Origin of the sequence: Micromonospora sp. NPDC005710 (assembly GCF_040630995.1) — a bacterium.
Taxonomy (GTDB): Bacteria; Actinomycetota; Actinomycetes; order Mycobacteriales; family Micromonosporaceae; genus Micromonospora.
In genome coordinates this window covers 1-115,343 of sequence record NZ_JBEXYP010000010.1, presented here as the reverse complement: position 1 = coordinate 115,343, position 115,343 = coordinate 1, and the positions used below count along the sequence as shown (strand labels likewise).

101 protein-coding genes and 2 pseudogenes (1 of these 103 running past the window's edge) are annotated in these 115,343 nt (G+C 70.6%); 56 read left to right on the top strand and 47 right to left on the bottom strand.

Translation table 11 applies throughout. The features are described from left to right. The 3 genes in view from ABZ406_RS16085 to ABZ406_RS16075 are tightly spaced (at most 45 nt apart) and all read right to left on the bottom strand, a layout consistent with a single transcriptional unit that may run on beyond the window. Positions 1-322: the 5' portion of a YccF domain-containing protein gene (locus ABZ406_RS16085; RefSeq protein WP_328653641.1), read on the bottom strand. 59 nt of this gene lie to the left of the window's left edge; 322 of the gene's 381 nt are visible here — the first part of the coding sequence; it begins with the start codon at positions 320-322; the stop codon falls past the left edge of the window. A gap of 45 nt (positions 323-367) precedes the next feature. Further along, complete coding sequence (locus tag ABZ406_RS16080; protein ID WP_357761482.1) at positions 368-982, bottom strand: STAS domain-containing protein; 615 nt, start codon at positions 980-982, stop codon at positions 368-370. Beyond that, positions 979-1,308: an STAS domain-containing protein gene (locus ABZ406_RS16075; protein ID WP_357761479.1), complete on the bottom strand. Its 330-nt coding sequence runs from the start codon at positions 1,306-1,308 to the stop codon at positions 979-981. The genes ABZ406_RS16080 and ABZ406_RS16075 overlap by 4 nt, the downstream gene beginning before the upstream one ends. Positions 1,309-1,458: 150 nt before the next feature. Here ABZ406_RS16075 and ABZ406_RS16070 point away from each other — a divergent pair, with 150 nt between their 5' ends. The 4 genes from ABZ406_RS16070 (at position 1,459) to ABZ406_RS16055 (ending at position 4,755) form a co-directional block, all read left to right on the top strand. Further along, positions 1,459-2,148 (top strand): response regulator transcription factor, encoded by a 690-nt coding sequence (locus ABZ406_RS16070; protein WP_357761476.1) that lies wholly within the window; start codon positions 1,459-1,461, stop codon positions 2,146-2,148. Continuing rightward, positions 2,145-3,500: a HAMP domain-containing sensor histidine kinase gene (locus ABZ406_RS16065; RefSeq protein ID WP_357761473.1), complete on the top strand. Its 1,356-nt coding sequence runs from the start codon at positions 2,145-2,147 to the stop codon at positions 3,498-3,500. The genes ABZ406_RS16070 and ABZ406_RS16065 overlap by 4 nt, the downstream gene beginning before the upstream one ends. Then, the gene (locus ABZ406_RS16060; RefSeq protein ID WP_357761470.1) at positions 3,497-4,060 is read left to right on the top strand and encodes a GerMN domain-containing protein; all 564 of its coding nucleotides are present in this window, start codon (positions 3,497-3,499) and stop codon (positions 4,058-4,060) included. Before ABZ406_RS16065 ends, ABZ406_RS16060 begins: the two co-directional genes overlap by 4 nt. A gap of 107 nt (positions 4,061-4,167) precedes the next feature. Further along, positions 4,168-4,755: a hypothetical protein gene (locus tag ABZ406_RS16055; protein ID WP_357761468.1), complete on the top strand. Its 588-nt coding sequence runs from the start codon at positions 4,168-4,170 to the stop codon at positions 4,753-4,755. Positions 4,756-4,803: 48 nt separating this feature from the next. Here ABZ406_RS16055 and ABZ406_RS16050 read toward each other — a convergent pair whose 3' ends face one another. The 6 genes from ABZ406_RS16050 to ABZ406_RS16025 form a co-directional block, all read right to left on the bottom strand. Beyond that, positions 4,804-5,541: a cellulose binding domain-containing protein gene (locus ABZ406_RS16050; RefSeq protein WP_357761465.1), complete on the bottom strand. Its 738-nt coding sequence runs from the start codon at positions 5,539-5,541 to the stop codon at positions 4,804-4,806. A 74-nt stretch (positions 5,542-5,615) separates the two neighbouring features. Beyond that, positions 5,616-5,996, bottom strand: coding sequence for a DUF742 domain-containing protein (locus tag ABZ406_RS16045; protein ID WP_357761461.1), 381 nt, complete (start codon positions 5,994-5,996; stop codon positions 5,616-5,618). After that, on the bottom strand, positions 5,974-6,423 hold the full coding sequence (locus ABZ406_RS16040; RefSeq protein WP_357761458.1) for a roadblock/LC7 domain-containing protein: 450 nt from the start codon (positions 6,421-6,423) through the stop codon (positions 5,974-5,976). Before ABZ406_RS16040 ends, ABZ406_RS16045 begins: the two co-directional genes overlap by 23 nt. Then, positions 6,420-8,366: a nitrate- and nitrite sensing domain-containing protein gene (locus ABZ406_RS16035; protein WP_357761456.1), complete on the bottom strand. Its 1,947-nt coding sequence runs from the start codon at positions 8,364-8,366 to the stop codon at positions 6,420-6,422. The genes ABZ406_RS16040 and ABZ406_RS16035 overlap by 4 nt, the downstream gene beginning before the upstream one ends. Further along, the gene (locus ABZ406_RS16030; protein WP_357761453.1) at positions 8,363-10,927 is read right to left on the bottom strand and encodes a LuxR C-terminal-related transcriptional regulator; all 2,565 of its coding nucleotides are present in this window, start codon (positions 10,925-10,927) and stop codon (positions 8,363-8,365) included. The genes ABZ406_RS16035 and ABZ406_RS16030 overlap by 4 nt, the downstream gene beginning before the upstream one ends. A gap of 5 nt (positions 10,928-10,932) precedes the next feature. After that, positions 10,933-12,192, bottom strand: coding sequence for an Hsp70 family protein (locus ABZ406_RS16025; RefSeq protein WP_357761450.1), 1,260 nt, complete (start codon positions 12,190-12,192; stop codon positions 10,933-10,935). Positions 12,193-12,492: 300 nt separating this feature from the next. Between ABZ406_RS16025 and ABZ406_RS16020 the strand changes: the two genes are divergently transcribed. The 7 genes from ABZ406_RS16020 to ABZ406_RS15990 all read left to right on the top strand — a co-directional run bounded on the left by ABZ406_RS16020 (position 12,493) and on the right by ABZ406_RS15990 (position 20,841). Beyond that, positions 12,493-13,374, top strand: coding sequence for an IniB N-terminal domain-containing protein (locus ABZ406_RS16020; protein WP_357761447.1), 882 nt, complete (start codon positions 12,493-12,495; stop codon positions 13,372-13,374). A gap of 115 nt (positions 13,375-13,489) precedes the next feature. Further along, on the top strand, positions 13,490-15,331 hold the full coding sequence (locus tag ABZ406_RS16015) for a dynamin family protein (protein ID WP_357761779.1): 1,842 nt from the start codon (positions 13,490-13,492) through the stop codon (positions 15,329-15,331). Further along, positions 15,328-16,788, top strand: coding sequence for a hypothetical protein (locus ABZ406_RS16010; protein ID WP_357761445.1), 1,461 nt, complete (start codon positions 15,328-15,330; stop codon positions 16,786-16,788). Before ABZ406_RS16015 ends, ABZ406_RS16010 begins: the two co-directional genes overlap by 4 nt. Positions 16,789-16,933: 145 nt before the next feature. Continuing rightward, on the top strand, positions 16,934-17,956 hold the full coding sequence (locus tag ABZ406_RS16005; RefSeq protein ID WP_357761442.1) for an ABC transporter substrate-binding protein: 1,023 nt from the start codon (positions 16,934-16,936) through the stop codon (positions 17,954-17,956). A 31-nt stretch (positions 17,957-17,987) separates the two neighbouring features. Then, a complete protein-coding gene (locus ABZ406_RS16000) occupies positions 17,988-18,995 on the top strand; it encodes an iron ABC transporter permease (protein WP_357761439.1) in 1,008 nt (335 codons plus the stop codon). A 5-nt stretch (positions 18,996-19,000) separates the two neighbouring features. Next, positions 19,001-20,071, top strand: coding sequence for an iron chelate uptake ABC transporter family permease subunit (locus ABZ406_RS15995; protein WP_357761436.1), 1,071 nt, complete (start codon positions 19,001-19,003; stop codon positions 20,069-20,071). Then, the gene (locus ABZ406_RS15990; protein ID WP_357761433.1) at positions 20,068-20,841 is read left to right on the top strand and encodes an ABC transporter ATP-binding protein; all 774 of its coding nucleotides are present in this window, start codon (positions 20,068-20,070) and stop codon (positions 20,839-20,841) included. Before ABZ406_RS15995 ends, ABZ406_RS15990 begins: the two co-directional genes overlap by 4 nt. 59 nt (positions 20,842-20,900) lie before the next feature. Here ABZ406_RS15990 and ABZ406_RS15985 read toward each other — a convergent pair whose 3' ends face one another. Next, positions 20,901-21,191 carry a DUF1540 domain-containing protein gene (locus ABZ406_RS15985; RefSeq protein WP_357205816.1) on the bottom strand — a complete coding sequence of 97 codons (291 nt, stop codon included), beginning with the start codon at positions 21,189-21,191 and terminating at the stop codon, positions 20,901-20,903. A gap of 171 nt (positions 21,192-21,362) precedes the next feature. On the opposite strand from ABZ406_RS15985, the gene ABZ406_RS15980 reads away from it, so the two are divergent. Beyond that, positions 21,363-21,905: a carbohydrate-binding protein gene (locus tag ABZ406_RS15980; RefSeq protein WP_357761430.1), complete on the top strand. Its 543-nt coding sequence runs from the start codon at positions 21,363-21,365 to the stop codon at positions 21,903-21,905. Here ABZ406_RS15980 and ABZ406_RS15975 read toward each other — a convergent pair. Next, positions 21,811-22,335 (bottom strand): NUDIX hydrolase, encoded by a 525-nt coding sequence (locus ABZ406_RS15975; RefSeq protein WP_357761426.1) that lies wholly within the window; start codon positions 22,333-22,335, stop codon positions 21,811-21,813. The genes ABZ406_RS15980 and ABZ406_RS15975 overlap by 95 nt on opposite strands. Positions 22,336-22,375: 40 nt before the next feature. Then, positions 22,376-22,846 (bottom strand): septum formation initiator, encoded by a 471-nt coding sequence (locus tag ABZ406_RS15970; RefSeq protein WP_357761423.1) that lies wholly within the window; start codon positions 22,844-22,846, stop codon positions 22,376-22,378. A gap of 102 nt (positions 22,847-22,948) precedes the next feature. Between ABZ406_RS15970 and ABZ406_RS15965 the strand changes: the two genes are divergently transcribed. The 9 genes from ABZ406_RS15965 to ABZ406_RS15925 all read left to right on the top strand — a co-directional run bounded on the left by ABZ406_RS15965 (position 22,949) and on the right by ABZ406_RS15925 (position 30,901). Then, on the top strand, positions 22,949-23,644 hold the full coding sequence (locus ABZ406_RS15965) for a response regulator transcription factor (protein WP_357761420.1): 696 nt from the start codon (positions 22,949-22,951) through the stop codon (positions 23,642-23,644). After that, the gene (locus tag ABZ406_RS15960; protein ID WP_357761417.1) at positions 23,641-24,927 is read left to right on the top strand and encodes a HAMP domain-containing sensor histidine kinase; all 1,287 of its coding nucleotides are present in this window, start codon (positions 23,641-23,643) and stop codon (positions 24,925-24,927) included. Before ABZ406_RS15965 ends, ABZ406_RS15960 begins: the two co-directional genes overlap by 4 nt. 28 nt (positions 24,928-24,955) lie before the next feature. Then, complete coding sequence (locus tag ABZ406_RS15955) at positions 24,956-25,510, top strand: DUF5872 domain-containing protein (RefSeq protein WP_357761414.1); 555 nt, start codon at positions 24,956-24,958, stop codon at positions 25,508-25,510. Between the two features lie 269 nt (positions 25,511-25,779). Next, positions 25,780-26,805: an NBR1-Ig-like domain-containing protein gene (locus ABZ406_RS15950; RefSeq protein WP_357761411.1), complete on the top strand. Its 1,026-nt coding sequence runs from the start codon at positions 25,780-25,782 to the stop codon at positions 26,803-26,805. Between the two features lie 207 nt (positions 26,806-27,012). Further along, positions 27,013-27,876 (top strand): peptidoglycan-binding domain-containing protein, encoded by an 864-nt coding sequence (locus ABZ406_RS15945; protein ID WP_357761409.1) that lies wholly within the window; start codon positions 27,013-27,015, stop codon positions 27,874-27,876. Positions 27,877-27,907: 31 nt separating this feature from the next. After that, positions 27,908-28,792, top strand: coding sequence for a peptidase inhibitor family I36 protein (locus tag ABZ406_RS15940; protein ID WP_357761406.1), 885 nt, complete (start codon positions 27,908-27,910; stop codon positions 28,790-28,792). A gap of 6 nt (positions 28,793-28,798) precedes the next feature. Continuing rightward, positions 28,799-29,722 (top strand): SpoIID/LytB domain-containing protein, encoded by a 924-nt coding sequence (locus tag ABZ406_RS15935; RefSeq protein WP_357761403.1) that lies wholly within the window; start codon positions 28,799-28,801, stop codon positions 29,720-29,722. A gap of 110 nt (positions 29,723-29,832) precedes the next feature. Further along, the gene (locus tag ABZ406_RS15930) at positions 29,833-30,282 is read left to right on the top strand and encodes a GNAT family N-acetyltransferase (protein WP_357761400.1); all 450 of its coding nucleotides are present in this window, start codon (positions 29,833-29,835) and stop codon (positions 30,280-30,282) included. 100 nt (positions 30,283-30,382) lie between these two features. Beyond that, complete coding sequence (locus tag ABZ406_RS15925; protein WP_357761398.1) at positions 30,383-30,901, top strand: PepSY domain-containing protein; 519 nt, start codon at positions 30,383-30,385, stop codon at positions 30,899-30,901. A gap of 104 nt (positions 30,902-31,005) precedes the next feature. On the opposite strand, the gene ABZ406_RS15920 is transcribed toward ABZ406_RS15925, so the two are convergent. The 4 genes from ABZ406_RS15920 to ABZ406_RS15905 form a co-directional block, all read right to left on the bottom strand. Then, positions 31,006-32,874, bottom strand: a complete 1,869-nt coding sequence (locus ABZ406_RS15920; RefSeq protein WP_357761776.1) for an ABC transporter ATP-binding protein — start codon at positions 32,872-32,874, stop codon at positions 31,006-31,008. A gap of 202 nt (positions 32,875-33,076) precedes the next feature. After that, entirely contained in the window at positions 33,077-33,439 is a 363-nt protein-coding gene (locus ABZ406_RS15915) for a VOC family protein (RefSeq protein WP_357761395.1), read from the bottom strand. 178 nt (positions 33,440-33,617) lie between these two features. Next, positions 33,618-34,868 (bottom strand): DUF222 domain-containing protein, encoded by a 1,251-nt coding sequence (locus tag ABZ406_RS15910; protein ID WP_357761391.1) that lies wholly within the window; start codon positions 34,866-34,868, stop codon positions 33,618-33,620. A gap of 403 nt (positions 34,869-35,271) precedes the next feature. Beyond that, positions 35,272-36,483, bottom strand: coding sequence for a chitosanase (locus tag ABZ406_RS15905; RefSeq protein WP_357761389.1), 1,212 nt, complete (start codon positions 36,481-36,483; stop codon positions 35,272-35,274). Positions 36,484-36,697: 214 nt separating this feature from the next. Here ABZ406_RS15905 and ABZ406_RS15900 point away from each other — a divergent pair, with 214 nt between their 5' ends. After that, the gene (locus ABZ406_RS15900; protein WP_357761387.1) at positions 36,698-36,922 is read left to right on the top strand and encodes a hypothetical protein; all 225 of its coding nucleotides are present in this window, start codon (positions 36,698-36,700) and stop codon (positions 36,920-36,922) included. Positions 36,923-36,967: 45 nt separating this feature from the next. Here ABZ406_RS15900 and ABZ406_RS15895 read toward each other — a convergent pair whose 3' ends face one another. After that, on the bottom strand, positions 36,968-38,593 hold the full coding sequence (locus tag ABZ406_RS15895) for a glycoside hydrolase family 43 protein (RefSeq protein ID WP_357761384.1): 1,626 nt from the start codon (positions 38,591-38,593) through the stop codon (positions 36,968-36,970). A gap of 237 nt (positions 38,594-38,830) precedes the next feature. On the opposite strand from ABZ406_RS15895, the gene ABZ406_RS15890 reads away from it, so the two are divergent. Further along, on the top strand, positions 38,831-39,850 hold the full coding sequence (locus tag ABZ406_RS15890; RefSeq protein WP_357761380.1) for a LacI family DNA-binding transcriptional regulator: 1,020 nt from the start codon (positions 38,831-38,833) through the stop codon (positions 39,848-39,850). Positions 39,851-39,856: 6 nt separating this feature from the next. Here the strand turns inward: ABZ406_RS15890 and ABZ406_RS15885 are convergent, their stop codons facing one another. Both ABZ406_RS15885 and ABZ406_RS15880 read right to left on the bottom strand, forming a co-directional pair. Further along, positions 39,857-40,564: an ElyC/SanA/YdcF family protein gene (locus ABZ406_RS15885; RefSeq protein ID WP_357761377.1), complete on the bottom strand. Its 708-nt coding sequence runs from the start codon at positions 40,562-40,564 to the stop codon at positions 39,857-39,859. 127 nt (positions 40,565-40,691) lie between these two features. Next, the gene (locus ABZ406_RS15880; protein WP_357761374.1) at positions 40,692-42,026 is read right to left on the bottom strand and encodes a PHB depolymerase family esterase; all 1,335 of its coding nucleotides are present in this window, start codon (positions 42,024-42,026) and stop codon (positions 40,692-40,694) included. A 275-nt stretch (positions 42,027-42,301) separates the two neighbouring features. On the opposite strand from ABZ406_RS15880, the gene ABZ406_RS15875 reads away from it, so the two are divergent. Further along, positions 42,302-42,427: a hypothetical protein gene (locus ABZ406_RS15875; RefSeq protein ID WP_357761371.1), complete on the top strand. Its 126-nt coding sequence runs from the start codon at positions 42,302-42,304 to the stop codon at positions 42,425-42,427. Between the two features lie 210 nt (positions 42,428-42,637). Then, on the top strand, positions 42,638-44,698 hold the full coding sequence (locus ABZ406_RS15870) for a cellulose binding domain-containing protein (RefSeq protein ID WP_357761368.1): 2,061 nt from the start codon (positions 42,638-42,640) through the stop codon (positions 44,696-44,698). A gap of 143 nt (positions 44,699-44,841) precedes the next feature. Here ABZ406_RS15870 and ABZ406_RS15865 read toward each other — a convergent pair whose 3' ends face one another. Then, positions 44,842-47,196: a VWD domain-containing protein gene (locus ABZ406_RS15865; RefSeq protein WP_357761365.1), complete on the bottom strand. Its 2,355-nt coding sequence runs from the start codon at positions 47,194-47,196 to the stop codon at positions 44,842-44,844. Continuing rightward, positions 47,193-47,795 carry a hypothetical protein gene (locus tag ABZ406_RS15860; protein ID WP_357761363.1) on the bottom strand — a complete coding sequence of 201 codons (603 nt, stop codon included), beginning with the start codon at positions 47,793-47,795 and terminating at the stop codon, positions 47,193-47,195. Before ABZ406_RS15860 ends, ABZ406_RS15865 begins: the two co-directional genes overlap by 4 nt. A gap of 188 nt (positions 47,796-47,983) precedes the next feature. Between ABZ406_RS15860 and ABZ406_RS15855 the strand changes: the two genes are divergently transcribed. Continuing rightward, on the top strand, positions 47,984-48,784 hold the full coding sequence (locus ABZ406_RS15855) for an SAM-dependent methyltransferase (RefSeq protein WP_357761360.1): 801 nt from the start codon (positions 47,984-47,986) through the stop codon (positions 48,782-48,784). An 88-nt stretch (positions 48,785-48,872) separates the two neighbouring features. Here ABZ406_RS15855 and ABZ406_RS15850 read toward each other — a convergent pair whose 3' ends face one another. Beyond that, a complete protein-coding gene (locus ABZ406_RS15850) occupies positions 48,873-51,593 on the bottom strand; it encodes a M14 family zinc carboxypeptidase (protein ID WP_357761358.1) in 2,721 nt (906 codons plus the stop codon). Positions 51,594-51,849: 256 nt separating this feature from the next. Between ABZ406_RS15850 and ABZ406_RS15845 the strand changes: the two genes are divergently transcribed. The 3 genes from ABZ406_RS15845 to ABZ406_RS15835 all read left to right on the top strand — a co-directional run bounded on the left by ABZ406_RS15845 (position 51,850) and on the right by ABZ406_RS15835 (position 56,746). Continuing rightward, positions 51,850-52,227 carry a hypothetical protein gene (locus ABZ406_RS15845; RefSeq protein ID WP_357761773.1) on the top strand — a complete coding sequence of 126 codons (378 nt, stop codon included), beginning with the start codon at positions 51,850-51,852 and terminating at the stop codon, positions 52,225-52,227. A 161-nt stretch (positions 52,228-52,388) separates the two neighbouring features. Beyond that, positions 52,389-54,473 (top strand): hypothetical protein, encoded by a 2,085-nt coding sequence (locus tag ABZ406_RS15840; protein ID WP_357761356.1) that lies wholly within the window; start codon positions 52,389-52,391, stop codon positions 54,471-54,473. A gap of 11 nt (positions 54,474-54,484) precedes the next feature. Next, positions 54,485-56,746 carry a hypothetical protein gene (locus tag ABZ406_RS15835; RefSeq protein ID WP_357761353.1) on the top strand — a complete coding sequence of 754 codons (2,262 nt, stop codon included), beginning with the start codon at positions 54,485-54,487 and terminating at the stop codon, positions 56,744-56,746. A gap of 73 nt (positions 56,747-56,819) precedes the next feature. Here ABZ406_RS15835 and ABZ406_RS15830 read toward each other — a convergent pair whose 3' ends face one another. Beyond that, on the bottom strand, positions 56,820-58,145 hold the full coding sequence (locus ABZ406_RS15830; protein ID WP_357761350.1) for a glycoside hydrolase family 18 protein: 1,326 nt from the start codon (positions 58,143-58,145) through the stop codon (positions 56,820-56,822). Between the two features lie 142 nt (positions 58,146-58,287). Between ABZ406_RS15830 and ABZ406_RS15825 the strand changes: the two genes are divergently transcribed. Next, positions 58,288-59,172, top strand: a complete 885-nt coding sequence (locus ABZ406_RS15825) for a bile acid:sodium symporter family protein (protein ID WP_357761347.1) — start codon at positions 58,288-58,290, stop codon at positions 59,170-59,172. Between the two features lie 60 nt (positions 59,173-59,232). Here ABZ406_RS15825 and ABZ406_RS15820 read toward each other — a convergent pair whose 3' ends face one another. Next, the gene (locus ABZ406_RS15820) at positions 59,233-59,652 is read right to left on the bottom strand and encodes a PPOX class F420-dependent oxidoreductase (protein WP_357761344.1); all 420 of its coding nucleotides are present in this window, start codon (positions 59,650-59,652) and stop codon (positions 59,233-59,235) included. Positions 59,653-59,793: 141 nt separating this feature from the next. On the opposite strand from ABZ406_RS15820, the gene ABZ406_RS15815 reads away from it, so the two are divergent. Further along, positions 59,794-60,687, top strand: a complete 894-nt coding sequence (locus ABZ406_RS15815) for an NAD(P)-dependent oxidoreductase (RefSeq protein WP_357761341.1) — start codon at positions 59,794-59,796, stop codon at positions 60,685-60,687. Position 60,688: 1 nt separating this feature from the next. On the opposite strand, the gene ABZ406_RS15810 is transcribed toward ABZ406_RS15815, so the two are convergent. Together ABZ406_RS15810 and ABZ406_RS15805 are read right to left on the bottom strand one after the other, a co-directional pair. Then, positions 60,689-61,798 carry a glycoside hydrolase family protein gene (locus ABZ406_RS15810; protein ID WP_357761338.1) on the bottom strand — a complete coding sequence of 370 codons (1,110 nt, stop codon included), beginning with the start codon at positions 61,796-61,798 and terminating at the stop codon, positions 60,689-60,691. 204 nt (positions 61,799-62,002) lie between these two features. Continuing rightward, entirely contained in the window at positions 62,003-62,956 is a 954-nt protein-coding gene (locus ABZ406_RS15805; RefSeq protein WP_357761335.1) for an AraC family transcriptional regulator, read from the bottom strand. Positions 62,957-63,180: 224 nt separating this feature from the next. Here ABZ406_RS15805 and ABZ406_RS15800 point away from each other — a divergent pair, with 224 nt between their 5' ends. From ABZ406_RS15800 to ABZ406_RS15785, 4 genes are all read left to right on the top strand, one after another. Further along, positions 63,181-64,722, top strand: a complete 1,542-nt coding sequence (locus ABZ406_RS15800; RefSeq protein WP_357761333.1) for an NAD(P)/FAD-dependent oxidoreductase — start codon at positions 63,181-63,183, stop codon at positions 64,720-64,722. Positions 64,723-64,742: 20 nt separating this feature from the next. Continuing rightward, on the top strand, positions 64,743-65,939 hold the full coding sequence (locus ABZ406_RS15795; RefSeq protein WP_357761330.1) for a low temperature requirement protein A: 1,197 nt from the start codon (positions 64,743-64,745) through the stop codon (positions 65,937-65,939). Between the two features lie 156 nt (positions 65,940-66,095). Beyond that, positions 66,096-66,992: an acetyltransferase gene (locus ABZ406_RS15790; RefSeq protein ID WP_357761328.1), complete on the top strand. Its 897-nt coding sequence runs from the start codon at positions 66,096-66,098 to the stop codon at positions 66,990-66,992. A 76-nt stretch (positions 66,993-67,068) separates the two neighbouring features. Next, positions 67,069-68,043 (top strand): alpha/beta fold hydrolase, encoded by a 975-nt coding sequence (locus ABZ406_RS15785; protein WP_357761325.1) that lies wholly within the window; start codon positions 67,069-67,071, stop codon positions 68,041-68,043. Positions 68,044-68,070: 27 nt separating this feature from the next. Here ABZ406_RS15785 and ABZ406_RS15780 read toward each other — a convergent pair whose 3' ends face one another. Next, a complete protein-coding gene (locus tag ABZ406_RS15780) occupies positions 68,071-69,171 on the bottom strand; it encodes an aldo/keto reductase (protein WP_357761322.1) in 1,101 nt (366 codons plus the stop codon). Between the two features lie 140 nt (positions 69,172-69,311). Between ABZ406_RS15780 and ABZ406_RS15775 the strand changes: the two genes are divergently transcribed. Beyond that, positions 69,312-69,917, top strand: coding sequence for a TetR/AcrR family transcriptional regulator (locus ABZ406_RS15775; protein WP_357761319.1), 606 nt, complete (start codon positions 69,312-69,314; stop codon positions 69,915-69,917). A gap of 72 nt (positions 69,918-69,989) precedes the next feature. Here the strand turns inward: ABZ406_RS15775 and ABZ406_RS15770 are convergent, their stop codons facing one another. From ABZ406_RS15770 to ABZ406_RS15760, 3 genes are all read right to left on the bottom strand, one after another. Further along, entirely contained in the window at positions 69,990-70,580 is a 591-nt protein-coding gene (locus ABZ406_RS15770) for a DUF305 domain-containing protein (protein ID WP_357761316.1), read from the bottom strand. A gap of 71 nt (positions 70,581-70,651) precedes the next feature. Continuing rightward, a complete protein-coding gene (locus ABZ406_RS15765) occupies positions 70,652-71,539 on the bottom strand; it encodes a DUF1996 domain-containing protein (RefSeq protein ID WP_357761314.1) in 888 nt (295 codons plus the stop codon). A gap of 306 nt (positions 71,540-71,845) precedes the next feature. Then, positions 71,846-72,607, bottom strand: coding sequence for an SDR family NAD(P)-dependent oxidoreductase (locus ABZ406_RS15760; RefSeq protein ID WP_357761311.1), 762 nt, complete (start codon positions 72,605-72,607; stop codon positions 71,846-71,848). Positions 72,608-72,750: 143 nt separating this feature from the next. Between ABZ406_RS15760 and ABZ406_RS15755 the strand changes: the two genes are divergently transcribed. Then, positions 72,751-73,635 (top strand): helix-turn-helix transcriptional regulator, encoded by an 885-nt coding sequence (locus ABZ406_RS15755; RefSeq protein ID WP_357761308.1) that lies wholly within the window; start codon positions 72,751-72,753, stop codon positions 73,633-73,635. Between the two features lie 9 nt (positions 73,636-73,644). Here the strand turns inward: ABZ406_RS15755 and ABZ406_RS15750 are convergent, their stop codons facing one another. Next, positions 73,645-75,528, bottom strand: a complete 1,884-nt coding sequence (locus tag ABZ406_RS15750; protein WP_357761305.1) for a Xaa-Pro dipeptidyl-peptidase — start codon at positions 75,526-75,528, stop codon at positions 73,645-73,647. A 126-nt stretch (positions 75,529-75,654) separates the two neighbouring features. After that, entirely contained in the window at positions 75,655-75,816 is a 162-nt protein-coding gene (locus ABZ406_RS15745) for a cupin domain-containing protein (RefSeq protein WP_357761302.1), read from the bottom strand. A gap of 114 nt (positions 75,817-75,930) precedes the next feature. Here ABZ406_RS15745 and ABZ406_RS15740 point away from each other — a divergent pair, with 114 nt between their 5' ends. The 3 genes from ABZ406_RS15740 to ABZ406_RS15730 all read left to right on the top strand — a co-directional run bounded on the left by ABZ406_RS15740 (position 75,931) and on the right by ABZ406_RS15730 (position 79,719). Next, a complete protein-coding gene (locus ABZ406_RS15740; RefSeq protein ID WP_357761300.1) occupies positions 75,931-77,991 on the top strand; it encodes a S8 family serine peptidase in 2,061 nt (686 codons plus the stop codon). Then, on the top strand, positions 77,900-79,273 hold the full coding sequence (locus ABZ406_RS15735; RefSeq protein WP_357761297.1) for a hypothetical protein: 1,374 nt from the start codon (positions 77,900-77,902) through the stop codon (positions 79,271-79,273). Before ABZ406_RS15740 ends, ABZ406_RS15735 begins: the two co-directional genes overlap by 92 nt. Before the next feature lie 98 nt (positions 79,274-79,371). Then, entirely contained in the window at positions 79,372-79,719 is a 348-nt protein-coding gene (locus tag ABZ406_RS15730) for a DUF998 domain-containing protein (RefSeq protein ID WP_357761294.1), read from the top strand. Between the two features lie 3 nt (positions 79,720-79,722). Here the strand turns inward: ABZ406_RS15730 and ABZ406_RS15725 are convergent, their stop codons facing one another. The 4 genes from ABZ406_RS15725 to ABZ406_RS15710 form a co-directional block, all read right to left on the bottom strand. Beyond that, on the bottom strand, positions 79,723-80,217 hold the full coding sequence (locus tag ABZ406_RS15725; protein WP_357761291.1) for a DUF2231 domain-containing protein: 495 nt from the start codon (positions 80,215-80,217) through the stop codon (positions 79,723-79,725). A 119-nt stretch (positions 80,218-80,336) separates the two neighbouring features. Continuing rightward, complete coding sequence (locus ABZ406_RS15720; protein ID WP_357761288.1) at positions 80,337-80,957, bottom strand: LysE family translocator; 621 nt, start codon at positions 80,955-80,957, stop codon at positions 80,337-80,339. A 224-nt stretch (positions 80,958-81,181) separates the two neighbouring features. Next, entirely contained in the window at positions 81,182-82,225 is a 1,044-nt protein-coding gene (locus ABZ406_RS15715; protein ID WP_357761285.1) for an SEC-C metal-binding domain-containing protein, read from the bottom strand. A 48-nt stretch (positions 82,226-82,273) separates the two neighbouring features. Continuing rightward, the gene (locus tag ABZ406_RS15710) at positions 82,274-82,432 is read right to left on the bottom strand and encodes a hypothetical protein (protein ID WP_357761283.1); all 159 of its coding nucleotides are present in this window, start codon (positions 82,430-82,432) and stop codon (positions 82,274-82,276) included. 168 nt (positions 82,433-82,600) lie between these two features. Here ABZ406_RS15710 and ABZ406_RS15705 point away from each other — a divergent pair, with 168 nt between their 5' ends. Next, positions 82,601-84,670 carry a phosphocholine-specific phospholipase C gene (locus ABZ406_RS15705; protein ID WP_357761280.1) on the top strand — a complete coding sequence of 690 codons (2,070 nt, stop codon included), beginning with the start codon at positions 82,601-82,603 and terminating at the stop codon, positions 84,668-84,670. 168 nt (positions 84,671-84,838) lie between these two features. Here the strand turns inward: ABZ406_RS15705 and ABZ406_RS15700 are convergent, their stop codons facing one another. From ABZ406_RS15700 to ABZ406_RS15680, 5 genes are all read right to left on the bottom strand, one after another. After that, a complete protein-coding gene (locus tag ABZ406_RS15700) occupies positions 84,839-85,675 on the bottom strand; it encodes an aldo/keto reductase (RefSeq protein ID WP_357761277.1) in 837 nt (278 codons plus the stop codon). A 363-nt stretch (positions 85,676-86,038) separates the two neighbouring features. Next, complete coding sequence (locus ABZ406_RS15695; protein ID WP_357761274.1) at positions 86,039-86,236, bottom strand: DUF4926 domain-containing protein; 198 nt, start codon at positions 86,234-86,236, stop codon at positions 86,039-86,041. Between the two features lies 1 nt (position 86,237). Further along, on the bottom strand, positions 86,238-87,398 hold the full coding sequence (locus ABZ406_RS15690) for a WXG100 family type VII secretion target (RefSeq protein ID WP_357761271.1): 1,161 nt from the start codon (positions 87,396-87,398) through the stop codon (positions 86,238-86,240). Then, positions 87,395-87,715 carry a type VII secretion target gene (locus ABZ406_RS15685; RefSeq protein WP_357761268.1) on the bottom strand — a complete coding sequence of 107 codons (321 nt, stop codon included), beginning with the start codon at positions 87,713-87,715 and terminating at the stop codon, positions 87,395-87,397. Before ABZ406_RS15685 ends, ABZ406_RS15690 begins: the two co-directional genes overlap by 4 nt. Beyond that, complete coding sequence (locus tag ABZ406_RS15680; protein WP_357761266.1) at positions 87,702-88,145, bottom strand: YbaB/EbfC family DNA-binding protein; 444 nt, start codon at positions 88,143-88,145, stop codon at positions 87,702-87,704. Before ABZ406_RS15680 ends, ABZ406_RS15685 begins: the two co-directional genes overlap by 14 nt. 354 nt (positions 88,146-88,499) lie before the next feature. On the opposite strand from ABZ406_RS15680, the gene ABZ406_RS15675 reads away from it, so the two are divergent. From ABZ406_RS15675 to ABZ406_RS15660, 4 genes are all read left to right on the top strand, one after another. Further along, positions 88,500-90,434: a Na+/H+ antiporter NhaA gene (locus ABZ406_RS15675; protein ID WP_357761264.1), complete on the top strand. Its 1,935-nt coding sequence runs from the start codon at positions 88,500-88,502 to the stop codon at positions 90,432-90,434. Positions 90,435-91,113: 679 nt separating this feature from the next. Continuing rightward, entirely contained in the window at positions 91,114-95,160 is a 4,047-nt protein-coding gene (locus ABZ406_RS15670) for a discoidin domain-containing protein (protein WP_357761261.1), read from the top strand. A gap of 156 nt (positions 95,161-95,316) precedes the next feature. Continuing rightward, positions 95,317-96,504, top strand: a complete 1,188-nt coding sequence (locus tag ABZ406_RS15665; RefSeq protein ID WP_357761258.1) for an MFS transporter — start codon at positions 95,317-95,319, stop codon at positions 96,502-96,504. Between the two features lie 165 nt (positions 96,505-96,669). Then, a complete protein-coding gene (locus tag ABZ406_RS15660; RefSeq protein WP_357761255.1) occupies positions 96,670-98,418 on the top strand; it encodes a gamma-glutamyltransferase family protein in 1,749 nt (582 codons plus the stop codon). A gap of 18 nt (positions 98,419-98,436) precedes the next feature. Here the strand turns inward: ABZ406_RS15660 and ABZ406_RS15655 are convergent, their stop codons facing one another. The 4 genes from ABZ406_RS15655 to ABZ406_RS15640 are packed head-to-tail and all read right to left on the bottom strand — an operon-like array spanning position 98,437 to position 101,687. Continuing rightward, complete coding sequence (locus ABZ406_RS15655) at positions 98,437-99,063, bottom strand: response regulator transcription factor (RefSeq protein WP_357761252.1); 627 nt, start codon at positions 99,061-99,063, stop codon at positions 98,437-98,439. Further along, complete coding sequence (locus ABZ406_RS15650; RefSeq protein WP_357761249.1) at positions 99,060-100,310, bottom strand: histidine kinase; 1,251 nt, start codon at positions 100,308-100,310, stop codon at positions 99,060-99,062. Before ABZ406_RS15650 ends, ABZ406_RS15655 begins: the two co-directional genes overlap by 4 nt. 4 nt (positions 100,311-100,314) lie before the next feature. Further along, positions 100,315-100,764: an ABA4-like family protein gene (locus tag ABZ406_RS15645; protein ID WP_357761246.1), complete on the bottom strand. Its 450-nt coding sequence runs from the start codon at positions 100,762-100,764 to the stop codon at positions 100,315-100,317. Then, complete coding sequence (locus tag ABZ406_RS15640; protein ID WP_357761243.1) at positions 100,761-101,687, bottom strand: hypothetical protein; 927 nt, start codon at positions 101,685-101,687, stop codon at positions 100,761-100,763. Before ABZ406_RS15640 ends, ABZ406_RS15645 begins: the two co-directional genes overlap by 4 nt. Positions 101,688-101,852: 165 nt before the next feature. Here ABZ406_RS15640 and ABZ406_RS15635 point away from each other — a divergent pair, with 165 nt between their 5' ends. After that, on the top strand, positions 101,853-102,599 hold the full coding sequence (locus tag ABZ406_RS15635; protein ID WP_357761241.1) for a glyoxalase: 747 nt from the start codon (positions 101,853-101,855) through the stop codon (positions 102,597-102,599). A 169-nt stretch (positions 102,600-102,768) separates the two neighbouring features. Then, on the top strand, positions 102,769-103,941 hold the full coding sequence (locus tag ABZ406_RS15630; protein WP_357761238.1) for a beta-propeller fold lactonase family protein: 1,173 nt from the start codon (positions 102,769-102,771) through the stop codon (positions 103,939-103,941). A gap of 80 nt (positions 103,942-104,021) precedes the next feature. On the opposite strand, the gene ABZ406_RS15625 is transcribed toward ABZ406_RS15630, so the two are convergent. Beyond that, complete coding sequence (locus ABZ406_RS15625) at positions 104,022-104,324, bottom strand: helix-turn-helix transcriptional regulator (protein ID WP_357761235.1); 303 nt, start codon at positions 104,322-104,324, stop codon at positions 104,022-104,024. A gap of 65 nt (positions 104,325-104,389) precedes the next feature. Here ABZ406_RS15625 and map point away from each other — a divergent pair, with 65 nt between their 5' ends. The 4 genes and pseudogenes from map to ABZ406_RS15605 all read left to right on the top strand — a co-directional run bounded on the left by map (position 104,390) and on the right by ABZ406_RS15605 (position 108,807). Next, positions 104,390-105,163, top strand: coding sequence for a type I methionyl aminopeptidase (gene map, locus ABZ406_RS15620; RefSeq protein WP_357761232.1), 774 nt, complete (start codon positions 104,390-104,392; stop codon positions 105,161-105,163). A gap of 190 nt (positions 105,164-105,353) precedes the next feature. Beyond that, positions 105,354-106,028, top strand: a pseudogene (locus tag ABZ406_RS15615) (CDP-alcohol phosphatidyltransferase family protein); the annotation flags it as partial. 284 nt (positions 106,029-106,312) lie between these two features. Continuing rightward, positions 106,313-107,971, top strand: coding sequence for a sulfatase-like hydrolase/transferase (locus ABZ406_RS15610; RefSeq protein ID WP_357761229.1), 1,659 nt, complete (start codon positions 106,313-106,315; stop codon positions 107,969-107,971). Between the two features lie 35 nt (positions 107,972-108,006). Further along, the gene (locus tag ABZ406_RS15605) at positions 108,007-108,807 is read left to right on the top strand and encodes an FkbM family methyltransferase (RefSeq protein WP_357761225.1); all 801 of its coding nucleotides are present in this window, start codon (positions 108,007-108,009) and stop codon (positions 108,805-108,807) included. 121 nt (positions 108,808-108,928) lie between these two features. Here ABZ406_RS15605 and ABZ406_RS15600 read toward each other — a convergent pair whose 3' ends face one another. Next, positions 108,929-109,324, bottom strand: a complete 396-nt coding sequence (locus ABZ406_RS15600) for an NUDIX domain-containing protein (protein WP_357761222.1) — start codon at positions 109,322-109,324, stop codon at positions 108,929-108,931. Positions 109,325-109,401: 77 nt separating this feature from the next. Here ABZ406_RS15600 and ABZ406_RS15595 point away from each other — a divergent pair, with 77 nt between their 5' ends. From ABZ406_RS15595 to ABZ406_RS15575, 5 genes and pseudogenes are all read left to right on the top strand, one after another. Next, positions 109,402-109,821 (top strand): ASCH domain-containing protein, encoded by a 420-nt coding sequence (locus tag ABZ406_RS15595; RefSeq protein ID WP_357761219.1) that lies wholly within the window; start codon positions 109,402-109,404, stop codon positions 109,819-109,821. Between the two features lie 128 nt (positions 109,822-109,949). Beyond that, positions 109,950-110,531 carry a hypothetical protein gene (locus tag ABZ406_RS15590; RefSeq protein ID WP_357761216.1) on the top strand — a complete coding sequence of 194 codons (582 nt, stop codon included), beginning with the start codon at positions 109,950-109,952 and terminating at the stop codon, positions 110,529-110,531. Between the two features lie 61 nt (positions 110,532-110,592). After that, positions 110,593-111,390, top strand: a complete 798-nt coding sequence (locus ABZ406_RS15585; protein ID WP_357761213.1) for a PrsW family intramembrane metalloprotease — start codon at positions 110,593-110,595, stop codon at positions 111,388-111,390. A 144-nt stretch (positions 111,391-111,534) separates the two neighbouring features. Then, the gene (gene fdh, locus ABZ406_RS15580; RefSeq protein WP_357761210.1) at positions 111,535-114,801 is read left to right on the top strand and encodes a formate dehydrogenase; all 3,267 of its coding nucleotides are present in this window, start codon (positions 111,535-111,537) and stop codon (positions 114,799-114,801) included. Positions 114,802-114,804: 3 nt separating this feature from the next. Beyond that, a pseudogene (locus ABZ406_RS15575) lies at positions 114,805-115,343 on the top strand (4Fe-4S ferredoxin); the annotation flags it as partial.

Below are 115,343 nucleotides of genomic sequence, written 5' to 3'. Positions count from 1 at the left end.
AGTTGGCGATGCCGAAGGGAATCCCGATGATCGTGACGCAGAGGGCGATGCCCGCGAGGATGTGGGAGAGCGCGAGCCACCACCCGGCCAACACCACCCAGAGGATGTTCGCCAGCCCGGAGCCGACGCCCGCGCCCGGCTTGGGCACCACCGTGCGACCGAACGGCCACAGCGAGTAGACCGCGAGGCGCAGCGAGGCGACGCCGAACGGGATGGTGATGACCAGGGCGAAGCAGATGAGCGCGGCGATGCCGTAGCCGACCGCCAGCACGAGGCCACCGCCGAAGACCAGCCACAGCACATTCAGTACGAAACGAATCACTACTCCAGCATGAAACATGCTCGCCACCCGGTCGGCCCCGCCCCCTCAGCGGCGAACGGCCACCGCGTGGCCCTCGGGAAGGGTCGTCGCCCCACCGTCGGACAACTGGGTGAGGGCGTCCTCGCGACTGTCGAAGATCGGGAAAGCCCCGTCCAGACGCATGGTGTGCAGAACGGTGCGGACGAATCGTGACGGCCCGGCGAGGCAGAGCGTGACGCCGCGTTCGCGGGCGTCACGGTGGGCGCGGACCAGCAGGCTGAGGCCGGTCGAGTCGATGATGTGCACCCGGCTCAGGTCGACGACGACATGCCCTCCCACCTCGGCCACGTGCCGCAGGGCCGTGCGCAGGTTGTGACCGGTGTCCAGGTCGATGTCGCCGCCGGCCGCGATGACTGTCGTGCCGTCGAGGTGGTCGATGCCGAGGATGCCCCCGGGGCCGTGGTCGTCGCACGGCGAGTGACCGCCGGTCGAGGCGGGCAGCAGGCTGCAGTGCGGGCAGCGGTGCGGCCCCGTGGCGAAGGGGGAGCCGCTCCAGCCGTGCTCGGCCACCAGCGTCCACACGACCTCGGCGTCGGGAAGCACACACGCGGTGCCGCGGATGGTCTCGCCGCAGGTGTCGCAAATCAGGGTCATCAGATAATCGTCCGGGACGACGGTCATGCTGCTGGTCCTTCCTCACTCACTATCGGAAGCACCTGATCCAGGCGGGTGATGTGCAGGATGCGCCGGACCCGGGGGTTCGGGTTGCGGACGGTCAGGGCGGCGTCGGCGCGAGCCAGCCGCCGGTGCACGTCGAGAAGCAGACCGATGGCGGCGGCGTCGAGGTGCTGGCAGTCGGACAGGTCGAGCACCACCAGTGCGGGCCGCAGCGCCAGCAGCCGGTCGAACACCGCGCCGACCTCCGACAGACAGCCCAGATCGAGTTCGCTGACCCGAACCTCGACCAGCGGCAGCGTGTACCTCGCGGGCAGCACCGGCGTCGTCATCGCCGTACCCCTCTCCGTCGATCCCGTTCCCTCCCCACCGTGCTCGGCGGGGTTGGCGGTCACTGCAAGGCTCTGTGACAGTTGTGTGACAAAGCGGCCGTCCGGCCGGCGTAATTGGCCGCCCGGCGGTCGGCCGAGGATGATTCCGGCATGACGGCCGTACTGGTGATCGAGGACGACGACCGCATCCGGCTCGCGCTGCTGCTCGCACTCGAGGACGAGGGCTACGACGCCCTCGGCGCGGCCACGGCCGAGGAGGGCCTGCGCGCCCAACGCCACCATCCCGCCGACTACGTGCTCGTCGACCTGATGCTGCCCGGCCTCGACGGCTTCGAGTGCATCAGGCAGTTGCGCCGCGAGGACGACGTCCCGATCGTGGTGGTCAGCGCCCGCGACGGCACCGACGACATCGTCGCCGCTCTCGAGGCCGGCGCCGACGACTACGTGGTCAAACCCGTGGCGATCAGGGAGTTGACCGCCCGGCTGCGGGCGCTGCGTCGCCGTGCCCGGCCGGTGACCGCGGCCTCGGCACCGGCGCCCGTGCCGGCGGTCGCCTTCGGGGAGTTGGAGATCAGTCCGGAGGCCGGGGAGGTGCGCCGCGCCGGCCAACAGGTCACCGTCACCCGCACCGAGTTCCGGCTGCTCTGTGAGCTGGCCGAGCACGCCGGCCGGGTGCTGTCCCGTCAGCAGTTGCTGCAACGGGTCTGGGGGTACGACAGCGGCGACGAACGGCTCGTCGACGTGCACGTGGGCCGCCTCCGGCAGAAGATCGAGCCGGACCCGGCGAACCCCCGGCACCTGGTCACCCTGCGGGGCCTGGGCTACAAGCTGCAACGATGAGACGCCTCGGACTGCGCACCAGGGTGACCGCCGCGTTCGCGGTCGGCGCGCTCCTGCTGTCGGCGTCGATGGCCCTGATCTCCTACGAGTTGACCCGCCGGTCCCTGCTCGACGACCGGGAACGCATCGCCCTGCGGGCCGCCTACTTCGACGCCGCCGTGGTGCATGCCGGCCTCGACACCGACACCCCGGACGTGGTGGAGGTGCTGCGCTCGTTGGACACCGGCGGAACCCGTCGACCGGTGCTGCACCTCAACGGCGAGTGGTACGCCCGCGCCGCCGATCCCGGCACCACCGCCGCCATCCCCGCCGACCTGCTCCGGGTCGTCGCCGCCGGGGAGCCGGCCGTGCAGCGCGTCCGCGTCGACGGGCAACCGGCCCTGGTGGTCGGTGTGCCGCTGTCCGCGTCCGCGACGTACTTCGAGGTCAACTCGCTGCGCGAGTTGGAGCAGACCTTCCGGGTCCTGGCCCTTGCGCTGACCAGCGTCGCGGTGCTGGTCGCCGGGTCCGGCGCGACCCTCGCCTGGTACGCCACCCGGCACGGGCTGCGGCCGCTGACGGCCGTCGCCGACGCGGCCGAGAAGATCGCCGCCGGTGACTTCACCGCCCGGCTCGACCCGGCAACCGACCCCGACCTCACCCGCCTCTCCTCGTCGTTCAACGAGATGGTCGACCGCCTCGCCCGACGCATCGAGCGGGACCGCCGGTTCGCCGCCGACGTCAGCCACGAACTGCGTTCCCCGTTGCAGACCCTCGCCGCGGCGGCAAGCGTCCTGGCCCGACGTCGGGAACACCAGGACGAACGGACGGCCACCGCCGCCGGGCTCGTGGCCGACGAGATCGACCGTTTCCAGCGTCTCGTCAACGACCTGATCGACCTGGCCCGCAGTGACCAGCCCGCCCACCGCGCACCGGTGGACGTGGTGGAGTTGGCCCGGGAGACCTGCGACGCGTACGACCTGCCGGGCGCCCTCGTCCGCCTGGCGCCGGACGTGCCCCCGACGTGGCAGGTCGAGCGGCGGCGGATCGCCCAGATTCTGGCGAACCTGCTCGACAACGCGGTCACCTACGGCGGTGGCCCGGTGGCTGTTCGTCTGGGCCGGGACGGGGACAGCGGCTTCATCGAGGTCGACGACGACGGTCCGGGGGTCCCGGTCGAGGACCGCGAGGCGATCTTCGACCGGTTCGTCAGGGGGCGGGCCGCCCACACCCGAGGCGGCGGTGATGGCACCGGTCTCGGGCTGGCGTTGGTCGCCCAGCACGCCGCCGCGCACGGGGGGCGGGTGGCGGTTGGCGACCGCTCGGGCGGGGGCGCCTGTTTCCGGGTCACCCTGCCGGAGAGCCTGTCATGAGACCCGGTCGTCTCGTCGCGTTGGCGCTCGGCGTGCTGCTGACCGGGTGCGGCGTCCCCACCGACGACACCCCTCGAACCGTGCCGCCCCCACCAGGGCCGCTCCGCAGCGCCGCGCCCGCCGACACCACCGCACCGGCCGGCAGTGCCGCCGAGACGATCTGCCTGGTCCGCGACAACGGCATCGTCCCGGTGGTCCGGCGCGTCGACAGCCCACCCACGATCGCCGACCAGTTGCGGCATCTGCTCACCGGGCCCAGCGCGGCCGAACGGGACAGCGATCTGACCAGCGCGTTGCCCGGGGCGGTCAACGCCGCCCGCGCGACAGTGACCGGGACGCAGGCACTGGTCGCGGTGGACGAACCCGCCGACGTCGGGGGGCGCAGCGACGAGGTCCTCGCCTTCGGGCAGATCGTCTGCACCCTGACCAGCCGCGACGACGTCACCACTGTGGCCTTCCTGCGCGACGGCAAGGCTCTCGGTGTGCCCCGCGCCGACGGTTCCCTGTCCAGCAGACCACTCACCCGCGGCGACTACGCCCCCCTCATCAGCGAGCGTTGAGCGCGGGGTCTCGGGGTTGCTCGGTGAAAGACCTGAGACAGAACCCGGGGCCACCCAAGGGAAGGTCCCGGAGGTCGCCGGGCGTCGCCGGCCACATGCTGGCTGGCATGAAACGCGCTGCGCTCTCTGTGATCGCCGGACCGGTCGGCATCGTGGCCTACGGCCTGGTTCGGCTGTGGGCACGATCCGACGGGGTGTACGGCCCCGGGCTCGACTGGCAGGCCGCGCACCTGGTCGCCCTCGCCGGCATGGTGTGCTTCGTCCCCGGTGTGCTCGCGCTGGCCCGCCTGCTACCCGGCGGTCCGTGGCGTACCGGGGTCGTGGCCGCCACCCTTGTCGGCCTCGCCGCGACGGTCGTGCAGTTCGGCGCGGACATCGTGGAGGGGCTTCTGGCCGAGGACCGGGCGGAGATGTCGACGCTGGGCGCGGAGTTCAAGGACCTCCCGGGCGTGGAAGTGGCCTTCTACGACGTCGTACCGCAGCTGTTCTTTGTCGGCCTGTTCGTCCTCACGGGCATGCTCGCCGCCCGACGGCGGTTGCCGCGGTGGAGTGTGCCGCTGCTCCTCGTCGGCATCGTCCTGCCGGCGGTCACCCTCGACCTGCTCCCCATCGGCGGCCTGCTCATGGGGTTGGCGTTGGCGCCGGCGCTGCCACTGGTACGGGAGCGGACCGAGGTACCCGTTCCCATCCACTGAGGACGCCGGCCGACGCGGACACGCCTGGTCGTGGGACCTTCCGAATGGTCAGCTCGACAGGCCGGAGCAGGCGGCCCCGTCGATGGTGCACGCCTTCGGGGCGGAGCCGGTCAACGATCCGTTCACCCGGAACGTGACAGGGACGGACGCGCTGGCGGGCACCTGACCGGTGTCGCCGTCCGGCACGAACGTCCACACCGCACCGTCCCGGCTGGCCCGCGCTCCCTCGACGCCGCTGATCCCCAGCGACTCCCGGGGCAGGGTGACGACGAGCGTCCACCCGCGTGCCGGGACCGAGCCGGGATTGTTGATCGTCACGGTCGCGCCGTAGCTGAGCAGGGCATTGTCAGTGATGGCGAAGTCGGCGCCCAGGGCCGCCGGTGTCGGTTCGGCTGTCACACCTGTCGGTGTCGGCGGGGACGAGGACGCGACGGCCGGCGGAACCGCGGTGGGCGAGGCGGGTGGGTCAGCGGGCACCGCCGGGCTGGTGACCGCCGGCCGTGCCTGCGCGCGGGGGGTGCCGGACGGTGACGCGCCGACCTGCTCCACCGACGGCGGCGGGTCGAGGGTCACCGGCGTCAACTTCTCCGGCGTACGCAGCACCCCGACGACGGACACGGCCGTCGCCACAAGCACCCCGAGCGCCGCGATGACCGCCACCCAGGTGGACCGCGAGATGTCCTCCCGACCGGTGAGCACCCGCCGTCCGGCCGCGACGAGGGCCACGACCCGGTCCAGCAGGATGATCGCCACGGTACGGCGTGGCTGGGGTGGTGTTGCCGGCACTGCCTGTCTCTCCTTCAGTTCGTTGCCAGGTGCGCGCCCACGATCCGTCCGGGTCGCGGGTGACACCTGCCCGGTCACAGTGCGCGAAGCCCGACGAGTATCGCCTCAAGCAGATCCTCGTTCGGCAGCTCCGACAGCATCGGCGGTTCGTGCGTCTCGATCAGCCCGGCCGCCAGCAGGTCGCCGAGCAGCACCCGGACCGTTCCCAGCGGAAGGTCCAGTTCGGCGCCGACCTCGGCCACCGACACTGGATGGTGACACAGCTCGACGATCCGCGCCTGTTCGGGGAAGAGCGGTGTGCGGGGCGTGGCCCCCCGCCTGGCCACGACCAGCGAGATCAGGTCGAACTGGCCGCGTGCGGGGGCGGTACGCCCCCCGGTCATCGTGTAGGGCCGGGCTACCGGGCCCGCGTCGTCGTCGTACCAGGCCTCGTCAGTGGCGCCGCTGGAGTGCACCAGTGTCCCCGATCGTCACCGAGGAGGCCGGGCCCAGCGTGATCGGCAGGTGCTGCTCGGCCTGCCCCACGAAGAGCGCCACCTCGTACGCCATGTCACCGACCTCGACGTCGTCACCGGCGATCCGGACGGTGAGGATGGTCCCGTTCGGAATGGTGGCGATGAACAGGAACGCCCGCGACATCTGCACCACGACCTGGCGCAGGTGACCCGCGTCGCAGGTCCGGGTGGCGGCCAGCCCCAACGCGATCAGCCCGGCGACCACTCCCGATATCTGCTCGGCCAGGTCGTCCCCCACCCGCCGCGAGCCGCCGAGTGGCAACCCGTCCGGTGAGAGCACCACGGCGAACTCCGCGCCGTGCACCCGGTCGACCAGGCTGTTCAGGGCGTCGGTCAGGCCGGCCTTGGTGACCACTGCAGACGTCATTGATGTCTCCTTGCTGTTCTCGCGACTGGGAACTCGACAGTGTCGAGGCTGGTCCTGCCATGGCCCGGGCCGGTTGGCGCGGAGTGGCGGACCCGCGTCGGCAGTGCCCCGTCGCCGTTCGGGTCGGGTAGGTCGGTGCCGGTGCGGGCCGGTGGGTACGGGGTGTCGGCCGGTGCGCCGGCCGGTGGGCCGCCGGTGTCGGTGACGAACCGGGCGGGAAGGAGCACGACGGCGGCCGTTCCGCCGCGCCGGCCGGGACGCAGCGAGACGTGGGCGCCGCAGCGGCCGGCCAGGACGGCGGCGGCGTACCAGCCGGCGCGGCCCGGTGGCGGGCCGTCCGGTGGCGGGCTGCCGAGCAGGTGGTTCGCCTCGGCCAGCGCGGCGGCGTCCAGGCCGGGCCCGTCGTCGACGATGAGAACGGCGCACCCCTGCGGTCGGTGTTCGCCGCTGACCCGCACCGTGGTGTCCGCCCCGGAGAACGCCAGGGCGTTCTCGACCAGCTCCGCGAGCAGGTGGATGACGTCCGTAACGGCCGGCCCGGCGAGCGACCACGGCCAGTGTGGGGCGATCAGGACCCGGTGGTACTCCGGCACCTCGGCGACCGCGCCGCGGGCCACGTCGAGCAGCGGCACCGGGCGTCGCCAACGGCGGGCGGGTCTCGTGCCCGCCAACGTGATCAGTTTCTCCACGTTGCGCCGGATCCGGGTGGTGAGGTGGTCGAGCTGGAACAGGTCACCGGTCTCCTCGGCGGACCGTTCCCGACGTTGCATGCCGTCGAGCAGGCTGAGTTGGTCGCGCAGCAGGACCTGGTTACGTCGGGTCAGCCCCAGGAACAGCTCCCGCTCCGCGTCATCCCTCGTCGGGGACGCGCGCGGCGGCGAGGGCTGAGTGTCCCGCGCCGCAACCGGGAGGTCAGTGGCCGGCCTCGTCAGCTCGTCGGTCAGGCGGCGGATGGTGCCCGCCCAACTCAGCAGGAGCACCAGCACGACGATGAGGCCGAGCCCCACCACGGCGCCGGTACGCGCGACGAGCACGACGGCACCGGGGGTGGCCCGCTCGACGCTGCTGCGGGCGGTGGTCGTCACGAGCGTCTGCAACGCGCCGAGGGCGGTGTCCACCGCGGCCCGCCAGGCCTGCGCGGTGAGGCCGGCCAGGGCGTCCGCGCTGCCCGCCTGGAGCAGCAGCCGGTTCTCCAGGTCGAGCAGGGCCACGAATTCGGGACCGGCGGCGAGGCGCTGGTACTCGCCCTGGCCGTCCGGCGGAAGCTCGGCCACGGCCTCGGTGCGCGCGTAGCGCTGGACGGTGACGAGTGTGGCCAGCCGGCGCCGCTCGTCGACGCCCAGTCGCGCGCCGGTCAGGGCCGCGCTGACCAACGTGTCCTCCCGGGCGAGCAGTTCCCGGGCGCGGGCCAGCGCGATCACCGCCCTGGTGTCGGCGGCCAACCCGCTCTCGTACGCGCCCCACTCCGGGCCGTACACCCGGAAGGCCACGTCGATGACGTCGTCGTACCCGGCGCTGGCGCCGCCCTGGGCGAGCCGGCCGGCGTCCACAGTCGATCGGGTAATGCCCAGGCCGTCGAGCCGTCGGACCAGCTCGCCGGCCCGGTCGCGGACGGCCCCGGCGCTGAGCAACCGAAGGCCGTGGCCCTCGGTGAACTCGCGGATCTCGGCGGCGGCCCGATCGGTGCCCTCGCGGGCCCCGGCCAGCGCTGGTGTCGGCTGCCCCGCCCCGGTGACCGTCTCGGCGGTGATCCGGCGTTCCGCCTGCAGACTCAGGATCAGGCGGTCGATGGGTTGGCCCAGCGTGTCCGCCAGCGCCCGGACGCGCAGCAGGTCGACGGCGTCCTGGCTGGACACGTACGCCGCGTACGACCACAGGGTGATCAGCACGGCGGCCAGGACGGCCAGCCGGATCCGGATCAGCCGAACGTCGACGCTGGTCATCGGCCGGCCCGCTGCGGCCATGGCTGCCCGGCCGTGTCGCTGGCCCGGTCGGCGACGAGGGTGCGCAGCAGCGCCAACAGCTCGGCGCGGTTGGCGCAGTTCAACCGGTTGCGCATCCGCGCCACGTGGTGTTCGACGGTCTTGGCCGAGATGAAGAGCCGATCGCCGATCTCCCGGTAGGTCAGGCCGGCCAATACCAGCTCGGCGACCTCGTACTCGCGGTCGCTGAGCCCGTGCTGGGTGGGGCCGACGACCCGTGCCGTGCTCGCGCCGGTCGTCGGTGGCTGCCCGCCAGGGCCGCCGGACGGCCGCCCCTGCAACGCTCGGGCGCACTCCAGCAGTGTGGTCATCGCCCGCCGGTCGGCGGTGCGGATGGCGGCCTGCCCGGCGAGGCGGGCGCCGTCCCAGCACAACCCGGTGTCGTGCAGCCCGCGCGCGGCGGCCTCCACCCGGGCCGGGTCGACGAACCCGCGGAGCACCTCCACCCAGCTCTCCGCGGCGGCGGCGACCACTGCCGCGTACCGGCTGTGGTCGGCCGCGGCGAGCAACGCCGCCACGTGTTCGTCGGCGACAGTCGGCTCGCTTGTCAGGATCGCGGCGTGCAGCCCGCTCCAGTGCATCGGCACACTCCACAGTGGTGGGCTGCCGAGCCGGTCGAGCAGCGCTCGCCCCTGGTGCAGGTACGGCGCGAGCCGGGCCAGGTCACCCAGTCGCGCGCCCGCGATGGCCAGCTCACCCAACGGCAGCAGGGTGAACAGGTCGACGGGGTGTCGTACCACCGCCTCCAGCGCCTGCCCCCAACCCCGCTTGAGCGCCCCGAGGTCACTGTTGCGCCGACCGATGCCCATCCGGATCGCGGCGGCGAAGAGCTGGTCGCGGGACTCCAGTGGTCGCCCGTCGAGCGTCACAGCGGCAAGGCGCTCGCCGGCGGCGTGTATCTCGCCCCGGACCATCAGGATCCAGGCCTGCAACAGCCGGTGCCGGCGGGCCATCAGCGGGCCACCGACACCGGCGCCCAGCGCCCGGTGCAGCACCCGCTCGGCGATCTCCAGCTCACCGCAGTGCACCGCCGTCAGCGCGGCGAGGGCCGCAGGGCTGTCCGGCAGCAGCGCGGCTCGCCCGTCCGGCTCCAGCAACGCGGCGGCCTGCACGAGCGCGGAGAGCGCGGCGGTCGGCGGGCCGGTCACGCTCTCCCGTACGCCGTTGGCCATCAGCCGCGCCGCGCTGGCGTGCAGGGTGGGCGGTTCGCCCGCCGGGTCACCCGCCGGTGGTGCGCTGGCGGCGGCCAGATCTCCGCCGGCGAGCCCGCCGACGATGGCGAACGCCGCCGCCGAGGCGGTGCCCGACCAGCGGAACAGTTCGACGCTGCGGCCGACGTGACCACGGTGGGCCAGGGCGGTGGCGGCGACCACTGCCGCGTCGGAGCGGTCCGGGGGAGCGGCGGTGGCCAGCAGCCGGTCCGCGAGCCGGAGCGCGTCGTCGAGGTCACCGGCGAGCGCGGCGGCAAGCGCCTGCCGCGCGTTGGGCGGCTGTCCGGCCGCCGTGGCCGCCGCGAACAGTTCGGCGGCGAACGCCGGCTCGTCGGCCAGCGCCTCATCCGCCGCGGCGGCCACTGTCGCGGCCGGGCAGTCGCCGAGCGCGCCGACCGCCAGCAGGGAGCGGACCAGCGGCAGCACCGCGCCGCCCCGGGCGAGCTGCAACTCGGTGAGCCGACGCCAGACAGCCGTCCGCTCGGTGGTGGGGCTGAGCGTCGCGACGGCCCGCCGGACGATCGGCGCGAGCCGGCCGTCGGCGCCGAGCAGCCCGGCCGCCCTGGTACTGGCGATCAACTCGTCCACCCCGGCCGGGTCCCGACCCAGCAGCGCACCGAGCATGCTCACCGGCATCGCCCCGCCGGCCGCGACGGCGAGCAGCAGTCGTCGTACCGCGGTGGGCTGAACGTCCAGGTCCGGCCCGAATTCGAGGATGACGGACCGGGGTGGGTCGACGATCGTGCCGGTCCGGGTCGCCGCGCCGGCCAGGCCACGGGCCAACCGTTCCACGTCCCGGGGTACGCCGGCGGTCTGCGTGTGGACGAAGTCGACCAGGTCAGCGGGTCGGCCCAGCTCGGGTGTGGCGGCGAGATGAGCGGCGGTCTGCTCCCGCGTGAACGGCGTGAGCAGCACGCTCTGCCCGTCGCGTCGCAGCGCGTCGACCAGTTCACTGAACGCCGCTGACCGGGGCCACGGACGGTAGGCGACCACCAGCCGGTGTCGACGGCCGGCGACCAGACGCGCCAGCGCCTCGATCCGCGCGTCGTCGAGCAGGTGCGCGTCGTCGACGAGCACCACAGTGTCGGGGTCGACCTGCTCACCCGGCCGCGGAGCGGCAGTGCGGACGGCGATGCCGGCGCGTTGGTGAATGTGCTCCACCTCGGCGAGCAGTGCGGTCTTCCCGTGACCGGCGGGGCCGGCGATGCCGACGGTCAGTGGGCCGGTCGGATCCTGCACGACAGCGTCCAGCAGGGCCCGCAGCCCCTTGTCCACTGTCAACCCTGGGACGGCGAGGTCATTCATGATCATCGGGGTCATCCTTCGCGTCCGCGGCCACGGGCCAGCGCCAGGCGGGACGGCTTCGGCAGTTCCAGTGGGAGGACCCGGACCGGCGGCCGCGGTGGCGGATCGCCCGGAACGGTGTGGTGGGGGCGGCGTGGAGCCGGCAGGGTGGCCCGCCCGGCACCGCTGACCGGGGCCGGGACACGGGCCGGCGGCGGCTGGCGGGGGCGTGGTGACACCACCTGACAGGCGGCCATCGCCGCCCCGGTGGCGGCGGTCAACTGTGGGGCCGGCTCCACCTCGACCGGCACCGGGAGAGCCGCGCCGATCAGCTCGGTCACGAGCGGAACACGGGTGGAGCCGCCGGACAGCAGAACGCCGTCCAGTTGCCCCGGAGTCAGGTCGGCACTGCGCACGGCCCGCAGCAGCAGGTCGACGGTGGCCTGCACCGTCGGGCGGATCATGGCCTCGAACTGCGCCCGGGTCACCGGCACGCGGGCCGGGCCGCTCGGCAGGGTCAGCACCACGTCGGCCGTGAGGTCGACGGTCAGCACCCGCTTGACCCGGTCACACTCCGCGCGCAGCCCGCGCAGCGCGGCCTGGGCCCCGCGACGCCCGGTCGCTGCCAACTCCCGGGCCAGCAGGGTACGAGCATGCTCGGCGAGCGCCTCGTCGAAGTCGGCGCCACCGATCGGGTCGAGACCCTGCGGGGTGCCGAACGTCTCGAACGTGCCGCGTGCGGTGCGGCGCACGAGAGCCGCCTCGAAACTGTTGCCGCCCAGGGCGTAGACCACTGCGGTGCTGCCCGCGAACCCCCGAGCGGCGTGACTTTCGGCGACCGTGACAGTGCGGGGCAGCAACGTCACGTGCCGTAGGCCCAGATTGGACAGTGCCCGGTGCAGCACCTCCCGCCGGTACGGGCGCCACCCCGCCGGGTGGCTGAGCACGATCGCCTCGGCCGCGCCACCCTCCTGGGCGTGGACCCGCTCCACCACCCACGCGGCCAGCTCGGCGGTGAGCGTCTGCGGCGCGCACGGCTCGCCGCCGAGCAGCACCGGCACGTCGTCGCCGATCCGGTGGACGAAGTCCCGGGTGGTGCGGCTGCCGTCGTCGGTCGCGGGCTCGCCGACGTGCAGCGACCCGTCCTCCGCCAGGCACAGCACCGAGGGCATGAGGGGTGAGCCGGCGCTCAGCGGGACGGCCTCGGGGCGGGTCCAGGTCGGGCCGCGTCGCCGCGCGACGGCGGCGGCCGTGTAGCTGCTTCCGATGTCTATCCCCAGGACGTACGGCATTGTCTCTGTCTCTCCCCGTGAGTCGGCCGGTCGGTGGCGATGGCGTCGGCTGCCCGACGACCCACCCCCGGCGAACCCCGCGGGCTCCTACGTTCGTACCAGAGATCAGTCCCTGGTCGGGACCCTAATCTCGCCGGGACGGTTTCCCCCTGTCCCCCTAACGTACGAGGTGGCGGAGCCCCTAGTTCAACCGGCACGGATGCGGGCTGAGCCCCGATGCCCGGGGGTGGCCCCGGCAATAGCGTCGTCACCGTCGACGTACGACACCCCGCACAGGCCACATCCGAGGAGAACCGGCACATGGACTCGCAGCAGACGCTCCACGACTTCGTGCTCGACCTACTGACGAACCCGGACGCGCGGTCGGCCTTCGACCTCGACCCCGAGGGCGCGTTGCGGGGCGCCGGGCTCACCGACATCACTGCCGCGGACGTGCAGGACGTCGTACCGCTTGTCGTCGACTACGCGCCGGGGGCGGGCCTCGCGCCGTTGGCCTCGCCGGTCGGGCAGCTCGGGCTGGACCCGCTGCTCACCGACACGACCGATGTGGTGGGTCAGTTGCAGAGCGTGGCGCAGCAGATCAGCGTCACGAGTTCGCCCGGTGGCGTGGACGTCAAGGCCGGTGTGCTCGGTGCCATCGCTGTCGACCCGTCGACCGCTGCCGCCGGGGTCACCGTGCTGCCGGGCATCGGTCTGGGCGTCGGTCCGTACGGCCTCGACACCGACCTGGCCGGTGTCTCCGACGTGGCGCACACCCTCGACGCCGACGTGGTGCAGCCGGTGGACGCGATAGCGGACCCGGTGCTCGGGGACGTCACCGGCACCGTCGGCGACCCGAGCGGCCTGCTCGGCGTCGCCGACTCGAACCTGATCGGCGGCGACCTGACCGGCGGTGTCCTCTCCGGCACCCACGGCCAGCTCGGCGGGGTGGTCAGCTCCCTCGGTGTCGACGACACCCTTGGCGGGCTGGGCCTCGGGCACGGCGACGGCATCGTCGGCGGGGTCCCGCCGCTCGACGTGCCGTCGACGGTGGGCGGCGTGACGCACCAGGTGGACAGCCTCCTCCCCGGTGTCACCGACACGGTCGGTGACGTGACCGGTGGGGTCACCGATGGTGTGCTCGGCGACTCGCACGCCTCGTCCGATCACGGGCTGCTGGGTATCACCGGCGGTCTGCTCTGATCCGGTCTTCCGGTCGGAGCGGAGGGCCGGATCGTCTCGGACGATCCGGCCCTTCCCGGTTCCACATCCGGTCCCTCTTGATAATTAACCTGAAATCCGCACACTTGGTGCGGTGATGGCCGGGATCTGGTTGGACGTGCTGGACGAGATCGCCCGCACCTGCACCGCACACGGTCGCGGCGACCTGCTCCAGACGGTGCGGCAGAAGCGGGCGCAACTGCTGGACCCGACGCTGCGCGTTCTGGTCATCGGTGAACCGAACCAGGGCAAGAGTCAGCTGATCAACGCGATCATCAACGCGCCGGCCTGCCCGGTCGGTGACGGCCGGACGACGGTCCTGCCCACCGTGGTGCTGCACGCCGAGGCCCCCACCGCGGCGGTGGCGCAGTCGCCGGGCGACCCCACCGGCACCGCCACCACCGCGAGCGTCGAGCGGACCCCGGTGGCGCTCAACCAGGTCGCGGCGGGCGTGGCCGGCCTGGTCGGGCGTCGACCGGGTGGCGGACCGGCGTACGTCGAGATCGGACTGCCCCGCGCCCTGCTCGGTGCCGGGTTGGTGCTCGTGGACACCCCCGGCACCGACGAGGTCGCCGGTGTCGTCGCCGCCTCGGTCGCCGCTCCCGCCCGCGCGGACACCGTGGTGCTGGTCTCCGACTCCACTCGGGAGTTGTCGGTCGCCGAGTTGAACGTGCTGCTGCACGTGACGCGGTCGCATCCGAACGTGGTGGTGGTGCAGAGCAAGACCGATCTGGTGGCGGACTGGCGGACGGTCGCCGAGCGCAACCGGCAGCACCTGGCCGAGGCGGGTGTCCCGGCGACGCTGATCCCGGTCTCGGCGGCGCTGCGACTGCGCGCCGCCGCGGCCGACGACCGTGCTCTCAACGCTGAGTCCGGGTTTCCCGCGCTCATCGCCCGCCTGCAACGCGACCTGGCCGGCAAGGCCGACCACCTGGCCCGGGCTGCGGTGCAGACGGTGGCCCGGACGGTGGTGGAGCAGTTGGCCGCGCCGCTGCGCGCCGAGTTGGCCACCCGGGAGGCCGAGGAGCAGTCCGGGCCGATCTCCCGGCTGCACGCGGCGCAGCGCGAGGTCGACGAGTTGCGCCGCTGCTCCACCCGGTGGCAGAACGTGCTCACCGACGAGATCACCGACCTGCTCGCCGACCTTGAGTACGACCTGCGTGACCGGACCCGACAGATCCTGCGCGCGGTGGACGAGGCCTTCGACACCGCCGATCCGTTGGTCGCCTGGGACACCTTCCAGGACTGGCTGGAGCGGAGCCTGGTGGAGGCGGCGGAGGCGAACCACGAGTGGCTCGTCCAGCGCTGTGACTGGATCGCCCGGCGGGTGGCCGCCAACTTCGACAGGTACGGCTACGACGTGCTGCCGCCCTGGTCGATGACGATGCCGGACGACATCGGCGAGCGGTTGCCCGAGTTGCAACGGCCGACGATCGACAGGTTCACCACCGGCCAGAAGCTGTTCACCGGCATGAAGGGCTCCTACGGCGGGATGCTGATGTTCGGTCTGGCGACCACCCTGGCGGGGATGCCGATGATCAACCCGGTGTCGGTGGGCATCGGGGCGCTCTTCGGGGGCAAGAGCATCCGCGACGAGAGCAAGCAGTTGCTGCGTCGCCGGCAGGCAACAGTCAAGACGGCCATCCAGCGCCATGTCGACGACTTCTTCGTCCGGATCGTCCGCGACTGCCGCGACGCCGCCCGGCAGGTGCAGCGGATGCTGCGGGATCACTTCACGGGGCTGACGGAGGAACTCCAGGAGGCCATCGTGCAGTCGTTCCGCAGCGCGAAGCAGGAGGCCGACACCGATGCCTCGGTACGCGAGCAGCGGCAGCGCGAGATCCGGCTGAGGATGACCCGGTTGGCGGCGGTGTACGAGCAGGCCCAGCAGTTGACCGGCACCCGTTCCGCCGCGCTGCTGCTGGAGCCGCAGCCGTGACGGTGGGGCTGCGGCTCGACGAGGCGGCGTGGGGGTTGCTGCACCAGGCCATCGAGGTGTACCGGGACAATCCCCGGGCCGTGGCGGAGCTGCGGCAACAGGTGGCCCGGTTGGAGCAGCCGCTGCGGATCGCCATCGTCGGCCCGTGGCGATCGGGCAAGTCGACGGTGCTCAACGCGTTGATGGGTGAGGAGGTCGCGCCGGTCGAGCGGGCCGACGGCGCCTTCACCTGGTACGAGGACGGGCCCGCGCCGCACGCCACCGCCTACCCGGCCGGGCAGCCCCCGCAGGAGTTGGCAGTGGTGAAGTCAACGACCGGGTTGCGGGTGGATCTGGGTCGGGGTGTTGGCGACGTACGGGACATCGTGGTGCGGTGGCCGACGAGGGCGCTGCGGCGGGTCACCTTCATCGACACCCCGGCGGTCACCGGCGGTGGCGAGCAGGGCCGGTCGCCGGTGATGGAGCGGGTGCTTCGGGATGCGGACGCCATGTTGTACCTGACCCGGGACGGTCGCGACAGCGACCTGCGGGTGCTGGAGTCCGCACGGGACAGTGCGGTCGGGCAGTCTGCGCTGGTCAACGTGATCCTGCTGCTGTCCCGTTCCGACGAGACCGGTGGAGGCCGGATCGACGGCCTGCTCACCGCCCGCCAGCTCGCTCGCCGGCACTACCGCGACCCCAGGGTGATCGCGTTGAGCGTCAACGTCGTGGCGTGCAGTGGAAAGATCGGCCTGGCGGCACGGATGCTCGGTGAATCGGACTTCGCCGCGCTCGCGACGGTGGCCCAGGTGCCCCGGGCGGTGTTGGACGCCCACCTCATCTCCGCCGACCGCTTCCTCGGCGGCGAGCTGCCGGTGCGGCTGGACACCGAGGTGCGGGCGGCGCTGCTCGGTCGGTTCGGGGTCTTCGGGGTTCGACTGGCGTCCACGCTGGTGCGCAGCGGGTTCGACAGCCGGGTGAAGCTCTCCGCCGAGTTGATTCGGCGGAGCGGTCTCACCGAGCTGCGCGAGTCGGTGACGCGGTGTTTCATCGATCGCCGCGACGCGCTGAAGGCCCGGTCCGCGCTGGCCGCGGTGGAGGCGCTGTCGCGGGCCGAGCCGGCGCGGGGGTCCGCCGAGTTGGTCGGCGCGGTGGAGCAGATCCTCGCCGGTGCGCACGAGTTCCGGGAGCTGCGCCTGCTGGTGGCGTTGCGCAACACCCGGCTCGGGTTCGACGCGGAGCTGGCCGCCGAGGCGCAGCGGCTGGTCGGCGGCGACGGGGTGGGCCTCGCGGCTCGGCTCGGTGTCGAGCACGAGGCGGATGTGCGGCAGCTCTGGGAGGTCGCCTCCGACGCGCAGTGGCGGTGGCGGGACCGGGCGGAGGATCCGCTGCTTCCGTTGGCCCAGCGGCGCGGCGCTCAGGTGGTGGTCCGCAGTTGCGAGGGGATGATCGCCGAGCTGGTGGCGGGCGGCCGCTGAGCGACGAAGTCGCGGCGAGGACGGTGTGGGAACGTCTTTCGAGGTGGGGCACCCCGGCATTGGCCAAAACTGGAAGCATTGGTTAGCCTAACCTAACTTTCGGGCCGGACGGCTCGCTTGTCTTCGGAAGATCGGGAACCTCACCATGCAATCCTGGCGTCCGGTCCTGGCCGTAGCGGCGTTGAGCGCCGTGCTCGGCGGGCTCACCGGTTGTGGCAACGACACGGGCACCGGCGACACCGCCGCCGCTGCCACCGCCTCCGGCCCCTGGTCTTTCAACGACGGCTCCGGCAAGATCGTCAAGGCGGACAGGACACCGACGCGGATCATCGCGCACGCCGGCGAGGCCGCCGCGCTGATGTCCTTCGGCATCAAGCCGGTCGGCGTCTACGCCGACGAGTCGGTCAAGACCGACCCCAACCTCAAGAACCTCGACCTCACCGGCATCGAGATCCTCGGCCAGGAGTGGGGCAAGATCGACGTGGAGAAGGCCGCCGCCCTGCGTCCCGATCTGATCGTCGGCGACTGGTGGCCGGCCGAGAAGGCGCACAGCGGCATGGAGGAGGGCGTCGACGAGAAGAGCAAGAAGCTCGCCGAGCTGGCCCCCATTGTCGGCATCACGCAGGGCAAGTCGATCGTCGCGCTGGCCGAGGGGTACGAGGATCTCGCCGAGAGCCTCGGCGCGGACGTGGCCAGCCCGCAGATCGCAGCGAACAAGAAGCGCTTCGAGGACGCGGTGACAGCGTTCAAGTCGGCCACCTCGGCCAAGCCGGACCTGACGGTGGCGGCCATGTCCCCCTCGACCGAGAAGGTCTACGTCGCCAACCCCGAGTACGCGCCCGAGCTGCTGGACCTGCAGACCTGGGGCCTGAAGGTGATCAACCCGGCCAGCCCGGACCCGGCCTTCCCGTACTGGGAGAACCTCAGTTGGGAGAACGCCGACAAGTACCAGCCGGACCTGATCCTGTGGGACGGCCGATCCTTCACCCCCGCCGCGAACGCGGACTGGGGCAAGAAGCAGCCGACCTGGTTCAAGGTCAAGGCGGCCAAGGCCGGCGCCACCGTCTCCTGGCCGGCGTTCTGGCTGCACACGTACGGGGACTTCGCCACCGAGCTGGACAAGCTGACCCAGGCGGTCAGGGCCGCTGATCCGAATGTCGGCAACTGACCAGGTCGGGACGCGCACCTCGACGGGAGGCGTGCGGCGAGCCTCCGCCCTCGGGCCGGGGCTCGCCGTCCTCGGTGTGGTCCTCGCCCTCGTCGGCTTCCTGAGCGTGACAATGGGCTCCCGGTCGATCGGGCTTTCCGAGGTGCTGCACGCCCTGTTCAGCCTCGACAGCGACGGACCGATCAGCAGCACCGTCACGCTCGAGATGCGGGTACCCCGCACGCTGCTCGGCGTCCTGGTCGGCGCCGCGCTCGGAGTGGCCGGCGCGATCCTGCAGGGCGTCACCCGCAACCCCCTGGCGGACGCGGGCATCCTGGGCATCAACTCCGGCGCCGCCGCGTTCGTGGTCTTCGCCATCACGGTGCTCGGGGTACGCGGAGTCGGTGTCTACGTCTGGTTCGCCTTCGCCGGTGCGATCGCGGCGCTCGCCCTGGTGTACGCGATCGCCTCGATCGGCCGGGAGGGCGCCACCCCGGTGAAACTGGCCCTGGCGGGCGCGGCGGTCACCGCCGGCCTGGCCTCGGTGACCAGCGGCATCGTGATGACGAACGTGGACGCCCTCAACGAGCTGCGGTTCTGGCAGGTGGGGTCGCTTGCCGGTCGGTACACCCCGATCCTGACCGGGGTCGCGCCGTTCCTGCTCATCGGTCTCGCCGCGTCGCTGGGCTTCGGGCGGGCCATCAACGGCCTCGCGCTCGGTGAGGACGTCGCGCGTGGCCTCGGCCAGAACGTGACCCGTACCCGCGCGGTCGCCTTCGTCGTGGTGGCGGTCCTCGCCGGCGCGGCCACCGCGGCCTGCGGACCGATCGTCTTCGTCGGGCTCGTGGTGCCGCACCTGGCGCGGTTCATCTGCGGCCCCGACTACCGCTGGATCCTGCCGTACTCGATGCTGCTGGCACCCATCGTCCTACTCCTCGCCGACGTGCTCGGCCGAATGGCCGCAGCCCCCGACGAGGTGCAGGTCGGCGTGGTCCTCGGGCTGATCGGCGCGCCCGCGTTCATCGCGATCGTGCGCTACGGCCGTCTGTCGGAGGTGTGAGTACGGTGACGACAGCGACAACGAGCGACCTGCGGTCCGCCTCGTCCGCTACGGCAGCGGCGTTGCGAGCCAACCGGAGGCGTCGCGCTGCCCGGTCCATCGTGGTCACGGGCGCTCTGACTGCCCTGGTCGGCGCCCTCTTCGTGCTCACCATGATGGTGGGCAGTTTCCGCATCGGCGCCGCCGAGGTCGTCGCCTCGGTTCTGCACCTGTCCGACAATCCCGGCGTCGACTTCGTCGTCCGTGGCCTGCGACTGCCGACCGCGGCGGCTGCGGTGACGGTCGGGCTCGCCCTCGGCGCGTCCGGGACGATCTTCCAACAGTTGTTGCGCAACCCCCTCGCGTCACCGGACTTCGTGGGCATCACCTCGGGAGCCGGGCTGGCGGCCGTCACCGGGATCGTGCTCCTCCAGGCGGGTGGGCTCGTCGTCAGCGGGCTGGCCCTCGGTGGCGCGGTCGCCGCCGCCCTGGCCATGTACCTGCTGGCCTGGCGCGACGGGGTCAGCGGCTACCGCTTCATCCTCATCGGCATCGGAGTGGCGGTCTTCTTCGAGGGCCTGATCGGCTACGTGCTCAGCCGGGCGCAGCTCTTCGAGGCCCGCCAGGCCATGCACTGGCTGATCGGGTCGGTCGGCCAGGCCAGCAGCACGGAACTGTGGGCGCTCACCGGCGCCCTGCTCGTCCTGTTGCCTGCCGCCACGGTGCTGCAACGGCAGTTGGGCGCGCTCGAACTCGGTGACGACGCGGCCCGGATGCTCGGTGTCCGGGTCGAACTCAGCCGGGCCGGGCTGCTCGGCACCGCCGTCGTGCTGGTGGCCCTGGCGGTCTCCGTGGCCGGCCCGATCGCCTTCGTCGCCCTGGTGGCCGGGCCGATCGCCAACCGGCTTCTCGGCCCTGCGGCCCGGGGTGTTCTGCCCGCCGCCCTGGTCGGCGCCGCGCTGCTGCTCACCGCCGACCTCGTCGCCGTGCACCTGCTGCCCACCCCGTTGCCCACCGGCGTGGTGACGGGCGCGGTCGGTGCGCCCTACCTGCTGTGGCTCCTGGCCACCACCAACCGACAAGGAGCGGGTGGATGACCCGACTACGCGCCGAGGGCCTCACCCTCGGCTACGACGACCGGACCATCGTCGACCACCTCGACGTCGCCGTGCTCGACGGCAAGGTCACCGCGATCGTCGGCGCCAACGCCTGCGGCAAGTCCACTCTGCTCCGTGGCCTGGCCCGACTGCTGACACCACGGGCCGGCACCGTCCTTCTCGACGACAGACCCCTCGCCGAACTGCGCAACGTCGAGGTGGCCAAGGTGCTCGGGCTGCTCCCGCAGACTCCCGTCGCCCCCGACGGCATCACCGTCGCCGACCTCGTGGCCCGCGGTCGCTACCCCCACCAGGGGTGGTTTCGCCGGTGGAGTGGCGACGACCACGACGCCGTCGCCCGGGCCCTCGACGCCACCGGAACCGCGGATCTGATCGACCGTCCGATCCGGGAACTTTCGGGTGGTCAACGCCAACGGGTCTGGGTGGCCATGGCCCTGGCTCAGGACACCGACCTGTTGCTGCTCGACGAACCCACCACCTACCTGGACATCAACCACCAGGTCGAGTTGCTGCGGCTGCTGCGGAAACTCAACGCGGAGTCCGGCAAGACGATCGTCATCGTCATGCACGACCTCAACCTCGCCTGCCGCTACTGCGATCACCTCATCGCGATGTCCGGCGGTGCGATCGTCGCCGAGGGGGCGCCTGTCGACGTGGTCACCGGCGACCTCGTCGAGCAGGTCTTCGGCCTCAGCTGTCTCGTCGTACCCGATCCGATCGCCGGCACGCCGATGGTCGTCCCCGCGTAAGCGGCATCAGACGCGGGAGGGCGGCCACCACTGCCGTCCCTCCCGCGGGTCGCGCCGGGTCAGCGCGGCTCGTACGTCTGGCAGTCGGCGATGTCCTGACCCGGGCCCACCCGGATGGACGGCGCGTGGCACTCCAGTTCGGCGTTGTGTTGGCAGTCGGAGCGCTTGCAGGCCCCTACCTGGGCGATGACGCGGTCCAGCCCGCCCTTCGCCGAGGTGTCGATGAAGGTGGCGCAGCTGGCGTTCTGCTGCCCGATGGTAATGGCGAACGCGTGGCAGCCGTCGTGGTTGTAGCCGCAGTCGGTGACGGTGCACTCGTGGACCCGCGGCATCTCCAGCATGTCGGTCATGGCGATCTCGCTTCCGTCGGTGAACGACCGGCATACCCGGGCTCGACGGGACAATTCCCTCTCCATCGTCTCTTCTCGGGATATTCCGCATAGGCCAGCCTTGCCTAACCGCTCATCCAGACCCGGCCGACGGCGAACATCTTCGGCATCATCGACGCCGAGTACACCGACTTGGGTGGAGGCGGCCAGCCGGCGCTGACCACGCACACCCAGGCCGTCCTGCAACCACGGGTACGCCAGGCCGAGCACTTCGGTGATTCGTCCGGTGTCCAGATCGTCGCGGGGGCAGCGGGCCACGGCGGCGCGGCCGTCGGCTACATCGACAACAACGACTGGATCTCGTTCCGCCCGTACAACCTCACCGGCGTCCGGTCGTTCAGCGCCCGGGTCGGCGCACCAGCCGGTGGCGACGGTGGGGTGGACGACCTGACCGGGCTCAGCGGGTCCGGCCGGTACATCCGGCTCCTCGGCACCACCCGGGGCACCGGCTATGACCACTCGCTCTGGGAGTTGGAGGCCTACAGCAGTCGAACTCCCCGACTGGCTACGCGCCGTCCCCAGCGGACAAGATCCGCGCAGACCGACCCTGGCCCGGTCTGCCGTGAGCCGAGCGGCGGGATCAACGAGACATTGTGTAAAGGGTCAGCGCAGCCAGCGACGGTGCGTCGACGATTTCGCCGGCCAACACCATGGCACGGATCTGTGCGTCGGTGAACGACCGGTGCACCATGTCCTGCTCGGTCGCCTCGCGGTCCGGCTCGCCCTCGGTCAACCCGGTGGCCAGGTAGACGTCGCAGCCCTGCGTGGAATAGCCGTACGCCTCGTACAGGTGCCCCAGGTGGGTGACCGTCTCCGCACGCAATCCGGTCTCCTCAGCCAACTCCTGGCGGGCCAGCGTGGAGGCGTCGCCCCTGACCCCGTGTCCCCAACTGCCCTGCGGGAACTCCCAGGCTCGACGGCCAACCGGGTAGCGGAACTGCTCAACCAGCCAGAAGCCCTCAGCCCAGCGGGGCAGGACCAGCGCGGAGTCCGGCTTTTCCACCACCCCGTAAATGCCAGTCGAGCCGTCCGGCCGGCGAACGCGATCCTCCCGCACGGTCATCCAAGCGTTGGTGTAGACGGTCCGACTCTCCAAGCGCTCCATCGCACGATGCTCGCAGAGGTGCCTGCCACTCGGGGCGTTCCTAGTCGTCGGCGACTGCCACCGGCTCCGCGCCGATGCAGCGCACCTTCAACTCGTACTCCCGGGTCGGCCCCTGGAACGTGACCTCGACGTCGTCGTCCGGGCCCCGGTCCACGTCGCGGACCCGGTAACCCTGCGCCGGCGCCCAAGAGACGAGGCGTACGCCGCCGATGCCGCACTCGGCGACGGCCGTACCGCCGTCGGTGGCGAACCCCCGGCGGGGCCCGGCGCTGCCGCTCGGCGTGGCGCTCGTCGTTCCCGGCGCGGCCGAGGCGGTGCCCGGGGCAGAGCCCGTCGTGGGCGTCGGCTCGGGTGCGGCGAGTGCCCGTTCGATCTCGGCCTCGCTGCGCACCCCGCCCGGGGTGCCGGTGAGGCTCTCGCCCACCAACCGGATCGCGCCCACGCCGATCAGGGTGGCGATGGCGGCGGTGGCCACCCACCCGGTGGCGACGAGGATCGAACGACGGCCCATTCCCTGACTATCCACGATCCGTCCTTGTCGTTGGCACAACCCGACGCTAAGGCATGGTTAACGTGCGCCTGACTGCCGGTGGCAGCGGTTAGCCTGCCAGCTGTGGCCCGCCTGTTGCTCATCGAGGACGACCTGACGATCCGTACCCCGCTAATCCGGGCCCTGCGGGAACGCGGCCACGCGGTGGCCGCGTCCTCGACCGCGATGGCCGGGCTCCGCGACGCGCTGGAGGACCGACCCGACCTCGTCGTGCTCGACCTGGGCCTGCCCGACCTGGACGGCCGCGAGTTGCTGCGGATGCTGCGCGCGGTCAGCGCGGTGCCGGTCATCGTGGCCACCGCGCGCGACGACGAGACCGAGATCGTCCGAGTGCTCGACGCGGGTGCTGACGACTACGTGGTCAAGCCGTTCACCGCGGCGCAGCTCGACGCCCGCATCCGGGCGGTGCTGCGGCGCGGCCCCTCCGGCACCGACGGGCAGGACCTGACACTCGTCGTCGGCGGGCTTCGCGTCGACCCCCGCTCTCGACAGGTCACCCTCGACGGATCCGCTGTCGAGCTGACCCCCCGCGAGTTCGATCTGCTGCACCACCTCGCCGGCCGTCCGGGCCAGGTGGTCACCAAACGTGAGCTGCTGACGGAGGTCTGGCAGATCCCGTACGGCGGTGCCGACAAGACCGTCGACGTGCACCTGTCCTGGTTGCGTCGCAAGCTGGGGGAGAACGCCCAGCAGCCCCGCTACCTGCACACCGTGCGGGGTGTCGGGGTGCGTCTCGAAGCCCCGGCGGAGCAGCCGTGAGGGCGCGCCTCGCGCTGCTTGTCGCCTCGGTGAGCGTCCTCACCCTCATCGCGTTCTTGGTGCCGCTGGCCCTGCTGGTCCGTACCGTCGCCGAGGACCGGGCCACCGTGCGGGCCACCGCCGACGCGCAGAGCCTGGTGCCGGTGGTCGGCACCGCCGACGCGGCGACCATTCGGCTCACCGTCGAGCAGCTCGCCGCGGAGTCCGGACGGCAGGTGAGCGTCTTCCTGCCGGACGGGACAGTGCTCGGCGCCCAGACACCGCGTACGCCGGCGGTGGCCCTCGCCGCGCGCGGACAGAGCCTCACCGGGGAGTCGGCGGTCGGCCGGGAGGTGGTCATCGCCGTGCAGGGTCGCGCGGACGGCACCGGGGTGATCCGGATCGCGGTGCCACAGCACGAGCTGACCGCCGGGGTCACCCGGGCCTGGCTGGTACTGGCCCTGCTCGGCGTGATCCTCGTGCTGATCGGGCTGCTGGTCGCCGACCGGCTGGCCCGTACCCTCGTCCGGCCGATCAGCGACCTCTCGGCCGTCTCGCACCGGCTGGCCAACGCCGAACTGGACGCCCGGGTCACGCCGGCCGGCCCGCCCGAACTGCGCGAGGTGGCCGGAGCGCTCAACCACCTCGCCACCCGGATCCAGGTGCTCCTGGTGCAGGAGCGCGAACAGGTCGCCGACCTGTCGCACCAGCTGCGTACGCCGCTGACGGCGTTGCGGCTGGAGGCGGAGTCGTTGCGGGACCCGGACGACGCCGCCCGGATCACCGCCGCAGCCGACGGGCTCGAACGCGCGGTCACCGGGCTCATCCGGCAGGCCCGGTGGCGGCACACACCGGCGCAGCCGGCCGCCTCGGACGCGGCGGCGATCGTCGCCGACCGGGTCGCGTTCTGGTCGGTGCTGGCCGAGGACACCGGCCGGGCCGTCACCCTCGACCTGACGCCCGGCCCTCTCCCCGTCGGAGTCGCCGCCGACAACCTCACGGCCGCGGTGGACGCCCTGCTCGGCAACGTCTTCGCGCACACCCCCGACGGGACGCCGTTCGCCGTCCGGCTGGCCTCCGAGGCGGGCGAGGTGGTCCTCACGGTCGCCGACGAGGGCCCGGGCATGCCCGCCGGGGCGATCCGGCGGGGCGCCAGCGCGGCCGGGTCCACGGGCCTGGGCCTGGACATCGCCCGGCGCGCCGCGCAGGCCGCCGGCGGTCGACTGGAGGTGCGGGCCAACCCGGGAGGCGGCGCGCAGGTGCTGCTCCGGCTCGGGCCTCCGGTGTCGCCGCCGGAGGCATAGGCGGCGCGGTGCCGGGTAGCTGCCAGTCATGGCGCGGTATACGAAACCCGAGCTCAGAGAGCAGATCAAGGAAGAGATCCAGGCCTCCGACAAGGGCGGCAAGCCGGGGCAGTGGTCGGCGCGCAAGTCGCAGCTGGTCACTCAGGAGTACAAGCGGCGCGGCGGCGGATTCCTGGGTCAAAAGGACGAACGACAGAAGTCGCTGCAGCGCTGGGGCAACGAGAAGTGGCAGACGAAAGAGGGCGACACCCGGGCGCGCAAGGACGGCGCGACGAGTCGTTACCTGCCCAAAAAGGCATGGGACGAGATGTCGGAGAGCCAGAAGCAGGCCACCGACACCAAGAAGCGCGAAGCCTCTCGAACGGGCAAGCAGTACGTCGCCAACACCGGGCCGGCCAAACGAGCGCGTCGGGACGCCACCACTGCCGGTCAGATGACGGAGATGTCGGTCGCGGAGGCGGCCAAGCTGGTCCGTGGCCTCGACACCCGACAGCTCAAGAGCGCGCTGCGTAACGAGCGCGCCAGCAAGGACCGCAAGACGCTCGTCCAGCGGCTGGAAGCCGAACTCAACAGGCGCGGCTAGTACGTGTGGACGAGAGCGGGCTGTCCGGACATGGAACCCGACCTGCGTCCGCGTTACCGCGGCCGCCGCTGACCCGCCTCCGCTCGGCCCGCCGGGACCACCGTCCCGGCGGGCCGGTGCCGCGCTACGACAGCGGCGTCATCCTCAATGCACCGGGACCGTCGAGCCCGGTGTCGTCGACGCACCACATCGATGGCGGCCTTGTCCCGTTCGGGACCCTCTGACACGCTCTGACAACGCCTGACAACGTCGTCCGACGAGGGGGAGTGATGAAGGACCAGCGTGCCGCCGCCGAGTCGATTCAGGACAGACAGGCCAACGAGAGGTTCGCCGAACAGCTACGGACTCTGCGGACAGCCGCCGGCGACCCGTCGTTCCGGAAGATGGCGGGGCGGTCGGGTCGGATCTCGCACACCACCCTGCACGAGGCCGCCACCGGGAACCGGTTCCCCTCCTGGGAGACCGTGCGGGAGTTCGTCCGAGCCTGCGAGGCGGACGAGGTCCAGTGGCGGCGTCGATGGGAGGACGCGCAGCGCCCCGCGTCTGCGCAGGGCACCGAAGACGGCGATGCCCCGCAGATCAGTACCGAGTCCCCGACCGGTGCCGACACCCCGGTCACCACGGGCGTGAAGCCCGACACCGGGACCGGCGCCCCGCAACCGGACGGGCCTGTCGTGGCCGCCGTCCCCGCGTCGTCCCCGGCGAAGCAGAACGCGCTGCGCAGCACGGACTATCCGCCAGCCGACGAGGAGGTCGCGGGCGCACGGCGGCACCGGCTGCCGTGGCTCGCCGCCGCAGCGGTGGTCCTGGTGGTGGCGATGGTCGCCGTCCTGGGAATCGTCGTGCGCGGCCGGACGTCGCGCGACGACCCCGGCGCGGTGGCGGCGTCGTCCGCACCGTCGGTGACGCCGTCGGCCTCAGTGTTCTCGGACTCACTGATCCCCGGCGACTCCAGCAAGTTCATCTCCGACGTCACCATCCCCGACGGCACCCGGGTGCGGGTGAACTCCCAGTTCGTCAAGGTGTGGGCCCTCAAGAACGTGGGGAAGGTCGCCTGGCACAACCGTTTCCTCCAGCGGACCAACCCCACCGCCGACGCCGACGGTTGCCAGGTGCCGGACCGGGTGGCGATCGGTGACACACCGCCCGACGAGCAGGTGATGATCAGTGTCGAGGTCACCGCGCCGAGCCGTCCCGGGAAGTGCTGGGTCAGCTGGAAGATGGTCGACGAGAACGGGCAGGAGTACTTCCCCACCCGCCGGCCGGTGTACTTCACTGTCACCGTCACCGCCTGAATGCGTTCCCCGGTCACCTCGACCGGTGTCAGAGTGCGGACCCTCGATGTCAGCCTGGGACGCCGCCGAAGCTGACAACACCACATCCATCGAGGTCGCTGCCGACCTGACGGATCTGACAGCACGGCATGGGTACCGAACAGCAGGCCGCTTCCCGCAAGGTGATGTCCGTTCCGAACGACACACCAATTGCGAGGAGGATCGACAGTGCGCCGTCCCTGGCTATCCGTCGGGCTCGCCGCGCTCTGCGTGGCCGTCGGTGTTCCGGCCCACGCGTGGGCCGCGACAACCGGTGCCACAGCGCAGCGAACCGTCACCACGGCCGCGCGGCCGGTCGTGGACATGGAGGCCACCGTCCTGGCCGCTCAGATCGACCCCCGCCGGGCCGACAACACACTGACCCCGGGCGCGAAGAGTTCCGTACTCGCCGTCGAACAGGCGCTGCAGGCGCAGGGTCTGCTGAACGCGCAGTGGGTCGACGGCTACTTCGGCACCGTGACCGTCTCGGCGTACGCGGCGTACCAGCGCTCGCTCGGCTACAAAGGGCTGGCCGCGAACGGGCTGCCCGGCACGACGTCGCTCACGAAGCTCGGGCAGAACCGCTACACGGTCGGCAACACCATCGGTCCGGGCGCGAAGATCCCGCGTGACGGGTACGTCGTCAACGCCCGCACGCAGGCGATGTTGGCCGAGGCCCAGCGTCTGCTCGGCTACACCCTGGTGCTCGACCAGGGCTCGTACAACCCCGGGGGCGACCCCACCTCGGCCGGTACGCACGACGGCGGGGGCGTGGTGGACATCGCGGTCACCGGCATGACCGCCGCCAAGCGCACCGCCGTCGCCCGGGCCATGCGCCAGGTCGGCTTCGCGGCCTGGGTCCGCAACCCGAATCAGGGCGACTGGCCGTGGCACATCCACGCCACGGCGATCAGCGACACCGACCTGTCCAGCCCGGCACAGCACCAGGTCGGCGACTACTACCTCGGCATGAACGGCCTGGCCAACCAGGGGCCGGACGACGGCCCTCCAGTCCCGATCAAGACCTGGGAGCAGTACCAGCGCGGGCAGTGACCCGCACCCCCACCGTTTCCGAAAGGACACCATGAACATCCGTAAGAGCCTCGCGGCTGCCGGCATCGCGCTGGCCGCGGCCACCTCGATCCTCAGCGTCGCATCGCCCGCGTCAGCGGCGGCCCGAGACGGGGTCTGCGACAGCGGCGAGTTCTGCTACTACTACAACAGCGACAACGCGGGATCGATTTCGGACTTCACCGGTTCGCTCGACGACTACGGCACCGAGCAGCCCTCGTGCTACGACTTCAAGGGCGCTGGCGCTGGCAAGGGCCTGTGCATCAAGAACGAGGCCGCCTCGATCTGGAACCGCAGCACCAAGACCGTCCGCGTCTACTACAACAGCGGCTACGCCGGCTCTTACCAGGACTTCGCAGCCGGCGCGAAGGCCAACCTCAACGCCACGCTGAAGAACAACAACGCCTCGCACCAGTTCTCGCCGTCGAGCCGCACGAACCTGTCGTACGCCCTGTACCAGGCCAGCGGTGGCTCCGTCACGTGCGGCTTCGACGGCTACACCACTACGCCCGGCCGGCACGAGGGCATCGACATCGCCCGCAGTAACGGCTCGGACGTGCGCGCCCTGGTCTCCGGAACGGTCATCTACGTCGCGCGGGGCGCCACCGGCAGCGGCGGCCTGTCCACGATCTCCGTCTACAACTCCTCGCTCAACAAGTCGGTGATCTACCTGCACACCGCGCCGAAGTCCGGGGTGAGCGTGGGCGACGCCATCAGCAAGGGCGAGATCATCGCCGACGAGTCGTGGCACGGGGTGTCCTCCAGTTCGGGCGCGCACACCCACGTCGAGGTTCGGGCCGGCCGGCAGACCCATGCGGCCGTCAGCGTCGGCGACCCCACCCTGGACAACGCCGACCCCACCGCGTTCTGGAACTCCCAGGGTTACAACGAGAAGTAGGACGCCATGAACATCCGCAGGGGCCTCGCCGTCGTCGGCGCCGTCCTCGCCATGTCCACCTCCATCCTGAGTGTCGCCTCGCCGGCAGCGGCGGCCGAACGGGACGGAACCTGCGACAGCGGCGAGTTCTGCTACTACTACAACAGCAACCAAGCCGGCTCGGTCTCCGACTTCGCCGATTCACTGGACGACTACGGTACGACCCAACCGACCTGCTACGACTTCAAGGGCGCGGGCAGCGGCAAGGGCCTGTGTGTGAAGAACAACGCCGCCTCGGTGTGGAACCGGACCGGCAAGACGGTACGGGTCTACTTCAACAGCAACTTTGCCGGTGCGACCCAGGACTTCGCGTCCGGCGCAATGGCAAATCTCAACGCCACGCTGAAGAACAACAACGCCTCGCACGAGTTGGTGAGCGGGCCGACGGGCTGTAGCACCGACGGCACCAACAGCAAGCCGCCGAGCACCATCCTCGTCTACCGGGTCGGTCTCGGCCGGGTCGATCGGGTCGACTTCAAGACGTACGTCAAGAACGTTCTCCCGAACGAGTGGGTGACGAGCTGGCCGTCCGCCTCACTGGACGCCGGTGCGATGGCCGTCAAGAGCTACGGCTGGTACTGGGCGCTGCACTCGACCCGGAAGACGTCCGCCGGGCAGTGCTACGACGTCCGCGACGACACCGGCGACCAGGTCTACCGGCCGTCGTCGGCACAGACGTCGACATCCGCCGCGGTGGAGCGGACGTGGTCGGCCCGGATGACCCGCAGCGGCAACATCCTGCGGGCGCACTACTGCGCGACGACGACTGCGTGCGGTGGCTGGGTGGACGGGGACTGGCTGTCGCAGTACGGCTCGCGTGATCTCGCCAACGAGGGCAAGAACTACCAGGCGATCCTGCGCTACTACTACCGCGACATCGCGCTTTCCTGACGTACTGCCACGATCCGCGCCGCCCGCCGCAGCTCTGCGGCGGGCGGCGCGTCCATGGGTACAGCACCGAGAATCCCTCCATGAACCCGAGCAGGCTGACCGTCACGTCCATGACGACCGCTGAGGAGGCCGAGGCCTTCCGGACGCTCAACGAAGAATGGATTTCCCATTTCTTCACCATCGAGGAGTCCGACCGCACGACACTCGACGACCCGTTCGGGGCCATCATCGACCCGGGCGGCGACGTGCTGATCGTCCGCGACGGCCGGCAGATCGTCGGCTGTGTCGCACTGGTCCGCAGCTCGGACGACGTCTTCGAACTGTCGAAGATGGCGTTGACTCCGGCGGTGCGGGGCAGGGGCCTCGGTCGCCAGCTCATCAACGCGGCGATCGAGCGCGCCCGTGGGCTCGGCGCCGCCACCCTGTTCCTGGGCAGCAGCACCAAGCTTCCGAACGCTGTGCACCTCTACGAGACCGCCGGTTTCCACCACGTCAGTTCGGAAGAGGTCCCGCTTCCGCCGTACGCCCGCGCCGACGTCTTCATGCGGATGGCGCTCTGACCGGTTCAGGCTTAACCCGGCCTTAGCGTTCGGACAGCGCGGTGCTATCCCGATCTGACCGATTCTCGGAGTCGACAACCGAGGAAAGGTGGACACCACGATGAAGCGCACCAATCTGCTCCTGGCGTCGGTCGGGGGGTCGGCGGTGCTGGCGGTGGCCGGGGTCGCGCTCGGCGTGAACGCCGCGAACGACTCGCGGACCGGCGGCACGTCACTCGCCGCGGCGACCGTCGCGCCGGCGGTCACCGACGCACCCGTGGTCACCGGTTCGCCGTCGGCCGGCACCCCATCGGGTACGCCGTCGAGTGGCACGCCGTCCGGTACGCCGTCGACCAGTGGCGCGCCAGCGGGCAGCGCGGTCGACGAGACGCGCGCAGGTGAGATCGCACTCGCCAAGGCTGGTGGCGGTCAGATCGTCGAGGTCGAATCCGAGCAGGAGAACGGCCGGCCCGTGTGGAGTGTCGAGATCGTCGCCGGTGACACCGAGCACGAGGTGGACGTCGACCGGGACAACGGCTCGGTGGTCAAGGCCGAGCAGGAGCCGGTCGACAACGACGACGACGACAACGACGCTGACGACGACGACGCTGACGACGACGACAACGACGACGACGACTGATCGCCGTCGCCGCCCACCCCCGGTGACGTCATCGGGGTGGGCGGCGGCGTGTGGTGACGCGGTGGTCGGACCGTCCTCAGCGGGCGGACCGACCACCGCGTGCGTCAGATGGCGACGCGTTGCTCCTGGACCGTTGGCTTCTCCTGGGCGAACTGGGTGCGGTACAACTCGTGGTAGCGGCCCCCAGCCGCGAGCAGGTCACTGTGCCGCCCGCGTTCGACGATGTGCCCGGCTTCCACGACGAGAATCTGGTCGGCCGACCGGATGGTGGAGAGCCGGTGCGCGATCACCACGCTCGTCCGGCCGGTCAGGGCCTCGGCGAGGGCATCCTGAACCGCCGCCTCCGAGGTGGAGTCGAGATGCGCGGTGGCCTCGTCGAGAATGACCACGCGCGGACGGGCCAGCAGCAGTCGCGCGATGGTGAGCCGTTGCCGTTCCCCGCCGGACAGGCGGTATCCGCGCTCACCCACGACGGTTTCCAGCCCATCGGGGAGGCTGCGGACCAGGTCGTCGAGTCGGGCCCGCCCGAGCACCTCCCACATCTCCTCCTCTGTCGCGTCCGGCTGGGCGAACGCCAGGTTGGCGCGGATGCTCTCGTGGAAGAGGTGCCCGTCCTGGGTTACCACGCCCAACGCCGTCCGGATCGACTCGGCGGACAGCTCACGTACGTCGACGTCGGCAAGCCTCACCGCGCCGTCCTCGACGTCGTACAGGCGAGGCACGAGCTGCGCGATCGTCGACTTGCCCGCCCCGGAGGAGCCGACGAGCGCCACCATCTGCCCCGCCTCGGCGCGGAACGACACCCCGTGCAGCACCTCCTCGCCGCCGCGCGTATCGAGCTTCGCCACGTCCTCGAGGGACGCGAGCGACACCTTGTCCGCTGAGGGGTAGCCGAACCGGACCCCCTCGAACTCGACAGCGACCGGCCCTTCGGGGAGGGGTCGGGCGTCGGACCTGTCGAGGATCAGCGGCTTGAGGTCGAGGACCTCGAACACCCGCTCGAAGCTCACCAGTGCGCTCATCACCTCGACCCGAGCACTGGCCAGCGAGGTCAACGGTGCGTAGAGACGCGACAGGAGCAGGGCGAGGGCGACGACCGTTCCGGCGTCGAGGCTGCCCCGGAGGGCGTAGAGACCACCCAGCCCGTAGACCAGTGCCAACGCCAGCGAGCCGACCACTGTGAGCGCGGTGATGAACACCCACTGGAGCATCGCGGCGCGGACGCCGATGTCCCGGACCCGGCGTGCGCGCGCCGCGAACTCGGCGGACTCCTCGGCCGGCCGCCCGTACAGCTTGACAAGCGTGGCACCGGGTGCGGAGAACCGTTCCGTCATCCGGGTGCTCATGGCGGCGTTGTGCTCGGCCGCCTCACGCTGCAACTGGGCGAGCCGCGAACCCATCCGGCGGGCCGGGAGTACGAAGATGGGCAGCAGGACGAGCGCCAGCAGCGTGATCTGCCAGGAGAAGGTGAGCATCACGGCCAACGTCAGCATCAGCGTGACCGCGTTGCCGACCACACTCGACAGGGTGTCGCTGAAGGCCCGCTGCGCACCGATCACGTCGTTGTTCAGGCGGCTGACCAGCGCACCCGTGCGAGTACGCGTGAAGAACGCCACCGGCATACGCTGAACGTGGTCGAAGACGGCCGTCCGTAGTTGGACGATCAGCCCCTCACCGATGCTGGCGGACAGGAACCGCGTCACCAGGCCCAGCCCGGCCTCGGCGAGGGCGATCACGGCGATCAGTACGGCCAGCCGGATCACCACGCCGCTCTCGGCGCCGTCGACTATCGCATCGACCACCCGGCCGGCGAGGACGGGCGCCGCCACCGTGAGAACCGCCGTCACCACACTCAACAACAGGAACCTGATGATCAGGGCGCGGTGCGGCCGCGCGAACGTCGCGATCCGCTTCAGGGTGGCGCGGGACAGCGGTCGCCCGTCCTTCGCGTTCATCGCGTGGTGCAGGGACATCCACGCGGTAACTTCCATGCTCATGCATTACCTCCGATACCGGAGGCTAGGACCTCACCCGAGCTTCAGGTCAAGTCACCGCGCAGGACACGCCAACTTGGTACGCGAGTAGTCCTGCTGTCGAACGTCGACCCAAGCCTGCACGGCGACGACGACCGCCGCCCTGGGCGGCTGTCAAGCCGAGGTCGCTCAACGAACCAGATCACACCCGGTAGTACTGCACGACGCAGAACTCGTTGTCCTCCGGGTCGGTCATGACGAGGACTGCGCCCTCGTGGTAGTCATGCCGTTCACCTGTCCACCGCCCGCCCAACAGCCCGATCCGATCGACCGCTTCGTCAACGTCGGTGACGGCGATGTCGAGGTGTAGCCGTGTCTTGCCGGCCTTGGGCTCCGGGACCGGCTGGAATGTCAGCACCGGGCCGCCCCTGGCGACGGTGACGCGCCGCCAGCCGGGAAGGGACTCCGTCACGCGTCCGCCAAGCACCACGGACCAGAAGTCAGCCAGTCGCTGCGGATCCCGGCAGTCGACAGTGACTCCGGCAAGTCGGCCCAGTGTCTCCACGGCACTGACCATAGCGACGATGTGCAGCCCGTTCCCACTGGGCGCACTCGTCTCGGCAGATCCGGATGCCGACGCGAGCCCGCTCTGGCCGCGGTGCGTGACGGGCCCGGACAGCGGCCGTTCCATGGAGGAAGAATTCGCGTCGAACGAATATGCGCTCTTGCCAGTCTGGCTGTTCCTACGTTCGCCGGTGGTAGCGGTTGCGGCGGGGGACTTGTGCGGGGTCGAGCCAGGCGGGCGGGGTGAACTCGGGGTGACCGTCGCCTCCGAGTCGAACGCTCCAGTCGCTGCGGTGCAGGTGTCGGTGGTGGTGGCCGCAGAGCAGGACCGCGTTGGTCAGGTTGGTCGGGCCGCCGTCGGCCCAGTGGTGGATGTGGTGGGCGTCGCACCAGCGGGGTGGGCGGTCGCAGCCGGGGAAGGCGCAGCCGCTGTCGCGCAGGACGAGGGCGCGGCGCAGCGGCCCGGTGATGAGGCGGCGTTGTCGCCCGACGTCGAGGATCTGGCCAGTGCCGCCGAGAACGGTGGGCAGGATGGTGGCGTCGCAGGCGAGCCGGCGCACCGTGTCGGGGGTGAGCTCCAGGCCGCTGTCGAGCGCGCCGGTGGACAGCTGCCGGGTCAGCCCGTCGTAGCTGGTGGTGACGACGATCTGTGCGGGGTCGCCGCCGTGCTCGGGCAGCGCGCCGGTCCGGAGGGCGAGTCGGCACACCTCGGCGAGGGCGTCGTGGCGCCGTTGACCGGGGGACCGGAGGTCGTCCGGCCCGGACGGGGCGGTCAGTGGGTCGATGGCGGCCCGGAACAGGCCTGCGGTTTCGGCGTCGAGGGTGCCGGTGAGCCGCAGGCGCCCGTCGGTCTGCTCGGACAGCGTCACGTGCCGGTCGCGGTTGGCGCGTCGGTCTTCGGCTTCGAGTAGGGCTTTGGCGGTGGCGTCGGCGATGTCGGGGGCGACGTGATCGAGGATGCGGGTGCCGAGTTTGCGCAGGCGGGTGGGGTCGAACCGGTTGGCCCAGTCGGTGAGCACACAGACGGCCTTGTCGGCGGCCTCGGTGCCAGCGGTGGCTTGCACGGTCGTGGCGGTGTCGCTGATGACGCGGGCTTGGTCGAGGGTGATGTGCCCGTCGGCCAGCGCCTGTCGAATACCGGGGTTGCCGGCGTCGAGAGCCGTGGCGAGGTCGATCAGGCGACGTGCGGCGGGCACGGTGAGTCGCAGTCGTTCACGCAACCAGACCCCGGTGCAGGAGGCGCCGTGCGCGCGTGCCGTGCCTCGGCCGTCGACCTCGCGGACCAGGGCGAGCGTGACCGCGGCGAGGCGTTGCTGAAGGCGGTGCGCGGCGTCGAGCGCGGCGATCAGTTCGTGCTCCGGCAGGGCCCAGGCGCCTGCGTCGACGCAGGCGGCGATCGCCTCGTCTGCCTGCGCCAACTCCTCGACCATGACCCGAGACTAGAACACGTGTACGACAACTTGAGTCACCATGATCGATGGGCTGGGGTGTCGTCAGCTGGTCGCCGATGGCCGCTGAAGGGCCCTGGCCCAGGCTACGACCTGTTCGATCGAGTCGCGGGTCAGGCCGATCGTCGGGTCGGCGGTGATCAACAGGGTGGGGCTGCTGCGTGCTGCGGCCCACTTGCGGGCTAGTGGCGTGTGCAGGTCGTCGATTCACGCTGCGGGCCGCCTACCAGGACCAGCGGGCAGGCACCAGGCGGCCGGGCAGGCACGAGGCGGCCGGGCAGGCACGAGTCTGCCGGGCAGGCATCAGGCGGCCCACGCGCCGGGGCGGCGGGGTCGTCGGCGAACGGAGAAGTCCGTGCCGGCGATCCCGCCGCCACCTGGCGAACTAGCCGATGCGGAACTGTTGGCCGTAGACGGCGAACGCCAGTGGGGTGTTCAGGTTGAAGTTGCCGTTGTTGAGGAACACCCGCTGGGCGGTGTCGACGCGGGAGGTGTCCGAGTGGGCCTCCTCCTTCTTCATTTCGATGACCCGCTCGTCGAGGAAGGCGTTGAGCCAGGTCCGCTCGTCGCCGCCCTGGGCTGGCGGCTTGGCCCGGTTCAGGGCACGGCTGCGGATCTGGCGCATGCCCTCGTACCCGTGCATGACCGCCGCGTCGTAGTAGGCGAACTGGCCGAGTGCCCGGACCTGGTCGTTCTTGCCGTCGCGGACCGACGGGTTGAAGTAGACGCGGTCACGCTCGGCTTCCTGGGCGGCGCGGAACACGGAGTCGTTGGCCGCGGTGCGCCAGTCGCGGGGGAAGTTCGGGTCGAGGCCCGAGTGCGACGCGGTGCCGTTGACAGCGCGCAGCGCCGGCAGGTAGCCGGAGAGCACGTTGCCGGGCTTGGTGTTGGTGTACGCCTGGACCAGTTCGAGCATGTCGCCGGTGCCGGAGCAGAAGCCGATGATGCCGGCGGTGTAGCCACGGCCGTCGCCGATGTCCTCGATGTAGGAGAACTGCGCGCGCCAGTCGAGCGACGAGTTCTCCGCCGCCGAGACGAGCTGCATGGCGACGTCCTTCTTCGTCGGGTCGTCGAGGTTGGTGCCGCTGGGGGTGGTGGGCGTCGGGGTGGGGGTGCTGCCGCCACCGGGAAGGGTCCACCGCTGGTTCGTGGTGCCGCCGCAGGTCCAGATCTGCAACCGGGCGCCGTTCGCGGTGCTCCGGTCGGTGACGTCGAGGCACTTGCCGGAGCCGGAGTTGACGAGCGCGCCGTTGCTGGCGGTCCACTTCTGCGCGCCGCTGTTGTTGCAGTCGTACAGCTGCACCTTGGCGCCGTTGGCGGTCGACGCGGCGGTGACGTCGAGGCACTTGCCGAGTGCCCTGATCGAGTTGTCGGTGTTGCCGACGGTCCACGTCTGGGCCGCGCTGCCGTTGCAGTCGTAGAGCTGGACGGCCGTACCGTTGGCCGAGCTGGCGCCTGCCACGTCGATGCACTTGCCGCCGAGGCCGGTGATCGGGCCGGCGGTCGCGGCGCTCGCCGAGGGCAGGCCGTAGCCGACGGCGGCGACGCCGACCAGCAGGGTGCCCACGACGTAGGCGGCTGTTCTCTTGTGAACCATGGGTGTTCCTCGGGGAAGGGGCGGCGTGCCGCCAGCCGGTCGGTGGCCCGGGGCGGCGGTTCGGCCACGGCGGGCACCGCGAGCATCAGGAAACTGTATTAACAGATATCAGCAGGTCGATTCCTCGTCAATCGGTGACCGCGAGGCGTGACGGCGCCTGTTCATCGCGTCGTTGGCGGGACGTACCCGCCGGTGGCTATCGTCGGGCCAGGTCGTGGTCCTCTACCTCGCCCAGGACCCGGCGGCTCCGACGTTCCGGACGCTCAGCGGCGACTTCGGCGTGTTCGACCTGAACGGATCCGGCGCGGAGACCGTCGCCACGACCCGCTCGCGGACCATGGCCGTCAGCGGCCTGAACGCCGAGGACCCCGCCGCGTCCGGCAGTGGTTTCCGCACCACCCTCGGCCAGTTGCGCGCCGTCGCCGCCCAGGTGAAGTAGGACGAGTGGAACGCGGACCGCGCCCGCCCGGTGCCGTCCGCGTGGTCACTGCTCCCGGTAGGTCGCCAGGTCGAAGTCGGCGTGCACGCCGTCGCCGCCCAGGTCCTGCACCCACAGGCCGAGGAACGCGCCGGTGAAGCCCCACGCCGCCGGCTCACCGTCGATGATCAGCGCGGCGTGTTCGTCGGACAGGATCGTCGCGTCCAACTCGACAGGCAGTCGCTGCCAACCGGCGCCGAGGTCGTAGTCGAAGCGCACCGCCGGCCCGTCGAAGACGGCCCGCAGGCCGACCCGGGTGACGCCGCCGACATCGACGGTCAGATCGGGGTACGGGGTGCGCCGCCCGTTGTCGGAGCTGAGCAGCTCCAGCACGGTCCGCCCGTCGTCGGCCCGGGTCAGGTACAGGTGGTGCCAGTTGAGGGTGTTGTAGTAGGCGGTGATCCCGGCGAGCTGACGGTGGTCGGCCGGCGCGAACTCCACAACGGTCTCCAGCGAGCACTCCATCGCGCCGACGCGACGCCCGACCAGGCTGGGTGCCTGGCGACCGACCGGCGACTGCCCGCCGTGGACACGCAGGTACGACGGGCGGGTGTGCAGGTCGACCCAGTCCGCCGTGGCCGGCCGGCGCAGCGTCGACCAGCACCGACCCAACTCGGGGGTGTCGAAGTGGTCCGTCTCGGGCTCCGCCGGCCACTCGTGCGCGGGCAGGTCGGGTGCTACCACGTCGTCCGCGGGCACCCCTCCGGCGATCCGCGGCCAGCCGCCCGACGGCCACTCGACCCGCTGGATCGCGGTTTCCCGACCGAGCACGCAGTTGCCCAGCGGGGAGTACGGGCGGCCCACCAGGTGGGCCAGGTACCACTCGTCGTTCTGCGTGCGGACCAGGCTGCCGTGCCCCGCCTTCTGCAACCGCAGGTCAGGCCGGCCGAAGGAGGTGAGCAGCGGCCCGGCCGGGTCCACCTCGTACGGCCCGAACAGCTCCCGGGACCGGGCCACGGTGACCTGGTGCTCCCAGCTGGTGCCGCCCTCGGCGGTGATCAGCCAGTACCAGCCGTCGTGGCGGTACAGATGCGGGCCCTCGGTGACTCCGGCCGGTGAGCCGGTGAACAGGATGCGAGGGCTGCCGACCAGGCGGCGTGCGACCCTGTCGTACTGCTGGATCTCGATGCCGCCGAAGCGGTCCCGGCCGGGTCGCCAGTCCGCGCTCATGCCCAGCAGCCAGGTGGTGCCGTCGTCGTCGTGGAACAGTGACGCGTCGAACCCGCGCCCGTGCAGCTTCACCGGATCGGACCAGGGACCGGTGATGTCCTCGGCGGTGACCAGGAAGTTCTGCGGATCCCAGTAGCCGCTGGCGAAGCTGGCCACGTCGCTGTAGACGAGGTGGAACTGACCGTCGTGGAACGTCAGGTCGGGCGCCCACACCCCGTTGGAGTCGCCGCATCCGCGCAGATCGAGCAGGCGTCGGTCGGTGATGATCCCACCCAGGCTGCGCCAGTTCACCAGATCGCGCGAGTGGTGCACGAGCACGCCCGGATACCACTCGAAGGTCGAGGTGGCGAGGTAGTAGTCGTCGCCGACGCGCAGGATCGCCGGGTCGGGGTGGAAGCCGGCGAGGATCGGGTTGCGGATCGACCGGGTAGCGGTCGCCACGTCAGCGATGTCGGTCGACACGGGTGCTCCTCTGGTCGGGCTGGCGGCAACTTCCGGAAACTCGCGGTTCCCGGCCATTGAAAGCTGTGCCTACGCTAGCCGGTCTTTTCGCAATAGGACAGAGGTCTTGACCGTTGCGACATCAGCTCGTAGCGTGCCGGCCATCGATCGATATTACCGGCGAAGTAGTGAAAGTTTCGGCGATCCGACGCGCCACCCGAGCAGACCCGAAGTTTCCAGCAGGACGCAGGGGGGACCGTGGCCACGGAGAACGGCCGGAACGTCACCATCGCCATGATCGCGCGGTTGGCAGGTGTCTCCGTGCCCACCGTCTCCCGTGTCATCAACGGCCGCTCCGACGTCGCACCCGACACCAGGGAACGCGTCGAGGCACTGCTCAACAGACACGGCTACCGCCGCCGGTCACCGGCCAGGCGCACCGACGCCGCCCTCATCGACCTGGTGTTCAACGACCTGGACAGCCCGTGGGCCGTGGAGATCATCAGGGGAGTGGAGGACGTCGGCCAGACCAGCGGCGTCGGCACCGTCGTGTCGGCCATCCACTGGCGCATCTCCTCAGCCAAGCAGTGGCTGGACAACATGCGTACCCGCTCCACCGAGGGAATCATCTTCGTGACCTCGATGGTGAACCCACCGTTGCAGGCCGAGCTGCGGCGACTGCACCTGCCCGTCGTCATCATCGACCCGGCCGGTGTCGACCCGCAGGAGTCACCCACCATCGGCGCCACCAACTGGGCGGGCAGTCTCAGTGCCAACCAGTACCTGATCAGCCTCGGCCACCGCCGCATCGGCTTCATCGCCGGCCCGCCGCACCTGATGTGCAGCCGGGCCCGGATGGATGGCTACCGGGCCGCGCTCGGCGCCGCTGGCATCCCCGTCGACGACGCCCTGATCCGCCCGGGCAACTTCTACCACGAGGCCGGCTTCACAGCGGGTACGCAGCTGCTCGCCCTGCCCGACCCGCCCACCGCCATCTGTGCCTCCAGCGACCAGATGGCCCTCGGTGTCTACGAGGCGGTCCGCAAACGGGGCCTGCGGGTGCCCGACGATGTGAGCGTGGTCGGCTTCGACGACCTGCCTGAGGTGCGGTGGTGCTCCCCGCCGTTGACCACCGTCCGGCAGCCCCTGGCCGAGATGGGCATGCTTGCCGCACGTACCGTCCTGCGTCTCGCCGGCGGCGAGCGCACCGAGAGTCCTCGGGTCGAACTCGCCACCGAGCTCATCGTCCGTGACAGCGCCGCACCGCCACGGTCGTGACTCCCGTCAGCCGACGCGCAACGCGTCGTCGACGCCCGTCTCCCGACGGCCGAGGTGCGCCGGGTCGCGACCGGAGAGCAGGTCCACCGCGGCCTTCAGGCAGGCGCCGTTCTCCCGGGACGAACTGAACCACCATGTCTGGCCGTACCGCTTCGCGCTGTCATCGCCCACGCCGTTGGCGTCGATGCCGAGGCGCCGGCACAGCGCCACGGCGCGCGGAAGATGGAACGTCTGGGTCACCACGGTGGCCCGCCGCACCCCGAAGATCCGCTCGGCCCGCGCGCACGAGTCGTACGTGTCGAAGCCCGCGTAGTCAGGCACCACCTTGTGCGCCGGCACACCCCGTTCCATCAGCCAGCTCCGCATCGCGGCGGGCTCGTTGTAGTCGGCGTTGATGTTGTCGCCCGACACGAGGATCGCTTGAACCTTGCCGGCGTCGAACAGGCGCCGTGCGATCTCCATCCGTGCCGCGAGAACGGGCGAGGGTGTGCCGTCGGCGTCCACCTTGGTGCCCAGGACGAGGGCGACCGGCGCTTCCGGGACCTCGGCCTCGGCGTAGAGATGGCCCTCCGCGGTGTCGCGGATCCACCTCACGCTTGCCACTGTGCCGCCGGCCAGGACCACCGCCCCGACCGCGACCGCGAGGACGGTACGACGGACGCACCGCCGGTGTTCCCCGTACCACCACCTGGCCGCGCTGAATCGTCCCCGCATGCGGCAAGGCTATTCCGCGCATTCTCGCGACTGTCGTCGGAGTCCGGGCCCGAGCAGCGGGATGCCAACCGGCCCGGACCCGGACACCGCCCTCCTCCGGCGGGGTACGCCGCCGTCGGTCACCGCGTCAGCTGCGGGTCCACCGCTGACTGTTCGTGCCGATGCAATTCGCCAGCACCGCAGGGGTGCCGTTGGCGGTCCCGGCGGCGTTCGGCGTCAGGCACAGGCCGGACTGCACACCGGTGACGGTGCCATCGGTGTTGACGTTCCACTGCTGGTTGGTGCCGCCGGTGCAGTCCCAGATGATGACCCGGGTTCCCGGTGAGGTTCCGGCGCCCTCGGCGTCCAGGCACTTCGTCCCGTACACCTGGAGTTGTCGTGCGGCGGTCGACGTCCACTGCTGGTTGGTGCCGCCGTTGCAGTCCCACAACGCCAGTTGGGTGCCGTTCGTCTGCGACCGGGACGGAACGTCCAGGCAGCGGTTGGCGCCGGTGTTGCGCAGCGGCGCGGCCGTGCCGCCCGGCGGCGGGGTCGTGGGACCCGTGGCGTCGAAGCCGAGGAACCTGATGGCCTGCGCGGCGTCGAACGGGATGGAGTGACCGTACCCCTGGAAGCTGATCGCCTCGACGGGCGCCGTGCCGCCGGTGCCCCCGTACCTGGTGCGGGTGGCGCTGGTCTGCGGGGAGTCGGTGAAGCTGGGGGTCTGCGACACGCCCAGCACGTTGGTCCACTGCTTGATCTGCTCGCCGAAGTTGACGTAGCTCAGGGTCGTGTCCGTGGTGCCGTGCCAGATCTGGAACCGGGGACGCTTGCCGGAGTAGCCGGGGTAGGCGTTGCGGACCAGGTCGCCCCACTGCTGCCCGCTCCTGACGATCCGTCCGCCGGAGCACTCGCTGTTCCACTCCGCGCCGTCGGTGGTGGCGAAGCAGCCGAACGGGACACCGGAGGAGCTGAACCCGGCGTTGAACAGGTCCGGGTAGAGGCCGACCATCACATTCGTCATCATGGCGCCGGAGGAGAACCCGCCCACGCCGATCCGGCTGGCGTCGATCGGGTAGCGGCTGCGGACGTGGTCGACCATGGACTTGAGGCCGACCGGGTCGCTGCCGCCGTCACGCCGCAGGGCCTGCGGTGACGAGACGTCCCAACACTTGCTGCTCCGGGTCACCGACGGGTAGATCACGATGAAGCCGTAGCGATCGGCGAGGGTGCTGAGCCCGAAGCCGCTGTGTACCGCCGGACCACTGCCGGTGCAGTAGTGCAGGGCGAGGAGCAGGGCGGGCTGGGCCGCTACCCGGTCCGGCACGTACAGGTGCATCTGCAGGTTCGTGGGGTTGGTGCCGAAGTTGGTCACCTGGGTGAGCGTCGCGGCCGACGCCGGGGTGGCGACAGTGATCACTGCCGTCATCGTCGCCAGGGCCGTCGCCAGCGCGGCAGCCAGCAGTGCGATCCTTGATCTCATCGGCGTTTCCTCTTGTCGTGAGCCGGGGACCCGTCGGCAACCCGGCGGGCCTGGCGGAGGCGGTCGACGGCAGCGTCCGGGCGGTCCCGAGGCGCGCGGCGTCCGCCGCGCGTCACCGGCGGCTGCTGACAGATCCTGATGCGACGTCCACGTGCCCAGGGACGTCCTGACCACCGAGGCCCGACCAACGACGGCCCTCCCGGTGAGCCACTGACGCTGATCGCCTCGCATCGACTGTGAGCGATAACATGCCGTTCGTCAACAGGAAGCGGACGGTGGGCCTGGTCGATCTGTTCGTCGGCGCGCTGCAACTGGCCGCCGCGGTCGTCACACTGCTGGCTGCCGACCGGGTCCGAGGGACTCGTCCCGGACGCGACGAGCGCGGCGAAGACGACGTCTGACGCACCTTGAGAATGTCGAACCGACAATGCCATTGTGGTACGTCGATGAACAGCCGCGCGGGGCTGACGTCCGTCCACTGGGCAGCCGGGATCCAGATGCGATCTCCGGGGGACGGGTGACACGAGCGATGGACCTGTCCACGAGATCGCCCGTCACCGCGTCGCACACCGACCGAACGGGCGGCTCATCTGCGCAAAGGAACCCCGCCCATGCGTACACCGAAGACCCGCGCGGCACTCCTGGCGGGCCTGCTGCTCGCCGCGAGCGCGCTCACTGGCGTCAACCCACCAACCGCAAGCGCGGCGGCCGACCCGGTCACCGTGACAGTCAACACCCGAGCGGGCCTGGCGACCGTCCCGGACACCGCACTCGGCGTCAACCACGCCATCTGGGACTCGAACCTCGGCACCGCCGAGACGTCGGACCTGCTCAGAGACGCCGGTGTGCAGATGATGCGCTACCCCGGCGGCTCCTACGCCGACATCTACCACTGGAAGGACCACACCGCGCCCGGCGGTTACGTCGCGCCGGGAACCGACTTCGACACCTTCATGGCGGCGGTCCGGCGAGCCGGCGCGCAACCGATGATCATCGCCAACTACGGCACCGGCACGCCCGCCGAAGCCGCCGACTGGGTGCGGTACGCCAATGTGACGAAGGGCTACGGCGCGCGTTACTGGACCGTGGGCAACGAGAACTACGGCAACGGTCACTACGGGTCCGCGTGGGAGGCGGACGACCACCCGGACAAGAGCGCGACACAGTACGCGAGGCTTGTCGTCGAGTACGCCGACGCGATGAAGGCGGTCGACCCGAGCATCAAGGTCGGGGCGGTGCTGACCATGCCGGGCAACTGGCCGGACGGCATCACCGCCGGCAGTGACCCGGGTCCGTGGAACCAGACAGTGCTCTCCATCGCCGGCCCGAAGATCGACTTCGTGGACGTGCACTGGTACCCGGGTGGCACCGCCGCCGAGTCGCTGGCCCGCGTCAACCACCTCCCGGACGCCACCTACCTGCTGCGGCAGCAACTCGCCCGGTACGCCGGCGCGAACTCCGAGCGCATCGGCATCAGCTTCACCGAGCTGAACGTGGACGCCGGCCGCACCACCCAGCCGGCCGCGCTCTTCCTGGCCGACGTCTACAGCGGGTTGCTGGAGAGTGGCGTCTTCACCGCCCAGTGGTGGAACGTGCACAACGGCATGGGCGCAGTGACGCAGGTGGCCGGTCAGACCGACTACGGCGACTTCGGGATGCTCTCCAGCGGCGCCTGCACCGAGGACGGCTCGGTGTGCCAGCCGCCGCTCAACACACCGTTCGCGCCGTACCACGGGCTGAGCATGATGAAGCTCTTCGCGAAGACGGGAGACCAGTTCGTTCGCGCCGGCACCGACGAGCCCCTGGTCACCGCCCACGCCGTCCGCCGTCGCAACGGCGACCTGGCGGTGCTGCTGGTGAACAAGGATCCGGACAATGACCACCAGGTCACCATCGACTACGCCGGTTTCACCCCGTCGGCCGGCGCGCCGACGGTCTCCACCCTCACCAACGGCGCCACCGGCATCGTCACCAGCCAGTCCGGCTCGGCGACCAGCCGGACGCTGCCGGCGTACTCGTTGACGACGCTCGTGCTGCGTGCGGCCGGCACCACCGCCGGACGGCCGACGGCACCCGGCCAGCCAACCGCCAGTGGCGTCACCGACCGCGCCGCGACGATCACCTGGCCAGCGGCCACGCCCGGCGGTAGCCCGATCGCCAAGTACGAGGTGCACCGGCAGAACGGCGCGGTCAGCGAGCAGCTCGGCGAGACGACGACCACCTCGTTCACCGTCGACAATCTCCTGCCGGGCAGCAGGTACACAGTCAACGTGCTGACCCGCGACACCGCCGGGCGGGTCTCCTGGGCCTCGCCGCCGCTCACCTTCGCCACCGGCAGCCCCGCCGTCAGTACGTGCACCGTCCGCTTCACCACGAGCAACGACTGGGGCAACGGTTACATCGGTGGCGTCGAGATCATCAACAACGGGTCCAGCCCGATCAACGGCTGGACGCTCACCTGGACCTGGCCCACCGGCTGGCAGCAGGTGAGCAGCGGTTGGAGCGCCACCTGGGAGCAGGTCGGTGCCGCGGTGCGGGTCACGCCCACCACCGACAATCGGCAGATCGCCGCCGGTGGCACCGTGAGCGCCGGCTTCGTCGGCGCGTACGGCGGGCCGAACGTGCTGCCCACGGCGTTCACGCTCAACGGCACTGTCTGCGCCACCGGCTGACAGATTGGCCAGGGCGTTCATGGTCACGGCGGCTCGGGTCGGCCCCTGAAACTCCCCGGAGTGTGTGATGCCTGTGAGTCATCTTGATGACTCACAGGCATCACGCTCGTTCGGAAAGGGCGCCCCCACAGCAGCCGCCGCGGTCAGCGACCCTGGCGCAGGATGACCGTGCCCGAGCCGGTGTCGTCCGCCCACGGATCCAGCACGAGGGTGTACGTGCCGCCCTCGGGCAGCGGACCCGTCTCGAAGCGCCCCGTCCCGCCGATGACGCAGCCGCTTCCGACAGTGTCGCCGCCGGGGCCGTTCAGGAGGAGAATTCCGCACCGGTCGGGCAGGCTGACGGCGGTCACCTCGACGGTGATGCGACGACCGGCGTCGGCGGCGAACCGCAACCGGCTCACCGCACCGGGTCGGCTGACCGTCAGTGTGGCGGCCCGGCCGTCCGCGACGGTGTCGGCCTGCTCGTCGTGAGCGTCGCGCAGCCGCACGTCGGCCGCGCCGGTGTCGGTGGAGGTGCCGTCGACCTCCAGCACGTACCGGCCGCTGGTCGGCAGGACGAACCCGTCGACGTGGCCCTGACCGCCGATCACGCAGCCGCTGGCCACCTGTTCACCGGCCGGGTCGCGCAGGCGCAGCAGGTTGCACCGGTCCGGCAGGGTAGCGTCGGTGACCTGGAGGAAGACCTTCTGGCCGGCGCGCCCGTCGAAGGACAGGCGGCTGACCGCGCCCGGCTGAGCGAGCGTCGCCCGGACCGTGGGCCCGTCGAGGGTGAGCGTCTTCTCCTCGTCGGTCACCGGTACGACCCGTACCGTCGCCCGACCGAGGTCGGCATCCCACGGGTCGAGGACCACCTGATGGTCCCCGGTAACTGTCAACGTGGTCGTGTCGATGAAGCCGGCACCGGCGATGACGCAGCCGGTCGCCACCTGGTGGCCCTGCGGGTCGAGCAGCAGCAACACGCCGCAGCGGTCCGGCACGGTGGCCGCGGGCACCTCCACGAAGATCTTCTGACCGGCCCGGCCCGGCACCTTCAACGCGGCCGTGGCTCCGGCCCGGGTCACCGCCAGGTCGACATCACCGGCGGCGGGTACGTTCCGCTGCGCGCGGGCGGCGTCCTCGGCGAACGCCACCTGCCCGGTGAGGCCGACGTCGAGCACACAGTCGGCGAGGATCAGCGGATCGGTGACACCGGCCCGCCGGCAGACGAGTTCGGCGGTGGCACGGTTGGGCAGGTCCCCGACGGTGAGCAGTCGCTCCGGGAAGCGCCGATCGGTGAACGTGGCGGTGTCCTGCCCCGGCTCGTAGTCGAACAGCGACCGCTGCGCCTCGACGCGCCAACCATCGGCGAAGCCGGGGTACAGCGCCTCGAACGTGGGCGGCTGCGACAACTTCCTGCCACCCCGCACGATCAGGTCGTCGCCGGGGTCACCGTCGTGGTCGCCGAGCAGACCCTCGAGCGTCCCGGCTCGCGCGGTGGGCGCGCTGACACTCACGCTCAGCCCCCAGACGCCGATCGGCTGCGCGGTCAGCCGGACGCCGTCCGACCCCGCCGCCGTCACCGTGCCGTCTGCCCAGGTGGTGAGGGTGCCGCCGCGCGGCAGCTTCACCCCGTCGGGCGCGGACACCGGGGCGCCGCCGTTCACCCGGACCGCCGGGCCGTCGGACGTGACGTACACCCCGACCCGGTCGCCGGCCACCCGAACCGCGACGGCCGAGTTGACTGCCACCACCGAGCTGGCCGGGAACATCGTCTGTCGTACCTGGACCTCGAAGTCGTCGGACGTCGAGCGGGTCAGCACGAACTCCCCGGCGGCCTGGAAGTCGTACCGCAGGCCGTCGTAGGTGAGCAGGTGCGGGTCACCGTTGCTGTTCGCGCACCGGTAACCCTTGCCGACCACCGAGATCGAACAACCACCACCACCCGGCGGTCGGGGCTTGGGCTGGTCGCAGTCCTTGCCGTTCGACGGCAGTTTCACACCGCTGTACGTCGTGCGCGGCGGCACGCCGACCGCCTTGCGGTACGCGTTCTCCACCAGCACCGCGTGCACCTCGGCGGGGTCCACGGTGCTGGCCTGTTGACCGCCCTGCGTGCAGAACTGGCCCCGGTCGGTGTCGTTCACCTCGTCGAGGGCGTGGCTCATCTCGTGAATCAGGGTGGCGCACTGGTCCTCGGTGAAGCCCGCCCCCTCCTCCGGCAGCGCCCGCCCGTCGTTCTCCGGCCACCAGTTGATCTGCACGTCGCTGCCGGGGACGTACGTCGTGGTGCTGCTCTCCGTACCGAAGATGGGTCTGCGGACCTTGATGTTCTTGCCGGAGCGTTCCAGTTCGTCGAGCACGGCGCCGTTGCCGGAACCGCGGATCTGCCCGACGCAGCCCGCGTACTCCGTCTGCAGGTCGCTGTTGACGCTGACCACGGCGGACGCCGCCGTGGGTGCGAGCAGCACCAGGGCACCCGCCAGCACGACACCCAGTCGCAGTCGCCTCCGCAACCCGGTCACCCGCCCCTCACCTCGAACGCGACAGTGCCCTGCTCGGCCGTCGCGGCGCAGGCATCCGCCGGCACGCCCCGCAGGGGCGCGCGCAGGTAGCCCAACACCAGCCGGTACGCCCCCGGTTGGTCGACGGGCCACCACGTGACGGCGGCCCCACCCCGCCCGTCCGGCGCAGAGGTGGTCAACGCCGCGCCGACCGGGCTCTGCGGGTCGCTGCCCAGCGTCACCTCGACCGACCCGCGCGGTGGCACCCGCACCAGGTTCTCGACCAGGTACGCGGTGAAGTCCCGGTAGTAGGCGGCCCCGCCGACAGCGGGTGCCACCGCCGTGCCGTCGCGGGTCAACGACATGACCGTCACCGCACCGTCCGGCACCCGACTGAGCTGGCAATCGGTGTCGCGGTTGTTGACCAGCTCCAGCCGCAGGCTGATCTGCTCACCCACCCGGTACGACGGTTGGCCGGCGCTGACCTTCAGGCCAACCGTCGCGGGGCCGGCGGTCGGGGTCGACGACGGACGCGATCGTCTGCACCCGACGGTGGTGGCCATCAGCAGCAGGGCGAGGCCACCAGCGAGCACCGCCGTCCCCACGCGGTAGACGCCCATGGGCCGCGAGCCTCCTCCGGGTGGCGACCGTCGCCGTCGCCGATCCCGGCCAGCCTGCGCCCAGGGTGCCGGGAGTGCTGTCGTGATCCGGCCCGGCGGATGTCCGCTAGCCGACCCTCGGGGCGGGTGACCGATCATCGTGGACGTTATGCTGCGGGGCCGGACAGACGGGGAAGAGGTGGTCGATCATGACGCAGTCGCAGCCCGAGGTTGCCCTGCAACCCGACACGCCGAACGCGGCGCGGATGTTCGACTTCTACCTCGGCGGCAAGGACAACTTCGCCGCCGACCGGGCCGCCGCCCAGATGGTGTTGCAGGTGGCGCCGTGGATGCCCGAAGCCGCCCGGCAGGGCCGTGACCTGATCGCCCGGACGGTCCGGCACCTCGTGCAGGAGCGCGGCGTCCGGCAGATCCTCGACCTCGGGTCCGGGCTGCCGACCCGCGACAACGTCCACGAGATCGCGCACCGCATCGACAGGGACGTGCGGGTCGTCTACGTCGACAACGATCCGGTGGTCTGCGCCCACGGCCGTGCCCTGCTCGCCGACTCGACCTCGGTGTCGGTCGTGCAGGCCGACCTGCGCGACCCCGAACAGGTGCTCGCCCACCCGGACATCAGCGCCGCCATCGACCTCGGGAGCCCGGTAGCGGTCCTGATGATGTTCGTGCTGCACCTGGTGCCCGACGAACGGGATCCGCAGCGGATCGTGGCCACCTACCGCGACGCGCTCGCCCCCGGCAGCTACCTGGCGCTGTCGCACGCCAGCACCGACGTGGACCCCGAGCTGATGGCTCGGATCTCCGCGATCTACGCCCGGGCGAACAGCCCCTTCGTGCCGCGGAGCCACGCCGACATCTCCCGGTTCTTCGGCGACTTCGTCCTGGAGTCGCCCGGGTTGGTCAACATGTGGCCGTACGCCGAACCACCGGCCACCGACGACCCGCGGGTCGCGCGCACCGGCTACAGCGGCGTCGCCCGCAAGCCCTGAGCCGGATCGGGCCGGTCACAGTCTCTCCGAACGCGTCGAAGCGCCCGTCCCCAGCCGAGGGGACGGGCGCTTCGCTGTGCCGGGTCGGTCAGCTGACCACCGACCGCAGCGGCACCTTCGCGTCGCGCAGCGCGCGTACCAGCTCCCTCGCGAACGGGTGTTCGTCCGCCTGGAGTCCCTGCGGGTTCGGGATCACGACGTACGCCGAGCCCTTCGTCGCGGACGTCTGCGCGTCGGTGGTGAAGCGTTCGACGATCGCCCGGGTGCGCGCCAGGTCGCCGGCCGCCACCTGGATGGTGATCGGCCGCCACCCGCCGCCCAGGTCCGGCGTCACCGGCGCGGCGGCGGCGCTGGCGCGCGCTGCGTCGACGCCCGGCGCCCGTCGGGCGCTCGGTGGGTTCGACGGGTAGAGCAGCGCGTTGGCGACCAGGTGCAGACCATTTTCGTTGTACGCCCGGAAGAGCGGATTGAACGCGAACAGCACCGCCCGACCCGCACCGGTCGGCTCGTCGACGACGGCCGCCGTGCCCTTCAGCGTGTCCGCCCCGACCGTGTAACCGTTGGCCCAGAAGGTGTCACCCGTCGGGTACGTGAGCACGTTCGTCCCGGTGGTGCTCGGGGTGAGGATCGGGTCGCTGTTGTTGAACTCGAAGTCCTCCGCCGGGCGACCCAGCGCCACCGGGCTGTCCTGGTCGACGTCGACGCGCAGGTGCGAGCCGATCACCAGGTAGTCAGCCGGTTTGGTCTTCTCGGTGGTCGAGGTGAGGCCGGCGGCCCGGGCGACCCGGGTGCCCTCGTTGCGCAGCCCGAGGTAGGTGTGGCCCTTGCCGATCCAGTCGCGCAGGTTGGCCTGCCCGGCGGCGGTCAGACCACCGGTGGCGCTGCTTCCGTCCGGCACCAGCAGCACGGTACGCCCGGTGAACGCCTCGGTGTTGTCGTTGATGTCGGCGGTGGTGACCGGTGTGAGGTCCAGTCCCCACCGCTTGCCGAGCACGTATCGGGCCTCGCCGTGCGAGCCGGACGTGGTGGAGATGCCGGTGCCCTGGAACAGCCCCACGTCGGGCAGGCTCACGCGGGTGCCGGCGGGCCGGCCGCCCGGGGTGAGGGTGACCCCGAGCCGCTGGGCCAGCTCGTTCATGGTCCGATTAACAGTGGCGGCCGGGATGGCGACTCGGTTGGTCGTGAGGTCGCGGACCACTGGTACGCCACGGCCGAGCAGGGTGAAGGTGAACTCCGCGGCGGCGGCCGAGTCCAGCGGGTACGTGTACGAGCCCCAGGGCCACGCCGCGCCGGTGCGACCACCGGAGACCTTGCGGACCAGCTCAGCCCTCGGCCGGACGCTGTCTCCCGTGTAGATGGTGTTGATGCCCATCAGCAGCGGGTTGCTCCAGGACGACACGTCGTAGAAGTAGGGGAACGGCACGTACGGGTCCTCGCCCATGACGGCCTGGATCCAGTGTTTCTGCGGCTGGTCCATCGGGATCCAGTACGCGCCCTTGGGGACTGTCACGTTCGTGGCGCTGCGCCCGCCGAAGACCCGTGCGGTGGGCACCCGGGTCGGCCTCTGCACCTCGTACACCTCGACGTCCATCCGGCGCAGCCGCTCGACGAGCTGGCGGACGTCGGCGAGCTGTCGGTCGGGCAGCAGGAAGTACGAGCGGATGGTGAGGTCCGGCACCGGGAACTGGACCTCGTTGGTGGGCTGCACCACCTCGTTCGGCTCCAGCGCGCCCGCCCGGCCCTGGGCGAGCGCGTCGGTCCAGATGTCGAAGTAGCCGTCCAGCACCTCGCGCTTGTTCGCGGCGGCCCAGCCGAGCGTCGACCACTGGGTGTGGAACTGTTGCTGGACCCGGTCGGCGACGGCCGACGCGCTGCCCTTCTCGTACGTCATGCCGGCCGCGCCGAAGCCGGTCGTCGGGACCGTGTCGCCGTAGCCCATGAAGAACATGTCGTACGTGTCGTAGTTGAAGTAGCACTCAGTGGTGACGGTCTCGTCGCAGGCCCCGTTGAAGCCGAAGCCCGCCTTGTTGGCCTCGCCGATCCGGTTGATCCAGTCCACCGCCTCACCGGCGATCTCGTGGTGGATCGGGTCGGCGTTGGGCGGGAAGAAGTACTGCCGGCCACCCATCTCGTGCGCGTCGATGAAGACCTGCGGCGGGTAGCGGCGCAGCAGTTCGAGCTTGCCGTCGGTCTCCTGCTGGGTGCGGGCGAACCAGTCCCGGTTCAGGTCGAAGCCGAACTCGTTCTGCCGGCGGGTCGCGTCGCGTCCGTCCGGGTTCTGGGTGGGAACGATGATGGTGATCAGGTTGTCGTTGCGTTGGGCGACGGCGCAGGACAGGCCCGCCGCCAACTCGTACAGCGTCTTGAGCGCCGCGTCGGCGCCGCTCTTCTCGCCGCCGTGCACGTTCGCGGTGACCCAGACGATGGCCGGGCTGTCCTTTGCTGTCCGGGCGGCGGTGCGGGCACTGGTCCGGCGCGGGTCGCGCAGGTCCCGGACGTCGTCGGCGATCTCGCGTAGCGCGGCGGGGCGCACGTGGCGTTCGTTGGAAACCACCGCGTACGGCAACGGTTGCCCGAGCACGCTTGTGGTCACCACACCCGTGACGACCCGGTTGGAGGCGCGATCGACGGCCCCGAGGTAGGTCCGGACCTCGTCGTTGGTGACGACCCGCTCCTGCCCCGCGCCGAGCGGGAAGCCGAGCACGGTCTCCGGAGTGGGCACCGAGCCCAACCGGGCGGTCGGGTCGTCGCTGCACCTCGACGGCGGGGCCGCGCTGGCGGCCGGTGTGCCGCCGAACAGGGGGACCATGCCGAGCAGGAGCGTGACCGTCGCGGCGCTCGCGAGCCGTCTCGCGGGGACCGTTCGGAACGGACGTATCGATGGGGCCATGAGTCGTGTTTCCCCTCTCGGGAACAACCTCGCAGTGGCCGGAGCCTATGAACAGCCGATACGACGGTCAAGGGTTGATCGATATTGTCGACTACGTGGCGTGCCGGCCCGGACGCTTACTGGCAGGATGGTGGCGTGGACCTGTCGTCGTCGGTGCGGAGGAGACGTGCCAGAGATGATCACGCTCTCGCTTCATCCGGATCTTCCGTCCGCCGACGCGAGGCGGTCGCTGGCGTCCTGGCTGCGCGCCGACGATCGGCTGCGGGAGGGCGTGACCACGACATCTCCCGAGGGGATGTCGGCGGACCGCACTGACACACTGCGGGTGGCGGTCGGCGACGCGGGCACCGCCATGGTGCTGGTGCAGGCGGTCGCCGGCTGGCTGACCCACCGCCGCGACGACGTGACGGTGACGCTCGCCCGGCCGGGCGGCTGGTCGGCCGAGCTGGACGTGCACAGTGCTCGTGACATGGATCAGGTGACAGCGCTCATCGACGCAGCAGTGCGTGCACTGGCCGATCACCAACCGTCTGTCGAGACGTACGACAACTGAGCCACCCGACCCGACCGGGTCGACAGTGCTGACCGATATCGATCCCTCTGTAGACGCCCGGTTTCGCGCTCCGAAGTGGATCGATGTCGGGTTCTCGACGCAGCGCTACCGCTCGAATCCCCTTGCCCGGACAGTGCACTGCGCTGAAGGAGGTGGGGAACGTGGGGCAGCCGTCCGGCGAGGTCGTCATGATCCGGGACTGGTTCACTGTGCCGCGAGTTTCCGCTGACAACCGGGCCGCGGTCTTCGGTGTGCGTACCCAGGATCCGCGGGTGGAGTTCGTCGCGCTGACCGTGCGGTACTGGATGGACGCGCACGCCACCCGCTCGATGACCCGGGACCGGGTGTTGCAGGCGATGACCGGCCGGATCTCCGCCGACAACGTCTGGGACCTGGTCGCGATGCTGGCGAGGCTCGGGCTGGCCGAGGCGTTCTTCGACCTGGCGGCCTCCGACGTCGACACGGACGGCGCGTTCCGGCGATTCCTGCTCGGCCTCGACCCCGCGCTGCTCGACGCGATGCGCCACTTCGCGGCGTGGAACGGGATCAATCCCAAGCTGTTCCTCGACGGCTTCCTGGTGGGTGTCGGGGAGTCGTTCGCGACGGTGGTGGTCGACCTCGGCAAACTCGTGCAGCTGGTCGGTCGCCTCCAGCAGGAGCAGATGACCACACTGATCGTGCTCACCGTGGACCCCCGGGCCGGTCTGCACCGTCTCGCCGAGCAGGCCACCGTCGTCCGTGAGGCACTGGCCGGCGTCGTGGCCGCCCTGGACCCGAGCACCGTGCCCGAGCGGCTGCTGACACTCTGGCGGGGTTGGACGGCAGAATTCGGGCGACACCTGGAGGAACTCGACCCGTTCGCCGCCGGCCGCCTGCTCGGCAGGATCGCCGGCGACCTGTTCCAGCTGCTGACCGGCCTGGTCCACCTGGTCCGGCTCGTCGGCGGCGTGGCGGTGCGCGCCGCGATCCGGTATGTGCCGTTGCTGATCGTGGGTGCCCGGGAGGCCGCCGCCGAGATCCGTCTGCTGACCACCCAGCTCGCCGCGCTGCTCGTCGCGATCGGGCGGGCGGCACTGCTTGCCACACCGCAGGTGGGCCTGGCCGTGCTGCGTACCCTGTTTCCCCCGAAGGTGCTCGACGCCCTGTTCCGGCAGGGCCGGGCGCTGCTCGTCGACGCCGAGCTGACCCTGACCGTGTTCCACCAGGCCGCGCACGCCGAGGCGTTCGCCGGGGCGGGTGCGGGAGCACGGCTCAGCGCGCTGATCAGCGCCGACGGCAAGCCGGTCCTGATGGCGTGCATGTCGGAGACCGTGTCGTCGGCAGGTCGATCGGCCAGCCGGGCGGAGCTGAACGAGGCCCTCGACGAGATCATCAAGCGCGTCGAGGATCTGCGCGAACTCAAACCGCCCAAGACCCCCCGTGACCTCCAGGCCGCCGTGGTGCGGGCCGCCATCGCGCGCCAACTGGAACAGCGCCTGACGACAGTGTTCAACAGGGCCCTGCAGACCGCCGCGTACGAGGAGTTCCGCGCGCTGCGCAAGGCCGGGCAGGCGCAACCCTGGCGGCTCGGCCAACGGGTGCACCGGCGGATGGCGGCCGAGACCGCCCAGTTGGTGGCCCGCTCACCGGGGTTGCAGCCGTTCGCGGAGAAGTCGCTCGCCACTGTCGTCGAGGCGGTCCGCGCGGCCAACCCGGAGCTGGTCGCGGCCCTGCGTGGCTCCGACGCGGTGCTCCGGCAGACGATCGCCCAGCTGCTGCTCGGACACCCGGACCGCGACCTGCTGCTGCGCCTCGTCGGTTACACCAGGAACCCGTCCGCGGCCGGCGCGGAGAAGGCGTTGGCCGCGCACCTCGCCGAGCGGTTCCGGTGGAAGGCGTCGACGACGGTCGGTGAACTCCGCAGCGACCTGCTGTTGGTCGACACGGAGGCCGCCCGGGTCACGAACGTGGACTGGACCGCGTCGACGAAGCTGGAGCGCTTCGAGAAGACGTGGGGCACCGTCGCCGACGACCTCGGCGACGCGTTCGACGGTCGCTGGGAGGCGATCGCGGATGCCTACCAGCGGGCCAGCAAGGGCGGGGTGCCGGCCGAGGTCGTCGCCGGGCTGGAAGAGCTGACGACACACGCCGTGCGGGAGACCGTCGTCCGGCAGGCCGCCCTCAGCCAGCTGTTTCCCGGGTTCTTCGTCACCTCGCACGAAATGACCTACCAGGGCCTGCAAACCCTGTTCAAACTGCCACTTTAGAGGAGCACCCGATGGGTACAGTCGTCGTCGCCGATGCGGATCTGGCGACGCTGGGGTTCAGCACCGCGCACTCGGACCGCTACGTCTACTCCAACTACTTCGTGCCGGTCCAGCTCACCTTCGGCGACGGTGAGACGCCAGTGTTGCCGTTCTACGTCAAGCAGGCGCTCATCGAGGCGATGCGGTACGGCGGGCTGTCCGCCGACCGACTGCCGCACCTGCTCAAGGAACTCGGCCTGTCGGGGCTGTGGAAGGCCAACGACATGGACGCCGCCGAGGCGGCGCTGCCGGGGCAGGACTCGGGCATGATCCACCGCGAGCCGCCGGCCCGGCGCCAGAGCCTGCTCGGTGACCAGGAGGCCGAGTTCGTCGCGGGCCTGCTCCAGTCCGACGTGGGCATCGCGTTCCTCGACCGGACCAGGATCCGGCCGGTGGGCTTCGCGCTGGGCGAGCACGTCTACGCGCTCGCGCTCGCGCCCGGCGAGGAGGCGGTGCTGGAGCAGCGCACCTACACCAAGCGGGAGTTGACCCTCGAGGAGCAGGACGAGACCGAGAAGCAGACCGACGTCGAGCTGACCAGCGCGCTCACTACCGAACTGCAGGAGGGCTTCGAGCGGCAGAAGTCCCTCACCGACACCTGGGGGCTCAACGCCAGCCACACCGGCCAGTACACCAGCCCGACAGGCGTCTGGGGCACCTTCAACGCCAGCCACACCATCGGCTACACGCGCAGCGTGACGGCGGCCAGTCAGGAAACCAGCCGCCGTGCCGTCAAGGACAGCCAGACCGCCACTTCCAAGGTCGCCGCCCGCTACCGCACCCAGCACCGGACCGACTTCAAGTTGGTGAGCGAGACCGGCATGGAGTCGACATCGAAGCGGACCGTACGCAACCCCAACCGGGTGACGCCGATCACCCTGCACTACTTCAAGGTGCTGCAACGGCTGGAGCTGGCCCACGAACGGTACGGCGCCCGGGTGTGCTGGGCGCCGACGGTGAAGGACCCGGCGTTGGCGTTCGCCAAGAAGATCACCGACGGGCGCCAGCGGATCAGGGACAACGCTCTCGCCGCGCTGCCCCCGATGCCGGTCAAGCCGGCGCGCGTGGCACCCGGCGCTCCGGCCGCCGTGGAGACCCGCACCATCCACTCCCCGGTGGTCACCCTCGACAAGTGGGGATTCACCGGCGACATGAGCGCCGACTACGACATCGACGTCGTCTTCGACAGCGGTTGGGAGTGGGACGGCGACATCGAGAGCATCCGACAGAGCCTCAACCTGATCACCCGTCGGCCGCCGTCGGGCATCGCGGCGCGGGTGGTGGGCGTTCCGGTGGCCACCGACGTCACCGGCCAGCCGGCACTGCGGGTACGCATCCACGTCGGCGCGGCCAGCTGGCTGGCCGGTCCCGGCGCCGATGTGCAGCTCGCCGCCGTGTTCCGGCGTACCCCGACGCTTGTCGACGAGAATGCCGACGACGCCGCCTACAACGCGCTCGTCGCCGGCTACGTGACCGACCTGCAGGACTGGCAGGACACGCGTGCCGCGGTGCTCGCGGCGGCCGTGGAGGCCGCTGACGAGTTCGAGGCGCGGCTGCGCGACGGCTTCTCACCCGTGAACGAGATGGTGTCGCAGATCGTCGAGGCACACTTTCCGGCGAGCGTTCGGGACGAGGCGTGGGAGATCGAGTTCTGGCACCGCGTCTTCGACTGGGAGCGTGCCTCGTTCGTGTCGTACCCCGGCTGGTGGTCGGCCGGTGACGCCCGTGCCCCCGAGCGTGACCCGAGTGACTTCCTCAACGCCAGCTGGGCGAAGCTCTACCTCCCGGTGCGGGCCGGCATGGAGCTCGTGGCGCTGCGCTGGATCTTCGGCAAAGCTGTGGCGACCCGACTCGCTCCGGCGGTCGAGGAGCAACTGGCCGCCTTCGTCGACGAACTGGCCGTGTTCCGCACCAGTCACCTCGGCACCGGCGACGAGTTGCCCGACCTGACGGGCGAGTGCCAGGAGGTGCCGGAGCAGGTCTACTGCCTTGCCAAGTGGGCCGAGCTGATGCCCACCGACGGCACTCACCTGGAGGTCGTGCAGGGCGCGACGACAGCGGCCGACGCGGTGACCAGCAGGGAGATCACCGACGCGGAGGCACTGCGGGCGGCGCTGCTCGACGGTGAGTTGCAGACCAACCGGCTCAGGACCAAGGCGTACGACCAGATGACCGAGGCCGCCGACGTCGACATCCACCTCGGCACGGCGGGTAACGGCAGCCCAACGGCGTGACGCGGTGGCCGACCTCCGGCCCGCCGCCTGCCGAGAAGCCGGCCGGCGGCGGGCCGGAGGGATCGGGGTACGCCTACCAGGTGGTCAGGCCGAGGCCGATCGTCTTGGTGAGCGTGGCGTTGTCGTCGTCGCCGTCGAGCGACCAGATCATCGCGCCGGCCAGGCCGGCCCGTCGGATGTAGAGCGTCTTCTGCAACACGACAGCCGGATCGTCGTACGTCCACAACGTCGTACCGTCGAACAACCAGGCGTGCCCGGCGCGCAGGTCGCGGTGCACCGCGTAGCCGTTGCCGGCCAGGTTCTTGAGGTTCTTGTAGTCCTCGTACCCGGCCTCGAAGGTGGCCGGCGCGGGCCCGGTGGCCGGTTGGAACAGGCCGTTACCGCCGCCGGTGATGCCGGTCCAGCCGCGACCGTAGTAGGGGATGCCGAGCACGAGCTTGTCGCGCGGCGCCCCACGGGCGATCCACCCGTCGATGGCCACCTCGACGGAGAAGTCCGGGTTGTCCGGTGCGCCCGCCGGGACGCGAAGCGCCGACTGCTGGTTGGCCCGCGCGTCCCAGCCGCCGTGGAAGTCGTACCCCTGCACGGTGCCGAAGTCCAGGTACTTGAAGATCTTGCGGCCCTCGTAGCCGGCGTCCATCGTGGTCGGGCTGGCCGGCAGGAACGCGGTGAGCGGGTGGTGCTTCCTGGTCGTGCGCCCGTACGCGTCGAGCTGTCGGCGGAACTCGGCGAGCAGTTTGGTGAAGTTCTCCCTGTCCTCCGGGCGGATGACGTTGCCGGGCTCACCCTCCGAGCCGGGCCACTCCCAGTCGAGGTCGACGCCGTCGAAGACGCCGGCTCCGGCACCCGGGGTGCTGCCCGGCAGGTTGCCCTTGAGATAGAGGTCGATGCAGGACGTGACGAACGCCTTGCGCGAGGCGTCGGTGCGGGCGGCGTTCGAGAAGTACGTCGACCAGCTCCAGCCGCCCAGCGAGATCAGCACCTTCAGTGCGGGGTGCTTGGCCTTGAGCTTCGCGAGCTGGCCGAAGTTGCCGTTGAGCGCCTGGCCCGGGGCGTCCGCGACACCGTCGACGCTCTCCTCGGCGGGGACCGGACGCTGGTAGTCGGCCCAGGCGTCGCCCTCACCCGGCCCACCGTCGACGTAGCAGCGGCCGTCCTCGCTGACGTTGCCGAAGGCGTAGTTGAGGTGGGTGAGACGACTCGCCGCGCCCGAGGTTTCGAGTTTCTTGACCGGGAAGGCCCGGCCGTAGATGCCCCACTGGGTGAAGTAGCCGACCCGGTGGTAGCCGGTGCGCTCTGGTGTGGCGCCCGCGTTCGCGGCGCTCGGTGGGGCGGCGGTGATCAGTAGGGTCGCCAGGGTGACGACGGCGGCGAGACGGCGGTGACGGAATGGTCGCATCGGCACACTCCACGAGACATCAAGCAGAATTAGTAAAGATACTTATCTGATTGATGAAGTTAAGCCGGTCAACGCCCGGGGTCAAGAGCCGTCCAGCCACATGGGGGATTGTAACGGCGTTACCGGGTGGTAACGATGTGCCATGGACTCCGCCGTGACTCTGATCGGACTACCCGTCGCCCTCGGCATCATCATGCTCGGTCTCGGTCTCGGACTGACCACGGCGGACTTCCGCCGGGTGGCCGACCACCCACGAGCCGCCGTCATCGCACTTGTCTGCCAGGTGCTGGTGCTGCCGGCACTCTGCTTCTGCCTCGTCCTCGCATTCGACCTCGCACCCGAGCTGGCCGTCGGCATGATGCTGCTGGCCGCCTCGCCCGGCGGCACCACTGCCAACCTCTACAGTCACCTGTTCGGCGGCCACGTGGCCCTGAACATCACCCTGACCGCCATCAACTCGGTGCTCGCCGTGTTCACCCTTCCGATCCTGGTCAACATGTCGGCGGCGTACTTCCTGCCCGACGGGCGGAGCATCGGCCTGCAGTTCGACAAGGTGCTCCAGGTCTTCGTCATCGTGCTCGTCCCGGTCGCGATCGGCATGCTCGTCCGGGCCCGGCTGCCGCACGTCGCCGAGCGGCTGAACCGCCCGGTCCGGATCCTCTCCGTCGTCGTACTCGTCGCGGTGATCGTCGGTGTGGTGCTCGGCGACCGGGAGAACCTCGCCGACTACTTCGTCTCGGTCGGCCTGGCCGTGCTCGCCTTCAACCTGCTCAGCCTCGCCATCGGGTACGGGGTGCCGCGCCTCGCCGGCGTGGACCGCAGCGCCGCGACGGCCGCCGGGTTCGAGATCGGCATCCACAACAGCGCCCTGGCCATCACCATCGCGCTCAGCCCGGCGCTGCTCGACAACACCCGGATGGCCATCCCCGGCGCGGTCTACGGCATCGTCATGTTCTTCACCGCGGCTGCCTTCGGCTACCTGGTGACCCGCGTCCGCACCCGGTCCGCCACCGCCCTGACACCCTGACCACCGGTGCCCTGGCGCCCCGGCGACAGTCGTCGAGGGCGCCAGGGCAGGCGGCGGCGGTCAGCCGACCTGGTTGTTGTCCTTCTGCTCGCCCCAACCGTGCCAACGGTCGATCTCGATCAGGGCACTGACCCGGCCGCGTTCCCGGCGCGGGTACGCGTTGCCCGTGTAGTGCTTCGACAACCGGTCGATGTCCACCAGCCCCTCGTCGGCGCGCAGCTCGGCGACGTGCCCGATGATGCTCACGTGGGTGTACCAGCCGGCCTCGTCGAGCACGGTGAGGGACACCCGCGGGTCGTTGCGGACGTGCTCCAGCCGGCGGCGGCTCTCGTCCATGTTCACCAGGATCCGGCCGTCCTCCCACAGGTACCAGGTGGCGGCGGAGACCGGTTGGCCGCCGTTGCGGAGGGTGGTCATGACGGCGGGGTTCGGCTTCTGGAGCATGGCGACCGCGGCCTCGGGAAGCGGTGGCTTGGACATGAAGTCTCCTCGTCGCGACAACGTTTACCCCTGCACGTTACGCACCTGGCCAGCCGATCGCGCACGGAACGCGATCGTGGCGCGGCGGTCGGAGCCCACCCCGCCGCCGGGCCGACGCCACCTCCGGCGAAGGATGGGGTCATGAGCAGCTCCGCACCGCCCCGCCGTGTCGTCGTCACCGGTGCCACCGGCAAGCTCGGCCGTGCCGTGGTCGCCCACCTGCGCGCCGCTGGCGTCGACGTGCTGGCGGTGGACCGCGTCGGCGGCCGCGACCCGCGCGACGTGGACGGCGAGTTCCTGCTCGTCGACCTGACCGACTACGGGCAGGTGGTGGAGGCGTTCACCGGGGGTGCCGACGAACACGCGGGCGGCGTCGACGCGGTCGTGCACCTCGCGGCGATCCCCGCCCCCGGGCTGATGTCGAACGCGACCACCTTCGCGAACAACTCCGCCGCGACGTACAACGTGTTCGCCGCGGCCCGGGCGGCCGGGATCAAGCGGGTCGTGTGGGCGTCGAGCGAGACGGTCCTCGGGCTCCCGTTCGACACCCCGCCGCCGTACGCGCCGGTCGACGAGGAGTACGCGCCACGGCCCGAGTCGACGTACTCGCTCAACAAGGCCCTCGAGGAGGAGATGGCCCGGCACTTCTGCCGGTGGGACCCGGAGCTGGTCATGGTGGGCCTGCGCTTCTCCAACGTGATGGACGTCGAGGACTACGCGCCGTTCCCGTCGTTCGACGCCGACCCCCACCTGCGCCGGTGGAACCTGTGGGGCTACATCGACGCCCGCGACGGCGCCCAGGCGGTCGAGCGCGCACTCGCGCACGACCAGCCCGGTGCGGACGTCTTCATCATCGCCAACGCCGACACCGTGATGACCCGGTCCAGCGCCAGCCTGATGGCCGAGGTCTACCCCGACGTCGAGATCCGTAGGGAGCTGGGCGAGCACGAGACCCTGCTCGGCATCGACAAGGCCCGCCGGGTGCTGGGGTACGAGCCGCGGCACTCCTGGCGGGACCACGTCGACCTGCTGTAGATCAGCGCGCGGCCTGGTAGGCGCGGCCGACGGCGGTGGCGCTGCTGCCGGTGCGGAAGAGCCCGCTCTGGTCCTTGTCAGTGGCGGGCAGGCCGAACCACGAGTACCGGTGCAGCCAGGACAGGCCGCCGAGCATCTTCGTCGCCGCCGTCAGGAACGCGGCCTGCTGGGCCTGGGTGGGGAAGCGGACGCCGTTGGAGAAGTCGATCAGGGCGAACTCGGTGAGCCAGACCGGCAGGTCGTACCTGTCGTGCACGGCCTGGAGGTACGACTTGAGCTGGTTGACAGCGTTGGCGGTGGTGAAGTCGCCGCCGTACCAGTGCAGGGCGATGAAGTCGACGCGGTAGCCGCGCTGCTTCGCCCCGGCCATGAACCGGTCGAGCCACTCGCCCGGCCGGTCGCCGCCCCAGGCCACCGCCGGGCTGCCCAGCGGAAGGCCGGTGGCCTGCAACTGCGGCCACAGCTCCAATGCCTGCTCGACGGTCATCTCCGCCTGGCCCTTCAGGTCCGGCTCGTTGAAGCCGAGCAGGTAGCGGCCGTTCTGCTTGGCCTGTTGCAGGTTGCTCGCTGTGACGCTCTTCGCCCCCCAGATCATCGGGACGAACTCGGTGCCCTGCGGGCTGGTGACGCCCTGGTGCTTCACGTCCCAGGTGTAGTACCAGCTCGCCCCGGAGTTGGCCAGCGCCTGGCTCACGCCGTCGAAGGTCCACACCCCGACGCCCTTGCGCTTCGAGGTGACCGCCGGGGCCGCCGGGGCGACCGGACGTCCGGTCGTCGGCTTCGCCGCCGGCGTCGAAGTCGGCGTCGGGGTCGCGCCCGTCGGGCTCGTCGTGGCGGTGGGCGTGGTGGCGCCTGCCGCGCCGGGCTGCGGGCTCGCGGATGGTGGAACGTCGAGCGCCTGCGTCGCCGCCGGGACCGGCGTCGGGCCGTTCGGCTGGACCACGACGATCACACCCGTCACCAGTACGGCGACCGCGGCGGCCACGAGCAGTGGCCACAGCAGCCGCCTCACACCGATCGGGAGGCGGCCGAGCACCCCGTGTCGGGGTTCCGCGTGGACGCCCCGGTTTCCCCTTGCGGCGTCCGCTTCACCCTGGCCGGTTGCGCGCATCGTCTCTACTCCCTCGTGTGGTCGTACCGCTACCTGACGGAGACGATGACGGAAAGATCCGCCACCTGCCTCCCCTCAGGAGACTGGTCGGCCGCACCGGGATAACGATTACCACAGTCAGTGATCTCCGGAACGCTGAGCGTCTGCCCCCCGGGCGCGCTGCTGGCCGTTACCACCCGGTTCCGCCAGCTCGCCGATCCGTGGTCAGCGGCGCAGGGTCGTCGACGGCGACTCGCCGAAGCGGCTCCGATACTCGGTCGCGAACCGACCGAGGTGCACGAAGCCGTGTTGCAGGGCGACAGTCGTCACGGACGCCCCCGGCGCGGCCGAGCGGAGCGTCCGGTGCGCCGCGTCGAGGCGGCAGGCCCGCAGGTACGCGGTAGGGGTGGTCTGCAACTCACGCCGGAAACAGTCCTGCAGCGTCCGCACGCCCACCCGCAGCGCCTCGGCGACGTCACCGACGGTCAGTGCCTCTCCGTGGTGCTCGGCGATCAGGGCGCAGGCCCGGCGGACGAGACGCCCGGGGTGGGCGTGCTGACCCGGCTCGGCCAGCAGGTGGGAGTGGCTGTGCCGGTGGGCCAGCAACAACTTGCCGATGAGGCCCTGTTCGAACCGGGCGGCGACCTGCGGGTGGTCGAACAGCGACGCGTCAGCCGGTTGCGACAGCTCGTCGGCGAGGAACGCCACCCCGCGCGCCCACGCCTGAGCGGTCGGCGTGGTCATGAACATGCCGATGTCGAGGCGGACCGGGTCGTCCACCGGGTGGCCCACCAGTCGGGCGAGTTCCCGGTCGACGGCACGCCGGTCGGCGTAGAAGATCCGGTGGGGCGATCCCTCGGACCACCGCATGTCCGAGGAGTCGTACGGGGACAGGACCGAGGCGATCTCGGGGGTCGAGGTCACTGTCTGACCGGCGTGCCGGACCAGGGTGCTGCCGGCGCTGGGGATCTGCACGAGGTAGAAGGTCTCCAGCGCGGGCGGTTGAATGCGGACGGCCTGCCCGTAGTCGAGGTCGACGACTCCCACCCCGCCCGCCCGGCGAGCCGCCATCCGCAGTCGCACGCTGTGCACACCCGGCTGGGGGGTGAGCCGGTGTGGACAGAAGACCCTGGCCACCTCGGCGCGAGCCCGGTCGACGTCGTCCGTCCGGACCGTCACGGCATCCATTCGACACCTCCCGGGCGTCCCGTCGCGCTGACCGTAAGGCGTGAGCGGGCCGGACCAGACCGGAAAGCCGTCGACCCGACAGGAAAAGGGTCCGGCCGCGTACTGCGGACAGTGCCCGCGTCGCGCGGATAGCGACCGTCCCAACTTGCTCGTTAGCGTGCGAGCACCGCGGGCGGTAGGCGCCTGCACCGTTCGTACGTCCTGTGGAGGAGATCATGAGGATCGCCATCGTCGGTGCCGGCTTCGCCGGTGTCAGCGCCGCCAAGGTGCTGCGGCAGAGCGGATTCGACGTCACAGTCTTCGAGCGTGCGCCCGACGTCGGTGGGGTGTGGAGTCGCACCCGCCGGTACCCCGGCCTGCACACCCAGAACGACAAGGGCACCTACCACCTCTCCGACCTGCCGATGCCCGCCGGCTATCCCCAGTGGCCGTCAGGTGAGCAGGTTCAGCGGTACCTGGAGAGCTATGTGGAGAAGTTCGGGCTGGCCAGCGTGCTGCGCCTGTCCACCGAGGTCGCCTCGGCGGAGCTCGTCAACGACGAGACCGGGTGGCTGGTCACGTCGCGGCCGGCCGGCACCCGGGACCCGCTGACTGTGGAACGGTACGACCACCTGATCGTGGCCAACGGCATCTTCTCCGACCCGGTCGTCCCGTCCTTCGCCGGGCAGGCGAGCTTCACCGCCGCCGGAGGGCGCGTCCTGGCGACGGGGGAGTTCCACGACATCGAGGAGGCCCGAGGCAGGAACGTCGTCGTGATCGGGTACGGCAAGTCGTCCTGCGACGTGGCGGTACCGGTGAGCGACGTCGCCGCCCAGACCCACGTCGTGGCGCGCGAACTGCTCTGGAAGATGCCCCGCAAGCTCGGTGGGGCGCTCAACTACAAGTACCTGCTGCTGACCCGGATGGGTGAGGCGCTGTTCCGCTACCTGAACCTGAAGGGCTTCGAGCGGTTCCTGCACGGCCCGGGGAACGGTTTGCGCCGACGCATGGTCGACAGCGTGGGCGCGGTCGCCACCCGGCAGTTCAACCTGCGCGAGTTGGGTCTCGTGCCCGACGGCAGCTTCGAGGACATCGCCCGCAGCACGGTGAGCCTCGGCACGGAGGGTTTCTTCGAGCGGGTCACCGACGGCCGTATGGCCGTGCACCGCGAACAGGTGATCACCGAGCTGCTGGTCGAGGGCGGTCGGCCCGCCGCCCGCCTGGCCGACGGCACCGTGCTCGCGGCCGACCTGGTGATCTGTGGTACCGGCTTCCGCCAACACGTGCCGTTCCTCGACGACGCGGTGCACGCCCGGCTCCAGGACGAGGCCGGCAACTTCATGCTCTACCGGCAGATCCTGCCGATCGGCGTGCCGCACCTGACCTTCGCCGGCTACAACTCGTCGTTCTTCAGCCCATTGAGCGCGGAGATGGCGGCGGTCTGGACGGCCGCGTACCTGCGGGGTGGGATCAGCCTGCCGACCGAGGTCCGGATGCGCGACGAGGTGCGCGCCCGGCTGTTCTGGATGACGACGCGCACCAACGGGCGGCACGCTCGTGGCACGAACATCATCCCGTTCTCGATGCACAACATCGACGAGGTGCTCGACGAGGTGGGGCTCAACGTCGGCCCGTTGACCCGGGCCCGGCAGTGGCTGCTGCCGGTCGACCCGGGTTCGTACCGCAGGGTGACGGCGCAGATGATCCGGCGTACCGCCGACCCGGTATCCGGCATCAGTGACAACGGCGCGATGAAAGCGGATAAAATACGCAGATAGGGCTCAGGTGGGAGTGGTCGTTGAGGGAGGCTCGGTTCTTTCGTGGGCTCGGGGACAGCAAGAGCCCACGCTCGGCGACCGTCCTGGAACTGCTGTTCGACATCGTCTACGTCTTCGCGCTGGCCCGCCTCGCCGGGCGGGTCGCCGACGACCTGACAATCGTCCGGCACACGCTGCTGTCCGAGGCCGGTCAGACCGTCCTGTTCTTCGCGGCGATGTGGATGATCTGGTCGCTCAACGCCCTGCTGGCGAGCACCTACGACCCCCGACGCCCCGACCTGCAGGCAGTGCTGTTGGCGACGATGTTCGGCACGCTGGTGCTGGCCGTCTCGTTGCCGCAGGCGTTCGGCCAACGTGGCGTGATCTTCGCCTGCACCTACGTGATCATCCAGGTCGGCCGGCCGCTGTTCCTGGCTGTCGCACTGCGGGGCCACGCGGTGCACACGTTCTCGCTCCGGGTGCTGACCTGGCACCTGGCGTCCGGCGTGCTGTGGATCAGCGGCGGCATCAGTGGCGGTCTCGGCCGAGGCGTCTTCTGGACCATCGCGCTCGCCATCGAGATGATCGGCGCCGCCACCACCTACCCGCTGCCCCGGATGGGTGGCCCGCAGCTCACCACTCTCGGGGTCACCGTCTCGCAGGAGCACCTCGCCGAGCGGTACAACCAGTTCTTCATGATCGCCCTCGCCGAGGTGGTGCTCGAATCAGGCGCCGCGGTCAGCTTCCCGGGCTTCACCATCGACGGCACCGTCATCCTCGTCGCCTCGTTCGTGGCGGTCGTCTCGTTCTGGCGGATCTACTTCTACCACGTCCGTTCTGGGAACGCCTCCTCTCCGAGCGGCGAGGGGATCGACCTGTCCCGGTGGGCCAGCTACAGCCTGCTGCTCATCGTCGGCGGCATCATCTGCACCGCTGTCGGCTTCGGGCAGATCATCGAGGATCCGCATCCACCGATCGACTGGGCCCTGGTCGTCATCGTCTTCGGCGGCCCGGTGCTGTTCCTGATCGGGCGCGGGTTCCTGGAGAAGGGCAGTACCGCCACGCCACGCTGCCCGGCACTATTTATCGGCGTGGCGGCGCTGGTCGTGGGGGCGGTTCCCATGGTGCTGCTTCCGCCGGTCGCCGTGGCCGTCTCCGTGGCGGTCATCCTCGCCGGAATCACCGTCCTGGACCAGCGGGCCCACCAGCGTGGATCGGAGAGCAACCCGACACTGTGACCGTCCCTTGCGGGCCGCCGGCCGTCCCGCGTAGGGTCGTCGGCACGCCGTCGAGCCGGGAGGAGGTCAGAACAATGTCCGATGTTCTGCGCCCCCTCCGCGCTCCGGCGTCCGCGCGGATCTGACTGGGGCGTTCGCTTCCCGAAGGATCACGCCATGACTGATCTGGTCATCCGTCCGCTCGTCGCGGGCGAGGAACACGTGTTCGACTCCATGCCCGACCCACTGCCCCAGCTACGCCAGGTCGCCTACACCGACGGCGTCGCCGGCGGCGGATACCGACCCGAGACCACCTGGGTAGCGCTGCGCGCCGACCGGGTGGTCGGCCGGGCCGCCTGGCTTCTTCCCCCGGGCGCCGTCGGAACCCCCTGGCTGGACCGCTTCGACCTGGACGCCGAGCCGGAGGTGGGCGCCGCACTGTTGCGCGCCGCCCACGACGCGATGGGCGGTCCCGGTCCGTACTACGCGGCGCTGCCGGCGCACTGGCGGCGTCGGCCCGAGGTGCTGGCCGTGGTGCGGGCACCCATGGAGGCCGCCCGCCTCGCCGGGCTGGTCGAGCGGGGGGAGCGGCTGCGCTGCTCCTGGACGGGCACCCCCCTGCCGGCGTCCTCCGGGCGGTACGACTTCCGGGTACCTGCCGACGTCGCGGAGATCAACGCGTTGGTCGCCAGGGTCGCCGAGCCGGACGTGCTGACCGGCGTCGAGATCGCGCGGGTGGTCGGGGGCGTCGACCTCGCCACCGACCCGCTGGCCTGGCTGGGGAACGACACCGCGAGGTGGCGCATCGCACTGGAGACCGGGAAACCGGTCGGGCTGCTCGGCACATTCGGGGACGCCTGCTATCCCCTGCTCGCCTATCTCGGGCTTCTCGACGAGGCGGCCCGGCCGGAACTGCTGGCCGAGGCGGTCCGGGTGCTGGCCGCAGGCGGTGCCCGTGAGGTCATCGCCGACGTCGAATCGCACCGGGTGGCGGTCCTCGCGGAGTTGGAGCGGACCGGCTTTCGGCAGTTGCGCTCCCGGGTCGTCTTCACGCCACCGAAGAGCACGGAATAGCTGACCGGGTGCGCCCGGTCACCCGGGCGCACCCCCTCAGCCGGCGCGCGGCGCGACCCCTGTCAGCATCTGTCCCATGCCGGAGATCATCGCGCTCGTCGTCGGCGGGTTGACGCTCGTCGCGGCGGCGGTCGCCGGGCTCTACCTCTGGCCGGTGGGCCGCCGTGGGCTGCTGGTCGCGCCGGCCCGACCGCTCGACTTCGACACCGCCACCAGTGCCGCCGAGGCTGTCATCGCCGCCGAGGCGGCCAACCCCGAGGTCCGACCCGAGTCACGCAGCCGCCTGCTGAGCCACGGCTCCCGCACCGGCAAGGCCGTGCTGCTGCTGCACGGGTACACCCTCGCACCCGAGCAGTACGACGACCTGGCGCGGGAGTTCTTCGACAGGGGGTACAACGTCTGGATTCCCCGCGCTCCCCAGCACGGCACCGTGGACCGGCGGGCCCACCACCGGGTCGAGGCCGGCGAGCTGACGACGTACGCCGCGCAGGGGTGGGCCGTCGCGGCGGCGCTGGGCGACGAGGTGGGCGTCGTGGGGATCTCCGGCGGTGCGGTGCTGGCCACCTGGCTGGCCCAGGTGCCGGGCACCGTCGTACGGCATCTGCTGTTGCTGTCTCCGTTCTTCGGCCCGCACCCACGACAGGCGCCGGCCTGGGCGCTCCGGCCGCTCATCCTGCTGTACGGACGCCGCGTCCTGCGGGACCGCGTCACGTCGCGCGGATACTCACTCGCCGCCGTCACGCAGTACCTGACGATCGCCCGGGCGCTGCCGGGTCCGCCCCGGCGGACCGGTCTGCGGACCGCGGCGGTCGCGATCAGCCCGCTCGACGGCGTGGTGGACCTCAGGGCGGCGGTCCGGGTGCCGCGGCGGATCGCCGACGCGCACGCGATCCCCCTGCGGGTGTGCACCCTGCCGGAGGCGTGGGGCGTCGAACACAACACGCTCAACCTCGCCGCCCTCGGTGCCGAGGGCGGCGCGCTGCACCGGCTGTACGTCGCGCTCTACGAGGGACAGGGGACACCAGCGGCGGACTTCGTCCGCACCGACTAGTGGCCGAGCACCACGAGTCAGGCTCGTCTAGCCGGTGGGCTGGGCGGCGTTGAACACCGGCGGGGCGTAGCCGGCCGGCTTGTCGCCGATGCCGAGGCCGGGGCTGACAATCCAGGACTGGTACTGCGGGGTGAACATCACGTAGGGCACCCCGAGCTGCGGAGCGCTGGCCTCGTCGAGACGGCGACGGGCGTCGGCCGGGATCTCGAAGTCGAGCGCCTCGAAGTTGCTGCCGACCTGCCCGGCGCTGCTCGCACCGATGATCACCGAGGCCACTGCGGGTTGGGTGGCGACCCAGTTGATCGCCACCTGCGCCATACTGCGGCCGAGTTCGGTGGCGACGCTCTCCAGGGCGTCGATGACCTGCCACTCGCTGGCGCTCACCGCACGGCCGCCGGTGTCGGGGTTGGTCAGCCGGCCGGTCCCGCTCAGGCCGTCGCCGCTGCGCCGGTACTTGCCGCTGAGCAGGCCACTGGCGATCGGGCTCCACGCGGTGAGCCCCATGCCCATCGTCTGGGCCATCGCCACGAACTCCGCCTCGATGCCACGACTGACAAGCGAGTACGGCAGTTGCAGGTTGATCATCGGGGCCAGGCCGTGCGCCTCGGCGTAGCTCTGCGCCCGGGCCGCGTACCAGGCCGGCACGTCGGAGAGGCCGGCGTACCGGATCTTGCCGGCGCGCACCAGGTCGTCGAGGGTGTGCACGACCTCCTCGACCGGGGTGATCCGGTCCCAGGTGTGCAGCAGGTACAGGTCGATGTAGTCGGTGCCGAGCCGGCTCAGCGACGCCTCCACGGCCCGCATGATGTGCTTGCGTCCGTTGCCGCTCGCGTTCGGGTCACTCGGGTCGACGGTGTTGGTGAACTTGCTGGTGAGCACGAGCCGTTCACGGGCGCCGGCCCGCTCGATCAGGCGGCCGAGGATCTTTTCGCTCTCCCCGGCGGTATAGAAGTCCGCCGTGTCGATGAAGTTCCCGCCCGATTCGAGGTACTGGCGGAAGATCAGCTCCGATTCCTCCTCGGTCTTGCCGTACGCCGCGTGGAAACCGTCGACGCCGAAGTTCATGGTGCCCAGCGTCAGCCGGCTCACCCGCAGACCCGACCGCCCGAGCAGGTAGTAGTGGTTCATCGGTACGTCCCCTCGATCACGTGGCGGCCCCGAGCGGGCCGTTTTGCAGACCTTTGCTCGCCAAAATTGGACCTGCAAGTCCAAAACCCGAGCTAGGGTCGGACCGGCAGGGACGAGGGCACAGTGGTGACGGAGGTCTCATGACAAGGGCGCTGACCCGCAAGGGTGCGGCCACCCGGGCGCGGATCGTCGTCGGCGCCGCGGCCGAGATCCGCGAGCGCGGCGTCGACGAGGTACGCCTCGAAGACGTGATGGCCCACACCGGCACCAGCAAGGGCCAACTCTTCCACTACTTCCCGGACGGGAAGGAGGAACTGCTGCTGGCGGTGGCCCAGCACGAGGCCGACCAGGTCCTGCTCGACCAGGAGCCGATGCTCAGCAACCTGACGACCTGGCCCACCTGGCTGGCGTGGCGGGACCGGCTGATCGAGCGCTACCGGGCGCAGGGGGTGAAATGCCCGCTCAACGGTCTGCTCGGCCAGACCGGGCGGCGGGCGCCGGGCGCGCAGGCGATCGTGGTCGGGCTCATGTGGCGCTGGCAGACGGCGATCGCCGAGGGCGTCCGGCGCATGCAGTCGACCGGCGACATCGCCCCCGACATCGACGCCGACCGCACCGCGGCGGCACTGCTCGCCGGCATCCAGGGCGGTGTGCTGCTGCTGCTGTCCACCGGAAGGACCGACCACCTCGAAGCAGTCCTCGACCTCACCATCGACTCGCTGCGGGCGGGTGCCCGGACGGCCTGATCGGGCCTCGGCGAGCCCACCAACCACCTTTCGGCGGCGCGGGACGCGACGTGCGGGCCGCCTCGCCTGCGGCTACCCGGGGAGGTGATCGAGTCGTGCGAGCTCGTCGGTGCCGGTCCGGACCACGGCCGCCGCCAGCGCCAGCGTCGCCGGCTGGACTCCGCTCTGCTGCTCCGCCTCGGCGATCCGAACCGACTGGGCGAGATGCGCCCGCAGGTGCCCGGCGAGCAGACGGAGAAACGGCTTCCCGCTCGCCGCTCGCAGCGCTGTCAACTCCTGCGCGGTGACCATGCCCGGCATGTCGTGACCCTCGTGCGGATTCGTCGTCGGCGCGGCGGCATCGGCCAGCAGCCGGCGGGCGCGGTCCAGGTCGGCGCGCCGGGTCGTCGCGACCTCGGTGGCCGTTCGTCGCCAGACCGGGTCGGTCGTCCGAGCCGGTACCAGATCGAGGACGGGGAGCAGGCGTTCGGTCATCGCCGCCGTCAGTTGCAGCCAGGCGATGTCGGTGGGGTTGAACGCCGTACCCGTGCGTGTCGGCGCGGTCGTCACCGCTGGTGCGGGCACGGGTGGTGGGGTGGTGCTGGCCGCGTCCCGTGGCCCGGCGCCGCAGCCGCCGAGAAGCAGCACGGCAGCGAGCACTGTGAACGCCGTCGGCTGGCGCACTCGACCTCCTTCCGCCCAGGGGTGGCGGGCCCGGGGGACCGGACCCACCGCCCTGGCGTGAACCTGTCGGCTCAGATCGGTCGGCCGTCGTGACCGCACTTGATGACGGGACGGATGCAGTCCTGGACCCGGCGGGCCATCTCCGCCACCGGCCAGGCGTTGAAGAAGTCGCCGTGCATCGTGTAGCCCGGCCCGGAGGCCAGCCGGAAGTGCGACGGGTCGCCGGTGACCGGGTAGCGCAGCACCTGGCGCAGCTTCGGCACGTGCACCGGGTGGGTGCTCGGGCAGGCCTGGTTCACCGGGTACGCGAGGTGGCTCTTGTGGTCCGGCGAGTCGAGGTCACGGCCGTTCCAGCACTGCGGGAAGTCCAGGTACGACTCCAGCATGGTGCCTGACGGGCAGTTGACGAAGTCCTTCGACGGCGGGACCTGCCCGGCGTGCAGGCAGGACCAGCGGGCGATGCTGTCGTTCGGCCCGGTCGCCTTCGCGTTGCCGGCGACCAGCCGTAGCCCCTGCGGGAACGGCTGGGTGTTCGCGACGACGTCGGCGCGTACGCCCTCGCCCAGGTAGTAGAACGTGGCGATCGCCGGTTCCACTGCGACGTTGTCCCGATACAGGGTCGGCACCCAGTACGACGAGACGTCCACCAGCGGGTTGCAGGTGGTGGGCGAGTTGACCAGGTCCGGGAGTGTGGTCTTGGCGTTGGTCACCTTGCTGCCGAAGAAGCTGTGCATGTGCGAAGCCCCGGGCAGCCCGGGGAAAACGATCGGGTCGTCCGGCAGCCGGTGGCTGTAGGTGCAGTCGGCGGGGAACTCGGCGACCCGGATGGCGTTGGCGACCGGGGCGGCGTCGGCCCGGTCGGTGGTCGAGACCAGGTAGGTGCCGAGGAGGGTCAGCAGGGCGCCGATCGCGACGGTGAGGCGTAACCGGCGGGGGACGTGGGGTACGGCCCTGTCCATCTGGTAACTCCTGTCGGGGGACGGGTCAGGGGCAACTCCGGTGCCGCCGCCGAAGACAGCGGAGTGGACCCTGGCCAGACGTGTGGTGGCCCGGTGAGGCCGGTCCGAGAGAGCGCTCTCAGCAGTCCAAGCCTCACCCCGATGTCGAAAGTTGTCAATACGTACGGCAGTTGCTGGAAAAATGATGACGACAGCACACAGGCCGGGCCCCGGGGTGGGGCCCGGCCAGCTGCGGCAGCGGGCTGGTACCGCCGTGGGCTATCTTCCTAGGATGCCCTAGGGGGTGTGCTCGGCGCCGGGACGGTGTCAGCGCCCGCGACCGGGAAGCGTCGCCAGAGCCTTCGAGCGCTGCGCGACGAGGTCGGTGTAGGTGCCGTCGCGCTCGGCCCAGCGGTGCATGAGTACGCCCTTCACGAGGATTTCGCTCGGAGTGGGGTTCGCCGAGAGCAGCTGCATGACCTCGGTGGCGAAGTGGTCGAGCGGCAACGCGTGCGGGTTCACCTTCTCCTGACCGGCAGTCGCGACGGCCGGGGGGACGAGTTCGACGACGTCGACACCGGTGCCCTCGAGTTGTGCGCGCAGCGCCTCGGAGTAGGCGTGCACCGCTGCCTTCGAGGCGGCGTAGCTGGGCATGGGCGGGAACGGCAGGAAGGCGATGCCGGAGGTGACGGTGATGAAGGTGCCCGCACCCCGACCGACCAGATGCGGAGTGAAGGCGTCGATGACCCGGATGGTGCCGACCAGGTTGGTGTCGATCGTCGTCTCCGCCGTCGCGAAGTGCGCAGGGTCGCGAAGGTCTTCCATGAGCATGACACCGGACGTCGTCACCACCGTGTCCAGCTCGGGGTGACGGGCGAGCACGGCGTCCCGGACGGAGGCGACAGAGGCGCCGTCGGTGACGTCGATGGCGAATGTGCCGAAACCCTCCGCGGCGAGTTCCGCGAGGGCCTCGGGGCTGCGACCGCCAACGGCCACGGTGCTGCCGGCCGCGGCGAACCGGCGGGCCAACTCCCGCCCGATACCCGAGGTGCCGCCGACGATCAGAACTGTGCGGTTGGAGAGATCCACGAGATCTTCCCTTCGATCCAGAGGGCGCCCGAACAGGGCGATCACAAGCTTGGCGCAGTCCGGCGGATGTGGCGGGGCCCCCGTTTTCCCAGGTCCCACCAGGGCCCCCTCTACGGCACGCGCGCCGCACTAGCGTGGTGACCATGAGCGAAGAGGAGTCGCACGGCGGCCACCGGCTGGGCAGCTACCTTCGGGCTCGGCGCGAACTGGTCTCACCGTCGCAGGTAGGGCTCCCCACCGGCGGCAGGCGCCGCGTGCCCGGCCTCCGGCGCGAGGAGGTCGCCCTGCTCGCCGGGATCAGCCCCGACTACTACCTGCGGCTGGAACGGGGCCGGGACAAGAATCCCTCACCGCAGGTGCTCGAATCGCTCGCGCGCGTCCTGCAGCTCGACGACATCGAGCGGGCGTATCTGCTCGACCTCGCGGCGGCGCGCCCCAGGGCGCCGCGCCGCAAGCGGTCCGAGCACGTACCAGTGCGGGTGTACGAGCTGCTCGCCCACCTTCAGGTCCCCGCGTTCGTCGAGGGACGCGCCTTCGACGTGCTGGCCTCCAACCCCATGGCCGTGGCGCTCTCCCCGCGCCTGCGGCCCGGCCAGAACCGGCTGCGCTCGCTCCTGCTCGATCCCGAGGAACGAGCCTTCCACCAGGACTGGACGAAGGCCACCGCCGATTTCATCGCCACTCTTCGCACCACCGTCGGTGACGACATCGACAACCCCCGGTTCGTCGAGCTGGTGGGCGAACTCGCGCTGTCCAGTCAGCGGTTCCGCACCCTGTGGGCCCGCCACGACGTCCGCAGTCTCGCCGGAGGCACGACGACTGTGCACCATCCCGTCGTCGGTGAACTACACCTCCACCGGGACAAGCTCCCCATCGAAGACGTCATCCTCGTCGTCTACTACCCCGACAAGAACAGCGACAGCGACGAGAAACTGCGGCTCCTCGCCGCACTCGCACACACCGGCACCGCCGACGACGAGACCCGGGTGGGGCGGCCCGACGCGTCGTCGAACCGCCCCACCCGTTGACCGAGCCGATCAGAAACCGAGTACGCCCCGCCCGCCCACCACGGGCAGTCGCAGCTCGCTGTCGTTCGGCGCGACCCGCAGCTCGGTGCCGCCCAACGGCAACAACGTGTACTCCTGATCGCTGGAGAAGACGACGACACCGATCCGGTGGCCCGCCGGGAAGATGTAGTCCTTCGGCTCCATGGTCCACCGGTAGTCGTACAGCTTGCCCTGCTTGACCGGCGCGGTTCGCGCGGCGCTGACGCGGTTCTGCGGGTCCATCCAGCCGCGCGTCACCACCGTCGGGGCGGCGGTCGACCCGGCCGGGCCGTAGTCGACCAGGTACGCGGTGAGGTTCGCGTCCGGCTTGTTGTCGATCGCCATCCGCAACCGCATCTCCGGACGCCCGGAGATGCGCACGCTCTGCGTCAGCTCGGGGGAGCGGTAGGCGAGTCGGTTGGCGCTCGCGGCGTCCGGATTGGACACCAGGGTGTCCGGGTGGATGGTCCGGCCCTCGTCGACGAAGCTCTGCTCCACTCTGGCCTTCGGCGGTTTGCCGGTGGTGAGCGCGCCGGGCGCGGTGGCGTCGGTGGCGGCGAAGCGCAGGCCTACCTCCCGCGCCGCCGGGTCCGGCCAGTTGGCGTACGTGGTGTAGGCGCGGTCCTCGCGCTGGAGCACCGCCGTGGGCTCGTTCATGATGCCGTTGCGCACGTTCCACAGCCAGAAGTCGAACCAGCGGTTCTCGGTCTGCTTGTACGTCCACGTCTGGCCGCCGGGCAGGGTCACCGAGGCGCTGCTGCCCGGGCCGCCGTGGCCGCCCTGGTGCAGCCAGATCTTGCGCGGCACGTGGCGCTTGGCCAACTCGTCCCACCAGCCGGCGAAGTGCTCGGTCTTGACGTTCCAGTCGTTGAGGCCGTGCACGACGAAGACGCTCGCTGTGACGTCACGGGCGTCGAGGTAGTCGCGGTCGCGCCAGAACGTAGAGTAGTCGCCGGTGACCCGGTCCTGCTCGGCGGTGATCTTCGCGAGTTCGTCGGCGCACTGCCCTTCGGCGCGGGCCTGCCCGGCGGTGTACTGGGCCAGGATGTCGAGGTCCTCGCCCTGGAACGTGCCGGGCGCGACCACCAGACCGTTGGCCCGGTAGTAGTCGTACCAGCTGCTGATCGCGGAGACCGGGACGATGGTCTTGAGCCCCCTGACACCGGTGGTGGCCACCTGGTTGGGCAGCGTCCCGTTGTAGGAGACACCGGTCATGCCGACCGCGCCGGTGGTCCAGCCGGCGGTGACGGGGGCGCCGCTGGCGTCGTACCCCTTGGCCCGGCCGTTGAGCCAGTCGATGACCGCCTTGGTGCCGAGCGTCTCGGCCTGGTCGCCGCTGGTCGGGCAGCCGTCCGAGTCGCCGGTGCCCACGCTCTGCCCGAGCACCACCGCGTACCCGCGGGGCACGTAGTAGTCGTCGAGCGAGCCGGGCAGGTTGGCCTTGGCCTGGGCCCGTTGCGCGCCGGCGTCGAGCGCGCGACGCCCGGAGCGGTCGGTCAGGCCATTCTGCGGCAGCTCGTCGACGAGCACGCTCGGGTACGGCACGTCACCCCAGGTGCCCTTGCGGTACGGGCTGTGCTCGAAGATGACAGGCACCTTGAAGCCGGTGGTGGCGGTCTCCCGGGGGCGGGAGATGTCGATCGCGACCCGGTCGAGCCGGCCGTCGTGGTCGGTGTCCACGGGGGTCTGGACGAACACCCGCTCCTCGATCGCGTCGGCGAGCGAGAACACCGGTTGGGTCATACCGTCGCTGACCACGATGCCGGTGGGTGTGGTGGCGGCGGGCGGTGCAGCCGTTGCGGTGGGGGCTGCGCTGAGCACCAGGGCGCCGGACACGCCGACGCTCAGTAGCGCTAGATGACGGGGTCGACGCATGCGCGTCTCCCTTCGGTTGGGCTGGTCGCCGGGTGTCGGCACTGGCCAATCTCGAAGATCCATTCGTCGTCATGCTAGGTGCGCCGCGGCGTCCCGTCGATCCCCTCGGATGTCCACGGTGGTTGGTCAGGGAGTCGGTGGTGTCACCGCGATGATCAGGTGGGCGGGCTGTTCGCTGGCGTTGCGGTAGGGGTGCGCCAGGCGCGAGTCGAAGGTGACCGACTCGCCGGCGGTGAGGGTGTACGACTCACCGCCGATGTCGGCGACGACCTCACCGGGTGCTCCCACTGTTACGGGCGTGAAAACCTCCTCGTCGAAGGCTCCCGGACGGTCGTCCCCGTGCATATGATCTTGCCGAGTCGCCCGAAGAGGCGGTTTCGTCCACATTAGACGAGGAGCACCATGCTCAGGAAAACGCGGTGGCTGATGGCCGTCGCCGTCACGGCCACGACACTTGCCGCCCTACCGGGCGGCACCGCCACGGCCGGTCCCAACGACATCAGCCAGGCCGGCGGACCCGCCGCCTCGGCCGATCCGAAGACACACACAGTCACCCTGCTGACCGGCGACGTGGTGACCGTCCGGAACACCGGATCGGGCTGCCCGCAGGCCACCGTGCGACCGGCGGACGAGAACGCGGTGATCGACCAGAGCTGCGGCCCCGACGGTCACCTGCACGTCATCCCCGCCCGGGTCGCCGCCCAGATCGGCTCGGTCCTCGACCCGGATCTGTTCGACGTCACCGCGCTCATCGCCGACGGCTACGACGACGACAACGCCGCCGAGCTGCCGCTCATCGTGCAGCCCGCCACCGCGTCCGCCCGGGTGGCCGCGCTCGGTGACGTGCTCCCGCTGCCCAGCATCGGCGCGGTAGCCGGCCGCGTACCCAAGAAGAGCCCGGCCACCGCGAAGCTGGCGACCAACTCGCTGCTCGCCGGCGCGAAGAAGGTCTGGCTCGACCGCAAGGTCCGCGCCACCGCCCTGCCGGCCGGCGCGAAGCCCGCCGGCCTGGACCGCAACCTCGGCCAGATCGCCGCGCCCGACGCCTGGAAGGCCGGCTACACCGGCAAGGGCGCCCGGGTCGCGGTGCTGGACACCGGCGCCGACTTCACCCACCCGGACCTGGTCGGCCGGGTCGCCGAGCGGGCCGACTTCACCGTCGAGGGTGGCGACGCCGTCGACCACAACGGCCACGGTACGCACGTCGCCTCGACGATCGCCGGCACCGGCGCGGCCGCACACGGTCAGCGTCGTGGTGTCGCGCCGGACGCCAAGCTGGTGATCGGCAAGGTCCTCGACGACCACGGCTCCGGCGAGGACTCCGGCATCATCGCCGGCATGGAGTGGGCCGCGCCCCGGGCCGACGTCATCAACATGAGCCTCGGTGGCAGCGCACCTGACGACGGCAGTGACCCCCTCTCGCTCGCCGTCGACGCCCTGAGCAAGTCCACCGGCACGCTGTTCGTCATCGCCGCCGGCAACAGCGGCGCGCAGATATCCTCGCCCGGGTCGGCCGCCACCGCGCTCACCGTCGGGGCCGTCGACCGCGACGACAAGCTCGCCGACTTCTCCAGCCGTGGACCGCTGATCAACAACCACGCGGCCAAGCCGGAGGTCGTCGCGCCCGGTGTCGACATCGTCGCGGCCCGCGCCGCCGGCACCAACCTCCAAGACCCGATCGACAGGTACTACGAGGCCATCAGCGGCACCTCGATGGCGAGCCCGCACGTGGCGGGCGCCGCCGCGCTGCTCGCCCAGCGCCACCCGGACTGGACCGGTGAGCGGCTCAAGGCCGCCCTGGTCGGCGCGGTCGACCCGCTGACCGGCATCGACCCGTACGCCGTCGGAGCCGGCCGCCTCAACGCGGCCCGTGCCCTCGGCGGCCCCACCGGCGACCAGTCGGTGGTCAACCTCGGCACGTTCGCGTACCCGCAGTCCGGGACCAGCGAGACGAAGCTGAGCTGGACCGGTGAGTCCACCGCCGTTCTCGACCTCGACGTGTCGATCGTCAACCACGACGGCCAGCCGGTGCCGCGCGGCGCGGCATCGCTGTCGACGAGCCGGGTGACCCTCAAGCACGGCGCCACCGGGACGGCGACCCTGCGGATCAACCGCAAGGCGCTGGCCAGCCGGCCGGGCCTCTACCTGGCCACCGTCACCGCCCGCAGCGGCCGCAAGCCGGTCGTGACCACGCCGGTGAGCTTCTACGTCGAGCCGCCCAGCTACGACCTGACCATCCACACCAAGCCGATGCCCGGCCTGCGGGACGGTGCGGACACCTGGATCAACCTCATGGTCGCCAACCTCACCGACCCCCCTGCTGTTCTACGGAGGAGGCGGCGGCACGCCCGGGGAGACCTTCACCCTGCGGGTGCCGGCAGGCCGGTACTCGGTGCTCGGCGCGTCGATCGCCTACTACGTCGACAGCGACGTGCAGGAGAGCACCCTCACCGCGGCAGGTGACCTGGACGTGCACGTCGCCCGGAGCGTCACCCTCGACCCGGCGCAGGCCCGGCCCGTCACGGCCACCGTCGACGGGGCGGCCACCAAGACCACCCGGACCGATGTCACCACTTTCCAGACCGCGGTGAACGGCCTGCCGTGGTGGCACCAGATCAGCGGGTTCGGGGTGGCCACCTCGGTGCGCAGCGTGGCGGTCCCGAAGCCCGGCATCGGATCGCGGCGCACCTGGGCGGCCGTCAACATGGACTCACCGGCCGGCACCGCGACGCCGTACCGCTACAACATCGTGCACGAGTACGCCGGCGGCGTGCCGGCCGACCCGTCGTTCCGGGTGACCAGGGCGGAGCAGGCCCGGCTGGCCCGCATCGACGAGCGGTTCCACCAGACCGACTCGCCGGAGATGTACACCCTGCTGGTCCGCACGGGCTCCACTCCTGACGGGGTACCGGTGACCCAGACCTACGAGGGCGTCATGCCGCCGAGCCGAACGTCGTACCTCTCGCCGGAGATCGTCTGGGCCGACGAGGGCGTCTACGGTGGGCTGGCGGCCCTGGAGGCGCCGCGCCGGTACCTGCCGGGCAGCCGGCATTCCAAGGTCTGGGCGCGGCAGCCGCTGCACTCCGACTGGTACGACGACCCGGCCGGCGCCGACTGGAGCTGCACCACCGCGCCGTCGCGGACCCGGGGCAACCTGCACCTGGACATGGTGACGCTCACCGACCAGCACCAGCGGGCCGACTGCCTGCAGGGCGAGGCGGTCGGCGTGAAGCGCAAGCTGTCGCTGTACCGCAACGGCACGCTCGTCGACGAGCGGTCCGGCCCGTACGGCGACTTCAGCGTTCCGCAGTCGATGGCCGACTACCGGGTGACCCTCGACGTCGACACGAGTCTGATCCTGCCGATCTCCACCACTGTCAACACGTCGTGGACGTTCCGGTCCGCCGGCCCGGACGGCACCGGGAACGTGCCGCTGCCGCTGCTCGCGGTCGACTACGCCCTGCCGATGGACCACGACAACCACCCGGTCGACGGCACGGCCGAGCTGACCGTCCGGCAGGCGCACAGTGTGAAGACGCAGAAGGTGACGTCGTTCCAGGTCTGGACGTCGACCGACGACGGCGCCACCTGGAAGTCGGCCCGGGTCACCGGCAGCGGTGACAGCTACCGGGTCGAGCTGCCGAAGGCCACCGCCGGACAGGCAGTCTCGCTGCGGGTGAAGGCCGCCGCCAACGGCGGTAGCGGAATCGACCAGACCATCATCCGGGCGTACCACGCCGGCTGACCGTCGACCCAACGGTGCGGCTCGGCCCCGATCGGGCCGGGCCGCACCACCTTTTTGGTAGCGGTGTCGATCCGGCCCCACCTCGTTCGTCGTGACGGATGGTCGGCGGTGGGATCTTCGTGCCCGATCCCGCACTCGGCTGGCCACCCGGCGCCCCGGCGGGGCTGCCCGAGCAGGCCAGCACGGACAGCGTCCTGCACACGGTGTGTGGGGCGGCGGCGTTCCTGTCGCTGATCGCGGCCGGCCTGCTGATCGCTCGACGGTTCGCCGCCCAGGGGGACCGGACCTGGGCGCGCTACAGCGCCACCAGCAGTGCCCTCGCCTTCGTGCTCACCGCCCTGCCGTGGAGCGACGGCAGTGCGAGCATCCGCTTCGCCGTCGGAGCGGTGCTCATCTCCGGGTGGCTCGTGGCGCTCTCCTGGCGGGCGCGCAGTGACGTCGCCTGACCGTCACTGCCCTTCCCAGACCGCCTTCGCCCCGGAGTCGCCGGTGCGGAACACGTAGTAGATGGCGACGCCGGCGGCCACCACGGACAACACCTGCAACGCCAGGGTCAGAAGCCGGCCGGGACGACCCTCCACACCGGTCCCGGCGGCCGTCGGTGGTACGAGCAGGACCAGTCCCAGCGCCACGACCGCCAAACCGATCGTCGCGTAGAGCGTGAGGTCACCGAAGTCCTGGTGCGTCTGAAGCCGCGGAAGGAATTCGGGGGTGACCCGGTTTGCCGCCCGCATCCGTTCGAGGAACGCGTCACCGGAAAGCTTCGTCAGCAGCGCGGCGACCGGCGCGCCCAACGCGAGCAACCCCAGTACCCAGCGGGTGTGCGGCCGGATCGGCGCGACGAGCGCGTAGCCGACAGCCAGCAGGGCCAGCAGCGGCACGAACACGACAGCGGCGTGCAGCAGCAGAGGGTGGGCAGGGATGCCCATGAACTCCTCGAACATCGGCGGATCCTCCTGAATTCGGCGGACGTCGACCCGTCCGGGGGAGGACGCTATCGGTACCGCCGGGGCATGTCAGCCCCCAAGATTGCTTCCGCATCGAGCCGGTCACCGTCGGCGACTCAGGTCGCCGCCGCGCGAACGCCGAGGCCGAGCAGGATCACACCGGTCAGCCGGTCGAGCGTTCGTCGCACCGCCGCGGTGCGGAGCAGCCGGGCGGCGGCACCGGACACCACCGTCCAACCGGCGAGCCAGCAGGTGTGCAGCGCGCAGTGTGCCGTGGCAAGAAGCAACATCGGCACCAGCACCGGTCGGCCTGGTTCGAGGAACTGCGGTGCCAGGGTGAGGTAGATGGCAGCAGCCTTGGGATTCAACACGTTGCCGAGCAACCCCTGCAGGTACGGGTGGTCCACGCGCCAGGGCAACCTCCGGGCGGAAACCGCCGGTCGCCGTCCCGCCTCCGGGCGGCGACGCGACGCGGACCAGAGCATCCAGAGCCCGAGCCCGACCAGATAACCGGCCCCGACCAGCTTGACCACCCAGAAGGCCTGCGACGAGCGAAGCACCAGCGCGGCCAGGCCGACAGCGGCCAGCGTGGCGTGCACGTAGAGCCCGGTCACCGTACCCAGGATCACCCACCAGCCCTGCCGCCGCCCGCCGGTGGCGACCCGCGAGACGACCAGGGTCAGGCTCGCGCCCGGCGTGGCGGTGATCGGCGCGACGGCGACCAGGAAGCCGAGCACCGCGACCCCGTGCGCGCTCAGACTGCCACCGAACCCAACTCGTCGGCACCGGGCACTGGGCAATCGACGAGGAGCCGCTCGGCCGACCGGGGATGGCTGTCGAGGGTCTCACCGAGGCGCGCGATGACCAGCACGAGGTCTCCTGACGGCTAGGGACGTCAAAGCCGTCAGGAACGTTACTACTCCCGGCCAGGTCGGCCGCCGCCGCGCGACAGCCGGCCCGGTCAGTTCCGGGAGCGCGGCAGGCAGTCCTTCTTGTACTTGAGGCCGGAACCGCACCAGCAGGCATCGTTGCGCTCCGGCGGCCAGGCGATCCGCGCGCTCGGCCGCGCCGACACCTCCGCCGCGTAGCCCGCCCGGACCGCCGGGTCGGCCGGTTCGCCGCCCCGTCGGCCGGCGAACGCGGTCAACCCGGCCACTGTCGCGGCGAAGACACCCAACCCGGCCTGACCGGCACCCCGCAGCCGAACCAGCTCCGTCTCCAGCCGGCCGCGGTGCGCGTCCCAGTCCGGCCCGTACACCTCGGCGAGGGCGGGATGGTCGGCGAGGAGACGATCGAACTCGGCCCGCGGCCAGAAGAGCAGATCCGACTCCGCGTCCCGCCGCTCGCCGGCCCGACGCACGAGCTGGGTCTCCAGCCGGTCCGCCAGGTCGTCCTGCCTGTCGTGCGGCAGGTTCAGATTGCGGCGTACCCGATGCCGTTGCTGCAACAGGAAGAAGGCGACACCGGGCGCGTCCGGCGGCCCGAGATCGACCACCGGGTCGATCGCCGTGCTGGCCGGCCCGGACGCGGCGGTCGCGCGTTCATTGAGCACCGTGTCGACCGCCTCACTCAGCCACGTCTCGGCCGTCGCCGAACGCCCACCGGCGTCCAGCGCGGCACTGACGTAGGCGGGGGCGTCGGGCTGCACGAGCAGCAACGGGCGCAACGCGGTCAACTCGGCTATCGCCTCGTCGTCGTGACCGCCGGCCCGGAACAACACGCGGGCCCGCAACGCGCGGGCGAACCCGGCCCGAGGGTCGTCGCCGGACGGGTACGCCGCCAGTGCCTGCTCCGCGTAGCGCAACGCGGCCTCGGGCCGGGCCCGGGTCTCCGCGATCTCGGCGGCCAGCGTGAACGCGTCCCCGGCGTCGTCCGGGTCCTCCAGCCGCCCCTGTTCGGCAGCCTGCGCGACGTCGGCGGCGACACCGAGCGGATTGGCCGTCCCGAGCGCCGAACGGCGAAGTTCGGCGAGGTCAGCCTTGGTGAGTATCTCTCTCGTCGGCACGATCTCACGGTACGTCGGGGTACTCACGGTATGCGGGCAGATCACCTGTTACGCCGCTCTCATGCCGCCCGCCGGGTCGTACACCTGTTCGTGGTGACCGGGCGTGGTCAACAGCGTCGCGGCCACGTCGGCGACCAACCCGGGGGAGAAGTCGCCCACCTTGTCGATCCCCCGGCCGGAGAGCGCCACGATCCTGCTCGCGGCCATCGACGGCTCACCCGGGTCGACGACACGGCCGCGTGACCAGTGCCTTTCCGGCCCAGAGCCGGTTGACAAGTGGTCGCAGAACCATCGAACCACGGTCATCTGCCGTCAACCCGCCGTCGGTAGCGTCCGGTCGCCAGTTTCCCGACCAGGTCGCACAAAGGCGGAGTTATGGGCACTGTGGATCGCCGTACGTTCCTCAAGGCGATGGGAGTTCCCGCGATCGGCGCGGCGCTCCCGTTGGACCTCAGCAAGGCGCTCGCCATCCCGGCGAACAACCGGACCGGCACGATCAACGATGTCGAGCACGTCATCATCCTGATGCAGGAGAACCGCTCCTTCGACCACTACTTCGGCACCATGCGCGGCGTACGCGGCTTCGGTGACCCCCATCCGGCGACACTGCCGTCCGGCAAAGACGTGTGGCACCAGCCCAACGGGACCGACGAGCTGCTGCCCTTCCGCCCCGAGGTGAAGAACCTCGGCCAGACCTTCCTGCCGGACCCGCCGCACGGCTGGAACGACGGGCACGCCGCCTGGAACGACGGCCGGTTCGACAGGTGGGTGCCGAACAAGGGCGTCACGGCGATGACCTACCACACCCGCCAGGACCTGCCGTACCACTACGCACTCGCGGACGCCTTCACCGTCTGCGACAGCTACCACTGTTCGCTGATGGGGCCGACCGACCCGAACCGCTACCACATGTGGAGCGGCTGGGTCGGCAACGACGGCAAGGGCGGCGGGCCGGTCATCACCAACGCGGAGGCCGGCTACGACTGGTCGACCTACCCGGAGCGGCTGGAGCGCAACGGCATCTCCTGGAAGATCTACCAGGACGTCGGTACCGGCCTCAACGCCGCCGGCTCCTGGGGCTGGACGAACGACCCGTACATCGGCAACTACGGCGACAACTCGCTGCTCTACTTCCACCAGTACCAGAACGCACAGGCCGGAACGCCGCTCGCCGACCGGGCCAAGACCGGCACGGAGGTCAGGACCCAGGGCCGCGACCCGGAGGCGCTGCTGGCCGACTTCCGCGCCGACGTCGAGGCGGGACGCCTGCCCGAGGTCTCCTGGATCACCGCGCCCGAGGCGTACACCGAGCACCCGAACTGGGAGCCCGCGTACGGCTCCTGGTACATCTCCCAGGTCGTCGACATCCTCGCGTCGAACCCCGAGGTGTGGAGCAAGATGGCGCTCTTCATCACGTACGACGAGGAGGGCGGCTTCTTCGACCACGTGGTCCCGCCGACGCCTCCGCAGAGCCGCGAGCACGGGCAGTCGACAGTGCCGACCACCAACGAGATCTTCCCCGGCGACGCCGACCACCCGGCCGGGCCGTACGGCCTCGGCATCCGGGTGCCGATGGTCATCGTCTCGCCGTGGACGCGCGGCGGCTACGTCAACTCGCAGGTCTTCGACCACACCTCACTGATCAAGTTCCTGGAGGCGCGGTTCGGGCACGGCCGTCCCGACCTGATCGAGAAGAACATCACCCCGTGGCGACGGGCCGTCGTCGGCGACCTCACCAGCGCCTTCGACTTCCGGCACCCGAACCGCTCCCGCGAGGTCAGGCTGCCCGACACCGACGACTTCAAGCCCGAGGACCTCGTCCGACACCCCGACGAGGTCCCGGTCCCGCCGACCGGCCAGCGGCTGCCGAAGCAGGAGCACGGGGTACGCCCGGCGCGGCCGATCCCGTACACCCTGCACGCCGACGGTCACCTCGGCGCCGACTCGTTCCGCATCGACTTCCGTAACACCGGTGGGGTCGCCGCGGTCTTCCAGGTTCGCCAGCCCGGCAGCGCGGACGCCCCGCGCAGCTACACGGTCGAGCCGGGCAAGCACCTGACCGACACCTGGAAGATCGAGTCCGGGTACGACCTGTCCGTGCACGGCCCGAACGGTTTCTACCGTCGGTTCGCCGGTGGCCGGTCCCCGCTCGACGTCACCCCCTCCTACGAGGAGCGGGGCGAGAAGGTCGTCCTCGCACTTCAGAACCGCCTGTCGAAGCGGATCGAGGTGACCGTCCGGGACGGGTACAACGCCCGCTCGGTCAAGCTGTCACTACGCCCCGGTGAAACCGAGCGGGCCACCTGGGCGCTCGCCCGCGCCCACGGCTGGTACGACCTGACGGTTTCCGTCGCCGGCGACACCGACTTCTCGTACCGGTGCGCGGGTCATGTCGAGAACGGCAAGGACAGCATCAGCGACCCGGCCCTCGGCGGGCTCGTCTGAGCGTTCGTCACGCCGGCGTTCGAGCTCCGTAAATTTGCCGGCCGATGTGGTGATGAGCGTGATGACTCACAGGCATATTGATGCCTCACAGTCATCACGCTCATTACCGCGTCCGGTCCCACAGACGTCACGCTCCGTGGTGCTGGTCGAGCATGCTCGGGGGGGCGATCAGAACTCCTCGTACACCGCCGGGTCCTGGTCCGAGAGGCGCCCGTCCGGGCGGCCCAGCGCGGTGATGGCCTCGACCTGCGCGTCGGTGAGCGTGATACCGAAGACGTCAAGGTTCTCGGCCTGCCGCTGCGGGGAGGCGGCCTTGGGCAGCGGAATCACCTGACGGGCCACGTGCCAGGCGAGAATCGTCTGCGCAGGGCTGACGCCATGCGCGGTCGCGATCTCCACGACGACTGGGTGCTGTTGCAGGTCGTTGCCGTGGCCGAGCGGGCTCCACCCCTGCACCAGGATGCCGTGCTCCCGGTGGTAGGCGATCGCCTCCTGCTGCGGAAAGTACGGGTGCACCTCGATCTGGTTGACCACCGGGGCCACCCCGGTCTCGGCCACCAACCGCTCGATATGCTCGGGCAGGAAGTTGGAGAGCCCGATGTGCCGCACCAGGCCACGCTCACGCGCCTCGATCAGCGCCCGCCACGCCTGCACGTACAGGTCTTCCTTGGGGTTCGGCCAGTGGATCAGATACAGGTCGACCCGGTCGAGGCCGGTGCGGAACACACTCTCCTCGACGGTGGTTAGCGCCTCTTCGTAGCGGTGGTGCCGACCCGGCAGCTTCGAGGTGACGATCAGCTCGTCCCGTAGGTCGCCGGCCGACCGGGCCGCCTGGCCGACAGCGCCCTCGTTCTCGTAGTTCACCGCCGAGTCGATCAACCGGTAGCCCGACCGGATCGCCTGACTGATCGCGTCGACACCAGCCGAGCCGTTCAGCTTGTACGTGCCGAGCCCGATCGCCGGCAGAGTCGTGCCGTCGGCTGCCGTGAGATGGGGGATCGTCATGGTTGATCTGCCTTTCGTCGACCGTGACTGGACCCTACTCGCACGGTTCGCGCTGCCGAGACCAACCGGGCGATCAGCCCAGGTCAGCCTCCGTTGCCGCCTTTGCACGAGGGCAGATGCCTTCAACGAGCCAGCACGTTGTTGCGGGCACCGCCGACGAAGGCGCAGCAGACCATCTTCATGACTAGCCGGTTCCAGCGCCGCCCACTGCACGTCGGTCAGGTCATGTCGCCTCGCTGCCGTTACGCTCGGCACGAGGTCTCCGGTGTGAAGTTCTAGCTTGGTCGCTGAACCACCTACCGGAGACCTCTTCAATTAGCGACCACCGCCACGCCCCAACATCAACGCCCTACGAAACACGGCCTAGCCGCCTCGGTGTATTACCTGGTCGGCCCGGAGCGTGGCCAAAGCGATGGTGCGGCCATCGGCGTCGGCGAACTCGACTTCGTAGGCAGGCGGAGGGCCGCTGAAGATGTGAACGACGGTGCCGACTGCCCCGCGAGACAACTGCTCTCCCGCAATGGCCTCGCGGAGCTCAACCACGTCGTACAGCTCCAACATGTCACCCTTCCTTGGGCGGGAACGAGATGGTCACCATTCGGGGTGCAGAGGACCCGTTCTCCAGTATCCAGGCCGTGCGGACGATGACCGTGCCATGGGGCCCAGTGAGGGGTAGGTCTACGTTCCACCGTTGACCGTACTCGTCGGCCCTGCCCATTAAAGGCTTGCCAGCGAGGACGCCTTCGCGAATCTGCTGCATGATCCGGTCGGCGTCGTCCGGCCCGAGGCCGGTGGTGGAGTTGATGACGCGATACTTGTTCTTACCGACAGGGTGATCCGGGTTCATGGCGTAGTCGGCAATCTTCCGTGAGTCGATTTCGGCCATGGCAAAGTCCGGTCGACTGGGATCACCCGGAATCTTCGTCGGCTCACGGCCATCGGGCTTCTGCGGGCCGGTTGACTGCTTCTGAAGCCGCCCCAGTGCCTGCTTGAGCTTCTCGATGAGGTCACCGAGCCGGCGGATCTCCGGCATCAGCCGCCGCAAACTCGCCAGCAGCCCGCGTAACAACCGCGCGATCCGCGCTCCCCACGACGCCACCACTGTCGTTACCTGCTCCACGACCAGCGGCGCGGCCAGTCCGCCGGTGATGAGGAGTTCGCCCGCGTACACGATGATGCGGGACACGCAGGTGGCGATGGCGTCGCGGACCAGGAGTCGGACGGCGGCCACCAGGCCGGCGGCGCCTTCGGTGATCGCGGCCATGGTGTCGGCACCCTGGGCGAGACCGGTGATGGCTTGTTGTTGTTCGTTGGCCCAGGCGCGGTAGGCGGGGCCGGCACTGCCGCCCCAGCCGGCGAGGTCGCTGCGGACGGCGCGAGCCAGTTCGGCGGCGTGGTCGCGGAGCGAGCCGGCGACGTTGCGCCAGGTCTGGGCGTGTGCGGTGATCTGGGCCGGGTCGCCGGCGAGCCAGTCCAGCGCTTCGCTGAGTGGCTTGACGTGTTCGATGAGCCAGGCGATCCCGTACTGCAGGAGGGCACCGACCGGGTCGGAGACGAAGGCGAGGGCGTCCAGGCCGGCGCTCACCACGCCGAGGCTGCCGTCGATCCAACTGCCGGTGCGGACGCCCTGGGCGATGAGTTCGATGTCCTCACATATCCACACGCCCGCCCAGGCGCTGGGCGGGGTGTTAGCGGCGGCGGCGACGAGCGGGTTCGACGTCACCTGTGTCGCCGCACCCCGTCGAGTAGCTGCTTGGCGTGGGCGTCGGAGCTTCGGTAGTGGTCGGCCCCGACCCGGAGCTTGCCGGCGGTGTCCCGTACCGATGCGGCGGCGGCGCCGATGCTGTCGACCAGCGTGCGCTGGAGGCTGTCGAGCAGCGCCGGCATCATCGCGCAGAGCTGCCCGTAGGCGTCGGTGCCCAATCGGACGTGCTGGCCTGCCTGCTGGGCGGCGTCGAGGCTGCTGGCGCCGCGATCGAGGCGGGCCGCGTGGGCGGTCAGGTCGTCCGGGTCGACCTGGATGCCGTCACCGGCGGGCATCGTTCGATCCCTGGTCGGAGAGGAGCCGGCTGCGGTACGAGTCGATGATGGCCTGGGCGCTCACGTCGTCGCCAAATGACTCCGTGGCTGCGACGCTGACCCGTCGAAGCAGGTCGGCGCGCGCGGCAGCGGTGGTCTCCAGGATCTGCCGAGCGGTGTGCGCCGCGGGTTGTTGCCGGACGCGTTCGTCGAGCCGTAGGTCGATCAGCAGGCCGGCTGAGTCGACTGTGACGTCGACGGTCCGCTCGGTGTTGTGGGCGGTGCCGGTCAGATCCTTCATCGTCGCCGACAGAGTCTTGGCCCGTGCCGCCCGCTCGGCGAGCGACGTCTCCCACTCGTCGAGCCGGCGCTCCGCCGCGTCGAGAGCAGCGTCGTCCGCCCACACGTCGACCCTCCCCAGGGGACCGCTGCCGGCGACAACCGGCAACATCACCGGCACGCTACCAACCAGTGGCGCTGCGTGCATGCCCAGGGATCGAACGCCAAGGAGTCGCGCTAGGCGAAGCGGGCGGCCCGTCAAGCCCCGCCCGTCCCGTCGATCATGGACTTGTGGTGGGTAACAAAGCACCTGCTACGGCGCTAAACCAGGCACCACAACTCCATGATCGGCGGAGTCGGGGCGCGATCTTGCAGTTTCTGTCGCGACATATGACGCAGAAACCTGCATCTCGACGACCGAAACTGCAAGATCGACGCGGCAGGGGTGCCGCCAAGGAGACGTGTTCGCGGAGGAGGAGTGGCAATCCGGACCACGTGACGGTCCAGGGCGACGAAGATTGTTTCCGTGACGAGCGACAATACGCAGCGGGCGTGGTCCGCCCGAACCATCTGGGACCGGCGGTTCGACGCCCCGCTGCGCTCGTTCCTGCGTACCGAGACGGGCGGAGCCCGGGCGGTGCTGATCGCCGCGGTGGTGGCTCTCGTCTGGGCGAACCTGCACGTGTCGTCGTACGAGTCGGTCTGGGAGACCTCCTTCTCCGTCCGGCTCGGCGACTGGCAGGTGTCGCATGACCTGCGTACCTGGGTCAACAGCTGCCTGATGACCTTCTTCTTCCTGGTCGCGGGGCTGGAGTTGCGTCGCGAGTTCGACATCGGCGAGCTGCGGGAGCGGCGTCGGCTGGCGTTGCCGATGCTGGCCGGGTTCGGCGGCATGCTCGTGCCGGTCGCGATCTATCTCGCCATCAACGCCGGGCACACCACAGCGGCGGGGTGGGGTGCGGTGATGGCCACCGACACGGCGCTCGCCCTGGGCGCGCTGGCCGTCTTCGGGCCGCGTTTCTCGGAACGGCTGCGGGGTTTCCTGCTGACCGTCGCCGTCGTCGACGACGTGGTCGCAATCGCGGTGCTGGCCATCGCGTACCCGCATCACCCCTCGCTGAGGGCGCTGATCGTCGCGGCGGCGATCTTCGGCGTCGTGCTGCTCGTCCGGGGTTGCGGGGTGCGGTTCGGCCCGGTCTACGCGTTGCTCGGGGTGGCGGCCTGGCTCGCCGTCTCGATGTCCGGTGTCGACCCGGTCGCGGTGGGTCTGGTGATGGGGCTGTTGACCTACGCCTACGCTCCCGGCCGCGGTGACCTGCAGCGGGCCAGCGACCAGTTCCGCCTCTTCCGGGAGCAGCCCACCCCGCAACTCGCCCGGATGGCCCGTGCCGGGCTCACCTCGGCGCTGTCGCCGAACGAGCGGCTGCAGACGCTCTACCACCCGTTGGCGAGCTATCTGGTGGTGCCACTGTTCGCGCTGGCCAACGCCGGGATCGTCATCGACGGCGACCTGCTGACCAGGGCTGTGACCTCGCCGGTGACGGTCGGCGTCGTCGTCGCGTACGTCGTCGGTAAGCCGGCCGGGATCCTGGCCACCGCGTGGCTGGTGACCCGGCTGAGCGGCAACCGGTTCCGGCCACCCGTCGGCTGGGTCGCCGTCGCGGGGGTCGGCACGATCTCCGGAATCGGTTTCACCGTCGCGCTTCTGATCGCGACCCATGCCCTGAGCGGCCCGGCCCTGGATGAGGCGAAGTTCGGAATTCTCGTGGCGACGGTCGGTGCCTCAGTCGTCACCTGGATGGTGTTCCGTTCCGTCAGACGACTCTCACCGGCGCGGCGGACCCGCGCACTGCTGGGCGTCACCGAGGGGATCGTCGACCTGATGCTGCCCGTCGATGCGGAGCGCGACCACATGCGTGGGTCGCTCGACGCACCGGTGACGGTGGTGGAGTACGGCGATTTCGAGTGCCCCTACTGCGGGCAGGCCGAGCCGGTGGTCCGAGAGTTGCTGGCGGATTTCGCCAATGTCCGGTACGTCTGGCGCCACCTTCCGCTCACCGACGTCCACCCGCACGCCCAACTCGCCGCCGAGGCCGCCGAAGCGGCGGGGGAGCAGGGCGCGTTCTGGGAGATGCACGACCTGCTGCTCGCCCACCAGCACGCTCTCGATCCCGTCGAGGTGCTCGGCTACGCCAAACAGCTCGGCCTCAACCTGGACGGGTTCCGGGAGCACATGGTGAAGAGGATGGGAGTGGACCGCATCGCCGAGGACGTCGACTCCGCCGACCTCAGCGGCGTCACCGGCACCCCGACCTTCTTCATCAACGGCCGGCGACACCACGGCGCGTACGACATCGCCGCGCTCTCGGCGGCGGTGAAGTCGGCGTTCGCGAGCGCGAAGCTTCGCCCCGAATACCACCCTCGGGACTCCGGCCGCCGCGAGACCGGGCCGGCGAGCTGACCGCGCGGCCGTGCGGCCAGGCGGTCGTCACCCGGCCGGGTGCCCGACGGGCACCGCGGTCACCTTCCGGCAGTCGGCGGTGCCGCTCCCCTCGGGGGTACGGGTGAACGCCTCGCCCACCCTCCGGCGGTCGTGGCGTGGACGGATCAACGGGGTTCTGCTGCCGTGACCTGCGATCGGGCTTCGCGTCGCGGGGGTGAGGACGTGTTGGTCAGAGCCTTTGGAGCTGAATCGTCTGCGACATCATGGCATTGGCGGCGCTGCCGGATGAGGTTTCCAGTCGGGAGGCGGAAGCGGCAGGCATCCGGTCTGATTCGTTGGGGGCATCAGCTCCAAAGGGTGCGCCAGCCATGCAGCCCCGCGGCCCTGGTGCCCGCCGCCGTAGCCCGCCGCCGCCGTAGCCCGCCGCCGGGGCCCCGCCGCCGTAGCCCGCCGCTCAGGGCCGCCCGCCGCCCGCCGCTCAGGGCCGCCCGCCGGCCGTAGCCCGCAGCCCGGACCCCGCGCCGACAGGTCGAGCGTTCGCCCGCGTGTCAATGTCCGAAGTAGATCAGCTGCGGAACGTGTTCGGGGAATCACGATCGACCCAGGGCCTTGACTCCCGGGAAACATCGGGCCACCATCTGACAACGTTGTCACAGACCCACCGCCACCTGACAACGTTGTCATGTCTGGAGGCAAGATGTCCGAGCCATCGCCGATTTCCCGGCGTACCTTCCTCTCCGCCGGAGCGACGCTGCTGGCGTCGGTCGGGGTGACCGCGGCCCTGCCGGACGCCGTCGCGACCGCCGCCGTACCGACCCCGGCGACCCCGCCGCCCACCTCCCCGACCGCCACCGACCTCGCCCGGTACCGCCCGGTGACGGTCTCCTCGACCGACTACGCCCCGACGCCCGCCACCTTCGCCGTGGACGGCCTGCCGCAGGTCGGCGTCCGGGGAAGTGGTTGGCGCGCCGCCAGCGGCGATCCACAGTGGATCTCGGTGGACCTCCAGGCGCCGTGCCGGATCGAGGCCGTCTCCCTGGTCTTCGAGGCCACGCTGACCGACAGCCCGTTCGACGGCAACTACACCGACACCGACGGCGACGAGATCCTCTCCAGCGCCGCGACGGCGTACCGGATCGAGGTCTCCACCGATGGCCGCGACTGGCGATCGGTGTACGAGACCAGTGAGGGCAAGGGCGGCGAGCAGGTCATCAGGTTGCCCGAGCCGGTCACCGCCCGATGGATCCGGATGACCGCCACGAAGCGTTCGAACAGCAACCCGGTGGGCCTCAACGGCTTCCAGGTCTACGGCGTACCGCTGGCTGGCCGGCCGGAGGCCGAGGGCTGGACGAGTTGGGAGGGCGGCAACACCGGGCCGGCCCCCGAGCTGAGGGTGGCGGCGGACGGCACTGTGCCGCTGGAGTCGGGCTGGTCGTTGACGATGGACGACTTCGCCGGCACCACCGACGGCGCCGAACTCTCCCGCGCCGGCGTCGACGTCCGGTCCTGGCTGCCGGCGACGGTGCCCGGCACCGTGCTGGGCGCCCTTGTCGAGCAGGGCCACCTCCCCGACCCGGTGGCCGGCTTCAACAACATGCGCATCCCGGAGGCGCTGTCCCGGCACACCTGGTGGTACCGGCGCGCGCTGCGGCTGCCCCGCGACCTGGACACCTCGCCCGGGCGACGGATCTGGCTGGAGTTCGACGGGATCAACCACGAGGCGACCGCCTGGGTCAACGGTGTGCAGGTCGGCAGTGTCAAGCACCCGTTCGCGCGGGCGGCCTTCGACATCACCGATGCGCTGGCCGGTCACCGGGGTGAGCACGTCCTCGCCGTCCGGGTCACCCCGATGCCGCACCCGGGCACCCCGGGCGACAAGGGCACCGACGGTCGTACCTTCCTCCAGTCGGCCCACCACTACCTGGACGCGCCCACCTACCTGGCGGTGTCCGGGTGGGACTGGATGCCCGCCGTGCGCGACCGGGTCACCGGCCTCTGGGACCACGTCCGGCTGCGCAGCACCGGCGCCGTGGTCGTCGGCGACCCGCACGTGCAAACCACGCTGCCGGACCTGCCCGGCACCGACACCGCCGAGGTCACCATCCGGGTGCCGGTCCGCAACGCGTCGGCCAGCGCCGCCACTGTCACCGTCCGCGCCGAGTTCGACAAGGTACGCGTCGAGTCCACAGTGACCGTCCCCGCCGGTGGGAGCAGCACCGTCACCTTCACCCCGGAGCGCTTCCGCGCGCTACGGCTGCGCAAGCCCCGGCTCTGGTGGCCCAACGGCTACGGCGACCCCCACCTGTACGACCTCACGCTCACCGCCACCGTCGGGCGCGCGGTCAGCGACAGGCGCGCGCTGCGCTTCGGTGTTCGCGAGTTCGCCTACGACTGGCACCAGCCGATCGTCGTCTCGCCGCCCGGCAAGCCCGCCCTGGAGTTCGTCGACGGCGCGGCGGCCCAGACCGTCACGTTCGCCCGGCAGCACGCCCGGCACGTGCGCATCCAGGCCGGTCAGCGCGCCACCGGTTGGGGCATCTCGATGTTCTCGCTGTCGGTGGCCGACGGTACCGGCCCGGATCTGGCCCTGCGTCGCGACGCCACCGCGTCGTCGTCGGAGAACGACGGCAACGGTCCCGCCAAGGCCGTCGACGGCGATGCGGCGACCCGTTGGGCCTCGCAGGCCGAGGACGACCAGTGGATCCAGGTCGACCTCGGTGCGGCTGTCGACTTCGACCGGGTGACGATCGTCTGGGAGCAGGCGTACGCGCTCGACTACCGCGTTCAGGTCTCCACCGACGGGGACGCCTGGGACGACGTGACGTCGGTCAGCAACGACACCCCGCTGGGCAGCCGCGCCACCCAGGTCGAGACGTTCGCCAGCCAGACGGCCCGGCACCTGCGCATCCAGACGGGGGCACGGGTGACCTCCTGGGGCGTGTCCATGTGGGCGCTCTCGGTGCAGCGGCAGGCCGAGCCAGACGTCGACCTGGCCCTGCGCAAGGCCGCCACCGCGTCGTCGTCCGACAGCGACACGAACGGTCCGGACCGGGCGGTCGACGGGAACCCCCGGACCCGGTGGTCGTCGACGTTCGAGGACAACCAGTGGATCCAGGTCGACCTCGGTGCTCCGGTCAGCTTCGACCAGGTCACCATCGTCTGGGAGCAGGCGTACGCCCGCGACTTCGTCATCCAGGTCTCGGAGGACGGGCAGCGGTGGACCGACGTGAAGTCGGTGAGCAACGCCGTCACCCAGCTCAAGATCAGCGTGAACGGTGTGCCGGTCTTCGCCCGGGGCGGCAACTGGGGCTGGGACGAGCTGCTGCGCCGGGTGCTGCCCGACCGGCTGGCCGACACGGTCGAGATGCACCGCGACATGAACTTCACGATGATCCGCAACTGGCTCGGCAGCAGCAACCGCGAGGAGCTGTACCAGGCCTGTGACGAGCAGGGCATCCTGGTGTGGAACGACTTCTGGCAGGCGGGCGCGTTCCTGCCCAACCCGCCCGGCTACGTCGACATCGCCGCCGACACCATCCGGCGGTTCCGCCACCACCCGAGCATCGTGGTGTGGTGCGGCGCGAACGAGGGTGACCCGCCGCCGATCGTGGACGCCGGGCTCAAGCAGGCCGCGGCCGCCGAGCACCCGGAGATCCTCTACATCCCCAACTCGGCCGGCGGCATCGTCAGCGGCCACGGCCCCTACCACTGGGTGGAGCCGGCGACGTACAACAACAGGAACACCTACGACACTGGCGCGTTCGGTTTCCACACCGAGATCGGCATGCCGGTCGTGTCGGTGCTTGAGAGCATGCGCAACCTCGTCGGTGACGCGCCGGAGTGGCCGATCGGCGAGGTGTGGAACTACCACGACTGGTCGACGATCGGTAACCAGCGCGTCGGCACGTACCAGGCGGCGATCGACGCGCGGCTCGGCGAGTCCGACTCGCTCGACGAGTTCGCCACCCGGGCACAGTTCGTCAACTACGAGAGCCACCGCGCCATGTTCGAGGCGTGGAACGCGAACCTGTGGGAGGACGCCACCGGTCTGCTGCTGTGGATGTCGCACCCGGCGTGGCACAGCACGGTCTGGCAGACCTACGACTACGACCTCGACGTGAACGGTGCCTACTACGGCGCCCGCAAGGGGTGCGAGCCGGTGCACGTCCAGGCCGACCCGGGCACCTGGCAGGTCCGGGTGGTCAACCACACTGCCGCGCCGCTGAGCGGGGTCACAGTGAACGCCCGACGGTACGACCTCAACGGCCGTTCGCTGGGCTCGCCCCAGCGTCAGCGCGTGGACGTGGCCCGTTCGGCCACCACGGCGGTCTTCCCGCTCACCGTGCCGGACGGCGGCGGGCTGCACCTGGTCCGACTGGAGCTGCGGGACAGCCGCCACCGGTTGCTCGCTGACAACACCTACTGGCGCTACGACAAGGCCGAGCAGCTGCGGGCGCTCAACGACGTGCCGAGCACCCGACTGTCGACGTCGTCGAGCACCGTACGTGTCGTGGACGGGCGGAACACCCTCACCACGACGGTCCGCAACCAGGGCCGTACCGTCGCCGCGTTGGTGCGCCTCGCCCTTCGCGACAACCACGGCAAGCGGGTTCTGCCGGCCCGCTACGGCGACAACTACTTCTGGCTCCTGCCGGGGGAGAGCCGCGAGGTGCGGATCTCGTGGCCGGCACGGTCGGGCCTCGCCCGGCAGGTCACGGTGAGCGCGCAGGCGTACAACTCCTAGCAGAGGGCTCTGGTCGCGGACCTCGAGCGGTGACCGGCGGAGGGTGACTCCGCCGGTCACCTCCGTCGGCCACCCGTGACCTGGGCGGTGCCACCTGATGCGGGCGTTTAGGTCCGTTACCGCACCTCGGCTCGGACCGATACCCATGCTGTACGTGTGACACGGTCCGGTTCCACGTCCGGCGCGGTGCGCGTCGCGTTCGCCTTCTGGATAACGCTCGTGGGCACCACCGTGCCGACCCCGCTCTATCCGCTCTACGAGATGGAGTTCGGGTTCTCGTCGTTGACCGTGACAGTGGTCTACGCGTTGTACGCGCTGGGAGTCGTCGTCGGGCTGCTGGTCTTCGGTCGGCTCTCCGACCAGATCGGCCGACGCCCGGTCATCCTCATCGCGCTGCTCCTGTCCGTCGCCGCCGACGCCGTGTTCCTGGCCGCCGTGGACCTGGCGATGATCATCGTGGGTCGCATCCTCGCCGGTCTCTCCGCCGCGCTGATCATCGGCGCGGCGACCGCGGCGCTCGCGGAGTTGATCAGCCCTCGGCACCCGAAGCGTGCCGCCACCGTGTCGATCTTCGCGAACCTGGGCGGCCTCGCCACCGGCACCCTGCTGTCCGGAATCGTGTCGGACGTGGCCCCCGACCCGCTCCGGCTGCCCTGGGCCATCGTGCTGATCCTGGCGGTGATCGCCATCATCACGCTTCGCGGGGTGCCGGAGACGGTCCGGGAGCGTTCGCCGGTGACAGTGCGGGTGCAGCGGTTGCACGTACCGGCTTCCATCCGCGGCGTCTTTGTCCGCGCGGCGCTCACCGCGGGTGCAGGTTTCGCCGCCCTCGGGGTGCTCACGTCGGTGAGCGGGCTGTTCCTCGGCACTGTCCTGCACGAGACCTCACACACCCTGGCCGCGCTCGTGGTCTTCGTGGCGTTCACCGGTGCGGCGTTCGGTCAGCTGCTGACCCGCGTCCTGTCCTCGCGCGCCGCGCTCGCCAGCGCCTGCGTCGGCCTGGTCGTGGGGGCGGGCCTGCTCGCGGTCAGCATGTGGATGGCGATGCTGGCGACGCTTGCCATCAGTGCGGCGATCATCGGGGTCGCGTCCGGGGTGGCGGTCGGCGACGGCATCGCGACGATCACGATGAAGACCGAACCGCAGCACCGGGCCGAGACGGTGTCGACCTTCTTCGCCATCCTGTTCGCCATGCTCGGGGTGCCCGCGGTCGCTGTCGGTCTGCTGATCCAGACGATCGGGTTGCGCCCCGCCGGAGAGATCTTCAGCGCGGTGGTGGCGGTGCTCGCCCTGTTCGTCCTGCTCAGCCTGGTGCGGGGCGGCCGGGCTCGGCCCGCGAGCTGATCACCGGCGGGCCGTCCCGCCTGCCCGGTGAGCGCTCCACGGAGGTCTTGCGGCGGTCAGCGCCGACAACATAGCCTCCCCGAGTCGCCCACTCGGAGGGCTCTCTCAACGGGAGGCGTTGTCATCACGTTCACCACCCGACCCACGTTGCAGGGCACCTTCGGCATGGTGTCCTCCACCCACTGGCTCGCCAGCCAGGCGGCGATGGGCACCCTGGAACGCGGAGGCAACGCCTTCGACGCGGCGGTCACCGCCGGGTTCGTCCTGCACGTCGTCGAGCCCCACCTGAACGGTCCGGGCGGCGAGGTGCCGGCCATCGTGGCCACCGCCCGGGACCCCCGACCGACTGTGCTCTGCGGGCAGGGGCCGGCACCGGCCGGCGCCTCGATCGCGCACTTCCGGTCCCTCGGGATGGACCTCGTCCCGGGTGCCGGGCCACTCGCGGCGGCCGTACCCGGTGCCGTCGACGCCTGGCTCCTGCTGCTGCGCGAGCACGGCACGCTCACCCTCGCCGAGGTGCTGGAACCGGCGATCGGCTACGCCGGCGCCGGGCACCCGCTGGTGGGCCGGGCCGGTGAGACAGTGGCGGCCGTCCGGTCGTTGTTCGAGGAACACTGGCCCACGTCCGCCGCGCTCTGGCTGCGCGGCGGCCGCCCACCGGCCGCGGGGGAGATGGTCACCAACCCGGCGTACGCGGACACCCTGCGCCGCCTCGTCGAGGCGGGAAAGGCTGCCGGTGCCGACCGGGAGGCCCAGATCGAGGCCGCGCGCCGGGCCTGGAGCACCGGGTTCGTCGCCGAGGCGATCGACGCGTTCAGCCGGCGACCGTTCCAGGACTCCAGCGGGCGCCCGCACGCCGGGCTGGTCACCGGCGACGACCTGGCCTCGTACTCAGCGAGTTGGGAGGCGCCCGCCACCCTCGACTGGCACGGCTACTCGGTGGCGAAGACCGGGTTCTGGGGCCAGGGTCCGGTGCTGTTGGAGGCCCTGGCCACCCTGGACGCGCTCGACGACCCGGGAGCGTACGACCCGGGCACCGCGGCGGGCATCCACGCCCAGGTGGAGGCGCTCAAGCTCGCCTTCGCCGATCGGGAGGCCTGGTACGGCGACGGCGTCGACGTGCCCGCCACGGCGTTGCTCTCCCCGCAGTACGCGCGGGAGCGGGCCGCCCTGATCGGCGACCGGGCGTCGGCGGAGTTGCGCCCGGGGCGTCCGGACGGGGCGCAGCCGCGCCTGCCGGCCCACGTCCGACCGGGGGCCGCGCGGCAGACCGGGCCGACGGACGGCATGACGGGAGAGCCGACCGTCCAGTCGGACGGGGTGACCCGGGGCGACACCTGTCACGTGGACGTGGTCGATCGCTGGGGCAACATGATCTCCGCGACGCCCAGTGGTGGCTGGTTGCAGAGTTCCCCGACGATTCCGGAGCTCGGCTTTCCGCTGGGCAGCAGGTTGCAGATGTTCTGGCTGGAGGAGGGGCTCGCCTCGTCGCTGGCGCCGGGCCGCCGACCGCGTACGACGTTGAGCCCGACGATGGTGCACCGCGACGGTGAGCCGGTGCTGGCCTGCGGCACGCCCGGTGGCGACCAGCAGGACCAGTGGCAGGTGCCGTTCCTGCTGCGGCACCTCGTCGGTGGGCAGAGCCTGCAGGAGGCCATCGACGCGCCGGCGTGGCACACGCTCAGCCTGCCGGGGTCGTTCTATCCCCGGGACATGGAACCCGGTGTCCTGGTAGTGGAGGACCGGCTCGACGACGGTGTGCTGGAGGCCCTGCGGGCGTCCGGGCACGAGGTGCGGGTCACCGACGGGTGGAGCCTCGGTCGGCTGTGTGCGGTGACCCGTGACCCGGCGACGGGCGTGCTGGCCGCCGGTGCGAACCCCCGGGGGATGCAGGGCTACGCCTGCGGCCGTTAGCGGGTGTGTGCCCGCGCGTCAGACGCCGCGCGCGAACAGGGCCAGACGGACCCGGTTGGGGCTGTCGGTCTTGGTCATCAGACTGGTGATGTGGGTCTTGACAGTGGTGACACCGATGTGGAGCCGGTCGGCGATCTCGGTGTTGGACAGGCCCTCGGCGACCAGGTCGAGCACGTCGCGTTCCCGGGCGGTCAGGCCCGGCCGGGCCGGTGGTGACCCGGGGCGGGCGTGCACCGCGCGCCGCACGAGGCGGCGCAGCACGTCCGGGCTGAACGGGCTGTCACCCACGGCGGCCCGGCGGATGCCGTCCAGCAGTTCGGTCGGCGGGGCGTCCTTGAGCAGGAACCCGCAGGCTCCGGCGTTCAGCGCGGGGTAGAGGTGGTCGTCGTCGCCGAACGTGGTCAGCACCAGGACGTGGGTGGTGGGACGTTCGGCGAGGATCCGGGTGGTCGCGGTGATCCCGTCGACGCCCGGCATCCGCAGGTCCATGACGACGACGTCGGGGAGGAGCCGCCCGGCCAGTGGGATCGCCTCCCGGCCGTTGTCGGCCTCTCCGACGACCTCGATGTCGGGTTGGGCGTCGCAGAGCATCCGCAGCCCGGCCCGGATGAGGTGCTGGTCGTCGACCAGCAGCACCCGGATCACGCCGGGTCCGGCGCGGGTGACCCGGCCGGGGCCTCCCGTTCGCGGGGCACCGACCCGACAGGTGCCTCGGCGGGTGCCACGGCCACGGCCGGAAGGACGGTACGCACCCGCCACCCGGCGCCGGTCGGGCCCGCCTCCAGCCGACCGCCGAGCACCTCGACACGCTCGCGCATCCCGGTGATGCCGTGCCCACCACCGGCCGGCACGCCCACCGGCACCCCACCGCGCCCGTTGTCGGCGACCTCCCAGTGCACGGCGCCGTCCCGCACGGCGACCACGACATGCGCGAGCGCCGACGTCCCCGCGTGTTTGGCCACGTTCGTCAGCGCCTCCTGCGTCAGTCGCAGCACCGCCATGCCCCGCACCGCGTCGAGTGACCCGATCGCCGGGTCGAGGTCCGCCTCCACTGTGACACCCGTCTGCCGGGCCCGGTCGATGGACGCCCCGATCGCCGCCGGCAGCGCGGCCGGTTCGATAGCTGTCAGTGCCGCGTCACCGCGTACCCCGTCGGGGTTGCGCAGCACCGCGACCAGCCGGCGCAGCTCCCCCAGGGCCGCGGTGCCGGTGCCGTGCACGTCGTCGAAGACCTCGCCGACGCGGGGTTCCAGGTCGGTGAGCACGTGCCTGGCGACGCCGACCCGCAGGACCATCGACGCCACGTGGTGCGCGACGACATCGTGCAGCTCACGGGCGATGGCGCTGCGTTCGTCGGCGCGGGCCGCGCGGCTTTCCGACTCGTGTTGGCGTTGCTCGGCGAGGGCCCGCTCCACGGCCTGGCGACTCAACTCCCGGTTGCTGCGGATGACCAGGCCGAGCAGCACCGGCACGCCGACTTCCAGGGCCAGCCCGACGGCACCGGAGGCGACCTCACCGGCCGGGTCACCGATCGAGTCGCTCAGATCGACAACGGTCAGCAGCGCGGCGGACAGCCAGATGACCCGGGCGCGGCGCGCCCGCATCGTGACCTCGAGCAGCGCCCAACTCGCACCCACCTGGTTGATGGTGACGTCGTCGACCAGGCTGATCGCGACCGTCAGCAGGGCGGCCTGCGCCAGCAGGTTGGCCATCGGCCACCGGTGCACCGCCAGCCCCACTGTGAACGCGAGCACCGCGAGGATCCACTGTGTCGTCGAGGGCGTGCCGGGGGAGTGCGGGACGAAGAACAGGTAGCACACCCCGGCAACGTCGAGCAGCGCCATCCGCACGAGGGTGTCCCGCATGTCCAACACCCGCGCCGGCCAGCTCACGTGGTCAGCCTAGGTGCTGCGGTTCGGTGGCGGCGACCGGCGGCCGCCACCGGGTCCGGACCGCGAGGTACGCGGCCAGGCCGAGCGGCCCGAGCAGGATGGTCAGCAGCAGCACCGGAGCCATGACCAGGGCCGGCACCCCCCGATCCCGGCTGTCCAACCACGCCCACCGTCCGACGAACAGATCGAACGCGATCATGTGCGCCCAACCCGCCGCCGCCCCGTCCGAGGTGCCCAGCAGGTCGCGCACTCCGGTCAGGGTCGGTGACGCCACGGCCGGCAGCACGTCGCCGAACGCCGGAAGCACCAGCAACGCGTAGATCACCACGACCGGCAGCACGACAAGCGGCGAGGCGATGATCCGGGCGGTCCACGCCCAGCGGGGCAGCAGGATCATCAGCGCCCAGAACGGCGCGGCCACCGCGAACGTCAGGGAGAACAACGTCGCTGTCATGCGGCCAACGCCAGTTCCGAACGACGCCGGCGGGCCAGCACCAAGCCGGTGGCGGTCGCCGTCGCGACCACCAGGGCCGCGACCGCGGCGAGCGTCGTGGCGTCCGGCCGCAGCAGCGGCTGCTCCCGCAGGGCCTGCCAGGTCAACAGCACGGTGAGGACGCCGTACGCGCTGCCCGCCACCGCCAGCAGCCGGGCGCGGGTGCGGTCGTCCCACCGCGCCGCGAACCGGGTCAGCAGGATCGCCAGGATCGGCAGCGCCTGCAGGGCGTGCAACCCCACGAAGTGCCCGATCCGCAGGTCACCGCCCGTGGTGCTCCAGCCGACGATCGGCAACCCCGGCCCACCGTCGGGCACGCCGACACTGTGCGCGCCACCGATGCCCTCGATTCCCGGGTCCTGCATCGGCAGCGCCATCGGCACCGCCGCGAGCATGCCCAGCAGGGACAGGCCCAGCCCCCACCGCACGGCGGTCGCGGCCACCCGATCGGGGATCCGCTGGATCAGGACCACGATCCCGATGACGAGGTGCGCGATGAACAGCACCATGATCGCCGCGCCCATCGCCGCGAACAGCGCGGCGTTCAGGGGCGTGCTGGCGTTGAAGTGGCTGGCCTGCCCACGGATCACCTGACCGATGATGCACGCGTTCTCGACGATCGCCACCGCGACGATGACGACGACCGCGCGCTCGACGGCCCGGCTGCGACGTGGCAGCAGGGAGAGCATCCAGGCGAGTGTCGCTCCGTACAGCACGAACGACACCGCGAACTTGAACGGCTTGAGCCAGATCGGCGCCCCGGTGAGGACGCGGGGGTCGACGAGGATGCCGACCACGGCGACGGCGGCGAGCACCGCCATCACGGATACCAGGACCATCAGGGGACGGTTCATGCGCGTCGCCCGGAGCACGTCGGTAGTCATGTCTGCAGATGTTCGTGGGCATTGACGCCGATCGCGTCCGACAGTAAGCCCCAGTTCCGGCCGGTGGTCGGAGCGGGTCTCCTCCCTGGGTAGGAGACGGAAATCGTCGAGCCGCGCGGGGGTGCTGGCACAATGGCCGGCCTGCCGACCGGACCGGGAGTGACGATGACGACGAACGAAGACCGAGTCCAACCGAACGAGACCACCGTGCCGCTGCTGCACTGTCCGGTGCCGGAGGAGACCCTGGCGTTCTGGCGCGCGCTCGGGTTCCGGGTCACCTACGAGCAGACCAGGCCGTACGTCTACCTGGCCTTCCGGTGGAGCGGGTTCGACCTGCACTACGGCCCGGCACCGAAGGATCTCGACCCGGCGAAGGAACAGTCCGGTGGCTGCCTGGTGATGGTGGACGCGGTCGCGTCGTACCACGCGGTGTTCGCCGAGGCGATGCGCCGCAGCTACGGCAAGGTGCTGGTGAAGGGCGTGCCGCGGATGACCCGCTACCGGGCCGGGGCTTCGCGGTTCATCATCGTCGACCCGTCGGGCAACACCATCGTCTTCATCCAGCGGAACGAGAAGGAGGTGGAGTACGGCGGGTCGAAAAAGCTCGACGGGCTGGCCCAGGTGCTCGACAACGCGCGGATCCTGCGCGAGTTCAAGATGGACGACCGGGCCGCCTACCGGGCGCTCGACTCGGGGATGCGCCGCCGCGCCGAGGACGCGCCGGTGGTCGAGCAGGCGATGGCGCTGGCCGGCCTGATCGAGCTGGCCACCGCGCTGGACAAGGCCGACCGGGTGCCCGAGTGGGGTGCCCGCCTCCAGGCCCTGCCGTTGACCCTCGAACAGCGACCGCAGGTGGCTCGGTACGTCGCCGACCCCACCGTCCTCGAACAGTGGTGGCCCGAACCGCGCTGACTCTCGGAACCGCCTGTAGGCCATCTCGGGGCGTACGTCCGGTCAATTCCCGTCATGACGGTAAATTACCGCTTTAGGGTAAGTGAGGCGAACTCACCTAGCTGTTCCGATAGCTTTCGAAGGAGAGGAAAACTCGTATTCCTCCCTTCGGGTGCAGAAGGAGTCAGTGATGAAGCGCAGTGTCGCGTTCGCGGCAGCCCTCCTGGCAGGTCTGACCAGCATCGGATCGATCCCCGGGACCGCCTCCGCCGATGGCGGTAACCCTGGAAGCCACGACGACCGCAAGGGGGGTGATTACCACCACGGCGACGAGGGCGCACTCTTCGTCCAGACCAACAAGGCCGAGGGCAACACCATCAAGGTGTACGACCGCGACGAAGACGGCGGCCTCACCAAAGCGGGCGAGTACGAGACCGGCGGGCTGGGCGGCTTCACCATCGGCGCCCCGCTCGACGCGTTGGCCTCGCAGGGCTCCCTGGTCTATCACAAGGGCCTGTTGTTCGCTGTCAACGCCGGCAGCAACACCGTCACCGTGTTCCGGGTCGAGGGTACCAAGCTGCACAAGGTCCAGGTCGTCTGGTCCGGCGGCCTGTTGCCGGTGAGCGTCGCTGCGCGCGGCGACCTCGTCTACGTCCTCAACGCCGGCGGCGAGGGTTCGGTGCAGGGCTTCGAGCTGCACAAGGACCGCCTGTCCCGGATCGAGGACGCCAACCGGTCGCTCGGGCTGCACAACGGCAACCCGCCCGCGTTCGCCTCCGCCCCGGCCCAGGTGAAGATCGACCCGGACAGCGAGTTCGTCCTGGTGTCCACCAAGAACGCGAACGTCATGTTCAGCTACGAGATCGGCCGCGGCGGGAAGTTGTCCCGTGACCCCGTGATCAGCGACGCGGGGAACACCCCGTTCGGCTTCACCTTCGACAGCAGGGACTCGCTGCTGGTCACGGAGTCGGGCGCGAACGCGGTGACCCGCTTCGAGTTGGAGGACGACGGTTCGCTCGACCAGGTCGGGCCGTCGGTGCCCAACGGCCAGCAGGCGCCCTGCTGGATCCAGCGCGTCGGCGACTACTTCTTCGTCGCCAACGCCGGCAGCTCCACGATCAGCTCCTACCGCGTCAACGACCACGGCAAGCTCGACATCGTCAAGCAGGTCGCCGCCGACACCGGCGGCGGGTCGATCGACATGACCACCAGCGACGGCTTCCTGTACGTGCAGAACGCCACAGCGGGCAACGTGCAGAGCTACAAGGTGCACGAGGACGGGTCCCTGAATCTCGTCACCACGGTGGAGGGCCTGCCGAAGTTCGAGAACGGCATCGGCATGGAAGGCATCGCCGCCTCCTGAACGCACCACCAGCTGGTCCCGGTCGTGCGTCGACCGGGACCAGCTTTCGGTGTGCCCTGAGGTGTGTTGCCCTCCGCGCGCTAGGAGGCCAACCGTTGGCGCGCGGTGCGCGTCGCTCGGGGGAGTTCGGCGCTGCCGTCCGATTTGTTGATCTCCGACCAGACGGCGTCGAGGGAGAGGCCGAGGACGTCGGCGATGGCCGCGATGGTCGGGAAGGCGGGGGTGGCGATCCGGCCGGACTCGATCTTCCGGAGGGTCTCGGGTGAGACGCCCGCGTCCAACGCGGTGAGCAGCATCGAACGCTCTCCACGGGCGCGACGCAGGAGGGCGCCGAGGCGCTGTCCCCGTTCGAGTTCCGCGGGAGTGAGTGGCAACCTGACCATGCTCCGATTCTAGTACCGGGATAATATGGCCGGGATACTTATTGGCGGTTCGAGGAAGGCGTTGCATGATCGAGATCCTGAGCCCCACCGACGTGCTGCGAGCGAAGGACACCGGCGCGCTTGTCGCCCGGATCCTGCAGACGCTGAAGAGCCGCTGCGTGGTCGGCACCAACCTCCTGGACATCGACAGGTGGGCGCAGGCCATGATCATCGAGGCCGGGGCGCAGTCCTGCTACGTCGACTACGAGCCGTCCTTCGGGCGCGGGCCGTTCGGCCACTACATCTGCACATCGGTGAATGACGCAGTGCTGCACGGGTTGCCGTACGACTACCCGCTCGCCGACGGCGATCTGCTCTCCCTCGACCTCGCCGTCTCCCTCGGCGGAGTTGTCGCGGACTCGGCCATCAGCTTCATCGTGGGCGACGTACGGGCCCCGGAGAGCGTCGCGCTCATCGACGCTACCGAGCGCGCGTTGCGGGCGGGGATCGCCGCCGCCGGTCCCGGCGTCCGCATCGGTGACATCTCCCACGCGATCGGCTCCGTCCTCAACGCGGCGGGATACTCGGTGAACACCGAGTTCGGCGGCCACGGCGTCGGTTCGACGATGCACCAGGACCCGCACGTCTCCAACACCGGCCGGCCCGGTCGCGGATACCGGCTGCGGCCAGGGCTGCTGCTGGCCCTGGAGCCGTGGGTCATGGCAGACACCGCCGCGCTCGTCACCGATGCCGACGGCTGGACGCTCCGCAGCGCGACAGGCTGCCGGACGGCGCACAGCGAGCACACCATCGCCATCACCGACGACGGCGCCGACGTGCTCACCCTTCCGACGCGCTGACCCGTACGGCTCGATCGACGCCCTTGCCGGTCCGGCGGCGGACGAGCTGCCCACCGTGGACGGTTAACCGGCCGCCGAAGGGGCACGTCCCTGCATGGCACCCTGGCGCGTGTCGCGTTCAGAATGAACCGATCGGTCATATTTTCCGTGATGACGGTCAGGGGTCACCCACCAGAGTCGCGGAGGCACGATGTCAACGGTTCGAACTGGTCCGGTCATCGGGCTGCTCGTGCAGACCGTCCTGCTGGCGGTGTTGGCGGGGACAGTCGGTCTGGGTGCGGCGGGCTGGGTGGCGGGGCTGGCGTACGGGGCGGCCCTGTGCGCCCTGCTCAGCCGGGGGATGGCCCGCTCGGGCGCGGGTGCGCTGAGCCCGGCCGACCGGGTGACCCTGAGCCGGGCGGTCCTCGTCGGCGGCGTGACCGCGCTGGCCGCCGACTCGGTCGGGCGCTCCGCGCCGGTCGCACTGATGGTCGTGCTCACCAGCGTGGCGTTGGCTCTCGACGCCGTGGACGGGTACACGGCCCGTCGCACCGGCACCACGAGCGAACTCGGCGCACGCTTCGACATGGAGATCGACTCGTTCCTGGTCCTGGTGCTCTGCCTGCACGTGGCTCCCTCGGTGGGTGGCTGGGTGCTCGCGATCGGCGCGATGCGGTACGTCTTCGTCGCCGCGAGCTGGGTGCTGGGGTGGATGCGTGGGTCCCTGCCGCCGCGCTACTGGCGCAAGGTCGTCGCCGCCATCCAGGGCGTGGTGCTGACGGTGGCGATGGGCGACGTGCTGCCCGGGCCGCTGACGACGGTTGTGCTGCTGGCGTCGGTGGCGCTGCTCGTCGAGTCCTTCGGGCGTGACGTCGTGTGGCTCTGGACGACCCGTCGTCTCCGCCACACCCTCATCCACGACATCCCGGCCCCGATGGTCCACGCGAGCAGCCCGGTGAGCCACAGTTCCCCGAGCGCCGTGACGGCGCTGGGCTCGGGTCGGACGGATGCGCGGCAATGGTCGGACCGGCCCTCGGTCACCGCCGCCCGGCGCGGGATCGCCCGCGTCTGAGCAGCCCGGATCCCACCCTCGCCGAAGATCATGGAAGGATGCCCGGGTTGTCGCTCTTGACGCGTGTACGTCAGTTGCCGAACCACGGACGGAGACCGATGAGGGGCGAAGCCTCGGACCTCACCGCCGCCGACGGCAGCGGAGCCGACCACGGGCCGAAACGCTCTGTCGCGGGCCGGCTGACGACCGTCCTGGCCGCGTTGCTCGTCCTGCTCGCCTTCACCGTGCCGTACGACTTCGGCCGGCTCAGCCCGGCGGCGTTCGTGCGGATCCCCCTGGAGGCGCTGCTGGTCGTGGCCCTCCTGCTCGCCCTGCCGTCGCGTGGCAGCCGATGGGTCGCGACGCTCGCCGGCGTGGCGCTCGGGCTGCTCGGCCTGCTGAAGGTGCTCGACCTGGGGTTCTCCGCGGCGCTGAGCCGGGCGTTCGACCCGGTGCTCGACTGGGCGCTTGTCGACGAGGGGTTCGCCTTCCTCAGCGAGTCGTACGGTCGGCCCGCCGCCATCGGTGCGGCGATCACCCTGGCGGCGGTGGTCGTGGGCCTGCCCACCCTGGTCACGCTGTCGATGCGGCGACTGCGGCGGCTGGTGGTCCGTCACCGCACGGGCACCACTCGGATCGTCGCCGCGCTGGTCGTCGTCTGGGTGGCCTGCGCCGCGTTGAACGTACGGGTGGTCGAGGGCGTACCGGTCGCCGATACCTCCGCGACCACCCTGGCCAACGGTCACGGCTTCCAGGTGCGTCTGCGTCTCGACGACCGCGAGACGTTCGGCGCCGTGATTGAGGCCGACAAGTTCGGCGACACACCCGGCGACCAGCTGTTGACCGCGCTGCGCGGCAAGAACGTGGTCGTCGCCTTCATCGAGAGCTACGGCCGGGACGCCGTCGAGGACCCGGAGTTCGCGCTGCAGGTGGGTGCGGTCCTCGACCGCGGCACCAGCGAGCTGGGCGCGGCGGGGTTCGCCGCGCAGAGCGGTTTCCTCACCTCACCGACCTTCGGCGGCGGCAGTTGGCTCGCACACGACACGTTGCTCTCCGGCCTCTGGATCGACAACGACCAGCGGCACCGCACCCTGTTGGCCAGTGACCGAATGACCCTCAACGGCGCCTTCCGGCGGGCGAACTGGCAGACAGTGGGCGTGATGCCCGCCGTCACCAAGGCCTGGCCGGAGGGTTCCTTCTTCGGCTACGACCGGTTCTACAACGCCAAGACGCTTGCGTACCGGGGCCCGAAGTTCAGCTTCGGCACCCCGCCGGACCAGTACACCCTGGCCAGCTGGCAGCGCCTGGAACAGGCGAAGCGCGACGGCAATGTGATGACCGAGCTGGCGCTGGTGTCGAGTCACGCGCCGTGGACGCCCGTCCCGCCGCTGCTCGACTGGGCCGACGTCGGCGACGGCGCGGTCTACCGCGGGGCCGGCGCCGGCAGGTCCGACGACAAGCGCCGCAGCACCGCCCAGATCCGGGCGGACTACCGGAAGTCCATCGAGTACACCCTCGGCACTCTCACCTCCTACGTGCGCACCTACGGGGACGACGACCTCGTGTTCATCTTCCTCGGTGACCACCAGCCCGCCGCTGTCGTCACCGGCGACAACGCCAGCCGGGACGTCCCGATCTCGATCATCACCCGGGACCGGGCCGTGCTGGACCGGATCTCCGGGTGGGGCTGGCAGGACGGGCTGAAGCCCGGTCCGCAGGCGCCGGTCTGGCGGATGGACGCCTTCCGGGACCGGTTCCTGACCGCGTTCGGACCGTAACCCGGCCACCTCTCACACGGACTGGACCGAGACAGATGACGGCTACCACCGAGACCAGGATCGCCGCGCTCCGCAGCGACCCGGCCCTGTCCCTGCTGCACCGGTCGCTCGGCGTCTACTACGGCCACCCCGAGCGGGACGCGAGGATGGACGCCTTCTACTCCCGGTTCGTCAGCAGCGGGGATCTCGTCTTCGACATCGGCTCCCACGTAGGCGACCACATCGGCAGCTTCCGTCGCCTCGGTGCCCGGGTCGTCGCCGTGGAACCGCAGCCCCTGTGCCTGCGCGCCCTGCGGGCGATCTACACCGGCGACGACCAGGTGACAGTTGTGGACGCCGCGTGTGGCGCGCTGCCGGGGCGCACCCGGTTGCACGTCAACTCCGCCAACCCCACGGTGTCGACCGCCTCGCCGGACTTCGTGCGGGCGGCCGAGGGCGCGGGCGGGTGGGAGGACGAGGTGTGGGACGCCGACATCGAGGTTCCGGTGGTCACCGTCGACGCGCTGATCGAGACGTACGGGGTGCCGACCTTCGCCAAGATCGACGTTGAGGGTTTCGAGGACGAGGTGCTGGCCGGCCTCAGCCGTCCCCTGCCCGCGCTGTCGTTCGAGTTCACCACCATCGCGCGTCCGGTCGCCGACCGCTGTCTCGATCGCCTGACCGCGCTCGGCTTCGACGGCTTCGACGTCGCGTTGGGCGACGACAAGTCGATGACCTTCGACCGCTGGGTGCCCGCTACCGACCTGGCGGCACACCTGCACGATCTGCCGCACGCCGCGAACTCCGGCGACGTGTACTGCGTGTCCGGATACCGGGCAGCCACCGCCGACAGGTGACCGGAACACTCGTCTCCACCCCGGGCCGGCGCGGCCGCAGCCGGCCTGGACGATCAGATGGTCGAGCCCGGCCCGGTCCGTCGATCATGGAGATGTGGTGCCCGACCTGGCACGGTAGAAGCTACTTTGTCACCCACCACAAGTGCATGATCGCCGAAGCGGGGCAGAGCACCTCGTCCTCCGGGATGAACACCATCGCCCGCCCCTCGCCGATCACCACGTCCTCCTGACGGGCCGTGGTGGTGCCACGAAACACGTGGACGGTCACAGTGTGCGGAAAATTCGCTTCGTACGGACGCGGTCCGCTCCACAGCGGGTGCAGCTCACCCACGGTCAGGCCAGTTTCCTCCAGCAGTTCGCGGCGCGCCGCCTCCTCTGGCGACTCGCCGGGATCGACATGGCCACCCGGCAGGCTCCACTGGCCCGGCGAGACGACGGCATCCTCGTCGCGGTGCTGAAGCAGCACCGCGCCCGATGGATCGGCAAGCAGCACGAGGGCGACGTCATAGGTGGCCATGACGAGACCGTGCCACGTCGACGTGAGCATGTCGTCGACGGTCCGTCAGCGCGTATCGGATCGCGTACCCTCCGCGGATGGACCTCGACGATCTTCCGCTTGCCGAGTTCGCGTTTCCGGGGCCCCTGCGGGACGCACTGGTGGGTGCGATCCTTTCCGGAGCGAAGACCTCGACGACCGGCCTGCTGGTCGGGTACGAGTGCGCCAACGAACCGCTTCCCGAGGTGGGCCAACTGTCCGCCGTGGTGGACTCCGCCGGCCGGCGGGTCGCGGCCATCGAACTGACCGACGTACGGGTGATCCGGCTCGCCGACGTCGACCTGTCGCACGCCCTGGCCGAGGGCGAGGGCGACGAGTCGGTGGCCCAGTGGCGCGCGGGACACGAGTCGTTCTGGCACAGCGCCGAGGTGCGCGCCGAACTGGGCGACCCCGGCTTCACAGTGGACGATGACACGGTGGTGGTGACCGAGCGCTTCCGGCTGGTGCACATCGTCTGAGTCGAGCAGCACCGACTACAGCGCCAGAGTCGGGCGGCGTCCTCACTGTCTCGGCGATCAGCAACGGGCGCACAGCCGGGAGCCCGCGCAGAACGAGAAGTGGTGGCGGTGATCGCTATCTTGTAGCCATGAGAGTGGATGCCGGTTCGGCATACGAGGTCCGGCGGAGTCTGCTCCGCGCCGGGCTCACGTTGGCGCTGTACAGCCTGTTGCCGATGACAGCCATCGTGATCGGCGTGCAGGACCTGTCCGTCCGCTACATGTTCTTCATCCTCGGGGTGGGGTTCGAGGCGATCATCCTCGTCACGGGGCGTCGTCGGGTGAGCAGCGCGCTGCGGCGGGAGTTGCTGTTCGCCATCGACGAGCAGGGCGTCTACCTGGGCCCGGATGACTTTGGTCGACCGGCGATGCGCGAGAAATGGTCGAACATCGACGCCATCGTTCACTTCCATGGCCGGGTGTGGACGACCAGTACCAGGCCAGCTTCGAACCGTAACGTGGGTATCGTCCAGGGCGGCAGAATCATGGCCTCCCGGGGGATGGGCGGCTGGCGGTTGAGCGTCAGGCGTGCCTCGGCGGCCGCCGACCGTTTCGGTGGGGGAACACCGGTGCTCAAAGCGCCGTATTATGACCAGATCTCGCGCGAATGGTTCCACACCCTCCCTTTGCCGCCGAACTGGCTTGCCACCCATGCCGCACCTCGTGAGTGAGACGCGCCTCCCGGGCTGACCAGGCTAGTGTTCGTCACCGAGATCCGACAGACTGCGCGGTATGCGTGATCGTTGGCGCCGTTGGGCGTGGGTCGGGGTGCTCGTCATCGGGCTGGTTCTCTATCTGGCGGTGCTGCGGACCCTGGTCAGCACCAAGAATCCGAATTTCGTACCAGCGTTGATCCTGCTCGGGGCGACGCTGGTGCCGCTGACGTTCCTGACGTTCGCGCAGGCCCGCACCGGGCGGTGGCAGGTGCCGGCGTCGGCGTTGGCGACGTCGGCGTTCTTCGGCGGCGTGATCGGCACTGTTGTCGCCGGCACCCTGGAGTACGACACCCTGCGCGGCCTCGGCACGCTGCCGATGTTGTTCGTGGCGCTGATCGAGGAGTCGGCGAAGCTGATCGTCCCGGTGGTGCTGCTGTTCACGGTGGTAGCCCAGCGCCGGCGTCGGGTGCCCTCGGACGGGCTGGTCATCGGTGTCGCGGCCGGCATGGGTTTCGCCGCGCTGGAGACGATGGGGTACGCGTTCAGCGCGCTGCTGAGTTCACAGGGCAACATCGGCGCGGTGGAGCAGACGCTCTTCATCAGGGGCCTCACGGCGCCCGCCGGTCACACCGCCTGGACCGGGCTGACCGCCGGCGCGCTCTGGGCGTTGCTGGCCAGCCCCAGCGTCCGCCGACTTGTCGGGTTCATCGGCACGTTCGTGGGCGTCGTCGTCCTGCACACCCTCTGGGACACGTTCACCGGCTCGCTGGTCTTCGTCGTGGTGGCGATCGCGAGCATCGGCTGGCTCTTCTGGGAGCTGCACCGCTACCGGACCTTCAACGATCACCCGGTCGGCCAACTGCAACCACACTGACCCTCGCCTTACCCCATGCCTCTCCCGGCCCCGGCAACGGGCCGGGGGAGGCATGACTGTTGGTGATCCCGCTGCGACCGGAACGGCACCTCATCTACCGTCAGAGTGTTCAGATATGGCGGAATTGGTCGGGAAGGTGCCGCGATGGGGGTGCGCAGCTGGTTCGAGGGCTGGCCGGTCTACCGCCAGCTCACCGGCACGGACCCCCTGGGCCGGGGTGCCGCGGCGAAGTCCGACGGCTCCCGCGCGCTCACCGCCCGCACCGACACCGCCGACAGCGTCGCCCGGTCCGTCTGCCCGTACTGCGCGGTGGGGTGTGGTCAGCGGGTGTTCGTGAAGGACGGGCAGGTCAGCCAGATCGAGGGCGATCCGGACAGCCCCATCTCGCGGGGCCGGCTCTGCCCGAAGGGCTCGGCGAGCAGGAGTCTGGTAACCAGCCCTCTGCGGCAGACCACCGTCCGGTACCGCCGGCCGTACGGCACCGAGTGGGAGGATCTCGACCTCGAGACGGCGCTGCACATGATCGCCGATCGGGTCCTGGCCGCCCGGGACGAGACCTGGGAGGACGTCGACGCCGAGGGCCGGCCGCTCCACCGGACGCTGGGCATCTCCAGCCTGGGTGGGGCGACCCTCGACAACGAGGAGAACTACCTCATCAAGAAGTTGTTCACCGCGATGGGTGCGCTTCAGATCGAGAACCAGGCCCGTATTTGACACTCCTCCACCGTCCCCGGTCTGGGGACCAGCTTCGGGCGTGGCGGTGCCACGCAGTACCAGCAGGACCTGTCGAACTCCGACGTCATCATCATCCAGGGTTCGAACATGGCCGAGGCGCACCCGGTGGGTTTCCAGTGGGTGATGGAGGCCAAGCGCAAGGGCGCGAAGGTCTTCCACGTCGACCCGAGGTTCACCCGCACCAGCGCGCTGGCTGACTCGTACCTGCCGATCCGGGCGGGCACCGACATCGCGTTGCTCGGCGGGGTGGTGCGCTACATCCTCGACAACGAGCTGGACTTCCGGGAGTACGTCGTCGCCTACACGAACGCCGCGACGATAGTGAACGAGGAGTACGCCGACACCGAGGACATGCACGGACTCTTCTCCGGCTTCAACGACGACAACGCCACCTACGACCAGGCCAGTTGGCGGTACGAGGGCCACTCGCGGAACCAGACGACACGCGACAGCGAGACGCAGCGGGAGACGGCGGCCGGGCTGGAGAACGAGTCGCACGGCGCGCCAGTCGGCGGCGAGACCCAACGTGACGAGACGTTGCAGCACCCGCGTTGCGTCTACCAGATCCTCAAGCGGCACTTCGCCCGCTACACCCCCGAGATGGTGGAACGTGTCTGCGGCATCCCGCAGGACAAGTTCCTCGAACTGGCCCAGGCGTGGACGGAGAACTCCGGCCGGGACCGCACCGGGATGCTCGTCTACTCGGTGGGGTGGACGCAGCACAGCGTCGGCGTGCAGTACATCCGCACCGGGGCGATCATCCAACTCCTGCTGGGCAACGTGGGCCGCCCGGGTGGTGGGGTGATGGCCCTGCGTGGGCACGCCAGCATCCAGGGCTCCACCGACATCCCGACGCTGTTCAACCTGCTTCCGGGCTATCTGCCGATGCCCCACCACGCCAGTCACCCGACCCTGGACAAGTGGGTGGACAGCATCGCGCACCCCGGGCAGAAGGGCTTCTGGGGCAACGCCCGCACCTACGGCGTCAACCTGCTCAAGGCGTACTGGGGTGACGCCGCCACCGCCGACAACGACTACTGCTACGGCTACCTGCCGCGGATGACCGGTGACCACGGCACGTACCAGCAGGTGCTGGACATGATCGACGGGAAGATCAAGGGGTACTTCCTGCTCGGGCAGAACCCGGCGGTCGGTTCGTCGCACGGTCGGGCGCAGCGGCTCGGGATGGCGAACCTCGACTGGTTGGTGGTCCGCGACCTGTTCATGATCGAGAGTGCGACGTTCTGGCAGAACGCGCCGGAGATCGAGACCGGGGAGATCGTGCCGGAGGAGTGCCGTACCGAGGTGTTCTTCCTGCCCGCCGCGTCGCACGTGGAGAAGGAGGGCACGTTCACCCAGACGCAACGCCTGTTGCAGTGGCGGGAAAAGGCGGTCGAGCCGCCGGGCGACTGCCGTTCCGAGCTGTGGTTCTTCTACCACCTCGGTCGAGTCGTCCGAGAACGGCTCGCGGCGTCGACGAAGCCGCGCGACAGGGCGCTGCTCGACCTCGCCTGGGACTACCCGACGCACGGTCCGCACGCGGAGCCGAGCGCCGAGGCGGTGCTGCGCGAGATCAACGGGTACGAGGTGGCCACCGGCCGACCGCTGGCGTCGTTCACCGAGATGAAGGACGACGGTTCGACAGTCGGTGGCTGCTGGATCTACACCGGTGTGTACGCCGACGGCATCAACCAGGCGGCCCGCCGCAAGCCCGGTTCGGAGCAGTCTCTCGTCGCGCCCGAGTGGGGTTGGGCGTGGCCGGCGAACCGGCGCATCCTCTACAACCGCGCGTCCGCCGACCCGGACGGCAACCCGTGGAGTGAGCGCAAGCGCTACGTGTGGTGGGACGCGGACAAGAGCGAGTGGACCGGTTACGACGTGCCGGACTTCGAGAAGACCAAACCGCCGTCATACCGGCCGGAGCACGACGCCTCAGGTGTGGCGGGCATCGCCGGCGACGACCCGTTCATCCTGCAGGGCGACGGCAAGGGCTGGCTGTACGCGCCCACCGGCGTGCTCGACGGCCCGATGCCCACCCACTACGAGCCGGTCGAGTCGCCGGTGCGAAACCCGCTCTACCGACAGCAGGCCAACCCGACCCGCAAGGTCTACACCCACCCGATCAACACCCTGAACCCGAGTCCGCCGGAACCGCACAGCCAGGTGTTCCCGTACGTGTTCACTGTCAGCCGGCTCACCGAGCACCACACCGCAGGTGCGATGAGCCGGAACGTGTCGCCCCTCGCGGAACTGCAACCGGAGATGTTCGTCGAGGTGTCGCCCGAACTGGCGGCCGAACGCGGGCTCGACCACCTGGGCTGGGCCCACCTGGTGACCGCCCGGGCGGCCATCGAGGCGCGGGTCCTCGTCACCGACCGGCTCACCCCGTTGCGGGTGGACGGTCGGGTCATCCACCAGGTGTGGTTGCCGTACCACTTCGGTTTCGAGGGTCTGGTCACCGGTGACTCGGCGAACGACCTGTTCGGCATCAGCCTGGACCCGAACGTCCTCATCCAGGAAAGCAAGGTCGGCACCTGCGACATCCGACCCGGCCGCCGCCCCCGCGGCCTGGCACTGCAGAAACTCGTCGTCGACTACCGACGCCGGTCCGGCGACCTCAGCCCGCACTACCCACCTCAGGTCACGACCGACTCCGCCACGGACCAGGAGGTCTGACCCATGCCCCACACCAATGCCCTGTACGGTCCGCTGGACCCCGCGCCCGACGCCGGTTACGAGAACGCGCCGCCGCGGATGGGGTTCTTCACCGACACCAGCGTCTGCATTGGTTGTAAGGCGTGTGAGGTGGCGTGCAAGGAGTGGAACGGTGTGCCGGAGAGCGGCCTGGATCTGCTCGGCATGTCGTACGACAACACCGGCGCGTTGACAGCGAACTCCTGGCGACACGTGGCGTTCGTCGAACAGCCCCGCCGGGCTGGCCTGGCGACACCGGCGTTTGAGGACAACCCGGACGGGCCACCGATCAGCCCGGTGACGGCGGCTGTCGGCGCGCGAACCCATGCCGACACCGGCACCGACCCGGGCCTGTCGGCCGGCTCACCCGCGGCGGCGGCCCGCATGTCGGCCGGCCCGGAGTTCCTGGGTATGCCGGGGGCGCAGCCGCCGGGGCGGGGCACGGGTGCGCAGGGTCGTACGGATTTTCGGTGGTTGATGATGTCGGATGTGTGTAAGCACTGCACTCATGCGGCGTGTCTGGA

Coding starts and splice junctions, on each gene's coding strand:
- ABZ406_RS16080 (WP_357761482.1), bottom strand. CDS start 982: ATGACCGTCGTCCCGGACGATTATCTGATGACCCTGATTTGCGACACC.
- ABZ406_RS16075 (WP_357761479.1), bottom strand. CDS start 1,308: ATGACGACGCCGGTGCTGCCCGCGAGGTACACGCTGCCGCTGGTCGAG.
- ABZ406_RS16070 (WP_357761476.1), top strand. CDS start 1,459: ATGACGGCCGTACTGGTGATCGAGGACGACGACCGCATCCGGCTCGCG.
- ABZ406_RS16065 (WP_357761473.1), top strand. CDS start 2,145: ATGAGACGCCTCGGACTGCGCACCAGGGTGACCGCCGCGTTCGCGGTC.
- ABZ406_RS16060 (WP_357761470.1), top strand. CDS start 3,497: ATGAGACCCGGTCGTCTCGTCGCGTTGGCGCTCGGCGTGCTGCTGACC.
- ABZ406_RS16055 (WP_357761468.1), top strand. CDS start 4,168: ATGAAACGCGCTGCGCTCTCTGTGATCGCCGGACCGGTCGGCATCGTG.
- ABZ406_RS16040 (WP_357761458.1), bottom strand. CDS start 6,423: ATGACGTCTGCAGTGGTCACCAAGGCCGGCCTGACCGACGCCCTGAAC.
- ABZ406_RS16035 (WP_357761456.1), bottom strand. CDS start 8,366: ATGACCAGCGTCGACGTTCGGCTGATCCGGATCCGGCTGGCCGTCCTG.
- ABZ406_RS16030 (WP_357761453.1), bottom strand. CDS start 10,927: ATGATCATGAATGACCTCGCCGTCCCAGGGTTGACAGTGGACAAGGGG.
- ABZ406_RS16025 (WP_357761450.1), bottom strand. CDS start 12,192: ATGCCGTACGTCCTGGGGATAGACATCGGAAGCAGCTACACGGCCGCC.
- ABZ406_RS16020 (WP_357761447.1), top strand. CDS start 12,493: ATGGACTCGCAGCAGACGCTCCACGACTTCGTGCTCGACCTACTGACG.
- ABZ406_RS16015 (WP_357761779.1), top strand. CDS start 13,490: ATGGCCGGGATCTGGTTGGACGTGCTGGACGAGATCGCCCGCACCTGC.
- ABZ406_RS16005 (WP_357761442.1), top strand. CDS start 16,934: ATGCAATCCTGGCGTCCGGTCCTGGCCGTAGCGGCGTTGAGCGCCGTG.
- ABZ406_RS15990 (WP_357761433.1), top strand. CDS start 20,068: ATGACCCGACTACGCGCCGAGGGCCTCACCCTCGGCTACGACGACCGG.
- ABZ406_RS15985 (WP_357205816.1), bottom strand. CDS start 21,191: ATGACCGACATGCTGGAGATGCCGCGGGTCCACGAGTGCACCGTCACC.
- ABZ406_RS15975 (WP_357761426.1), bottom strand. CDS start 22,335: ATGGAGCGCTTGGAGAGTCGGACCGTCTACACCAACGCTTGGATGACC.
- ABZ406_RS15970 (WP_357761423.1), bottom strand. CDS start 22,846: ATGGGCCGTCGTTCGATCCTCGTCGCCACCGGGTGGGTGGCCACCGCC.
- ABZ406_RS15955 (WP_357761414.1), top strand. CDS start 24,956: ATGGCGCGGTATACGAAACCCGAGCTCAGAGAGCAGATCAAGGAAGAG.
- ABZ406_RS15950 (WP_357761411.1), top strand. CDS start 25,780: ATGAAGGACCAGCGTGCCGCCGCCGAGTCGATTCAGGACAGACAGGCC.
- ABZ406_RS15940 (WP_357761406.1), top strand. CDS start 27,908: ATGAACATCCGTAAGAGCCTCGCGGCTGCCGGCATCGCGCTGGCCGCG.
- ABZ406_RS15935 (WP_357761403.1), top strand. CDS start 28,799: ATGAACATCCGCAGGGGCCTCGCCGTCGTCGGCGCCGTCCTCGCCATG.
- ABZ406_RS15930 (WP_357761400.1), top strand. CDS start 29,833: ATGACGACCGCTGAGGAGGCCGAGGCCTTCCGGACGCTCAACGAAGAA.
- ABZ406_RS15925 (WP_357761398.1), top strand. CDS start 30,383: ATGAAGCGCACCAATCTGCTCCTGGCGTCGGTCGGGGGGTCGGCGGTG.
- ABZ406_RS15920 (WP_357761776.1), bottom strand. CDS start 32,874: ATGTCCCTGCACCACGCGATGAACGCGAAGGACGGGCGACCGCTGTCC.
- ABZ406_RS15910 (WP_357761391.1), bottom strand. CDS start 34,868: ATGGTCGAGGAGTTGGCGCAGGCAGACGAGGCGATCGCCGCCTGCGTC.
- ABZ406_RS15905 (WP_357761389.1), bottom strand. CDS start 36,483: ATGGTTCACAAGAGAACAGCCGCCTACGTCGTGGGCACCCTGCTGGTC.
- ABZ406_RS15885 (WP_357761377.1), bottom strand. CDS start 40,564: ATGCGGGGACGATTCAGCGCGGCCAGGTGGTGGTACGGGGAACACCGG.
- ABZ406_RS15880 (WP_357761374.1), bottom strand. CDS start 42,026: ATGAGATCAAGGATCGCACTGCTGGCTGCCGCGCTGGCGACGGCCCTG.
- ABZ406_RS15870 (WP_357761368.1), top strand. CDS start 42,638: ATGCGTACACCGAAGACCCGCGCGGCACTCCTGGCGGGCCTGCTGCTC.
- ABZ406_RS15860 (WP_357761363.1), bottom strand. CDS start 47,795: ATGGGCGTCTACCGCGTGGGGACGGCGGTGCTCGCTGGTGGCCTCGCC.
- ABZ406_RS15855 (WP_357761360.1), top strand. CDS start 47,984: ATGACGCAGTCGCAGCCCGAGGTTGCCCTGCAACCCGACACGCCGAAC.
- ABZ406_RS15850 (WP_357761358.1), bottom strand. CDS start 51,593: ATGGTCCCCCTGTTCGGCGGCACACCGGCCGCCAGCGCGGCCCCGCCG.
- ABZ406_RS15845 (WP_357761773.1), top strand. CDS start 51,850: ATGATCACGCTCTCGCTTCATCCGGATCTTCCGTCCGCCGACGCGAGG.
- ABZ406_RS15835 (WP_357761353.1), top strand. CDS start 54,485: ATGGGTACAGTCGTCGTCGCCGATGCGGATCTGGCGACGCTGGGGTTC.
- ABZ406_RS15830 (WP_357761350.1), bottom strand. CDS start 58,145: ATGCGACCATTCCGTCACCGCCGTCTCGCCGCCGTCGTCACCCTGGCG.
- ABZ406_RS15825 (WP_357761347.1), top strand. CDS start 58,288: ATGGACTCCGCCGTGACTCTGATCGGACTACCCGTCGCCCTCGGCATC.
- ABZ406_RS15820 (WP_357761344.1), bottom strand. CDS start 59,652: ATGTCCAAGCCACCGCTTCCCGAGGCCGCGGTCGCCATGCTCCAGAAG.
- ABZ406_RS15815 (WP_357761341.1), top strand. CDS start 59,794: ATGAGCAGCTCCGCACCGCCCCGCCGTGTCGTCGTCACCGGTGCCACC.
- ABZ406_RS15810 (WP_357761338.1), bottom strand. CDS start 61,798: ATGCGCGCAACCGGCCAGGGTGAAGCGGACGCCGCAAGGGGAAACCGG.
- ABZ406_RS15800 (WP_357761333.1), top strand. CDS start 63,181: ATGAGGATCGCCATCGTCGGTGCCGGCTTCGCCGGTGTCAGCGCCGCC.
- ABZ406_RS15790 (WP_357761328.1), top strand. CDS start 66,096: ATGACTGATCTGGTCATCCGTCCGCTCGTCGCGGGCGAGGAACACGTG.
- ABZ406_RS15785 (WP_357761325.1), top strand. CDS start 67,069: ATGCCGGAGATCATCGCGCTCGTCGTCGGCGGGTTGACGCTCGTCGCG.
- ABZ406_RS15780 (WP_357761322.1), bottom strand. CDS start 69,171: ATGAACCACTACTACCTGCTCGGGCGGTCGGGTCTGCGGGTGAGCCGG.
- ABZ406_RS15775 (WP_357761319.1), top strand. CDS start 69,312: ATGACAAGGGCGCTGACCCGCAAGGGTGCGGCCACCCGGGCGCGGATC.
- ABZ406_RS15765 (WP_357761314.1), bottom strand. CDS start 71,539: ATGGACAGGGCCGTACCCCACGTCCCCCGCCGGTTACGCCTCACCGTC.
- ABZ406_RS15755 (WP_357761308.1), top strand. CDS start 72,751: ATGAGCGAAGAGGAGTCGCACGGCGGCCACCGGCTGGGCAGCTACCTT.
- ABZ406_RS15750 (WP_357761305.1), bottom strand. CDS start 75,528: ATGCGTCGACCCCGTCATCTAGCGCTACTGAGCGTCGGCGTGTCCGGC.
- ABZ406_RS15740 (WP_357761300.1), top strand. CDS start 75,931: ATGCTCAGGAAAACGCGGTGGCTGATGGCCGTCGCCGTCACGGCCACG.
- ABZ406_RS15730 (WP_357761294.1), top strand. CDS start 79,372: ATGGTCGGCGGTGGGATCTTCGTGCCCGATCCCGCACTCGGCTGGCCA.
- ABZ406_RS15725 (WP_357761291.1), bottom strand. CDS start 80,217: ATGTTCGAGGAGTTCATGGGCATCCCTGCCCACCCTCTGCTGCTGCAC.
- ABZ406_RS15710 (WP_357761283.1), bottom strand. CDS start 82,432: ATGGCCGCGAGCAGGATCGTGGCGCTCTCCGGCCGGGGGATCGACAAG.
- ABZ406_RS15705 (WP_357761280.1), top strand. CDS start 82,601: ATGGGCACTGTGGATCGCCGTACGTTCCTCAAGGCGATGGGAGTTCCC.
- ABZ406_RS15700 (WP_357761277.1), bottom strand. CDS start 85,675: ATGACGATCCCCCATCTCACGGCAGCCGACGGCACGACTCTGCCGGCG.
- ABZ406_RS15695 (WP_357761274.1), bottom strand. CDS start 86,236: ATGTTGGAGCTGTACGACGTGGTTGAGCTCCGCGAGGCCATTGCGGGA.
- ABZ406_RS15685 (WP_357761268.1), bottom strand. CDS start 87,715: ATGCCCGCCGGTGACGGCATCCAGGTCGACCCGGACGACCTGACCGCC.
- ABZ406_RS15680 (WP_357761266.1), bottom strand. CDS start 88,145: ATGTTGCCGGTTGTCGCCGGCAGCGGTCCCCTGGGGAGGGTCGACGTG.
- ABZ406_RS15670 (WP_357761261.1), top strand. CDS start 91,114: ATGTCCGAGCCATCGCCGATTTCCCGGCGTACCTTCCTCTCCGCCGGA.
- ABZ406_RS15660 (WP_357761255.1), top strand. CDS start 96,670: ATGGTGTCCTCCACCCACTGGCTCGCCAGCCAGGCGGCGATGGGCACC.
- ABZ406_RS15645 (WP_357761246.1), bottom strand. CDS start 100,764: ATGACAGCGACGTTGTTCTCCCTGACGTTCGCGGTGGCCGCGCCGTTC.
- ABZ406_RS15640 (WP_357761243.1), bottom strand. CDS start 101,687: ATGACTACCGACGTGCTCCGGGCGACGCGCATGAACCGTCCCCTGATG.
- ABZ406_RS15635 (WP_357761241.1), top strand. CDS start 101,853: ATGACGACGAACGAAGACCGAGTCCAACCGAACGAGACCACCGTGCCG.
- ABZ406_RS15630 (WP_357761238.1), top strand. CDS start 102,769: ATGAAGCGCAGTGTCGCGTTCGCGGCAGCCCTCCTGGCAGGTCTGACC.
- ABZ406_RS15625 (WP_357761235.1), bottom strand. CDS start 104,324: ATGGTCAGGTTGCCACTCACTCCCGCGGAACTCGAACGGGGACAGCGC.
- map (WP_357761232.1), top strand. CDS start 104,390: ATGATCGAGATCCTGAGCCCCACCGACGTGCTGCGAGCGAAGGACACC.
- ABZ406_RS15610 (WP_357761229.1), top strand. CDS start 106,313: ATGAGGGGCGAAGCCTCGGACCTCACCGCCGCCGACGGCAGCGGAGCC.
- ABZ406_RS15605 (WP_357761225.1), top strand. CDS start 108,007: ATGACGGCTACCACCGAGACCAGGATCGCCGCGCTCCGCAGCGACCCG.
- ABZ406_RS15600 (WP_357761222.1), bottom strand. CDS start 109,324: ATGGCCACCTATGACGTCGCCCTCGTGCTGCTTGCCGATCCATCGGGC.
- ABZ406_RS15595 (WP_357761219.1), top strand. CDS start 109,402: ATGGACCTCGACGATCTTCCGCTTGCCGAGTTCGCGTTTCCGGGGCCC.
- ABZ406_RS15590 (WP_357761216.1), top strand. CDS start 109,950: ATGAGAGTGGATGCCGGTTCGGCATACGAGGTCCGGCGGAGTCTGCTC.
- ABZ406_RS15585 (WP_357761213.1), top strand. CDS start 110,593: ATGCGTGATCGTTGGCGCCGTTGGGCGTGGGTCGGGGTGCTCGTCATC.